The organism is Rhodococcus sp. NPDC060086 (assembly GCF_042730275.1).
Classification (GTDB): domain Bacteria; phylum Actinomycetota; class Actinomycetes; order Mycobacteriales; family Mycobacteriaceae; genus Rhodococcus.
The window spans coordinates 57672-156478 of the sequence record NZ_JBHWWZ010000007.1; the positions used below are offsets into that span (position 1 = coordinate 57672).

Sequence of the window (98807 nt, forward strand, 5' to 3'; positions counted from 1 at the left end):
GCCTGATCCCTGCTCTGCGCCGGGAAGGCGTCAACCTCACACCGCTGTGGGGGCTCGACGACCGGCTCCGCCAGTTCGGCGGCATGGCCGCCGCGATCATCATGTACGTGTTGATCAGCCAGGCCGGCATGGTCTTCGCGACCCGGGTGTCGTCGGGGGCCGACGAGGCCGGTCCGGCCATCTACAACAATGCGTGGCTGCTCCTGCAGCTGCCGTACGGCGTGCTCGGCGTCACCGTACTCACCGCGATCATGCCGCGCCTGAGCCGCAACGCCGCCGACGGCGACACGCCCGCCGTAGTCGACGACCTCTCCGTCGCGACCCGCCTGACGATGATCTCGCTGATTCCCATCGTCACCTTCCTCACGATCGCCGGTCCGCAGATCGGCGCCGCCCTGTACGGCTACGGAAACTTCGGCAGTGGCAACGCCGAACTGCTCGGCCGTGCGGTGAGCTGGTCCGCGTTCACCCTCATCCCGTATTCGCTCGTGTTGATCCACCTCCGCGTGTTCTACGCGCGAGAACAGGCGTGGACACCCACGTGGATCATTCTGGGCATCACCGCGGTCAAGATCGGATTGTCGGCGTTGGCGCCCGTCATCGCGAGCAACGGCGGTCAGGTCGTCGTCCTGCTCGGTGTCGCGACAGGTGTGGCGTTCACGGTGGGCGCGTTCATCGGCGGATTCCTGCTGCATCGCACGCTCGGCGACCTGCATATGGCGAATGTCGGACGGACGATCTGGCATGTGCTTTTCGCGTCTGCGGCCGGCGCCGCGGTGGTATTGCTCGCCGACAGATTGCTTCAACTCGACGCTTTGAGCGAGCGCTTCGGCGGTCTCGGCTCCTTCGTGCGGGTCGGTATCACCGGGGTGCTCATGATCCTGGTCGCCCTCATCGGAATGTGGTTGCTGAAGGTTCCCGAAATCCTCTCGATCGAGGCGATGATCAGGCGCAAGGTGGGTGCGCTGCGCGGCGGCGCACCGGACGACACATCGGGGGTTGCCGGCGTCGGCGCCGACCCGAGGACGCCACCGCCGACCGGACCGCTCCCCGCTCCGCGGCGCTACGACTACCCCGAAACCGACGTGGAACGCACCGTTGTGCTCCCGCGTATCGACTACGGGGAGTACGGAGTCGGACCGTACGACGCGATCACAGAGGTCATTCCCGCGATTCGGGACTTGCCCCGTCCCGTCGATGGACGGTCGCAACTCCCGTACTCTGGGCAAGAGATTCGACCCGGGCGGCGAGGACCGCGATACTTCGCGGCTCCCGGCGATCCCCGTCTCCGTACAGAAGGTGGACGAGTCGACAACGAAGGAGTGAGGGTGAGCGACGACCACGCTGCCGGCAAGTCCACGCTCGATTCAGCGAACCGTATTTCCGCGTCCGGGGCACGGAATCCCAGTGCCCGGAACCCGGACGCCGCACCGCCGCGCGATACCCACACCGACACGGGCGTCATCCCGATCGGTTCGCCGCAGTTGCCGCCCGTCCGCGTGTCGGGCAGCGCACCTCGGCGCGCTATGCGCGGACCCGACCTCATCGCGGGGGCGTCGGTGGCGGGAGGCCGCTACCGGCTGCTCGCGCCTCACGGCGGCGCGCGAGGGCTGCGATTCTGGCAGGCACTCGACGTCAAGCTCGATCGTGAGGTGGCTCTGACCTTCGTCGACGCCGACCAAAGCGCCGCCGATGCCACCGGACCCGACTCACCTCAGGCCGTGCTGTCGCGAACGCTGCGTCTCGGACGCATAAACTCACCGGGTCTCGCGCGTGTGCTCGACGTCGTGCGCGGCAGCTCGGGCGGCATCGTAGTCGCGGAGTGGACACCGGGCCGGTCGCTGAAAGAGATGTCGACCACCGATCCCTCTCCGATCGGCGCGGCCCGTGCCGTGCGGGCGCTCGCCTCGGCAGCCGAGGCCACGCACCGTGGTGGCAGCGCATTGTCGATCGACCACCCCGACCGGGTTCGCATCAGTGTCGCGGGCGACGCGGTGCTCGCATTCCCGGCCACGTTCTCGGACGCCGACGCGATCTCCGACGTCCACGGCCTGGGCGCAACCTTGTACGGGTTGATCACCGGGAGTTGGCCGCTCGACGAACCCGGTATCCCGGGTGCCGCCCGGATAGCTCCGGCGCGCAGTGGCGGCACGGTCGGTGGAATGCCGATAGCCCAGCGCAGTCACGACGGTGTTCCCGTGGAACCTCGCACCATCCGTCCGGACGTTCCGTTCGAGATCTCCGCGGTCGCGGTGCGTGCGTTGTCCACCGACGGTGGCATTCGAACGGCCGCCACGGTGCAGCACATCCTCGACCAGGCATCGGTGGTCGATCAGAAGACCGACATGATTCCCGCGCTGCGGCTCGGACAGCGACCGGCCGCAGTCGAGAACCACGCCCTCGCCGATCAGGAAGCACTCGCGGAAAAGAAGAAGCATTCCGAGCGGATGCTCATGGCGCTCGTCGGCCTCGGCGTCATCACCGTGATCATCCTCGCGTTGATCGGCTGGTGGATCACCAACCTGCTCGCAGGCGATACCGACAATGCGCCGTTGACCAGCCAGGAATTCGGTCTCACCCCGACGGCCGAGGCCCCCGCGACACCGGGCAACGGCGGCGGCGAGACCGCGCCCTCGGCGGCACCGGTGGCCGCCGGCCCCGTCGCCGCGACGTCGGTCGCCGTCTTCTCGCCGCAGGGCACCCCCGATTCTCCGGCGACCGCGTCGCAGGCCATCGACGGCGATCCGAGCACGAAGTGGAGCACCGACGCCTACTTCGACCCGTTCCCGTCGTTGAAGAACGGCGTGGGTCTGCTGATCTCGCTCGCCGACACGTCGACGTTGTCGTCGGTGACCGTCACGACAGACTCACCCGGCACCGTGCTCGAGGTGCGCAGCGCACCGTCGGCTCAGTCGTCTCTGGATCAGACCCAGGTAATCGGTTCGGCCACATTGGGTTCGGGAGAGACCGAGATTCCGGTCGAGGCCGACGGGGGCACATCGCATGTGCTGCTGTGGATCACGGATCTGAGCACGAGCGGTGGCAGCCACAAGAGTGCGATTTCCGAGGTCACGTTCACCGCTGTGAATTAGGATCCACGCGCACAACGCGGATTCATCCGGCAAATCGGATACCATCCGCGCGTGCGAATTTTCGGGGGGATCGAAAAAATCGCTGTACCCGACGTCGGAGAGATGTCGGATGCAGAATTGTTGTCAGCGCATGTCGCCGGGGACCGGTACGCGTTCGAGACGTTGGTGTCGCGGCACCGCGACCAGCTGTGGCACGTCGCCAAACGCACGAGTTATTCGCACGAGGACGCCGCCGACGCCCTGCAGGACGCGATGCTTTCGGCTCACCGGATGGCCGCCACGTATCGGGAAGATGCAGCAGTGCGCAGCTGGCTGCACTCCATCGTCGTCAACGCGTGCCTGGACCGCATCCGCCGCAACCGAGTACGTCCGATCGCTACCCGTTATCCGGATGACGTCGAACAGGTCCGCGACGAACACGATCGGATATCCGATCTCGAGATCACCCTCGACATCGAGACCGCGTTGTTCACGCTCCCTCCCGATCAACGCGCGGCCGTGGTGACTGTCGATGTCGAGGGTTATTCGGTGAAGGAAGCCGCTCGCAGACTCGGTGTTCCCGAGGGCACGATCAAGAGCCGATGCGCACGCGGGCGGAAGAAACTTGCCTCCGTTCTCGACGACCTTCGATTCAGAGGGAACCGATCGTGAACCGCGTACGTCCTACTCTGGTGAGGGCACCCGAGTCGCCGAGGAGAGCTGCGCATGAACGAGGACGAAATTCCACGTCCGCCGTACTCCGACGATCTACTCGCTGATCTCCACGCGGGAGTAGTGGACGACGAGCTCGCCGAGCGGCTGTGGCCGCTCGTGCGGCAGGACCGTGACGCGATGGCTGTGATCGACCGGCTCGACGCCGTACAGGCACGACTACGCACGTGGGGTGAGGTACCCGCAGCCGAGCCGATACCGCCCGATGTCGCCGCGCGTCTCGACTCGACACTGCGGGGTCTCGAACAGAGGGGAAAGCCACGCCGCGATCCTCGGATGCTCGCGGTGGCGGGTATCGGTGCCGCGGCAGCGCTCGCGGTCGTGTTCGCTCTCGTCTTCCGCGGAATCGGCGCCGCCGACGACACAACCGTGCCTCCACTCGCATCCGGTACCTCACCGTCGCAGGGCAATTCTCCTTCGGGCGAGAACGCACTCACCCCGGCGTCGCTGCGTGCCATCGTCGGCGACGTCGGTCTCGGACCGCTGGCCGAAGGCGAACGGCTTCGAGAATGCTTGTCCGCGAACGGATTTTCTCCGGTGAGCCCGATTCTCGGGTCGCGCGAGATCCGGGTCGGCGACTCCGATGCCGTCGCAATCCTGCTCGGAGGCCCGCAGACACCGCAGATCACGGCGCTGGTGGTGGGCACTCGGTGTGGGGCGGACGATCCGGCGACGATCCAGGTGAAGGTTCTGGGGTGACGATCATTCCTGGGCGACGGGAAGCAGCAACTCGAGGATCCGCGCTCGCAACTCCGGGGTGTCGTCCTCTGCCGCGATAAGACCCGCGAAGAGTGCCGATCCGGCAGCCATGACCAGGACTGCGCGTGCATCGATTTCGGAGTCGTGATCGGTCTCGCCGGCGAACAGGGCCGTGCTGGGACCACTGAACGTGCGCCACAGCGTGTTCCGGAGGTCCTCGTGGTCGCGCAACGCCGCGAGCAGGCCGGGCAGGGCAGCACGCACCTCAGGTCGTGCGAAGAGTTCGACGCTGCCGGTGACGACCCATTCGATCCAGCCGCGGCGGTCGATTCCGCTGTGCGGTTCGAGATCGGGTGCGGAGCCGAGTAATGCGTGGAGAACCAGGTGCGCTTTGGTGGGCCAACGTCGCGTCAAGGTCGCTCGGCCGACACCCGCGCGCGCGGCGAGCGCACGCATGCTCAAACCGTCCCATCCGACCTCGACGAGCATCTCACGGGCAACGTCGAGCACTTCGGCATCGATGCGGGGGTCGCGGGGACGCCCGGGAGCAACGTCTGACATACAGTCTGCATTTCTCTTGGGACGGATCATGGCGTCGGCGATGTCACGCGCGCTATAGTCGGATCATAATTACGGTACCACTGGCATCGAAAGTAGGGGCATGACTTCGCCGCGACCCACCGTCTTCGAGCCTGCCCGGCTCGGACCGCTCACCCTCCGCAACCGAATCATCAAGGCCGCCACGTTCGAAGGCGTCATGCCTCGCGGAGCGGTCAGCGATCAGCTCATCGAGTTCCACGCCGAGGTCGCGCGCGGCGGAACAGCGTTGACCACCGTCGCCTACTGTTCGGTCTCCGAGAGGGGTCGCGTCCACCGCGACACGCTCGTCCTCAACAGTGCTTCCGTCCCCGGCCTACGACGACTCACCGATGCCGTACACGCCGAGGGGGCGCTCGCATCCGCGCAGATCGGTCATGCCGGGCTCGTCGCCAACCAGATCTCGAACGGCATGAGCACCATCGCACCGTCCACACGCATCAGCGCACCGGCAATGGGTCTCGTCCGCGGCGCCTCCCTCGAGCAACTCGACGACATCGTCGACTCCTACGCGTCAGCAGCCCGTCATGCGGTCGATGCCGGGTTCGACGCTGTGGAGGTCCATCTCGGTCACAACTATCTCCTGAGCTCTTTCATGAGCCCGAACCTCAACAAGCGCAAGGACCACTACGGCGGCAGCATCGCCAACCGGACCGCATATCCCCGGCGGGTGCTCGAGGCGGTACGACGCGCGGTGGGGGACAAGATCGCCGTGATCGCGAAGTTCAACATGACCGACGGAGTACCCCAAGGACTGTGGCTCGACGAGTCGCTGCCGATGGCACAACTCATCGAGGCCGACGGCCACATCGACGCGATGCAACTCACGGGCGGCAGCTCCCTCCTGAACGGCATGTATTTCTTCCGCGGCGACGTCCCGATGAAAGAGTTCGTGGCATCGCAGGCCAAGGTCGTCGGGTGGGGGCTGAAGCTCTACGGGCCGAAGATCTTTCCGAAACTTCCGTTCGAGGAAGCGTTCTTCCTGCCGATGGCACGGCAATTCCGTTCGGAACTGTCTCTGCCCCTGATCCTGCTCGGCGGCATCAACCGGCTCGACACCATGGAAAACGCGCTCGACGAAGGGTTCGAGTTCGTCGCGATGGGGCGGGCACTACTGCGCGACCCGGATGTCGTCAACAAATTCCGTGATTCCACCGCCAGCGAGGGACTGTGCATCCACTGCAACAAGTGCATGCCGACCATCTACACCGGCACCCGCTGCGTCATCCGCGAAACACTGCGGGACATCCCGACAACCATCTGACGTCCATCGTCCGATCGAGCACTTCCGGAGTCTGTCCGGGGTCGTCCGCGCCGACTGTGGCGTGAGGCACGGCGAGCAGGGAACAACACCGTTTACCCTGGTGTTGATACTTTCAAGCTCGGCCGTGGCCTCACCTGCACGGACGACTGTGGCCGCGCACTGCGTCCCCACCCCCGCACTCGACCTCGGAAGGCTCGCATGACGACTTCGCCCACGATCCACGACCTCATCATCGTCGGCTCGGGACCGGCCGGATACACCGCGTCGATCTACGCGGCTCGAGCCGAACTCTCCCCGCTCGTGTTCGAAGGAACCCAGTTCGGTGGCGAACTCATGACCACCACCGACGTCGAGAACTTCCCCGGCTTCCGCGAAGGCATCATGGGCCCCGAACTGATGGACCAGATGCGTGAGCAGGCTCTGCGATTCGGTGCCGACATCCGCACCGAGGATGTCGAGGAAATGGACCTGACGGGTCCGGTCAAGACCGTGGTCGCGAACGGCGAGACCTACAGCGCACGCGCTGTCATCCTCGCGATGGGTGCCGAGCCGCGTTACCTCGGTGTGCCGGGGGAGGAGAAGCTCCTCGGCCGCGGTGTCTCGGCATGTGCAACGTGCGACGGCTTCTTCTTCCGCGATCAGGACATCGCTGTCGTCGGTGGCGGTGACTCCGCTATGGAAGAGGCCACCTTCCTCACCCGCTTCGCACGCAGCGTCACGCTCATCCACCGCCGCGAAGAGTTCCGCGCGTCCAAGATCATGCTCGAACGTGCACGCGCGAACGAGAAGATTCGCTTCCTCACCAATGCCGCGGTCGCCGAGGTCCAGGGTGAGAACAGCGTCACCAACCTCGTCATCGAGAACACCGTGACGGGCGAACGCAGCGATCTCCCGGTGACCGGTCTGTTCGTCGCCGTCGGCCACGATCCGCGGAGCTCACTCGTCGCCGGTCAGGTCGATCTCGACGACGAGGGCTACGTGCGGGTCTCCTCGCCGAGCACCGCTACGTCCGCGCCCGGCGTCTTCGCTGCCGGCGACCTCGTCGACCACACCTACCGTCAGGCGATCACCGCCGCGGGTACCGGCTGCTCCGCTTCCATCGACGCCGAACGCTGGCTCGTCGCCAATCGCGAGGCGTTCGAGCCGGTCGCTGCCCAAGCGTGATCGGCGCCGTCTGATCTTCGGCACCGTCTGATATTCGTCACCTGATCCATCACCACTCCACCAGCCACCAGGAGAACCAGAATGGCAAACACCGTCAACATCACCGACTCGTCGTTCGTCGAAGACGTACTGCAGGCCGACAAGCCCGTACTCGTCGATTTCTGGGCGACGTGGTGCGGTCCCTGCAAGATGGTTGCCCCGGTTCTCGAGGAGATCGCGGGCGAGCACGGCGAGAAGCTGACCATCGCCAAGCTCGATATCGACGCCAACCCGTCGTCGGCTCGCGACTACCAGGTGATGTCCATTCCCACCATGATCCTGTTCTCCGGTGGCAAGCCGGTGAAAACGATCGTCGGCGCGAAGGGTAAAGCGGCGTTGCTCCGGGAGCTCGACGAAGTCCTGTAGTAACGTCCCAGGATCGACCGTGCGCCCGTGAACATCGTCCTCGGGTGCATCTGAGACAATTCCGTTCGATGCTGCCCCGCGCGTGCTGGGCACTCCGGTCAGCACGGAAAGGCCCCCGACACATGCGCCCTCTTCGTCACGGCGACCACGGTCCTGCTGTCGCAGAGATCCGGAACACTCTGGCCGGATTAGGGTTTCTCCACGGAGGATCAGAGACCACCGACGAATGGGTCGGCTCCGATGTCGCCTTCGATCACGAGCTCGATGGCGCCGTGCGTGCCTTCCAGCAACAACGTGGTCTGCTCGTCGACGGCACAGTCGGCCCGGCGACGTACCGGTCGCTCAAGGAAGCGTCGTACCGCCTCGGCGCCCGCACCTTGATCTATCAGTTGTCCGCGCCCCTGTACGGCGACGATGTGGCGGCTCTCCAGACCCGTCTGCAGGATCTCGGGTTCTACGTGGATCGGGTCGACGGATACTTCGGCCCCCGAACCCACGCCGGGCTCAGCTCCTTCCAGAAGGAGATCGGTCTCGCACCCGACGGAATCTGCGGGCCCGAGACCCTGCGGGCACTCGAACTCCTCGGGACCCGGGTCTCCGGCGGGTCGCCGCACGCCATCAGTGAGGAAGAGATCGTCCGGCGGTCCGGTCCGCAGCTCAGCGGTAAGCGGATCGTGATCGATCCGGGCCTCGGTGGCAATCACCACGGCATCATCCTCCGCAGTCCGCACGGCACCATCTCCGAGGCCGACATCCTGTGGGATCTCGCCCGCCGGCTCGAAGGGCGCATGGCTGCCACCGGCATGGAAACCTTCCTGTCACGGCCGTACCACGCGAACCCCACCGACATCGAGCGCGCCGGTACCTCCAACGCGTTCGGCGCCGACCTGATGATCTCGCTGCGCTGTGATGCGAGTTCGAACCTCTCGGCAAGCGGTATCGCCAGCTTCCACTACGGCAATTCACACGGCTCCGAATCGATGATCGGACAGGTACTCACCGGGTACATCCAGCGCGAGATCGTCGCGCGCACACCTCTCCAGGACTGTCGCAGCCACGGACGGACCTGGGATCTACTGCGGATGACGAACATGCCGACGATCCAGATCGATCTCGGTTACCTCACCAACGCGCAGGACGCCATGGTGCTCGCCGACCCCCGTCACCGCGACACGATCGCCGAGGCTGTACTGATCGCCGTCAAGCGCCTGTACCTGCTCGGTCAGGACGACCAACCGACCGGCACGTACACCTTCGCCGAGCTGCTCGCCGAAGAGCTGTCGATCACCGAGACGCGCTGAATCACACCCCGTAGCCGAATCCACACTCCGACAAGAACGGGCCCCCTCACCGAGGGAGCCCGTTCTTTCGTCCTGGTGCGGGAGTCCGCTACTGCGCCCCCACCGTTGTCCGGCCGGCGAGATCCTCGACCGTGATCGACGCAGCCTCGATCAGGCGATCCAACGCAGCCTCGACCTCTTCTTTCCAGCCGTGGTCGCGGTCGAGCTCGAGCCGCAGTCGCGGGAACCGGTGGTGCGGCGCGACCACGTCGAACCCCATGTCCTCGAGGAAGTCAGCGGAGATCATGCACTCACGAGGGGAGCATGCGTTCGCTGCCGTCGCGCAGGGACCGTCACCGACCGCATCCAGCTCGGGATCCACTCGGATCCCGAACGCTTCGAGCGCACGCACGTTCCGGCGCACGAGATCGTCCACGACGGCACGAATGAGGTCGGCACCCGTATCGAACCCTTCGGCGTGCGTTTCGATCCGCATGGTCGTCAGGAGGATTGCGTCGGCACTGACCGGGGATGTGGGAAACAACTGCGCGCGAGGAACCATGTTGGGCGGGGCGTAGAACGCGCACGCGGCAACCTTCTCGTCGACGGTCGCGATCTGCGCACACGACCCCCACTGCAGCATCACCGTCGACAGCCACGCTTCCTTCTCGAATTCGGGGTCCGAGAATCCACGGGCATCATCGACAGTGCCGGGGTCCATCTCCCAGAACACACACCGCCGGGAGTGCCGCGGCAACTGATCGATACCACTCAACGAGAGCGGCGTGACTCGTGTCGACACGAGATTCCTTCGCCTCCACCTCTGGTCTAGACAGTCGTCCTGCTCCAGCAGGGGAGTCAAGAAGGGTTCTGCTGGGTGCCCAATTTCTGCGATTCCATCAGGGTCACGATGCGTTCGAGATCGTCGACCGACCCGAACTCGACCACGATCTTCCCCTTCCTCTTACCGAGGCTGACGGTGACGCGAGTGTCGAATGACGACGACAACCGTTCGGCGACGTCCTGCAGTCCCGGCATCTGGATCGGTTTCCGCCGCACAGGAGCCGCCACGTCCGGAGTGCCGGAACGATTCGCGAGGACCACAGCTTCCTCGGTGGCACGAACCGACATCCCTTCCGCCACGATCCGGGCGGCAAGCACCTCTTGGGTGTCCGCTCCGCCGTCGAGGGAGAGGAGCGCGCGAGCATGTCCGGCCGAGAGCACACCGGCCGCGACACGACGCTGGACGGCGATGGGGAGCTTGAGTAGCCGGATCATGTTCGTGACCACCGGACGAGAGCGGCCGATGCGTGCGGCGAGTTCCTCGTGGGTGACTTCGAACTCTTCGAGCAGCTGCTGATACGCGGCGGCCTCTTCGAGTGGATTGAGCTGCACGCGGTGAATGTTCTCGAGGAGCGCGTCGCGGAGGAGCGCGTGGTCCTCTGTGTCTCGGACGATCGCCGAGATGGTTTCGAGTTCTGCCTGCTGCGACGCGCGCAAACGCCGCTCGCCCATGATGAGCTGGAACCGGTCGCCCTCGATCCGGCGCACGACGATCGGCTGCATGAGTCCGAATTCGCGGATCGAGTGCACGAGCTCGCCAAGCGCTTCTTCGTCGAAGACCTGCCGCGGCTGCTTCGGATTCCGCTCGATGCGGTCGATCGGTATCTCGAGGTACACCGCCCCGGCGGGGGAGGGGAGGGGCTCGCCTCCCGTCTGCTTCTCCGACCCACTCCCGTCCGAGCCCGCGGGCGTCGAATCGAGGCCGTTCGACTCTGCGTCCGCAGCCGGCTTCCCGTCGCCGATGATGACGTCGGCGGCGGCTGTCCCGAGGCCTGCCGGGGAGCTCGCCAGGCCGGAGGTGCCGCCGGGACGCCGCGTGAGCGTCGATTTGGCGACTGGCGGCTTCTTCTCGGAGTCGGGTGTCACCGACCCTGCAGAATCCGCTTTCACTGCGACACCCGTCGTGCCTGCAGCGCCTGTCTCGGATGCAGGATCGTCGGGTATCTCGACGGGTGGGCCCGTCGGGATCAATGCCGCCAAACCGCGCCCGAGTCCACCCTTACGTGTCGCACTCATTGGTTCCCCTGTGTGTCCTGAAGCCCGCGTGCCGCCAATTCACGCCCTGCGTCGAGATAACTCATCGCACCGCGCGAACCTGGATCGTAATCGAGAACCGTCGTCCCGTATCCGGGAGCTTCGGAGACCTTCACGCTGCGAGGAATCACGGATCGGAGGACGGCGTTGCCGAAGTGCCGACGCACTTCGGCCGCAACCTGGTCCGCGAGTTTGGTCCGGCCGTCGTACATGGTCAGAAGGACGGTCGACACATGCAGGTCGGGATTGAGATGCGACTGCACGAGTTCGATGTTGCGGAGGAGCTGACCGACACCCTCGAGCGCGTAGTACTCACACTGGATGGGAATGAGAACTTCCTTCGCCGCAACGAGGGCGTTCACCGTGAGCAGTCCGAGCGACGGCGGGCAGTCGATGATGATGTAGTCGTAGTCGCGGTCGCCGAGGGCTTCCTTGGTGATCGCATTTCGCAGCCGGTTCTCGCGGGCCACCATCGAGACGAGTTCGATCTCGGCGCCTGCAAGATCGATCGTCGCCGGGATGCAGAAGAGTCGTTCACTGTGGGGGCTCTGCTGCACCGCCTCGGCAGCGGCCACCTCACCCAGAAGGATCTCGTAACTCGACGCGACGCCGGAGTGGTGCGGAACTCCCAATGCCGTACTGGCGTTCCCCTGAGGATCCAGGTCGATGACGAGGACGGTGAGTCCTTGGACCGCGAGCGCGGCAGCAAGGTTGACGGCGGATGTCGTCTTACCGACTCCACCCTTCTGATTCGCGATGGTGAAGACGCGACGTTCGCGCGGCTTGGGGAGGGCGTGAGCCTCACTGGGGTGCAGAACCTGACTGGCGCGATGGGCCGCGGCGCCGATCGGAGTGTCCATCGACGTGAAGCTGTCGATGGGGACCGGGAAGAAGTCGTCTTCGTGTGCGGCCTCGGTTTCACGTGAAACAGCGGATTCAGATCCACCCGACATAGAACGCTCCTTAAACGTAGATCCGCTCGGTTCGCACGCTACATCCTCCGCACGTCCGGCACGCGCTATGCGCGACGGTCGCGGACGAAGACGCGGACTCACGAAGGGGTGATGCTCGAGCTGGGATGCGTGAACGTGCATCCCCGGCACGTGTCGCGCATCCACTTCTTCACTCGGGCACAAGTATGTCAAAAGAATCCTCAGCGACGACGTCGACACCGCATTGGGTCATGTTTCACGTGAAACGCGGCCTGAATGTTTCACGTGAAACGACGTCGAGAGGTGCTTTGTTTCACGTGAAACATTGACCCCCGTAACCCGGGGGACCCGGAACCGGCCGGATGATCCGGGATTCTTCAAAGGAAACCTCGAAACCCACTCCAGCAAAACATGATTGAGGAGGAGATTCACCGAATATGCTGAATAGCAACAACTTCAGAGAAATGTGCAAAGTCGAGCAGTCCACAGCGAGATCAACCGTCACAGTGACGAAACTACCTCGGGTGTCCCATTGTCCTCTTGCAACGCACTTTCCTTCACAACCGGACTCGAGAAACACGTCGTTCGACATCTCCGATTCCTGCGGACTCGAGAACCGGAAATCCCCTCCGCTCCACGAGGAGGGGAGGGGATTCACTCCGACGTTTCACGTGAAACAGCTCATCGATTTTTCCGGCGCCGCTGAGGCCGAGCAATACGTTCGGCTTTCACCACGAGCGTGGGAACCTCGAGAAGGCCCGCACCGCACTCGAGTACCTCGATGTTGCCGGCGCCGAGCCTTGCGAGCTCGTCGCGGTCGCGCTCGATTTCTTCGGCCGCAGAACTCCCTTTGAGTGCAAGCATCCGGCCGCCCTCATGAATGAGCGGTAACGACCACTTGGCGAGTTTGGCGAGCGGAGCCACCGCCCGCGACGTCACCACGTCGGCGCCTCCCGCTTCCTTGATCACCCCCGGCTGCTCTGCGCGGCCGCGCACCACGAGCACGTTCTCGAGTCCGTGTGTCTCGACGAACTCCGCGAGATACACAGAACGCCGCAGCAACGGCTCGACAAGCGTCACCCGAAGATCGGGTCGGGCGATCGCAAGCGGAATGCCGGGAAGGCCGGCACCGCTACCGACATCCACCACCGTCTCGTCCTGCTCGATCAATTCACCGACCACTCCACAGTTGAGGATGTGCCGCTCCCACAACCGCGGGATCTCCCTCGGCCCGATGAGTCCGCGTTCGACGCCGTCCGTCGACAACGACTCGTAGTAGCGCTGCGCAAGGTCGAAGCGGTCGGTGAAGATGCGGTGAGCGATTGCGAGAAAATCGGACTCGTCGTGTTCCACGTGAAACATCCTCTCCCGTACACGGGTAGTGCAACAAACGGTTGGCCCAACTCGTGGTGCCTACCGATGAAAAAGAGGAGCCCGGGCCGGCCGGGCTCCTCTTCGAATCAACTGTTGATCAGTCGCGGATGATCACGACTCGCCGGTTCGGTTCGGCGCCTTCGCTCTCGCTGGACACTCCGTCGATCTGCGCAACAGCGTCGTGCACAATCTTGCGCTCGAACGGCGTCATGGGGGTGAGCTCCTCGCGCTCGCCCGACTCGAGGACCCGCTTCGCCGCCGACGCACCGAGAGCACTCAGTTCGGAACGCTTACCGGCGCGCCAACCGGCAACATCGAGCATCAACTTGCTGCGCTCGCCGGTGGCCTGCTGCACCGCCAGTCGCGTGAGTTCCTGGAGCGCGTCGAGAACCTCACCGCTCCGCCCCACGAGCTTGGACAGGTCTTTGCCGCCGTCGATGCTCACCACAGCACGGTCGCCCTCGACGTCCAGGTCGATGTCACCGTCGAAGTCGAGTACGTCGAGCAGCTGTTCGAGATAGTCGCCGGCGATCTCGCCCTCTTCGATCAGATCATCGTCGTCATCGGCGTCGAGGTCGGCATCCCGCGGCTCGGTGGCCACCTCGAGATCCTCTTGCGCCTTGTCCAGGTCACTGGCCATATTTCAGCTCTCTTCTACTTCGGTCAGCGCCGCTTGCGCTTGGAGTTCTTGGGACGGTTACCGGGCTTCGGTGTGCTCGCACCGGTACCCTTCCCGCCGCTCTGGGGATCGGTCTTCTTCAGCGACACTTCGCCGGCTTGCGCCGTGGTGTCGGACACCGCGTCGGAATCCTTGGCCTCGTCATCCGCGGAATCGTCGGATGTCGTTGCTGCACCTGCCGCTACTGCGGCTGCAGCGCCGCCCTTCTTCTTCTTGTTCGGGCGTGCACCCGGCTTGGGCGCGTTCTCGTTCCGACGAGCGAGCGCCGCCTGACGCTTCTCTTCTTCTTCACGGTCGATCCGGCGGAAGACGAGGTGCTGCTGGCCGTAGGTCCAGACGTTGTTGCTCACCCAGTAGAGAAGGATCGCGATGGGCAGGAACGGGCCACCGACCATCACACCGAGCGGGAACACATACAGGGCGAGCTTGTTCATGATCGCGGCCTGTGGTGCGGCCGCGGCCTGCGGGCTCTGACGGGCCACCGAGGCGCGCGAGTTGAAGTGCGTGGCAATACCCGCGATCACCATCAGCGGGACCGCAACAGCCCCGATCTCCCAGCGCGTCGGTAGAGAACCTCCATCGACGGTGAACGCCTGAAGCGATTCCATCGGCTGAGTGATCCACGACGAGATCGGCGCATTGAACAGACGAGCGCTGAGGAAGGATTGGACGTCGTCCGGGCTGAAGGCGTAGTTCCCGAGCTGCGCGTTCTCTTCCGGGGTCAGACCGAGCTGACCGAACCCGGTACCGGTGCGGTTGAACGAGCGAAGCACGTGGAACAGACCGATGAACACCGGAACCTGCAGCAACATCGGAAGACAACCCATCAGCGGGTTGAAACCGTGTTCCTTCTGCAGCTTCTGCATCTCGAGCGCTTGGCGCTGTCGGTCGTTCGAATACTTCTTCTGCAAGGCCTTGATCTGCGGCTGCAGTTCCTGCATCTGGCGTGTCGTGCGAACCTGCTTCACGAACGGCTTGTACAGGATGACGCGCAGTGTGAAGACGAGGAACACCACGGAGAGCGCCCATGTCAGCCCACTGTCGGGTGCCAACACGAACGAGAAGGCTTTGTGCCAGACCCACAGGATCCAAGACACGGGATAGTAGATGAAGTCGAGCACGGCTCTGGGTACTCCTCTGGTCGTCCATGATCGCCACGCAACGGCGTCGGTCTCAGGTCTTCAGGCGCTGCTCAGGTTCCCGCTGGGGATGGTCGGCGCCGGCGCTCCGGTACCGGATCCCATCCGCCAGAGTGCCAGGGCCCACACTTGAGCAGTCTCACAGCCGTCAGTACAGAACCGACGACGACACCCCGCATCCGAAGCGCGTCGACCGCGTATTCGCTGCAGGTGGGAAAGAATCGACAGGTCGGCATCCGAGTGGGCGACACATAGACGCGATAGAGCTCGATGCAGAAGATCAATGCCCGAGCAGGCGCAGTACGAACAGATCGCAGCGCAGTACTCCACCCGGGCGAATTCACAACCGCTCCTCGCTGTCGAGGACTCCGAGTCGCAGCAATCCCGAGCGGACCTGCCGCTCGAGATCCCGGGATTCAGCAGTGGCCGCTCCGGGCAGCGCACGCAACACCACATCGGTGCCTTCAGGAATCGACTCGACGAGCTCGACACAGATATGACGAAGCCGGCGTGCGACTCGATGTCGAATCACCGCCGGCCCGACAGCCTTACTCACGACGAGCCCGAAACGCGGACCGTCGACACCATTCACCACGAAATCCGGTTGTTCCCGCTGTAGAGCGTGGACAACCAGATCTCGGCGCCCTTGACGACGACCACGGCGCACAGCGTCGGAGAAATCCGAACGGCGCCGCAATCGATACGGCTCAGGTAACACCCCGAGCTCCCGGTAACGGGATCAGGCGGTGAGGGAAGCGCGGCCCTTTTGGCGACGCGCTGTCACGATTGCGCGGCCCGCACGGGTCCGCATCCGGAGACGGAAGCCGTGAACACGCGCGCGGCGTCGGTTGTTCGGCTGGAACGTCCGCTTGCCCTTGGCCACGGTCAACACTCCTCGATAATTGCGGCACCAGTGAGGCGCCATAGGTCCAACGTGTACGGAATTTCGCATAGCCCACGCGTTGTGACACAGCATGGACCAGCCACTGCAGTACGAGTGACTGTTCGAGGCTACTCGGGTCCGGGCGCGAAATCAAACCGCGGCGATGCTGATCGCACAACCCGACACGCCGACCCGAAATTCACAGACTCCTCCTCGAGACGCCACGTGGCCGAGGTCACCTGCGGTAGGCTGCCGACCATGACGTCGAGGGGGATCGGTGTCGCCCTTCCATCGTGTGCCACAGTATTCACGGCAGGCCGCTGCAGTTCCTCCAGCCACTACAGTTCCTCCAGCCACTGCACCCGGTGTTCGCGCCGACGGCTCACGCCGCCGCGTGCCCCCGCAAGTGAATGATTCGGTCGATTCATCCCCAGCCCGACCGGGCTGTTTTCCCTGGTTGTCCACACCTGTGGATAATCATGTGGAAATCCGGTCGACTCAGTGGGAGGAAGCTTCGTGAACGACGAGCCTAACGCGCTTGCCGATGTGTGGGCGGACGTCGTTTCCGAGCTCACCCTGGACAACGGCGAGTTGTCGAAGAGCCAGAAAGCATGGCTCAACCTCGTCAAACCCATCACCTTGGCCCAGGGCTTCGCCCTGCTCTCGGTGCCGTCCACGCTGGCACAGCAATCGATCGAGCGCGATCTGCGCGAACCCATCCTGCGCGTGCTGAACCGCAATCTCGGTCAGGGTGTCGAAGGACTCGGAGTCCGCGTCGAACCCCGCGAACGGGTCGACGACCCCGCCGAGGATCCCTACGCCGAACCCCGCGACACGTTGCCTCTCGAGGGTATCCCGAACGATCTCCCCTCACGTGAGGCCAGAATCCGGGAAACCGCACGTCGCGACACCGAACCTCGGGATCGACGGGCACCCCGCGATGCGATGTCCGCCGGCGACGGCAGAGCTCCCTACCATCGCCGTTTCGGACCGGGATACGACCACGAGCCGCTCGAATCCGATCACGGGGACGTCGACGAGGTCGACGACGATCACGAGGCTCTGACCGCGGTGCGTGAGTCCTGGCCGTCGTACTTCACACAGCCGCCGCCGCCCGAAACGCCGGCCATCGGCAGCAGCAGTCTGAACGCGAAGTACACGTTCGACACCTTCGTCATCGGTGCGTCGAACCGCTTCGCGCATGCCGCCGCCGTGGCGATCGCGGAAGCTCCGGCCCGCGCCTACAACCCCCTGTTCATCTGGGGGGCGTCCGGCCTCGGCAAGACGCATCTTCTGCACGCTGCGGGGCACTATGCACAGCGGCTCTTCCCCGGGCTGCGGGTGAAGTACGTCTCGACGGAAGAGTTCACGAACGACTTCATCAACAGCCTGCGCGACGACCGCAAGGTCGCGTTCAAGCGTCGTTACCGCGAGACGGACATCCTCCTCGTCGACGACATCCAGTTCATCGAAGGTAAGGAAGGCATCCAGGAGGAGTTCTTCCATACGTTCAACACTCTCCACAATGCGAACAAGCAGATCGTCGTCTCCTCGGACCGCCCGCCCAAGCAGCTGGCCACGCTCGAGGAACGGCTGCGGACCCGATTCGAGTGGGGCCTGATCACCGACGTCCAACCGCCCGAACTCGAGACGCGTATCGCCATCCTCAGCAAGAAGGCACGGATGGACGGGCTCGACGTGCCTCACGATGTGCTCGAGCTCATCGCCAGCCGGATCGAACGCAACATCCGCGAACTCGAGGGCGCGCTCATCCGGGTCACGGCGTTCGCCTCTCTCAACAGGCAGCCACTCGATCTGACCCTCGCCGAAGTGGTGCTACGGGATCTGATGCCCGATTCGTCGGCACTCGAGATCAACGCCGCGACGATCATGGCGGTGTGCGCCGAATACTTCGGTATCTCGATCGACGACCTGTGCGGACCGGGTAAGGCACGGCCGTTGGCCCAGTCCAGGCAGATCGCCATGTATCTGTGCCGTGAGCTGACCGATCTGTCGCTGCCGAAGATCGGCCAGACCTTCGGACGCGATCACACCACAGTGATGTACGCGGACAAGAAGATTCGCAAGGAAATGGCCGAGCGACGCAAGATCTACGATCAGGTGCAGGAACTCACGGCCCGCATCAAACAGCGCTCGAAGCGCTAGCGGAGACACATCGCAAGAGCACTCGGGAATCGGGAGCGTCGACACGACGCTCCCGATTTTTTCTGTCCACAGCCTGTGGGTAACCCACCGATTTCGTCCCGGATCTCGAGAAAGCAGACACACTCACACTTGTGGACAAGGGTGTGCAGAACGTGGGATCTTTGTGGACGAACGGTGGACAGAAGTAGAACAGTCTCGAGGCGTCCACATTCATCCTCGAGAATTCCTCGAGTTCATCCTCGAGTTGAACCCCCTCGAGAAGGTCGCCCCACCAGCGTAGACCGTCGTTCGTCCACAGATTCCACAGGACCTATTACTACTTCTGTGAGTTCTTCTCAGAAATACTCTTTCAAAACAGGTGTGTGGATTCCTCGAGTCCACAGGCCCTCGAGAGTCGCGCGCCCGCAACGGTCTCCGGCTTTCCAAGCGAAGCCTGAGCGCCTACCGTGGAGCCGCATCCCCGACGCCGAGAAGTGGAGTCGGGGCCGTGTGTCAGACTCGTAAGACTTGTCGATGACCACGATCGAGAGAGGATCCCCCGGGCGATGGAGCTTGGAAGCATGAAGTTTCGTGTTGCTCGCGAGGACTTCGCCGACTCTGTCGCATGGGTGGCACGAAGCCTCCCGTCGCGCCCACCGGTTCCGGTGCTCGGTGGAGTGCTCCTCGGTGCCGAGGAGCAAGGCCTGACCGTCTCGGGCTTCGACTACGAGGTCTCGGCGCAGGTGCACGTCCCCGCAGAGGTCATCACTCCGGGCAAGGTGCTCGTGTCGGGCAAGCTGCTCGCCGACATCACCCGGTCACTCCCGAACAAGCCCGTGGACGTGGTCCTCGACGGCACCCGTGTGCTCATCACCTGCGGTAGCGCGAAGTTCTCGCTGCCGACGATGCCCGTCGAGGACTACCCTCAGCTTCCCGAACTTCCGCAGCAGACCGGTGCGCTGGCCGGCGACCTCTTCGCCGAGGCTATCGGCCAGGTCGCGGTCGCTGCAGGCAAAGACGACACGCTTCCGATGCTCACCGGGATCCGCGTCGAGATCGAGGGCACCGACATGGTGCTTGCGGCCACCGACCGTTTCCGGCTCGCGGTGCGCAAGCTCGAGTGGATGCCCACCGGTGAGAGCATCAGCTCGGCTGTGCTGGTTCCTGCGAAAACCCTTTCCGAGGCTGCGAAAACTGTTGGTGGAGCGTCGAGTCCGGTGGTTCAGCTGGCTCTCGGCAGCGGCTCATCCGTCGGCGCCGACGGTCTGCTCGGCATAGTCGCGGACGGCCGACGCACCACCACACGTCTCCTCGATGCAGAATTCCCCAAGTTCCGTCAGCTGCTCCCCAACGAGCACACCGCGATGGCCACCGTCGAGATCGCACCTCTCGTCGAGGCGATCAAGCGTGTCGCTCTCGTGGCCGAGCGTGGAGCCCAGGTCCGACTCGAGTTCAGCGAGGGCAGTGTGCTGCTTTCGGCCGGCGGCGACGACGCGGGACGCGCCGAGGAATCACATCCGGCCGAGTTCCACGGCGAACCGATGGTCATCGCGTTCAACCCCGGATACCTGCTCGATGGTCTGACGTCGCTGCACACCGACAAGGTGTCCTTCGGGTTCACCACGTCGAGCCGTCCGGCCGTGCTGCGGCCTGCCACCGATGAGGAGCCGGTGCCCGACGAGTCGGGCACGTTCGCTGCCCCCGACAGCGACTACACCTATCTTTTGATGCCGGTTCGCCTGCCGGGCTGACCGGCGGGCAGAAAGTGGACGGTCCGTGTACGTTCGCACCTTCGCGCTGCGCGATTTCCGGTCATGGGAGACCGCGTCGGCCGATTTGACTCCGGGCCCAACGGTTTTCGTCGGGCCCAACGGACACGGCAAAACCAACATCATCGAAGCGCTCGGGTATCTGTCGGGCCTGTCGTCACATCGCGTGTCGTCCGATTCCCCGCTCCTGCGGGCCGGCGCCTCCCGCGCGTTCGTGGGCGCTGTGGTCGTCAACGACGGCCGCGAGTTGGGTATCGACATCGAGATCAACGAGGGCAAGGCCAATCGGGCACGGATCAACCAGTCGCCTGCCAGACGGCCGAGGGAGATCGTCGGGATCCTCCGCACGGTGTTGTTCGCACCCGAGGATCTGGCCCTGGTCCGCGGCGACCCGGGCGACCGTCGTCGGTTCCTCGACGAACTGCTCACCACCCGGTTTCCCCGTCTAGGCGGGGTGCGTGCGGACTACGACAAAGTCTTGCGTCAGCGTTCGGCGTTGCTCAAGACCGCCGGTGGTTCACTACGTAGAGGTACCCGCTCGAGTGATGGCGCGAGCGCGCTGGCGACGCTCGATGTGTGGGACGGACATCTCGCGGCGCACGGTTCGGAGTTGCTCGCCGCACGAATCGCGTTGCTGCACGATCTCGCGCCACATGTCGTCGAGTCCTACCGGTCCATCGCACCGGAATCACGTCCGGCGGTCCTGCGGTATCGAAGCAGCCTCGGCGATGTGCTGCCTGCGGAGTTCGCCGATCCTTCGAGGAAGCCCGAGCACGACGACCGCGAACTCATCGAGGCCGCGTTCCGCCGCAGGCTGTCGGAGATGCGTGCCAAGGAGATCGACCGGGGCGTGTGCCTGGTCGGTCCCCATCGCGACGACCTCGAGTTGATCCTCGGTGATCAGCCTGCGAAAGGGTATGCGAGCCACGGTGAATCCTGGTCGTTCGCTCTGTCGCTGCGCCTCGGCGCGTTCGCTCTGCTCCGGTCGGACGGTACGGATCCGGTGCTCATGCTCGACGACGTGTTCGCCGAGTTGGATCGTCGTCGCCGAGCCGCGCTCGTGTCGGTCGCGGCGACGGCGGAACAGGTCCTCATCACCGCGGCGGTACCGGAGGACGTGCCGTCCGAGCTGGCGGGTGCACGGTTCGTCGTGCATGCCGAGGAGACGGAACGTGGCCGAATCTCGGTGCTGAGCGCGGCGGCGCGAGGAGAATCGCTCGGGGAGGTATCCGATGACGGACGATGACGCACTCGGCTCGAAGGGCAACGAATCGGAACCCGAGCTCCGCGGAGTGGATCTGGCGCGGCGCGCGCTCGAGGAGGCTCGAGCTGCCGCGAAGGCCAGCGGTAAAGCGGTCGGCCAGGGGCGTGCCTCGAGCGGCCGGGTGCGGCCACGTCGCCGCAAGCGAGGGTGGTCGGGTCCCGGACCCGACGACCGTGACCCTCAGCGGCTGGGCGCGTTGACCGGCTCGATCGCGAAGCAGCGTGGCTGGTCCTCGCATGTGTCGGAAGGTACGGTGCTGGGCAGTTGGTCGCGGGTCGTGGGCGAGGACATCGCCGCGCACGCGCAACCCACCACTCTGCGCGACGGAATTCTGCACGTCTCGGCGGAGTCGACCGCGTGGGCGACGCAATTGCGGATGATCCAATCGCAGATCCTCGCGAAGATCGCGGCGTCCGTGGGACACGGTGTGGTCAAGGAACTGCGAATCACCGGCCCCACCGCGCCGAGTTGGCGCAAGGGCGAACGGCACGTCCGTGGTCGGGGCCCACGCGACACCTACGGCTAGACACATGCCCGCTCTCCGTGCGAGCGCCGAAAACCGGGCGATGTAGGAATTCACTTTCGCCGGTCCGCGCCGAGCCGACTGCGGGGACGTCAGCGGTGCGGCAAAGGCGCTCTGTGTCGCCGGGGGCATCTATGCTCCGGCCAAGTAGAATGGACAAGAATGCGCCGCGCGCATGTGTGCGAGGCCGAGGCGGAAAAGGAGAGCTACCCACCCGTGGCTGCCGAGAAGTCGAACAAGAACAAGAGTGACTACGGTGCGTCTTCCATCACCGTCCTCGAGGGTCTCGAGGCGGTTCGTAAGCGTCCCGGCATGTACATCGGCTCCACGGGAGAGCGTGGTCTTCACCACCTCATCTGGGAGGTCGTCGACAACTCGGTCGACGAGGCGATGGCGGGTCACGCCACGAAGGTGGAGGTGACCCTTCTCGAGAACGGTGGCGTCGAGGTCGTCGACGACGGCCGTGGCATCCCGGTGGGCATGCACTCTTCGGGCGTGCCCACGGTCGAGGTGGTGCTTACTCAGCTCCACGCAGGCGGCAAGTTCGATTCCGACGCGTACGCGGTGTCGGGCGGCCTGCACGGTGTCGGTATCTCCGTCGTCAATGCGTTGTCCACCACGCTCGAGGTGGAGATCGACAACGACGGTTACCACTGGGAACAGACTTACACGAACTCGAAGCCCGGTGAGCTGATCAGGGGAGAGGCGACCAAGCGCACCGGAACGACGGTGCGGTTCTTCGCCGACGACGAGATCTTCGAGTCCACGCAGTACAACTTCGAGACGGTTGCGCGGCGCCTGCAGGAGATGGCGTTCCTCAACAAGGGCCTGACGATCACGCTCACCGATGAGCGGGTGCTTCCCGAGGAGATCACCGACGAGATCGTCGCGGAGACCGCCGAAGCGCCGAAGACTGCCGAGGACGAGGCCGCAGAGGCCGCCGAGCCGCCTGCGCCCAAGACCAAGACTCGCGTCTACCACTACCCGGGCGGTCTCGAGGACTATGTCCGGCATCTCAATCGCACGAAGACGCCGATCCACAATTCTGTGGTGGGGTTCACTGCGAAGGGCACCGGCCACGAGCTCGAGCTGGCGATGCAGTGGAACTCGGGTTACTCCGAGTCCGTCCACACTTTCGCCAACACCATCAACACTCACGAGGGTGGCACGCACGAGGAAGGTTTCCGTGCGGCGCTCACGAGCGTGGTCAATCGGTACGCGAAGGAGAAGAAGCTCCTCAAGGACAAGGATCCCAACCTCACCGGTGACGACATCCGCGAGGGTCTGGCCGCGATCATCTCGGTGAAGGTCGCCGAGCCGCAGTTCGAGGGTCAGACGAAGACGAAGCTCGGCAATACCGAGGTCAAGTCGTTCGTGCAGAAGGCGTGCAACGAGCACATCTCGCACTGGCTCGAGGCCAACCCGGCCGACGCCAAGACCATCGTGACCAAGGCCGTGTCGTCGGCGCAGGCACGTGTCGCGGCGCGAAAGGCCCGGGAGTTGGTGCGTCGAAAGAGTGCCACCGACATCGGCGGCCTGCCCGGCAAGCTCGCGGACTGCCGCTCCAAGGACCCGAGCAAGTGCGAGATCTACATCGTGGAGGGCGACTCCGCAGGTGGTTCGGCGAAGTCCGGTCGCGACTCGATGTATCAGGCGATTCTCCCGCTGCGCGGAAAGATCATCAATGTCGAGAAGGCACGCATCGACCGGGTGCTGAAGAACACCGAGGTCCAGTCGATCATCACGGCGTTCGGTACGGGTATTCACGAAGAGTTCGATATCGCGAAGCTGCGGTACCACAAGATCGTGCTGATGGCCGACGCCGACGTCGACGGACAGCACATCGCGACGCTGCTGCTCACCTTGTTGTTCCGCTTCATGCGTCCGCTCGTCGAGCACGGCCACGTGTACCTGGCCCAGCCGCCGCTGTACAAGCTCAAGTGGCAGCGTTCGGATCCCGAGTTCGCGTACTCGGATCGGGAGCGCGACGGCTTTCTCGAGCGTGGACTCGCGGCAGGCAAGAAGATCAACAAGGACGACGGTATCCAGCGCTACAAGGGCCTCGGTGAGATGAACGCCAAGGAACTGTGGGAGACCACGATGGATCCGACCGTGCGCGTCCTGCGTCAGGTCACTCTCGACGACGCTGCGGCGGCCGACGAGTTGTTCAGCGTGCTCATGGGTGAGGATGTCGCGGCGCGGCGTAGCTTCATCACGCGCAATGCAAAGGATGTGCGCTTCCTCGACGTCTGACCCTGTCAGACGACGGAGCGGTGATCTGGCGCTGCAATCGGCGTGTCGAGTCAATAAGGCCTGCGATGTGTGGTACATCATGTCGCAGGCCTTACTGATACTCTCATTTCGGACTAATGCCGCTTACATTCCGCGGTTACTCATGAGTACACTCCAAACGGCCATCCGTATGCGTGGCCGCCGAACAGGGCCATGAAGGGAATCACCCGGCGTATGTGGAAACCCGTCTTCCATATCCCCTGTATGTCCCGATATGGTGCCCTCACCCAGAAACGTCTCGTTCGACTGCATTCCAGCGGAAATCAAGCTCACCGGTCGAGTGGATTGGTTGTGAATGCTCGTCGCCCGGCGCGAACGGGTTGGAAGGAGAGCTGTAATCCATGAGTGACGAGTCACCGCGCCGGCAGCGGTGGTGGAGCATCGAGGGGTGGGGTCTTCGCAGGAAGGTCACCGCCGTCCTCGCCGTTCCTGTAACAGTGGCGATGGTCCTCGGCGGACTCCGCGTCGAAGCGGAACTCAGCAACGCGGTCCATTTTTCGTCCGCCGCTGACCAAGTCGTGGTTGTGCCCGACATCGTCGACTTCTCGACTGCTTTCGCAACTTCCACCGCCACCAATGCATCCGGCACGGCCGGACCGGACGACCTCGAGGCACTCCGGGTTTCGTTCGAAAAGATCAGGCCGCTCGCAGAGAACCCCGAATTCGATCCTGCTGTCACCGCCGACCTCACTCAAACGGTCGCCGCCGCAGAAACGCTCTACGGGCAGATGCGGGCAGGTCCGGTTCCGGTTGCACAGATCGCCCGGGTCTACAACGAGGTCCGCGACAACCTCAACCGCATCGTGGAGGCGATTCTCGACCAGATCGACGACCCGGAGGTTCTGAATCACGGGACTCGCCTGATCAACGCGTGGTATTCGCAGCGTTACCTGTTCGGTCAGGTGCTCGGAATCATCGAGATCATCGAGAATCCGTCGACCTCCGGCACCGCGCTCGTGACCGCGTCCGGTGGCGAGCTCGCGATGCTCGATCTCCTTGCCCGTTCGTACCCACTTGCCGACTCGCAGATCGCCGAACTGCGCGGAGGCATCGACGAACGCACCGCGATGGTGGAGGCTGCGGGCCAGGGTCCGCTTCCCTTGATGGAACTGCGCGCCTCGATGCTCCGCAGTGTCGACGTCTACTCCAACATCATCAACGACGCCTCGCAGTCGATCACTTCCACTGTGATCGATCGTGCGTCGGACACTCGTTCGGCCGCACTCCGCGATACCGCGTTCGTTCTCGCCGCACTGCTCGTCGCTCTCGTCCTCGCGCTGCTCGTGTCGCGGTCGCTGGTCGGCCCGATCCGCCGACTGCGGTACGGAACGCTCAAGGTTGCGCGTCAGGAACTCCCCGAAGCCATCGACCGGATCAAGGTCGGCGACAGCATCGACGACATCGAATTCACTCGGGTGCCGGTGCACACGACCGAAGAGATCGGTCAGCTCGCCCGCGCCGTAGACGACATGCACGGACAGGCACTGCGCCTCGCCGGCGAGCAGGCTCACCTCCGCCTGCAGATCAGCGATATGTTCGAGACGCTTGCGCGTCGAAGCAAGTCGCTCGTCGAACAGCAGCTCGGGCTCATCGAGCAACTCGAGTTCGAGGAGAAGGACCCGTCCCGGCTGGAGAGCTTGTTCAAGCTCGATCACCTCGCGGCACGTATGCGCCGAAACGGCGACAACCTTCTGATTCTCTCCGGTACCCGGATGCGTCGTGGTCAGTCCGCCCCGGTGCAGCTCGGAGACATCCTGCGCGCAGCGATGTCCGAGGTCGAGGATTACCAGCGAGTCGAGATCGGTTCCACCCCGGACGGTGCACTCAGTGGTGCTGTGGCGACGGACATCGTCCACCTGCTCGCAGAGCTGGTGGACAACGCACTGCGTGCTTCCCCGCCGGACAGCACCGTCACATTCAGCTTCGCGCGTGCCGTCGACGGTGGTCTGCTCGTCGAGATCGCCGACCGTGGTATCGGTATCCCGGCCGATGAACTCGAGTTGATCAACGATCGCCTCCGTCAGGGCGGCGAGGTCGGTCCGGATACTGCTCGTCACATGGGTCTGTTCGTGACTTCGCGGCTTGCAGATCGCCACGGGCTCACCGTGCGCCTGCGGCCGACGTTCGACACCGCACGCAATCCCGGTATCACTGCGAGCGTCCACATTCCCGACGTTCTGCTCATGTCGCCGCTGGCACTGGCCCAGCCGGACCCCGTCGTCGTCGACGGTGAGTCCGAGGAGATCTCGGTCGAGCAGAAGCAGGAATTCGCTCTGCCCGCGCCTGCCGTCTCCACGACACCGGACCGCGAACATTCGGAACCGATTCCGAAGTACCTGCCGGTCCGCGCCGACTCGCGTCAGGAATCCCGCGTCGACGACCAGGTCACCGAGATCCGTCGCCCGGACACCGCTGCGGCGGGGTTCCAGCAGACACCTGCATACCGGGAACAGCGGCAGTCGGAACCTGTGTACCGCGAACAGCCGCAGCCGCAGCCACAGTTTCAGCCGCAGGCGTTCCACTCTGCACCGCCCGCTCCCTCTCGGCAGCAGCCGCGCGAGCAGGCGCCGACCGGTCTGCCGCAGCGCAGCCCCGGTTCGACACCCGGTCTGCCGCAGCGCAGCCCCGGTTCGACCTCGGGCCTGCCACAGCCGGATGGCAAGCAGACTCCGCGCCGCATCCAGCCGGACGCCGCGGCGGCACTCGCCTCGGCACTCCCGTCGCGCGCCAACCGCTCGCCCGCGGATCCGAATGCCGAGAACCGGCGTCGCGAGAACCTCGAGCGCGAGCAGCAGGAGCAGCGAGCACAGGCCGCGTCGGCGCAGTTCGGTGCACCGGATCAGGAGTCGTCGCGCCGTGAGGCACCGGCTCATGGCGCGCAGAACCCGGTCGAGCAGAATCGCGAATCCTCGAGCAACGCAGCCCACGCTCTGGTGACCCCACCGTCTCGTGAGTCGGGACTGCCTCAGCGTCGTCCGGCACCCGACCGGGCTCCGCAGGATCACCCGTCCGGTCAGGGCGAGCCCGGCTCTGCGAGTTCCGGCCTACCGCAGCGTCGCCCGGGTGCAACCCCCGGTGTTCCGGTGCGGGCTGTACGGCCGCCGCAGGATGCGCCCGAGTCGGGTTTGCCGCAGCGCAACCCGAGCTCCACTCCGGGTCTGCCGCAGCGTCAGCCAGGCTCGACGCCGGGTCTGCCGCCCCAGAACCAGGGCGGACACACCGATACGAATAGTGGTGTCGCACAGCCGGGTCGAAGCGATCAGGATGCGCGTCCGGCGCCGGTCACCCCGTCCGGCCTACCGCAGCGGCGTCCCGGTGAAGCACCGGGAGTGGCGCCTCTGCAGGCAGGTCCGCCGCCCAGCACCGAACGCCAGTCCGGTGAGAATCGTCGTGGCGGAGCCTTCGGCCTCCCGCGTCGGCAGCCCGGTTCTTCGCCGCGTATCCCGCAGTCGGGGGCCCGGCCGGCAAGCATCGCCGACGGTGGTTCGGTGTCGGAGCAGAGCGATGCGCAGAATGCCGCTCGGCATCGTTACCGCACGAATTCTGCGAAGACCGCGTCGTTCTTCCAGCCACGTCCCGATGCCGGTGCGCTGAAACCGCATTCCGCTGCAGGCAGTCCGATCTTCTCCGACATGATGTCGGACTGGCTCGTCGATCCGACGAACCTTCCCGACGATCGGCGAAAGCGTGAGTGGCATTCGGTTGCCGACTCCGGATGGCAGGCAGCGCAGCGTGCAGCGGATGTTCCGGTGGAGGAACACACCACCTCCGGTCTTCCCCGCCGCGCGCCGGGCGAACGCCTCGTGCCGGGTGCTGTGCGCGAACCTGCGACCGCAGAACAGCGCGCACTTCGACGTCGTGACCCGGAATCCATTCGGGCCAATCTCAGTCGCCACCAGCAGGGTGTCCGTAATGGGCGTTCCTCGGCGACGACAAGTAATCGCGAGAACAATGAACAGGGAGTTCGATGAACATTGATCATGGATCCGATGTAGCTCGTCCATTGGACTGGTTGGTTTCCAACTTTGCGCGCGAAGTCCCCGGTGTCTCGCATGCGGTCCTCGTGTCGGCCGACGGTCTCCTCATGGCTGCCAGCGCACATCTTCCGGTCGACCGCGCCGAGCAGCTCGCTGCGGTGACGTCCGGGCTCGCGAGCCTCTCCAACGGGGTTTCACAGTTGTTCGACGGCGGCGGAGTGCTGCAGTCCGTCGTCGAGATGCAGCACGGTTACCTGCTGCTGATGAGCGTCGGCGATGGTTCGCACCTCGCTGCGCTCACTGCTTCGGAATGTGATATCGGACAGGTCGGCTACGAGATGGCGCTCCTGGTCGACCGCGTGGGTGCGTCGGTCGAGGCGACGCCTCGGGTCGGCCTGGGGTCCTGACGTCGAGGTGGCCATGGAACCGCGCAATCCGGAGTCAGTGCCGGACCAGCCGAGTCTGGTCCGGCCATACTCGCTGACTTCGGGACGCACCAGTCCTGCGGTCGAACTGGCGTTGGAAGCTTTGATCCAAGCCATCCCGGGTACGGACAGTCGAGCCCGGGATCTCGACAACATCAACGCCACGATCTTGGAACTGTGCAAGGAGTCCCCGTCGGTCGCCGAGATCGCGGCGAGGGTGGGTGTGCCGCTCGGCGTTGCGCGCGTGCTCGTCGCCGACCTCGTCGAAGCCGGACATGTACAGATCCTGGCCACGCTGAAAGACGATTCGAGCGACGCGGAGCGTCGTGAGCTGATTGAAAGGGTCCTCAGTGGACTTCGCGAACTCTAACGCTACGAAGCGCGTGACCTCGACCAAGATCGTGATCGCCGGCGGATTCGGTGTCGGTAAGACCACGCTGGTGGGGGCTGTGTCGGAGATCGTTCCGCTCCGCACGGAAGCGCTCGTCACGAACGCCAGCGATGGCGTCGACAACCTTGCGGCAACGCCGCAGAAGTCGACCACGACCGTGGCCATGGACTTCGGTCGAATCAGTTTGGCCGAAGACCTCGTGCTGTACCTCTTCGGTACACCGGGGCAGCATCGGTTCTGGTTCATGTGGGACGACCTCATCCGAGGTGCCATCGGTGCCATCGTGTTGATCGATACTCGCCGATTGGACGAGAGCTTTGCCGCTGTCGATTTCTTCGAGGCGCGCAACCTCCCGTTCATCGTCGCGATCAACGAGTTCGACGATGCGCCGCGGTACCCGCTCGAGGACATCCGCCAGGCTATGGCCATTTCTCCGGAGGTGCCGATCGTGTCGATCGACGCTCGCTCGCGTGAATCGGCCAAGCAGGCACTCGTCACCGTCACCGAGTACGCACTTCGGAAATTGCATCAACCGGTGGCTCAGTAGCGGATTCGGGTCTGTAGCCGTCCGCTATGACGGCATGGATGACGGTGTAGGCCAACACCACCTCGGCGATCGGGGTGTTCGTCGGGGTGGCGGGTGCGCGCACAGGCGCGCACTACGTCAACCCGCGGAGCCGTCGTTTCCATGTCCGAGTACGGAGGTCCGAGTACAGAGGTCCGAGTCGGGCTTCGAAATAGTGCAGTGCGGATCACAACCTCTGTGGCAGAGCCTAATTGGCCCTCTCCAGAGGTTTTTGAGCATAGTTTTTTCGGTGTGCGTGACATAGGGTTACGACTGCGTCGGGGGCGCGCGGTCGAATGTCGACCCACGTCACGTCCACGAAGCGACGTGACGGCCTCCGAAGGAGCATCATGACGCACGAACTTCACCACTTCTCCATGGGAATGTGGGTCTTCTTCCTCGCGTGGTCGACCTCCATCTTGGGGTGTTACATCGGCCTGACCTGTGCTCGGCGGGCGAGGACGGCCATCTATCGCCGGGACAAGAGGCGTTGGACGGCATTGGCGAGTGTCGCGATCGGTGGGGTCGGCGTCTGGCTGATGCACTTCACCGGCATGCTCGGTTTCGAGGTGCCGGGAGCCATCGTCCGCTACAACCTCGGGCTGACACTGCTGTCCGTTGTGCTCGCGGTGGGCGCCACCTGGTTCGGACTCGCGGTCGTCGACGCCGACGAGCCGTGGATGCAGTGGCTTCCAGACGAGCTGCGGCTGCCCCTGGGCGGCCTGATCATGGGCCTCGCGGTGGGAGCGATGCACTACAGCGGAATGGCGGCGGTGCGTGTCGAGGGCGCGCTCGAACAGTCGCTGCCCTACGTCGTTGCATCGTTTGCTATCGGCATCGTTGCCTCCTTCACAGCCCTGTGGCTCAGTCTCAACGTCGATCGCCGTGCAGTACGCTTCCCGGCCGCTGCGTTGATGGGCTGCGCGGTCGTGGCGTTGCACTACACGGGTATGGCGGGCGTGTCCGTGGTCATGGATCCGGTGGCGACGATGCCCGAGGGAATGACCGCGCTGACGTTGCTGTTCCCGGGCTTCGTGGTCGGCATCATTGTTCTGGCAGCCACGGTAGTCCTGCTGATTGCGGCCCCCAGCGACGAGGATCTGGAGCGCGAGTACGCGATCGCGGACTGGATTGACGACGTCCGGTAGGGGCGCTGGTCGGGAGAAAGTGCCTGTCCTTGGCGGCGGTAGCTGACCTGCACCTATAGACTCGGGTGGTTGCGAGACGTTCGTCGGGCCAGAGCTCGGATCGGACGTTCGAGCCGAGTAGAAGAAGGAGCTCATGACCGACACCACGTTGCCGCCGGAGGGTCCGGGGCACGACCGCATCGAGCCCGTCGACATTCAGCAGGAAATGCAGAACAGCTACATCGATTACGCGATGAGCGTGATCGTGGGCCGTGCCCTGCCCGATGTGCGTGACGGTTTGAAGCCTGTGCACCGACGCGTGTTGTACGCGATGTTCGACAACGGCTTCCGCCCCGACCGCGGCTACGTGAAGTCTGCGCGTGCGGTCGCCGAGACGATGGGCAACTATCACCCGCACGGCGACTCCTCGATCTACGACACACTGGTGCGTCTCGCGCAGCCGTGGTCGATGCGATACCCGCTCGTGGACGGACAGGGCAACTTCGGTTCCCGAGGCAATGACGGTGCGGCCGCCATGCGGTACACCGAGTGTCGCCTGACCCCGCTCGCGATGGAGATGTTGCGGGAAATCGACCATGAGACGGTCGATTTCCAGCCGAACTACGACGGTCGTACCCAAGAACCGACGGTACTCCCCAGCCGTGTCCCCAACCTGTTGATCAACGGTTCGGGCGGTATCGCGGTCGGTATGGCGACCAACATCCCCCCGCACAACCTGCGTGAGGTCGCTGCCGCGATCTACTGGGCGCTCGAGAACTTCGAGGCCGATGAAGAGGCCACGCTCGCGGCCGTCATGGAACACATCAAGGGCCCCGACTTCCCGACGTCGGGCCTGATCACGGGCTCGCAGGGTATCCATGACGCGTACACCACCGGTCGTGGTTCGGTGAAGATGCGCGGCGTCGTGGAGATCGAAGAGGACTCCAAGGGCCGATCGTTCATCGTCATCACCGAGTTGCCGTACATGGTCAACCCGGACAACCTCATCACGTCGATCGCGGAGCAGGTGCGCGACGCGAAGATCGCGGGTATCTCCGATATCCACGACGAGTCCTCCGACCGCATCGGCATGCGCATCGTCGTCACGGTCCGCCGCGACGCCGTTGCCAAGGTTGTGCTGAACAACCTGTACAAGCACACGCAGCTGCAGACGAGCTTCGGCTGCAACATGCTCTCGATCGTCGACGGGGTGCCGCGCACATTGCGCCTCGACCAGATGATCCGGCTGTATGTGAACCACCAGGTCGAGGTCATCGTCCGCCGGACGCGCTACCTGCTGCGGAAGGCCGAGGAACGTGCACACATCCTGCGCGGCCTGGTCAAGGCGCTCGACGCCCTCGACGAGGTCATCACCCTGATCCGTGCGTCGCAGACGGTCGACATCGCGCGTGCCGGACTGATGAATCTCCTCGATGTCGACGAGATCCAGGCCGATGCCATCCTGGCGATGCAGCTGCGACGTCTCGCTGCGCTCGAACGTCAGAAGATCGTCGACGAGCTTTCCGAGATCGAACGCGAGATCGCGGACTACAAGGACATCCTCGCCAAGCCCGAGCGGCAGCGCGCGATCGTCCGCGAGGAACTCGAGGAGATCGTCGAGAAGTTCGGCGATGACCGTCGCACCCGCATCGTTCCTGCAGACGGCGACGTGGCCGACGAGGACCTGATCGCCCGCGAGGACGTGGTCGTCACGATCACCGAGACCGGCTACGCCAAGCGCACCCGCACCGACCTGTACCGGTCGCAGAAGCGCGGCGGCAAGGGCGTCAAGGGTGCAGACCTCAAGCAGGACGACATCGTCAAGCACTTCTTCGTGACGTCGACGCACGACTGGCTGCTGTTCTTCACGACGAAGGGCCGCGTCTACCGCGCGAAGGCGTACGAGCTTCCCGAAGCGAACCGCACGGCCCGTGGTCAGCACGTGGCGAACCTGCTGGCATTCCAGCCGGACGAGCGGATCCAGGGCGTCATCAGGCTCAAGACGTACGAGGACGCGCCGTACCTGGTGCTCGCAACCCGCAACGGGCTGGTGAAGAAGTCGCGTCTGTCGGACTTCGATTCCAACCGGTCGGGCGGCATCGTCGCGATCAACTTGCGCGACGAGGACGAGTTGGTCGGCGCCGTGTTGTGCTCGTCCGAGGACGACCTGCTGCTCGTGTCGGAGCTGGGCCAGTCCATCCGTTTCTCGGCCACCGACGAGGCATTGCGTCCGATGGGTCGCGCGACGTCCGGCGTCCAGGGCATGCGGTTCAACGGCGAAGACAAGCTGTTGTCGCTCAATGTCGTCAAGGAGGGCACATACCTCCTGGTCGCGACGTCGGGTGGTTACGCGAAGCGCACGTCGATGGAGGACTACCCGGTCCAGGGCCGTGGCGGTAAGGGCGTTCTGACGATCCAGTACGACAAGCGACGTGGCACCCTGGTCGGTGCAGTGATCGTCGAGGACGACGATGAGTTGTACGCGATCACGTCCGGTGGCGGGGTCATTCGTACTGCTGCCAAGCAGGTGCGCAAGGCAGGCCGACAGACCAAGGGTGTGCGTTTGATGAACCTGGGTGACGGCGACACGTTGCTTGCGATTGCACGCAATGCCGACGAGCCCGAGGAGATCGACGCATCCGAATCGAAGGAGTCGTAAGTGAGTGCTCCCAAGGGACCGAATGGATCCGACCAGGGACCATCCGCCCGGAAGCCCGAGAATCGGAACGGGCGGGAGGTGGAGACCGAATCGAGCGGTCAGGGCACTGAGAAGAAGGCGCCCCCGTCGTCGAACACTCAGGCGTCGAACACTCAGGCGTCGAATGCTCGGCCGACCGAGCAGGTAAAGCCTGCTGGGGACGCCGCGAAGCCGGATGCTCCGTCGGGGAAACCCGCGGAGAAGCCTGCCGCCGAGTCGAAGACCCCGGCCGCGCCGTCGGAGCCCGCCGCGAATCAGGGCAAGGGCGCGAATCAGGGTAAGAGCGAGTCGGCTCCCGCCGCGGACCAGACGATGCGGCCGGTGCAGCGTTCGAACCCGACGGCGCGTCCGTCGGGTCAGACTCCGCCGTGGCAGCGTGGACAGCAGCCGGCGACGAACAAGCAGGCGGCTGCGCCACAAGATCAGTCCCAGCAGAACACTCCGCAGACGAATCTCCCCGGGGTGGGCCCGGGCCTGGGGAAGACCGCGAAGCGCCCTTCAGGGGGCTCTCAGCGTCCCGCGACGGGGCCTCAGCCTGTCGTGGGTAAGCCCGCTGCTGCGACGAGTAGCTCTGCTCCGACGCGGCCCGTCGTCACCGGCACTGCCGCGGCGTCCATGACCGGAGGCGCGCAGGGGTCCGACCGTGCCGCGGCGAAGGCCAAGGCTGCGGTCATCGATGGCCCGACACGTCACATCGAGCGTAAGGATCTGGCGAAGGACCTGCCGGATCTGTCGAGCGTCAAGCACCCGACTCCCGCTGCTCAAGTGACGGTGGAAACTCCGCATGCGAGCCCGGTCGTCGTGGCGCCTGCTGCGGGCGACCCGCTCAGGGCGACCGTGCAGCTGCGACGCATCGACCCGTGGTCGATGCTCAAGGTGTCCGCGATCATCTCCCTGTCGCTGTTCTTCGTGTGGATGATCGCGGTGGGCCTGTTGTACGGCGTGCTCGCGGGTATGGGCGTCTGGGATCGGTTGAACAGCGCCTTCACCGACCTCGTGTCGGAGTCGGGTAGCGACGGGCTCATCACAGTCGGTCAGGTGTTCGGCTACGCGACGGTGATCGGTTTGGCCAACATGGTGTTGATGACCGCGCTCGCGACGCTCGGTGCGTTCATCTACAACCTGTGCAGTGACCTCGTCAGCGGTGTTCAGGTCACCTTGGCAGATCCGGATTGACCTGCAGGAACACTGCCCCATCGAGGTAATTTTGTTCTTCGAGTATCGGTGGGGTAGTGTTCCATCTCGGTTCGAGGGCCTATAGCTCAGGCGGTTAGAGCGCTTCGCTGATAACGAAGAGGTCGGAGGTTCAAGTCCTCCTAGGCCCACTCCCCGTGCCGAAAGGGCAGTCAGAATGAAGGTTCTCATCGTGGTGGGAACGGTCGTGCTGGCAGCCTTCGGAATCGCCCGGATGCTCCGGAGCGAGGATGAGTGGCACGCGGTACCCAGCCGGTAGTTCGGCATACGGGGCCTTAGCTCAGTTGGTAGAGCGCTGCCTTTGCAAGGCAGATGTCAGGAGTTCGAATCTCCTAGGCTCCACAGTTGAAGGGCGCTTCCGAGAAATCGGAAGCGCCCTTCACTCGTTTGTATCGAACCTTCCTCCGCTTCCCTGGGTTTCCGCAGGTTCAGAACCAACGGGAACCCAAGGGACGGGAGGAAAGTTTCCGATCAGGATCGCAGCAGCCGGGCGATGGCGTCGGTTGCTTCTTTGATCTTCGCGTCCGCTTCCGGACCACCGGCGACGGCGGCGTCGACGACGCAGTGACTGATGTGGTCTTCGAGCAGGCCCATCGCGACGGCCTGCAGGGCCTTGGTCATCGCCGAGACCTGCGTGAGGATGTCGATGCAGTACTTCTCTTCTTCGACCATCTTCTGAAGTCCGCGGGCCTGGCCCTCGATGCGCTTGAGTCGCTTGAGGTAGGCGTCCTTCTCGGTGATGTATCCGTGGCCTGCGTGCTCATGGCAGTCGGCCTCGGGGACCTCGGGTGGTGCGGCCGCGGGGGTGGGGGTGGCCATGGTGTCCTCCTGGCTGTCATGTGGCACTTCGTCGATTATGGCTCAGTGGAAACGTCGAAGTCGCAGGCTGTTGCTGACTACGAACACCGAGGAGAAGGCCATTGCGGCGCCCGCGATCATCGGGTTGAGCAGACCCATCGCCGCCAGCGGTAGTGCCGCGACGTTGTATGCGAAGGCCCAGAACAGGTTGCCCTTGATGGTGCCGAGGGTACGACGAGACAGACGGATCGCATCCGCTGCCGCCCGCAGATCACCGCGGACGAGAGTCAGATCGCCGGCCTCGATCGCGACGTCGGTGCCGGTGCCCATCGCGAGCCCGAGATCGGCCTGAGCGAGTGCTGCGGCGTCGTTGATCCCGTCGCCGACCATCGCGACGACCTTGCCCTGGTCCTGTAGGCGCTTGACGACCTCGACCTTCTCCGCAGGCAGAACTTCGGCGATCACCTCGTCGATTCCCACCTGCGCTGCGATGGCCGTCGCAGCAGCGGTGTTGTCGCCGGTGAGCATGATCGGTGTCAGGCCGAGTTCGCGCAGCTGGGCGATCGCCTCGGCTGAGGTGGGTTTGACGACGTCGGCGACCACCAGCACTGCCCGTGGAGCATCGTCCCAGCCGATCGCGACGGCGGTTCTGCCGTCGGCTTCAGCGGCTGCCATGGCGTCGTCGAGGTCGGTGGGCAGTGGCTGGGCGAAGTCGGCGAGCAGCCGCGTCCGTCCGACGAGTACCGCGTGGCCGTCCACAGTGCCCTGTACGCCGAGTCCGGTGATGTTGGTGAACTGTTCCACGCTCGGCAGGTTGCCCACCTTCTCGCGGGCGGCCCTGGCGATCGCCTGTGCGATGGGATGTTCGGAGGAGTCTTCCAGCGCTCCCGCCAGGCGCAGCACTTTGTCGGTGTCCTCGCCGTCGGCGACGATCACGTCGACCAGGGTCATCTTTCCGGCGGTGATGGTGCCCGTCTTGTCGAGGACGACGGTGTCGATGCGTCGGGTCGATTCGAGGACCTCGGGGCCCTTGATCAGGATGCCGAGCTGTGCACCGCGACCGGTGCCGACCATCAGGGCGGTCGGTGTCGCCAATCCGAGCGCACAGGGGCAGGCGATGATCAGCACGGCGACGGCTGCGGTGAATGCGGCGGAGACCGAACCGGTGGCGACGAGCCAGACCACGAGAGTAGCGATCGACAGGACGATCACGATCGGGACGAAGACACCGGAGATCCTGTCGGCCAGACGCTGGGCCTGGGCTTTACCTGTTTGAGCGTCCTCGACGAGCCGTGCCATCCGGGAGAGCTGCGTGTCGGATCCGACGCGGGTGGCGCGAACGACGATCCGTCCACCCACGTTGACGGTGGCGCCGACGACCTGGTCGTCCGGACCCACCTCGACCGGCACGGATTCGCCGGTGAGCATCGACGTATCCACGGCGGAGGAGCCATCGACGACGACGCCGTCGGTGGCGATCTTCTCGCCGGGCCGGACCACGAACTCGTCGCCGACGGCCAATTCCCCGATCGGGATCCGCTGTTCGACGCCGTCGCGGAGCGCCGAGACTTCCTTGGCGCCGACTTCGAGCAGTGCACGTAGCGCGGCTCCGGCGCGACGCTTGGAGCGTGCTTCGAAGTAGCGGCCGGCGAGGATGAAGGTGGTGACCCCGGCTGCCGCCTCGAGGTAGATGTTTCCTGCGCCGTCGGTGCGGGAGATGGTCAGTTCGAACGGATGTGTCATGCCGGTCATCCCGGCTGTGCCCCAGAACAAGGCGTAGACCGACCAGCCGAGCGCGGCGAGGGTGCCGACCGAGACGAGGGTGTCCATGGTGGCGGCGCCGTGTCGTGCGTTGGTGAAGGCGGCCTTGTGGAACGGCCAAGCGCCCCATACGACGACCGGAGCGGCGAGGGTGAGTGAGAGCCACTGCCAGTTCGGGAACTGCACTGCCGGGATCATGGCCATGGCGATCACCGGCACGCTCAGCACCAGTGAGATCAGCAGGCGCTGCCGCAGTGCCGCTGTCGGATCCGGTTCCGCGACGGGCTCGGAGTCGGTGGTAGCGGGCGGTGCGGGGAGAGACGCGGTGTAACCGGCCTGCTCGACGGTCGCGACGAGGTCGGTGGGTGATACCTCTCCGACGTAATCGACGCGCGCCTTCTCGGTGGCGTAGTTGACCGTGGCTGTGACTCCGTCGAGCTTGTTCAGTTTGCGCTCGATCCGATTGGCGCAGGACGCGCAGGTCATACCGCCGATCTCGAGTTCGATCCGGCCGGCGGCCTGGTCGATGCCGGTGTTCACCATGTCCTCCTCGCTGGTGGTCGCTGGCGCAGTCGGTCAGCCGGCGATCGTGTAGCCGGCTTCGTCGACTGCTGCTGCGATTGCTGAGGTGTCGATCACGGTGTTCGATTCGATGTCGACGCGTCCGCTTTCGAGGTCGACGTTCACTCCGGTGACGCCGGGGATCTCGCCGATTTCTTCACGGACAGAGGAAACGCAGTGTCCGCAGGTCATGCCGGTCACCGTGATGGTGGTGGTGCTCATGTGTTCCTCTTCTCGATCGGTGCAGGTAGACGTTCCATCGACCAATGTACCTATACCCCCCACGGGTATCAACTGTCGATGGGGTGGACCACTCGGTGGCCGCGTGGGATCTTGGGGACGAGAAACTTCGAAGAAATTCTGCCGACGATGTCGAGACCGGCCGAACAGCTCCGTCCCAGGTGTGGATGCGGCCATAGGGGTTGCGCAGAACCGAGGAGACCACGATGGCGAAGTACCTGTTGCTCAAGCATTACCGCGGCGCACCCGAATCCGTGAACAGCGTCCCCATGGATCAGTGGACCCCGCAAGAGGTGGACGACCACGTGAAGTACATGAACGATTTCGCGGCGAAACTCGAAAAGACCGGTGAATTCGTCGACGGCCAGGCCCTCGCACCCGAAGGCACGTTCGTCCGATACGACGGTGAGGGACGCCCGCCGGTCACCGACGGACCCTTCGCGGAGACGAAGGACCTCATCGCCGGATGGATGGTGATCGACGTCGACTCCTATGAGCGCGCCGTGACGCTTGCCGGTGAGTTGTCGGCAGCCCCGGGTGCCGGCGGCAAGCCGATCCACGAGTGGCTCGAACTGCGGCCGTTCCTCACCGCACCGCCGACGATCACCGAGTGACGTGGACGAACAGCTGCTCAGGGAGCTGACACCCGCAGCGATCGGCGTCCTCGTGCATCGCGGAGTCGACTTCGAGACCGCCGAGGATGCCGTGCAGGAAGCACTCATCGAGGCGGTCCGGGCATGGCCGGACCGCCCACCCGCGGACCCGAAGGGGTGGCTGGTCGCGGTGTCGTGGCGCAAGTTCGTCGACGTGTATCGCTCCGAGACGGCGCGTAGGGATCGCGAGCAGCGAGTCGTGATCGAGCCGCCACCCGGCCCGACCGAGACGGCCGACGACACGCTGCATCTGTTCCTGCTGTGCGCCCATCCGTCCCTGACCCCGACGTCGGCCGTGGCACTCATGCTGCGCGCCGTCGGGGGTCTGACGACCAGGCAGATCGCATCGGCCTACCTCGTGCCGGAGAAGACGATGGCACAGCGGATCAGCCGGGCGAAGAGAACCGTCGCTGGTGTGCGGTTCGAATCGACGGGCAATCTCGCAACGGTGCGACGTGTCCTCTACCTGGTGTTCAACGAGGGCTACACAGGCGAGGTCGACCTGGCTGCCGAAGCGATTCGGCTCACTCGGCAGCTGGCGGGCACGAACGTCGACGAGGAGACCGCCGGGCTGCTGGCGTTGATGCTGTTGCACCACGCTCGTCGATCCGCTCGTACGCGTGCGGACGGGAGCCTGGTCCCGCTGGCCGAGCAGGATCGCTCCCGCTGGGACATCTCGCTCATCACCGAGGGCGTCGAGATTCTGCAGGCCGCGTTGGCCCGAGACCGGCTCGGCGAGTTCCAGGCCCAGGCCGCCATCGCGGCCCTGCACGCCGACGCGCTGCGGGTCGACGAAACCGACTGGGTGCAGATCGTCGGTTGGTACGACGAGTTGCTTCGCCTCACCGGAAGCCCGGTCGTCGAACTCAACCGTGCCGTCGCGATCGGTGAGGCCGACGGTCCTGCGGCAGGGCTCGCGGCCTTGGCCGCAGTAGATCCCGATCTGCCGCGACACCGCGCAGCCTCGGCGTATCTCCACGAGAAGGCAGGTGATCTCGCGGATGCCGCGCGGATGTATGCCGAAGCGGCTCGGTCGGCTTCCAATCTGGCAGAACGTCACCATCTCATGAGGCAAGCGGCGAGAGTGAGTCGGCTGATACCCGGGCCGGGTGCATGTTTCACGTGAAACGACGGCCCTGTACGACGCTTCGTAGTACCAGACGTACCATTGGGTCATGTCCACCGAACGCACGCTCGTGGCGCATACGCGCGGGTGTTTCGTCGGGGGTACTTCCGGTGCAGTCAGTATCGCCGCTCATGCAGCGGGCGGGGGAGCAACGCCCGGTCAGGGTTCTGTTGCCCTTCTCCTCGCGGCGGCAGTTGCGGTCGGGGCGACGGCGGCGGGAACTCGCCTTTCCGCGATCGCAGTCCTCACGGTAGGCCAAATTCTCGGCCACATCGCACTCGTTCTCGAGTCCGGGCACATACACGTGCCGAGCCTCGCCATGGTCGCCGCGCACATTGCGGCAGTGGGCGTCGCGGCTGTGCTGATCATCGGCGCAGAGCGCGGCTGCAGCATCGCGCTGGCAGCACTGCATCGTCTCGTCCCACGCGGTTACACCGCGCCGCCCGTGCGTTCGCGCGTCACACCGTGGGTCGAGCACCGTCCGCGCACACGTCGTGTGCTTCTCCCCGCCGCCGGGCTCGGCACGCGAGGTCCACCGGCTCTCGCGGCCTGACCTCGACCTCGTTCACGAGCCCCTCCCGGGATCGCTGCTGTGCGGCGATCGGCGTGGCCGCATGCCCGGAAGACAGTATGGAGAAAAACCCGATGATCAAGACTTTCAGAACACCACTTCTACTCACCGCCGCCGTTCTCGTTGCGGGCTGCAGTACCGACAGCGACAACACGGTCACCGCAGACTCGCTCGTCGTCTCGTCCTCCTGGGCGAAGGCAGCCGACTCCGGCATGACCGCCGCGTTCGCGGAACTCGAGAACACCGGCGACGAAGACGTGCACATCGTGTCGGCAACGAGTCCCAGCGCGGGCAGCACCGAACTGCACGAGATGGTCGCGGTCGACGGCGGCGCCGTGATGATGCGGGAATCCGAATCCGGGTTCGTCGTCGAGGCCCGCAGTGTGCACAGCCTCGCACCCGGAGGCGACCACCTCATGCTCATGGATCTGACCGGACCGATCGTCCCCGGAGCCGACGTGAGCTTCACCCTCACCTTCGACGACGGTTCCACGAAGGACTTCACAGCCCAGGTGCGGGACTTCGCGGGTGCCCAGGAGGAATACGCGCCCGGGCACGGAGGTGGAGCCGGAGCCGATCACAGTGGCTGAGCTCAGTCGTCGTCGTCTGCTGGGTGGTGGCGCCGCGGTGCTGGGTGCGGTCGGTCTCGGTGCGGCGGGCGCGGGAGTCGCTGCTGCGACTCGGGAACCCGAGCGGATGGGAGCGAACACTGTCGACTGCCACGGTGTGCACCAGGCAGGGATCGATACCGCACCGCAGGCGTTTTCCTCGTTCGTCGCCCTCGACCTGAAACCGGATGTCGATCGTGTCGGGTTGATCGGGGTCATGAAGGTGTGGGCCGAGGACACACGTCGGCTCAGCCAGGGAATGCCGGCGCTGGGTGACACCGAACCCGAGCTGGCGGTGGATCCCGCGCGGCTCACCATCACCGTCGGCTACGGCAGCGCCGTGTTCGATACGGCAGATCTGGCCGCTGCACGACCGTCGTGGCTTCGGCCGCTACCGCTGTTCGACATCGACAGGCTCGAGGACCGTTGGTCGGGTGGCGACCTGTTGTTGCAGGTGTGTGGCGACGATCCGGTGACGGTGTCGCATGCGGTGCGCACGCTCACCAAGAGTGTGCGGTCGCGTGCGTCGGTGAGGTGGGTGCAACGAGGCTTCAGGCATGCCGTGGGCACCAGACCCGACGGGTTGACGATGCGCAACCTGATGGGCCAGGTCGACGGCACCGTCAATCCGCCACCGGCGACCCCGGACTTCGATCGTCAGGTATGGAATGTCGCTGAGCCGGCCTGGCTGACGGGTGGGACGTCACTCGTATTGCGTCGCATTCGCATGGAGCTCGACACGTGGGACGAGCTCGACCGTCCTGCCAAGGACCTCGTGATGGGTCGCAGGCAATCGGACGGTTCGCCTCTGACCGGCACCACCGAGCACGAGGATGCCGATTTCGAGGCGGTCGACGACCACGGGATCCCGGTGATTCCGCCGCAGTCGCACGTCGCTCGGGCTCGGCCGCGGAGCGCCGACGAACAGTTCCTCCGCCGCGCCTACAACTACGACGACGGCGACGGCTCAGGTCTGCTGTTCGCCGCGTATCAGGGTGACGTGGATCGGCAGTTCGTTCCCGTGCAGCAACGCCTTGCAGAGCACGACGCACTCAACATGTGGACCACCCCGGTCGGATCTGCCGTCTTCGTTATACCTCCTGGATATGGGTCCGATGGATATCCGGGGGATGTGCTCTTGGAGAACTGACCAAATGTGTGACGCCGGGCTCGGACGGGGTTAGCCTGATTGATGTGACCGGGGTAACACAGCAACGTCAGGGGTTTGCGTCGCTGAGGGAAGGTGGCCTCAACTGGGACGCCTTCCCTCTTCGGCTCTTCTCGAAGGGCAACGCCAAGTTCTGGGATCCTCACGACCTCGACTTCTCCCGCGACGCCGCGGATTGGGCAGACCTGAACTCCGAGCAACAGCGCAGCTCGACGTACCTCGTGGCGCAGTTCGTTGCCGGCGAGGAGGCGGTCACCCAGGACATCCAACCGTTCCTCCGGGCGATGGCGGCCGAAGGCAGGATCGGCGACGAGATGTATCTGACGCAGTTCTGCTTCGAGGAAGCCAAACACATGCAGGTGTTCCGGCTGTGGATGGACGAGGTGGGCCTCACGTCCGATCTGCATCCGTATGTGGCCGACAACCCCTACTACCGTCAGCTGTTCTACGAAGAACTACCGCACTGTCTGAAGGTGCTCGACTCCGATCCGTCACCCGCGAACCAGGTGCGGGCGAGCGTCACCTACAACCACGTGATCGAAGGAAGCCTCGCCCTCACCGGCTACTACGCCTGGCAGAAGGTGTGCACGACGCGGGGGATCCTGCCGGGCATGCAGGAACTGGTGCGGCGCATCGGCGACGACGAACGTCGTCACATGGCCTGGGGGACGTTCACGTGCCGGCGACACGTTGCGGCCGACGATTCGAACTGGAATGTCGTGCAGGAACGGATGAACGAGCTGCTTCCCATGGCACTGGGGATGATCGGGTGGGTCAACGACCAGTTCGACGAACAGCCCTACGGACTCGAGCCCGAGGAGTTCGTCGTCTATGCGGCCGATAGGGCGCAACGTCGCCTCGGGGCGATCGAATCCGCGCGTGGGCGGCCCGTTCAGGAGATCGACCTCGACTACACACCGGAGGTTCTCGAAGAGAAGTTCGGCGCCGAGGACGCGGCGGAACTCGCCTCGATCACCGGGACGGACACGGCCGAGTAGGCAGCGTCGAGTAATCAGCGTCGAATAGTCAGAGCATCAAGGCGAGCGCCAGAAGCACGAGGATCACTGCACCGATCCCGGCCAGCGCATACGTACGCGTCGACACCTTCGGATCGACGGGTGGCTCGGGGCCACTGGTGGTGCTCAGTGCTTTTTGATCCTCGCCCACCATTTCGGTTGCTGAGGAGCCTCCCGCCGACTCTCGGGCCGGAGGCGTGCCGGTGGTGGCAACAGCCACCGGTATGTCTGCCTCCGAGTCGGACTCGGCTTCGCGCATGCGCGCGAATCCTCCGGTGAGGACATCTGTCCGGTCGTACGACGGCGGCAGGCCGATGCGCGCCTTCTTTTCTCGTGCGGGTGTGAACCCGGTGGCAAGGATCGCGGCGCCGAGGGCAGCGGTCTGCTCGGGCCCCGGGCCGACGAGGCTCCGCACCATCAGTTTCGTCGAGAGGATGTTCGCGATCTCCTGAATGTGCGACCGATCGCGTGCGATGAGTCCGTCGCCCATGACTACGACGGCATCGAGGTTGTGGGGCATCCACCCGAACGCGCCGAGCGCTGTCGCGAGTTGCGCTGCCGGGGAGGGCGCGCCCTTGGCCGCGACACGGAAGGCCTTTCCCGCGGGAACACCGGAGCGAACCAGTGTGACCGTGGATCCGGCGTCGTCCACGTGATAGACGCCGATGAGAAGGCCCGGAGTTTCGGAGATTTCCGATGCGTACCACGTTGCGGCGCCCTGGGCATCGGAGACGAGGTCGACGTGTCTCAGTTCGGCGTAGTCGAGGGCGGCGCGTAGCACCGAGACTTTCGTCGGATCCCAATGCGACGGGTACGTGGCGGTGTAGCCGGGGTCGGTGTCCCTGTCCATGCCTCCGAAGGTCGGAAGCGGATGACATTCGTTGAGGAGGCAGTGAACCGCGGTCGCCATGGCATCCTCGGCGCGGTAGACACGGCCGTCGCTCGCAGCAATTCCTCCGGGGTCGCCGACGCGCGACAGGAAGCCGGAAAGAGTGCGTGCCTCGTCGATCGCTCGGGTCGAACCGCCGAGCTGGGAGTTGCCGTCGTGGTCGATGTGCAGGACGGTGTCGCGTGCGATGACAACGGGATCCGGGGTGCCGGGTTCGTTGGATGCCACCACAGCTGTGGAGACAATCCTGCCTATCCGAAGCCCTACCCCGATTGCCATTCGAACCCTCCCTGTAACGATTTGCTTACATCATGCCCCCTTGTACTTCCGGGAGGGCGTGGCACGCCGTATGGGCCACCGTAACCCGCGCATGCCCTGAATATCCGCTTTACACTCCAGCGATGACGCAGCAGGAGGGCGCATCGGAGCCCGGGTCGTTCAAGGAGATCGTCTATCGGCGCGCGGCCCATCCGGTCGGGCTCGCTGTCGCGCTGTTCTTCTTCGCCCAGTCGATGTCGCCGTCGCTGCTGCCGCGCGTGTGGTACCTGCAGGGCGTCGCGACCGGAATATCGATCGCTACCGGATACGGAATCGGATGCCTTGTCGCGTGGATTCTGCGCAGGTGCGGTGTGCGCCCACAGTGGACCGACGCGACTCGGCGTCGCGGGTGGTGGCTGCTGGCCGTCACCGCGCTGGTGGTGATCCCGACCTTCCTTGTCCTCGGGTCGTGGTGGCAGCAGGTCGTTCGGGAACTGGTCGGCCTCGAACGGCTCGAACGCCTTCTGTATCTGCCGGTTCTGCTCGTCTCACTGGTGGTGGCGCTCCTGCTGATCGCCGTGGCACGTCTCCTGAGGTTCGAGGTGGTGTGGCTGTCCGCGATCTCTGCACGATTCCTACCTGACAGTGTCGCGAAAGTTGCCGCGACCATCGTCGTCGCACTGGTGCTCGTGGTGGTGTTCGATCGCGGTGTGTATCGGGGAATCCTTTCGGTCGCGGAGACGTCTGCCGCCGCATCGGATCACGGGACGGCAGAAGGGGTGAGCCGGCCGACGGCACCCGAGCGGTCCGGCTCACCCGACTCGCTCGAAGCGTGGGACACGCTGGGACGTGAAGGCCGCACCTTCGTTTCCGGTGGTCCGACCACCGATGAGATCACCGCTGCCACCGGAGAATCCGCGTTGACGCCGATTCGTGCGTATGTGGGCAAGGAGTCGGTCGGCACCGTCGAGGAAGGCGCAGAGAAGGTGGTCGCGGAGCTGGACCGGACAGGGGCGTTCGATCGGGCGGTGCTGGCGGTGGTGACCACGACCGGACGCGGTTGGGTCAACGAGAATGTCGCAGGTGCATTGGAATTCGTGAGTGGTGGTGATTCCGCGATTGCGGCGATGCAGTATTCGTTCCTGCCGAGTCCATTGGCCTTCCTGGCCGATCGCGAAACCCCCCAGGATGCCGGGCGCGCGTTGTTCGACGCGGTGTACACGAGGTGGGAGGAACTTCCCGAGGACACACGACCGAAACTCGTGGTTTTCGGAGAGAGTCTCGGATCATACGGTGGTCAAGCGGCTTTCGCGTCCGGCGAAGCGCTCGTTGCCATGACCGACGGTGCATTGCTCGTGGGCACACCGAATTTCGCGGAGCCGTGGGGGAGGATCACCGAGGGTCGCGACGAGGGTTCCCTCGAGCGTCTGCCGATCGTCGACGGCGGGCGGAACATCCGGTTCGCGTCCGTACCGGAGGATGCCGATCTTCCGGGCGAGTGGGAGTTTCCACGTGTGGTGTTCTGGCAGCATGCGAGCGACCCGATCACGTGGTGGTCGTTCGATCTGATTCTGCACGAGCCCGATTGGTTGCGTGAGCCGCTCGGCCCCGACGTGGACCCGGGGATGCGCTGGATACCGTTCGTGACGTTCTGGCAGGTGACCTTGGACATGGTCTTTTCTGCGGACGTACCCGACGGGCACGGTCATTCGTACGGGGTGGACGCGGCCGATCTGTGGGCAGAAATTCTCGTTCCGCAGGGATGGGGCAGTGACGACACCATACGGGTGCAGAATGCGCTCTCCGGCAGGTCACAGAACTCGGAGCTTGAACCTACTGCCGAGTAGATACGTGTTACATTGCGTACTGCCGTGATGGGCGGCACACTTTTTTGACAAAACGGAGGAATCGATGGCGGGTCGTACTGTGCGATGGGGGGTGTCAGCGGGACTCGTTTCTGCGGCGATGTTGGCAGGTCTGCTGGTCGGCCCGGCGACTGCGAATGCAGAAGGAGACTTCTACCAGCCTCCGGAGGTACTGACCGGAGCACCGGGCGACCTCATTCGTACCGAGTCTTCCGATCTCGCGATCCGCGTGCCCACGCCCGACGGCGTATTCCCCGCTCAGGGAACACGGCTGCTCTACCGCAGTAACGACGCCAACGGCGACGCGAACGCAGTGAGCGGAACCTACCTCGAACCTTCCATGGCGTGGAACGGGCCGGGTGAGCGACCGCTGATCGCGCTGGCACCCGGAACACAGGGCCAGGGCGACCAGTGCGCACCGTCCAAGGCTCTCAACCACGTGGTGCAGTACACGCCGCCACTCGATCTCTTCACCGAATACGAACTGATCTCGATCAACGCGATGCTGCTGCAGGGCATCGCCGTGGTGATCACCGACTACGACGGTCTGGGCACACCCGGGCACCACACGTACGTCAACCGCGCGGCCGAAGCCCACGCGGTGCTCGATTCCGTCCGCGCCGCCCAGAATCTGCCCGAGGCCTCCATCTCGGAAGACGGCCCGGTGGGACTCTTCGGCTACTCGCAGGGTGGTGGCGCTGTATCGGCTGCGGCCGAGCTGGCACCCAGCTACGCCCCCGAACTCGATCTGAAGGGTGCATACGCTGGTGCTCCGCCGGCAGACCTGGTCGCGACGCTCGATCAGATCGACGGCACCGCCCTCACGGGCGCCATCGGTTACACCACCAACGGTCTGGTGGAGGCCTACCCGAAGCTGGCGGACGTCATCGACGCCGAGATCAACGATCGTGGTCGCGAGATGCTCGCGGCGGTAGCGAATCAGTGCTTGCCCGAGACCCTGTTCCGTTTCGGTTTCCAGCAAACCAGCGACTACACGCGCACGGGCGAACCGCTCGGCGTGGTGATCGGGCGGATCCCGGAGGTCCAGGAGGCCATCGCAGAACAGCGAATCGGCTTGCGGGCGCCCCAGATTCCGGTCCTGGTGCAGCACGGCACTCAGGACGACACCGTGCCGTACGGCCAGGGTCGGCAGATGGCGTTGGATTGGTGCGCCCAGGGCGCTACGGTGCAGTTCTCCCCGAACAACACTCCGCCGATCCTTCCCGGATTCATCGTCAACCATGCGCTGCCCATGCTCGGTGGAATGCCCGAGGCCGTGGCGTACATGAATGATCGCTTCGCAGACAATCCCGCACCGTCGAACTGCGGGGCATTCTGATCCACCGATGACGTGATGTGATGCGGCCCGCGCTCCTCGAGCGCGGGCCGTTTCGTCGCCGTTTCAGGTCGGATTCGGCGACACACTGTAGCGCCGCGCGAGGTTCTCGTACGCCGATGCTCCCGGAGCCCATTCGGAGATCCACGGACCGGTACCTTCACTTTGATCGAGCACCCCGTTCTCGAGCCACGTGTAGCGACCCTCGAGCACACCGTGGGTGAGCGCGACGTCGGCGTCGTCGGTGTTGGTCCACAACCCGTCGAAGAGTGCCTCGACACGAATGCGCGCCTGGTCGCAGAACGTATCGGCCAGCACGAAGGCATCGTCGGCGCCGGGATGCCCGTCGGCGCGTTGCCGCTCGGCACGGACGCAGCACGCCGCCATCGCGAACAGTTCGGCACCGATGTCGACTATGCGTCCCAAGAAGTTCTGTCGCTTCTCGAGCCCGGCCTGCCAGCGCGCCATCCCGTAGAACGTCGACCGTGCGAGCTTCCGAGAGGAGCGTTCCACGTACCTGAGATGGGCAGCCACAGCACCGAATTCGGCGTAGGACTTCGGGAGCTGCCCCTTGCCGGTCACCAGCTTGGGGAGCCATTTGGCGTAGAAACCACTCGCCTTCGCTGCGGCCCTCGCCTTCGCCTCGACGGAAGCCTTGGGATCGGCGAGATCGCCCGCGGCCTTCAAGTGTGCGTCGACCGCCTCTCGCGCGACGAGCAGCCGCATGATCTCGCTCGACCCTTCGAAGATCCTGTTGATACGCAGATCACGCACCAATTGCTCTGTCGGAACGGCACGTTCGCCGCGCGCCGCAAGCGACTGCGCGGTCTCGTATCCGCGACCACCGCGGATCTGTACGAGCTCGTCGGCGATGATGCACGCCATTTCGCTGGACCACAATTTCGCGAGCGCGGCCTCGATGCGGATGTCGTTGCGTTTCTCGTCGCACATCTGTCCGGAGAGCTCCACGACGGACTCGAGCGCGTAGGTCGTGGCGGCGATGAACGAGATCTTCGAGGCGACCGCAGCGTGTTCTCCGACGGGCCTGCCCCATTGGACTCGCGCCGCCGACCACTCCCGCGCGATCTTCAGCGACCATTTGCCCGCGCCGGAGCACATGGCGGGAATGGCGAGGCGCCCGGCGTTGAGGGTGGTCAGCGCGATCTTGAGGCCGTCGCCTTCGCGCCCGATGAGGTTTCGCGCGGGGACCCGCACCTTGTGCATGCGTGTGACGCCGTTCTCGATGCCTTTCAATCCCATGAACGTGTTGCGGTGCTCCACTGTGATGCCCGGAGAATCTGCTTCGACGACGAACGCCGAGATCCCGCCCCGATGTGCCTTGTCACTGTGGCCGTCGATGCGGGGAACGCGTGCCATCACGACGAGCAGTTCGGCGACGACCCCGTTGGTGGTCCACAGTTTGACCCCGTCGAGCTCGTACGCGTCGCCGTCGTCGATCGGGGTTGCCGTCGATGCGAGTCGTGCGGGGTCGGAGCCGACGTCGGGTTCGGTGAGCAGGAACGCCGAGATGGCGCCCTTTGCGCATCGGGGGAGGTACTCGCGCTTCTGTTCGTCGGTCCCTGCGAGCATGAGCGGTTCGGGTACACCGATCGACTGATGGGCCGACAGCAGGGCGCCGATGCTCGGGTGCACGCTCGCCACCAGTGTCAATGCGCGGTTGTATGCCACCTGGGAGAGCCCGAGTCCGCCGTATTCGGGCTTGATCTTCATGCCGAAGCACCCGAGGGCGGCGAGTCCGGCGACGTACTCGGAGGGGATCGCCGCGTCGCGTTCGATGACGCTGCCGTCCATGGTTCGGCACAGGTTCCGAAGCTTCGTCAAGAACTCTTCGGTGCGCGCGTCCTCATCGGGGGTGGGACGTGGGAACGGGTGGACGAGATCGAGGGTGAGCCGGCCGAGGAACAACTCTTTCGCGAACGAGGGTTTGTCCCAGTCGGCTTCGCGTGATTCTTCGGCGACTGCGCGTGCTTGTTCTTCGGTGACGTGTGCGGATCCGGTCATGATGCGCCTCCATCAGAGAGTGTCTACCCGCGAGTATCCGCTCTTCTGTGGTACTGGACACACCATTCGATGGATTCGATACCGACCGGTAACCCCGGCCGACCCGAACGCCGGGGGACAGCCGAGGTCCTCGCGATCGGCGACTCAGGCGCCTGCGGGCTCGTCGTCGCTGGGCACCGCCTGCACGCGGGGCGGCTCGGCTGCTACCGGTGGGAACGACGGGCGGCGGGTGCGGTAGAACACGACACCACCGAGGACGACGGCGCCGAGAACGCTGGTGATGATCAGAGCTTTCCGTCCGCCACGCGACTTCGGGACGCTCTTCTGCACAGCGGCCTTCTCGGCCCGAGCCTTCTCCGTGGCGGCCTTGATCAGCGGCGATACCTCTTCGCGCGCGCGCCGCGCGTGAGCGGCGAGTTCCTTGGATGCGTCGACACTCTTGCGAGCGACGACGAGGCCGGCTGCCGCAGAGCCCTGAGCCAGTGCCACAGCACCGTCACCCGCGACACGGAGCGCACCACCGAGGTTGGTGGTGTCGTCGATCGGACGTACGAGGTTGCGGACGGACTCAGGAAGGGCGCTTTTAGAAACGGACTCGCTCACACTCGTCATGGCTCCACATTGCCACACCGGCTCATCCTCCCGGGAGAAGCGCGGGACGCGCATCACAGTGGGAAGGAGTGCCGCGCCGAACAACACAAGGATGGCAACATGGGGGTGTGACTTCACCCAAGCAGACAGCAACCGCCACGCTCCACACCAACCGTGGAGACATCGTCATCTCCCTGTTCGGTAACCATGCGCCCAAGACGGTCGAGAACTTCGTCGGCCTCGCCGACGGCTCGAAGGAGTACAAGACCCAGAACGCGAAGGGCGAGGCCACCGGCCCGTTCTACGACGGCGCGATCTTCCACCGCATCATCGACGGCTTCATGATCCAGGGCGGCGACCCGACCGGAACCGGTCGCGGTGGCCCGGGCTACCAGTTCGGCGACGAGTTCCATCCGGAACTGCAGTTCGACGGTCCGTATCTCCTCGCGATGGCGAACGCAGGCCCGGGTACCAACGGCTCGCAGTTCTTCATCACGCTCGGCGCGACCCCGCACTTGAACCGTCGCCACACCATCTTCGGTGAGGTCGTCGATGCGGAGTCGAAGAAGGTGGTCGACGCTATCGGCGGCACCGCAACCGATCGCGGCGACCGCCCGACCGACGACATCGTGATCAACAGCATCACCATCGCCTGAGCCAGAAATACCGTCTGAACAGTCTGAGAGAAAACACATGACGAACCCCGGCTGGGGCGAGGCGGCCGAGGGGGGCGGCCCCGCGTCCCAGCCGCGGTGCGTCCGCCACCCCGACCGCCCCACACTGCTCGCGTGCACGCGGTGCGGTCGGCCTTTCTGCCCCGACTGCCTGCGTCCCGCATCGGTGGGGCATCAGTGCGTCGAGTGTGTCGCGACTGCGCAACGCTCCGCACCGCAGGCCCGTACTGTCGCCGGTGCGCCGGTGCGCCCCGACCGGTCGACTCCGCTGGTCACCTACATCCTCATCGCGCTCAACGTCGCGATCTTCGGGATCACTGCCGCGCAGTCCGGCAGCGTGATGAACAACGAGCAGTCGTCACGGCTGTTCCTCGACTGGGCGCTGTGGCCGCCCATGATCGCTGCCGACGGCGACTACATCCGTGTTCTCGGCAGCGGCTTCCTGCACTACGGCCTGATACACCTCGCGGTCAACATGTTCGCGCTGTGGATCATCGGCCGCGATACCGAGTTGGTGCTAGGCCGGGCCCGCTATCTCGCGGTGTATGCGGTGTCGATCGTCGGCGGTTCCGCCGCCGTGATGTTCCTGCAGCCCGATGCGGTCACCGTCGGGGCGTCGGGCGCCGTCTTCGGTCTGCTCGGCGCGCAGGCCGTCATCCTGCTGCGGTTGCGTCGTAGCCCCGCGCCCGTCCTCGCCGTGGTCGCGCTCAACGTCTTCATCAGCATCACGATCCCCGGCATCTCCCTGTGGGGGCACCTCGGCGGGCTGGTCGCGGGTGCCGCATCGACGGCCGCCCTGCTCTACGCGCCGCAGTATCTCGGCGCAGGCACCGACCGGAACAAGATCGTCCGCACGGGATGGATCGCGCTCGGCGCAACGGCGGTGGTGTGGCTCGTGCTGGTGGTGCTCGCCGTGCTACGCCTGCGCTCTCAGTTGGGTGTGTGATCGGGCGCCAGACCATGCACCGCAAGTGCGTCGTACACGTCGCGCGGATCGGTGCCGAGATCCCAGCGACCGAAGATCATCAGTCGTTCGTCGCCGGTATCCGGATCGATCGTGTCGATTTCGAGCATCGAGACCCGCCGCCCGAGGCGCGGGTATTGGACGATGCGCACCCGGTGCAACTGTGTGCGCGGGTATTCGCGGCGACCGGTGAGCCGGGTGGTCGCGATTCCGGATGCCGATCCGTCGGTGTCGCCGAGTACTGCGAGGCGAGGGCGTTGACGGGAAGCCGACAACGCCATCGAAAGAACGAGTAGCGCAGCGAATCCGATCAGGACCCGGCCCACCGCGTCGGGAACCGCGAACACCGCGGCCACCGCAAGGACGACTCCGCCGACCGCGAGAGCCGCGATCGCGGCGGGCGGCGTCGCCCATTCGAGTGAAGATCGCTCGGTCATGCCGCTACTTCCGCACAGTTGTGCACAGGTTTTTCCACAGGTGGGGATGAATCACACGTGTGTAATCCGCTGCGCAGGAGTCCGTCACCGCCACTTCATCGTCATGATCAGACCCGCAACCATGAAGCCGAATCCGATGAGGAAGTTGTACGCACCGAGGCTGTCCATGAAGGGAATCTGCTCTGCGGCGAGGTAGTACACGATCAGCCACAGCAAGCCGAAGATCATCAGACCGAGCATCACGGCGACGAAGATGCTGCCCGATGGCGCAGCCTTCACCTTCACCGGTGTTCGGCTGACCGACCTTTCGACCGCGTCGTCCTTCTTCTTCCTGACCTTCGACTTGGGCATGGTGTCCTCGCTGGTACGACTCCGCCTCCTGCAGGCCGGCAGAGTAGGTTGGGCATCTACCTGTGCTGTACACGCTAACGCAGTGGCCGAAATGGAGGTTCGACGTGTCGAACGGTCGGCTGCGCGCTCTGGTCTGGGGCTCTGCGACCCTCGTCGTGTGCTTGGTGGCGGGGCTGCTGCTCGGCACCACCCGCGGGGTCTCCGACGGCACCGAACTACGCGCGAGTGATTCACAGCGCCTGTCCGACCTCGTACGCGTGGCGCAGACCGAAGCCGACGACCTCGCCGCCACCCGCGACACGCTGGCCACGCAGGTCGCGCAGATTCAGAGTGGTGCCGCCACCGGCGACGACGAGGTCGCCGCCGTGCTCGAGCAGCTCGCTGCGCTCGAAGATCCGGCGGGCCTGACCGAACGACAGGGTGCAGGCGTCACCGTCACGTTGACCGATGCACCGCGCAACGCCGACGGCCGGTATCCGGCCGACGCCTCGCCCGACGACCTCGTTGTGCACCAGCAGGATGTACAGAGCGTGCTCAACGCGATGTGGGCGGGTGGCGCCGAAGCCATCTCGATGCAGGATCAGCGGATCGTCGCGACGTCGGCACCCCGCTGTATCGGCAACACCCTGCTACTGCACGGCCGCACCTATTCGCCGCCGTACGTCATCACGGCGCTGGGGGATCCAGCGAAGATCACGACGTCACTCGATGCCGAACCCGGAGTGCGTATCTACAAGCAGTACTCCACGCGCTACGGCCTGGGATTCACGCAGCGCGCCGGCTCCGAGCTCACCGTCCCCGCCTACACCGGCGGAGCCTCGTCGCGATAACTCGGTGAGTACTCTTCTCACCATGCGCATTCTCGTCGTCGACAACTACGACAGCTTCGTGTTCAACCTCGTGCAGTACCTCGGTCAGCTCGGGACCCGGGCAGAAGTGTGGCGCAACGACGACGAGAGGCTGACCGCGCCCGGCGCACTCGAAGCGGTGGTCGTCGAGTTCGACGGCATCCTGCTCAGCCCCGGCCCCGGCACCCCCGAACGCGCTGGTGTCAGCATCGATCTCGTCAAGGCCTGCGCCGCCGCACGCACACCGTTGCTCGGCGTGTGTCTCGGCCACCAGTCGATCGGTGTCGCCTTCGGTGGAACCGTCGATCGTGCACCGGAACTCCGGCACGGCAAGACCAGCCTTGTGCACCACGACGGCACCGGAGTCCTTGCCGGTCTGCCGGATCCGTTCACCGCGACCCGATACCACTCACTGACCGTGCTCCCTGAAACGATGCCCGACGAACTCGTCGCCACCGGACAGACGGACAGCGGTGTGATCATGGCGCTGCGACACACGGAACTGCCCATCCACGGTGTGCAGTTCCATCCCGAATCGGTACTCACCCAGGGCGGTCATCGCATGCTGGCGAACTGGCTCGCGGTGTGCGGCCGGGCGCCGGAGGAAGCGCTCGTCGCGCAGCTCGAGAGCGACATGGCCCGGGCGCTCGACGGCGGCGCCGCCTGACCTCGCCGCGACCAGGTCTCAGTCTCGACAAGACGAAGGAGCTCGGACCCGTCACGGGTCCGAGCTCCTTCGTGTAGCAGGATGCCTCTATCGGGTCCTCTACCGGATACCCAGCACCCCGACTCCGACGCTCACGGTGTCGGTCTTGGAGATCTCTGAACCGGGCGGCTGCTGCTGGGTGATGACCGTGCCCACGAGACCGGCATCGAGTGTGGCCTCACGAGTCTGCACGAGCTGAGCAGCCGAGCCTGTCCAGCCGGCCGCACGGAGCGCCGACAGGGCCTGCGACACCGAGCGGTTGGTCAATACGGGCATCTCGATCCGGTCGCCGTTGGAAACCTGGATCGTGACGGTGCCGCCCTGATCGGTCGTGGCGCCGCCGGCCGGGCTCGTGGACACCACGGTGCCTGCCGCCTCGCTCGACTCGACCTGCTCGACGACGACCTGGAATCCGGCGCCCTCGATGTTGCCGCGGGCAACTTCCTGTGCCTGGCCCACGACGTTCGGGACACGGACCTGTTCCGGCCCGGAGCCGAGCGTGATGATCACAGCGGAGGCACGATCGATGTTGGCGCCGGCCGACGGGTTCTGACCGACGACGGTGTCGATCTCGTCCTCGTCGGACGGTGCCCGCAGCACGTTCGGGTCGAGCAGCAGACCGACCGAGTCGAGTTGCTGGGCGGCTTTCTCCTGCGAGAGTCCGTCGAGCCGCGGGATCTGCACCTGCTCGGGCCCGCTCGACACCTCGAGGGTGACCGTCGAACCTTCGTCGGCCCGGCTACCGGGCACCGGTCGTGTGTTGACCACGTTGCCCTCGGCCACCACGGAGTCGGGTTTCTCCTGGAGAGACACCCGGAACCCACTGTCTTGGAGCTGACCTTCGGCTTCGCTCGCCGCGAGGTTACGGACGTCGGGAACGGCCACCTGCGCCGCGGTGGAACCCGGTCCCAACGACCACAGGAACACCCCGACGATGCCCACGACGATCACAGCCGCAAGCCCGAACAGAACCTTGCGCAGCACCGAGCCGCCGCCGCCTTCGTCGACGGCGCTGCCCGCACCGCCGGCTGCGGCAGCGGGCCGGTAGTGCCGGCCCGTGTTCTGATCGACCGAGTCGATCAGGGTGGTGCGGTCTTCGTCGGACATGACCATCGGTGCGCTGGGGCGCTGCCCGCTGAGGACCCGGATCAGGTCGCTGCGCATCTCCGCCGCGGACTGGTAACGGTTGGCGGGGTTCTTCGCCATTGCCTTCAGGATCACCGAATCCAGTTCGGCGGGAACCTGCTGATTCACCGACGACGGCAACGGCGGATCTTCGCGAACATGCTGGTAGGCAACCGCAACCGGTGAATCACCCTTGAACGGGGGCTCGCCGGTCATGATCTCGAACAGCACGCAGCCCACCGAGTACACATCGGAGCGCGCATCCACCTGCTCGCCCCGCGCTTGCTCGGGCGACAGGTACTGCGCGGTCCCGATCACAGCGGCGGTCTGGGTCATCGGGCTCGCCGCGTCGGCGATCGCGCGGGCGATGCCGAAGTCCATGACCTTGACCGCGCCGGCCTTGTTGATCATGATGTTGGCCGGTTTGACGTCGCGGTGCACGATGCCGTTGCGGTGACTGAAGTCGAGCGCCGCGCACACGTCGGCGATGACCTCCATCGCCCGCTTCGGCGGCATCGGTCCCTCGCCGCGCACGATGTCGCGTAGCGTGTCGCCCTCGACGCACTCCATGACGATGTACGGGATCGGGCCGGCTTCCGTTTCGGCTTCACCGGTGTCGTACACGGCGACGATCGCGGGGTGGTTCAGTGCCGCCGCGTTCTGGGCCTCGCGGCGGAACCGCAGGTAGAACGTAGGGTCGCGCGCGAGGTCGGCGCGCAGAACCTTGATCGCCACGTCACGGCCGAGCCTCAGATCCCGTGCCAAATGCACCTCGGACATGCCACCGAAGCCGAGAACCTCACCCAGCTCGTAGCGTGAGGAGAGCTTGCGCGGTGTGGTCATGACGTTCCTTGGTTGTTCGTCGGTGCGTTGTTCGTACCGTTGCTGGCTGAGGGGTCTTCGCCTCCCGTACCTCCGTCGCCGTTTTCGCCACCCGAAGCGCCATCCGGAGGCTCTTCTCCTTCGACAGGTTGTGTCGTGGTGGCGGTCGTGGTCGTGGGTGTCGCGGTGGTCGTGGTGGGGGCCTGCGTCGTGGTCGGCGTCGGAACTTCGACCGTGGTGGTCGGTTCGAACGTCGGAACCTCGACCGTTGTCGTCGGTTCGAACGTCGGCGGCTCAGTGGGGACCGGGAGCGGGGCTGTCCATTCCGACGTCGTCGTGGTCTGCGGTGGACGTGTCGTGGTGGTGGGCTGCTGCGTCGTCGTGGTGATCTGAGTGGTCGGCGACGGCCCGGTGTCGGGATCGTCCTGGTCATTGCCGGTCAAGACGATGAACAGGGTGACGACAGCAAGCAGGATCGCGACGCCCGCGGCCCAGGCGAGGGCTGTGGGGCTCGGCGTCCTCCGGTTGCCGTCGCCCCCACCCGTGGATGCAGCTGCGCCCGCAGCACCGTGCGGAGGCGGGCCGGACGTCGGTGGCTGAGACGGCCCGGTGTACGGGCCCTGCGTGTACGCGGTGGGCGCGTAGTGCTGCGTCTGTTGAGTCTGCGGCTTCCCCGACTGCATCGGCACCGTAGTGGTCGCTCCCGGTACACCTGGAGGCAACACCCGGGTCGCGCTCGTCACCGGCGGCACATTGCCCGGCGGCGGTGCGGGCCGGCCCGACCGCACGGCCGAGACGGCATCTGCGAACTCGCCGCCACTCGAGTACCGGTACTTCGGGTCCTTCGTCATCGCGATGTCGATGAGGTCGTGAACCTCGGGGGGGAGGTCGGCGGGCAGTGGTGCAGGAGTCTCCTGCACGTGCTTCATTGCGACCGTGACGACACTTTCCCCGAGGAAGGGGCGCCGACCCGACAGCACCTCGTAGCCGACGGCACCGAGCGAATACACGTCGCTCGCCGAAGTCGCCTCCTGGCCGAGAGCCTGCTCCGGCGCGATGTACTGCGCCGTGCCCATGACCATCCCGGTGCGCGTCACCGGGGATGCATCCACGGCCTTCGCGATACCGAAATCGGTGATCTTCACCTGACCGGTAGGAGTGATCATGATGTTGCCGGGCTTGACGTCGCGGTGAACGACACCCGCGTTGTGCGCGGCCTGCAATGCGCGGCCGGTCTGCTCGAGCATGTCGAGGGCCTGTGGCAACGACAACCGGCCCACACGGGAGAGAACCGCGTTGAGCGGTTCGCCGTGTACCAGCTCCATCACGAGGTAGGCGACGGACTGCCCTTCTTCATCGGTCGTCTCGCCGTAGTCGAAGACCCCGGCAATACCGGGGTTGTTGAGTTGCGCGGTGGTGCGTGCCTCGAACCGAAAACGGGTCAGAAAGTCCTGGTCATGGGACAGTTCTGCCTTGAGGACCTTCACTGCGACCCGACGGTCGAGCCGTGTATCGAGGCCTTCCCAGACCTGTCCCATTCCGCCGGTGGCAATGAGGCGCGTGAGGTGATAGCGGTCGGCGACCATGGCACCGCTGTACAAAGCCATGTCAGCCTCCCTGTATTCCGGCCGATATCACGGCCCGTCCGATAGGTGCGGCCACCGAGCCGCCGGTCGCGGCGAGGGAGCGGTCGCCGCCGTTCTCCACGATCACTGCCACCGCCACTGTGGGCTGTTGTGCGGGTGCGAACCCGATATACAGCGTGTGGGGCGGGGTGTTACGCGGGTCGCTGCCGTGCTCGGCGGTACCGGTCTTCGACGCGATCTGAACACCGGGAATCGCACCCTGTCCACCCGACCATTCTTCGGAGCCGATCATCAGATCGGTCAGTGTTGCCGCGACCGAGGGGTCGATGGCCTGCCCGAGGGATTCGGGCTTGGTTTCCTCCAGGAGCGCAAGATCGGGCCCCTCGAGACGTTCGACGAGATACGGCTTCATGCGCACACCGCCGTTGGCGACAGTTGCGGCGATGATCGCGTTCTCGAGTGGCGTCAACGCAACGTCGCGCTGACCGATGGTGGACTGTCCGAGCGCGGCGCCGTCCGGGATGGGTCCGACGGTGCTCTCCGCGACCGGGAGGGGGATATCCAAGGTCTCGCCGACGCCGAGGGCCTCGGCCTGATCGATGAGAGCCTCACGACCCGTATCGATGCCCATCTCGACGAACGCGGTGTTGCACGAGCGTGCAAATGCCTCGCGCAGAGTCACCGTGGGTGCGCCGCCGCACGCAGCGCCGCCGTAGTTCTCCAGCGTCGTCGTCGTGTCGGGAAGCGTGATGTTCGGGGCAGCGGTGAACTGGTCGTCGGGGGTGACGCCGGCGTCGAGCGCCGCGGCGGTCGTGACCACCTTGAACGTCGACCCCGGCGGGTAGGTCTGGGAGATCGCGCGGTTGAGCATCGGCTTGTCCGGGTCGGCGTTCAGCTCGTCCCATGCCGCCGACGTTGCCGCGCCGTCGTGGCCGGACAACCGGTTGGGGTCGTAGCTCGGCGTGCTCACCATCGTGAGGATCCGGCCCGTCGCCGGCTCGATGGCTACGACCGACCCGGTGTATCCCTTGGACGTCAGTTCGTCGTACGCAACCTGCTGCATGACCGGATCGATCGTCGAGACCACATTGCCGCCGCGCGGGTTGCGCCCCGACACCAGGTCGAACAAGCGGCGTCCGAAGAGCAGGTTGTCGGAGCCGTTGAGCAGTTCGTCCTCGCTGCGTTCGAGGCCGGTGCTGCCGTACTGCATCGAGTAGAAGCCGGTGACCGGCGCGTAGGCGAGCGGACTCATCGGCTGCGCGGGCGGCGCCGGGTACTGGCGCAGGTACTTGTAGCGGCTGTCGGTGGGAATCGACACGGCCAGTGCCTGCCCGGCCGCCGAGATCTGGCCGCGCTGACGCGAGTACTCGTCGATGAGCACGCGCGAGTTACGCGGGTCGGTGCGCAGGTTGTCTGCCTTGATGACCTGGACATATGTGGCGTTGGCCAGCAGCGCGACGACCATGAACATCACGGCCATCGCGACCTTGCGGAGCGGAGTGTTCATTCGCGCCCCATCATTTCCGTTTGCGCTTCCGCGATGGGAGTCACCGGTTTCTTCCGCGGCTGCGCGGGTTCGCGCGCGGCATGCGAGATTTTCATGAGCAGAGCGAGCAGTAGGTAGTTCGCGAGCAGTGACGACCCGCCGTACGAGACGAACGGTGTGGTCAGGCCCGTGAGAGGAATCAGTTTCGTGACACCACCGACGACGACGAACAACTGGACAGCGAGCGTGAACGACAGACCGGCTGCGAGCAGTTTGCCGAAGCTGTCGCGCACCGCGAGGGCGGTGCGTAATCCACGGATGACGAGGATCAGGAACAGCAGCAGGATCGCGGCGAGCCCGATCAGGCCCAGCTCCTCACCGATCGCGGCGATGATGAAGTCGGTCTTCGCGAACGGTACCTGGGCCGGTCGTCCGCTACCGAGGCCGGTGCCCGCGACACCACCGGTGGCCAGTCCGAACAGCGACTGCGAAATCTGATAGCCCGTGTTGCTGTAGTCGGCGAGCGGGTCGGCCCAGGTCAGGACGCGGACCCTGACGTGACCGAACATCTGGTAGGCGAACACGAAGCCGACGGCGAGCAGGGAGAACCCGATGATCAGCCAACCCACCCGTTCCGTCGCGATGTAGAGCATCACGAGGACGGTGGTGAACAGCAGCAGCGACGTTCCGAGGTCTTTCTCGAACACCATGACGCCGATGGAGATGACCCAGGCGGCGAGGATGGGACCGAGATCGCGTGCACGGGGGAAGTCCATGCCGAGGAAATGCTTGCCTGCCGTGGTGAACAGATCGCGTTTCGCCACGAGTACGGACGCGAAGAAGATGATGAGCAGGATCTTGGCGAACTCACCCGGCTGGATGCTGAATCCTGGGAGCTTGATCCAAATCTTGGCGCCGTTGACCTCGGAGAACTGCGACGGCAGCAACGCCGGGATGGCGAGGGCGATCAACCCGATGAGCCCGAGGGTGTAGCTGAAGCGGGCAAGCAGTCGGTAGTCGTGGAGGAAGACGAGGACAGCGATGAACAGTGCGATGCCGAACGCAGTCCACAGGATCTGCTGGTTGGCATCGGGTGACGGCGCCGCGAGACCCATATAGCGGGCGTTCTCCTGGTCGGCGAGGTCGAGCCGATGGATCAGCACGAGGCCGAGGCCGTTGAGCAACGCGACGATCGGCAGCAGCAGCGGGTCGGCGTACTTGGCGTACCTCCTCACCGCCAGGTGCGCGACGAGGAACAGCCCGGCGTACGCCAGTCCGTACTTCGCGAGGTCCATCGTGAGCGCCTGCTCGAGCGAAGCCTCGACGAGCATCATCGACACCATCGTGATGCCGATCGCGACGAGCAGCAGTCCGAGTTCGGTGTTGCGCTTCGTGGATTGAGCAGGGGCCGGAGCGAAACCACCGGGGGGACTCGGAAAAGCCCCCGCACCATGGGTCACCGACATCAGGCGCCCACCCTGCAGTTCTGGCCGGGGACCTGGGGTACGGGCGCCGGCTCCGGTGCCGCAATCGTTTCGGGTTCACCGTCTCCGGGCGTGGGCGCGCCCGGGGCAGGTTCACCGGGTGCGGGCGGCTCCGTGCCGGGTTCGGCGGGCGGAGCAGGCACCTCGCCGGGCACCGGTTCGCCGGGCGCAGGCGGTGGAGGCGCAGGTGTGGCAGGCGGTGCCGGTTCGGGCTCCTCGACCTTGCACACAGGAAGCAGATCTTGGACGGCGAGGCGTTCCATCTGAACGTTCGCCTCGTCGAGCGACCCGGACGGAAGCCCAGCACGAACCTGCTCGCGTGCGGCGGGCTGAAGATCGTCGACCATCATCACTCGGCACTGGGCATCGCCAGGAGCGACGAGGGTGAGTTCGCCGTCGTCGGCCACACATCCGATGCGTGCCGGTTCCTGCAGCGAATAGCCGAACACGTTGCCGGGGAGTCCGCGCAGAACCGTGACACGGGCGTCGTCGGCGCTGACGAAGTAGTTGTTCTGGATCATCTGCCTGCCGAAGAAGCCGCCGGTGGCGATCAGGCCGAGCACGACGACTGCGATCAGCGGCGCCCACCAGCGGCTACGACGCTTCTTCGGTTCTTCGGGAGCTTTGTTGATGACACGTTTGGGGGTTGCGCGGGGCGGCCGCATCGCGGCGGCGCGACCGGCAGCGGTGTTCGGTCGCGGCGCGTCGTCGTCATCCTCACCCGACGCTGCTCCGGCGACGATCGGGTTGCTCTGCCCGTAGTCGAGGTCGATGACATCGGCGACGACCACGGTGATGTTGTCGGGGCCGCCGCTGCGCAACGCAAGTTCGATGAGCCGGTCGGCGCACTCGTCGTGACCGCCCTCACCCAATGTGTTGGCGATCGTCTCGTCGCTCACCACATCGGACAGACCATCGGAACAGATCAGGTAGCGATCCCCGGCGCGCGCTTCACGCACCGTCAGCGTCGGCTCCACCTCGGCGCCGGTGAGCGCACGCATGATCAGCGAACGCTGCGGATGCGTGTGGGCCTGTTCCGCGGTGATGCGGCCCTCGTCGACGAGAGACTGCACGAACGTGTCGTCGCGAGTGATCTGGGTGAGCTGGTTGTCGCGCAGCAGATAGGCGCGGGAGTCGCCGATATGGGCCAGGCCCAGCTTGCTTCCGGCGAAGAGGATGGCTGTGAGGGTGGTGCCCATCCCGTCGAGTTCGGGTTCTTCCTCGACCTGATCGGCGATCGCGGCATTACCTTCACGCACCGCGTCGTCGAGTTTACCGAGGAGATCTCCACCCGGCTCGTCGTCGTCGAGATGCGCGAGCGCGGCGATCATCAGTTGCGAGGCGACCTCGCCGGCGGCGTGGCCACCCATTCCGTCGGCCAGAGCGAGCAATCGCGCACCGGCGTAGACGGAGTCTTCGTTGTTGGAGCGAACGAGGCCGCGGTCGCTGCGGGCGGCATAGCGCAGTACAAGTGTCACGGGCGGAGCTCGATCACAGTCTTACCCACGCGCACGGGAGTGCCCAGGGGTACGCGGACAGCAGTGGTGACTTTCGCTCGGTCCAAGTACGTTCCGTTCGTCGAGCCGAGGTCTTCGACATACCAGTCGGAGCCGCGCGGAGACAGTCGCGCGTGCCGAGTGGATGCGTAGTCATCGGTGAGTACGAGCGTCGAATCGTCGGCCCGACCGATCATCACCGGTTGCGTGCTGAGCGTGATCCGGGTGCCTGCGAGTGCGCCCTGGGTCACGACCAGATACTTGGCGGTCTTGTTGCGGCCGAGCGACGGTAATACCGACTGCTTGGGGGAGTAACGCGGTAGTGGTCGCGCTGAACCGGCGTAGATGTCGGAGCGCAATGCACGCAGCACTGCCCAGACGAACAGCCACAACAGCAGAAGGAAACCTGCCCGGCTCAGCTGCAGAATCAGCCCCTGCACGGCATGTCCTCCTTCGGCATGTGCGACCGGTTCGCGGTCGTCCGGTTCGGTGCGGTCACTCACAATACGGACATGGACCGACTCCATGCAGAATCAGATCCGCAGCTCGCGCGTCGGACGAGTTCTGCGGATCCGGGGAGCCGGTTTTCCCCCTGGTCAGAGGATGCGAACCAGGATTTCCGAGTGGCCTGCGCGGATCACATCACCGTCGGCGAGCTGCCAGTCCTGCACCGAAGCACTGTTCACCGTAGTGCCATTGGTGGAGCCGAGATCGGAGAGCATCGCGACCTGTCCGTCCCAGCGGATGTCGATGTGGCGGCGGGAGACACCCGTGTCGGGGAGACGGAACTGGGCGTCCTGTCCGCGACCGATGATGTTGCTGCCTTCGCGAAGCTGGTAGTAGCGTCCGCTGCCGTCTTCGAGCTGAAGCGTTGCCGTCAGAACACGTCCGGCTGCGGCCGGGGGCTGCTGGTAGCCGCCACCTGCGTATGCCTGCTGCTGTTGGTAGCCCGGGTCGGCCTGCTGGTAGCCGGGATCTGCATAGCCCTGATCTGCATAGCCCTGATCGGCGTAGCCCTGCTGGCCGTATGCCTGCTGCTGGTAGCCGGGATCTGCGTAACCCTGGTCGTAGCCGGCGCCTGCCGGGCCTGCCGCGCCCGCGGCGTAGCCCTGCTGGCCCTGCTGGCCCTGGTAGCCGGGGTCTGCATAGCCTTGGTCGGCGTAGCCCTGCTGGCCGTAGTCCTGGCTGTAGGCCTGCTGGCCGTAAGCCTGATCGCCCTGCTGGCCGTAGGCCTGATCAGGCTGCTGGCCGTAGGCCTGGTCTTGCTGGTAGCCGCCTTGGTCGGGCTGCTGGTAACCCTGGGCACCGCCGTAACCCTGCTGGTCGTAGCCCTGCGGCTGGTAACCCTGCTGGTCATAGCTCTGCTGGTCGTAGCCCTGGGCGCCGTAGGCCTGCTGGTCGTAGCCACCGCCCTGATCGTCGTACCCGCCGCCTTGGGGGGCGTAACCGCCGTTGTAGCCCTGTGCGTAGCGCTGATCCTGGCCGCCGTGCGCGTGACCGTTTCGTGCGTACTGTGCTTCCGCCTCGGCGGGGTCACGGCTTGGTTCGTAGCCGGGGTTCTGCGTCATGGAGCCAACTCCTGGTTCGGGGGTCACTGTTGGACGGTTCTGCGGGGTCCGCTGTGACGGGGCGTGCGTCGGTGGACGCCCTGCCTCGGGGTCGACCGAGCCGTGTGTGCGGAACTGCCCGGTGTGCAGTGCCGAGGACGACTCGAATACAACATGGATCTCACCGTATGTCTGCCATCCCTGTTCGCGAATGAAGTCCTCAAGGTGACGCGCGAACGCCTTCACAGTCAAGTCCCGATCCGCCGCCAAGGCCTCGTGATCGGAGTCGCTGATGGTGATGACGTACTTGTTCGGGGCCAACATATGGCCACGAGCAAGCTGCTGGACGCCGTCGGTTGCCTCCTGCTGGAGGGCAGCTTCGACTTCTTGGGGGACGACACCGCCACCGAAGACGCGGGCGAACGCGTCGCCGATTGCAGCCTGGAGCTTTCGCTCGAAGCGTTGGGCGATACCCATGACGACCCCCTTTCCGGTCACAGCGTGTCGTGGGTGCAGATCTCGCTACTGCATGGTATCCACTTTTGCTCGGATTCGACCGGGCGGATTACTCCGCGTGTTCAAGCTGACATGTTCTTTGCTGTGATCCGACACCGAAAACCGTCTTGACCTGGCGAATCGGTGTTTGAGTATGCCTTGTGTTACTGTTTCCTGCGTTGCTCGGGCGAGTGGCGGAATGGCAGACGCGCTGGCTTCAGGTGCCAGTGTCCTTCGGGACGTGGGGGTTCAAGTCCCCCTTCGCCCACAGTGAGCAGTTCCGCGAACTGCGCAGAACGAGGCCACGAACTCGAAAGAGTGCGTGGCCTCGCTTTATTTCTCGATCCGGATACACGCACGCGGTCCAGACAAATACAACAGGTCGTACCTGTTGTATTTGTCTGGAACTGCGGCAGTTGTGTCGATCATCCTGGGTCGGGCTTGCGCTGCGCCGGTGGGTAGCCGTCCGTTCGCGTCCACACTCCGACCATTTGGCCGCGTTTGTCCGTTCTCCACACCTGGGGATAAGTGTGTTGAGCGATGCATGCAACGGTGTCGCCCCGGCCTCAACAACCAAGAACTGTTCGTTCCGCCGTCCGATCACCTCCTGACCGGTCAGGACGGGACGCTGTAGAGGGTGGCGATCGCAGCGGCACGGTCGTGCAATGACGAGCGCAACCATTGCGGGGCCAGGACTTCCGAGTGCGAGGCAACTTGCCAGAGTGCCCATTCGGCGTGTCGTAAGTCCTGGAAGATCAGCTGCAGTCGCAGCCGACCGCCCGAATCGGTGTCCTCGGCGCAGATCTCGAGAGCAGCGCCCACCAGTTCTTCTCGATGTTTCCGGTCTAGCAGAACCTGAACGACGATCTGGTCGCCGCCGGTCCGAAACCGGGCGCTGCGTTCCTTCCAGGCCTCGTCGAGATCGACCCGATCCGGTCGTGTCGCGGGTTCGGAGAGCTCCTCGGCGGCGAGGACCCGGGACAGTCGGTAAGTGCGGTCCTCCCCGGATTTCGTGGCCAGCAGGTAGCCCTGATCGCGCACTGTGACGAGTCCGATCGGCTCTACCGTTCGCCACTTCGGGGTCTGTCCCAAGGCCACATATCGGATGCGGAGTCGGCGCCCGGCGAATACCGCGCGCCGGATCTCGGTCGCGACAGAGTCGGGTAGCTCGTCAGCGAGCGTTCGACGTGAGAGAAGGTCGGAGTCGGGATCGATGAGCACTCGCTCGACTCCTCTTGTCGCGATTGCCTGCTGACCCTCGGGTAGCGCGTCGATCACTTTGAGCATGGCCGACGCCAGCGCCGAACCGAGCCCGAATACTTGTGCACCGCGACGTGATGCCGAGACGAGTAGAGCAAGCGCCTCGTCGTTGTTGAGTCCGGTGAGTTCGGTTCGGAAACCGGGCAACAGCGCGAATCCGCCATTTCGGCCGCGTTCGGCGTAGATGGGGACGCCGGCGGTGGACAGCGCCTCGATATCGCGCAGCACCGTACGAGTGGATACTTCCAACTCACGCGCGAGCGTCGCACCACTGAGCCGACCGTGCCTGCGCAGCAGCAGGACCAGCGATACCAACCTGTCGGCGCGCATACGCGAAAGCTACAGGAATATACGACACAAGGTGTCGTAATTATTTGGGACGCTTAGGCGGTCGCAGTGGCTTCCACGCTGCTGGACGTACGCACGGTCGAATCGAATGGAGCTGAGATGGCAATGGAACGCAGTGCGATCAATCCGGTGAAGTGGTCGATGGAGATGGGATTCAACCAGGGCGAGATCGTCTCGGGACAGACCCGAACGCTGTACTGCTCAGGGCAGACTGCGACGAATGGCGACGGTGAACCCCAGCATGACGGCGACATGGCGGCACAGTTGACGCTGAGTCTCGACAACCTGGAGGCCGTGCTCGCCGAGGGTGGTATGTCCCTTGCGAACCTCGTCCGGCTCAACGTCTACACCACCGACATCGACCTGCTTTTCCCCCACTACGGCCTACTGACCTCGCGGCTGGACGCCTCCGGGGTGGCGCCGACCAGCACGTTGCTCGGAGTGACACGGCTGGCGATCCCCAGTTTGCTGGTCGAACTGGAGGGGACCGCGGTCGGGTAACCGGCGTGTAGAGGCAGGAGTCAGCGGGATGCTCGGAGCGAGGCGTCCAAGACGGTCATGAGTTGCGCAGCGCGGCTCTTGCCTGTCGGCGCGACGGGATACCGGCACAGGACGTCGATCAACACCGGAGTTGCTCGTACGCGCGCCCTTTCGATCATCTCGTCCCCGACGGCAGGGTCGTCGCCGGCTTCGATCTCGACGATACGAGCCACGTTGGCGGCAGCGCGGAGGATGTGCCCGACCTGGTGCGCCTTCGCGATGGGATGAAGGTATGCGGCGGAGGCAGCGTCCCCGGCGGCTTGCGCGGCCAGGCGGGTGATCTCGGTGGGAGCGTCGCCGGCCGCCCGGTGCGCGTCCATCGAGGTGACACGCTGGAGCTTGCTTCGGCGTGCACCGTCGATGAACTCCCAGGCAGCATCGAGTGCGGCACGAGGTCGGGGATCGTCCGGCAGCGTGTTCTCGAACCGGGGGAGTACCTCCTGTGCAGACTCGGCGACGTAGCGAGCCACTACGCGTAGTTCATCGTGCGTCAGTTCGAAGTCACCGGTCACGGACGCCATCGCCTGATCCTTTCATCGTCCGACTCGCCCGATCGGCACCGCGGCGCCGCGAACCGACCCACAATGGATGACAGCACGTCCGTCGCCGGCGAAGGGATGTCCAAGTGGATCGGTTCGAGCTTCCGCACACGCTGCGTAGATCGTCGAAGGAGGTGCAGGAGGTGTACGGCGCTGCCTACGAGGCAGCGGCCAAGCGGGTCGGCGAAGGCGAGGACGCCGAGCGCGCCGCCTACGGAGCAGTCAAGGAGAAGTACGACCTCGAGAACGACCATTGGGTGCCGAAACAGGATTGACCTTCCCGGAAGGGCTCGGCCGGCTGCCCTGAAATCGCGAAACGCGAACGACCTGTGTCGTCGTTGTAGGCCGCAGTGTTGTAGGCCGCAGTGTTGTAGGCCGCAGTGTTGTAGGCCGCAGTGTTGTAGGCCGCAGTGTTGTGGTCATCAGCGCGGATATCCACGGCGCACGGTGCGCGCGAGGATTCCGAGGGTCGATTTCAACGATCCCTCGGCGATGACCGGAAAGATCCCTGCCTCACGCCACTTCGGGTCGATATCGGACCAGTCGTAGTAGGACGTTACAAGCGAACCACCGTCCACCGGTTCGATTCGATACCCGTAGACGTGCCCGATCTGCGGACGAATGGCGCCCAGGATCGTCCAGGCGATTTCACGATCCGGAACAAATGTCTGGATCGTCACCGTCACGTCGTATTCGCCCATCGGAAAGTCGCCGAGGGCTTCACGGTCCATGTGTACGACGAAACTGTCACCGACCGAGTTCACGACGTCGCCGTCTGCATCCATCAGCATTCCCGATCCGTCGATGGCAACGTGGCCCTGGGGGTCGCAGAGCACCGAGAATATCGATGCGGGATCGGCTTTGATGGTGCGCTGCACTTCGATGCGCTCAGTAGACATTCGACGATGTTGTCAGATGATCGGCGTTTGTGCACCTATGGCATGTACGACCGATTCGGTGAGATGAGTCCTTGTAATCAAGCTGATTTCAACGGTCGTCGCTGTGGCGCACGCGTTCTACATTCGACGAACACATCACCCGGAGTTGAACTTCCGGGTCCGATTCACCGTCACGAGGGAGTTCGCATGCCGCCCAACATCTCGCGACGCCGGTTGTCCGGCACAGCGTTCGGGGAGGGCTGAGCGATGGCGACGATCCTCGACCGGACACGGAAGTCGGATGTAGGAGTGCCGACGACTGTTGACGCGGAGTCCACGCTCATCGATCCGACAGCGCTGAGCAGGAAGACCCAGAGCTCATCCCGCGTGCCGCGATCAGTGCAGCGCATGATCGGTCCTGTCCTGATCATCGTGGTCTGGCAGCTCGTGGTGAGCACCGGGTTGTTCAGCGAGAACACCCTCCCCAGGCCGTTGTCGGTGTTGTCGGCAGCGTGGCGTCTGATTGCGAACGGCGAACTGCAGGAGCATATGTCCATCAGTCTCCTGCGGGTGGGCTACGGCTTGCTGTTCGGCATCGTGCTCGGGCTGGTCCTCGCGTTGATCTCCGGATTGTCGCGCGTCGGTGAGAACTTCGTCGACGCCAACATGGAGGTGCTGAGGGCTGTCCCGAACTTCGCTCTCGTTCCCCTGCTCATCGTGTGGTTCGGCATCAGCGAGACTCCGAAAGTCCTGCTCATCACCCTCGCGGTTGCTGTCTCGATCTACATCAACACCTTCTCGGCCATCCGCAGCGTCGATGCCGGGCTGGTGGAGGCGGCGCGATCCTTCGGTGTGCAGCGCGCCGAACTGATCCGCCGGGTGATTCTGCCCGGCTGCCTCCCCGGATTTCTGATCGGGCTGCGGCTGGCGCTGACCGGCGCGTGGCTGTCGCTGATCTTCGCCGAAACGATCAACGCGAAACGCGGTCTCGGTCGCATGATGAGCGATGCCCGCGAGTACTTCCAGCTCGACGTGGTCTTCGTGCTCATCGCGGTCTATGCGATTCTCGGCCTGATCTCGATCTTCATCGTCCGGGCACTCGAAACGCGCCTGCTGACGTGGAGGAGGTCATTCGATGGGAACTGACCTGATCGAACCGACCAGGACGAATCCGGTGGTCGTCGCACGTGGGGTGCGACGTGTATTCGGCGAGCAGGTGGTGCTCGACGGTCTCGACGTCGACATCGCCCCCGGTGAATTCGTTGCGTTGCTCGGTCGGAGCGGATCCGGTAAGTCGACCTTCCTGCGGGCACTGGGTGCGCTGGACGCCGATGTGGAGGGGCACCTCCGTGTTCCGGCCCAGCAGGCGATCGTCTTTCAGGATCCGCGCCTGCTGCCGTGGCAGAAGGTGTTGACCAACGTCAATATCGGCCTCCCCGACAACGCGCAGACCCGCGCGGATGCCCTTGCCGCGCTCGACGAGGTTCAGCTCGCAAGCAAGGCCGAGGCCTGGCCCCGCACGCTTTCGGGAGGCGAGGCGCAGCGTGTGGCACTCGCGCGGGCCCTCGTCCGGGAACCCGAGCTGCTCCTGCTCGACGAGCCGTTCGGTGCTCTGGACGCGCTCACCCGCATCAGGATGCACGGGCTTCTCCAGCAGCTCGTGGCCAAATACCGCCCTGCCGTACTTCTCGTCACCCACGACGTCGACGAAGCAATTCTGTTGGCAGATCGCGTGATCGTACTGACCGATGGTGCGATTTCGCTGTCATCAACCGTCGAGATACCGAAGCCCCGTTCCCGCGATTCCCGGGAATTCAACGAGCTGCGGCGTCAGCTGCTCACCGAGCTCGGTGTGGGCGACGAACCGGACGCGCAATGATCCGTCGGCTCTTCGCTCTGGGTGCAGAACACAACCACCACCGTTCGACGACGAAAGAACAGGCTGTGCCGAATACAGAAGGATCACGGTGGCTTCTGCTGCCCGCATTGGCGATAGCGTTCGCGGTCTCCGGATGTGGGCTGTCCGGGGCCGACGGGCAGGAAGCGCTCGCCGAGGCGACCATCGCCCACCGCAGCGATGACATTCCCGAGGGCACCTCGCTCGTCGTCGCCGAGCAGAATGCGAGCCGTTCTCTGCCGCTGCAGCTTTCAGGTGCCACCGAGGAACTTCCGTACTCACTCGACTTTGCCGACTTCAGCGGCGGACCCGCGGTCATCGAAGCTCTCCGTTCCGGTGCTGCCGATATCGGAGCGGTCGGCGAGGCTCCCATTCCACTCGCAGTTGCCAGTGGCGTCACCGACATCGTCGCTATCGGCCTCGAAGCGAATCCGGGAAGCAGCGGCGGGTACTTCCTCGCCGCACAGCCCGGAAGTGGAATCGAGACCGTCGCTGACCTGAAGGACAAGAAGGTCGCGTATCCACCGGGCACCGGCCGGCACATGATCGTCGCCGGTCTCCTCGCTCAGGCCGGGCTCGATCCGAAGACGGACATCGAGGCCGTCGAGCTCGCCGGCGCGGAGGTCGCGCCGACGTTCGCGTCGGGTGCCGTCGATGCCGCCATCCTCACGGGGGTCCAGTACTACAAGGTGGGTGCGCCGCCGATCATCGGCGACGGAACCGGAATCAACACCGGCATCAACACGCTGATCGTCCGCAGGGAGACACTCGGGGATCCTGCGAAGGCCGCCGCCATCGGCGATTTCGTCGGACGGTCCGTCGCAGCGAACAACTGGATCACCGCTCATCCCGACGAATGGGTCGATGCGTACTACGTGGGAACCCAGGGGATGACGCCGGAGGACGGGAAGTCGTTGCACGACCACATCGGCAGCGGGAAGTACTACCCGATCGACGAGAAGTCGACTGCGCTGTTCCAGACGGTCGCCGACGGACAGCTCGAGACCGGAACCATGTCCACCGCGGTCGAAATCCGATCCTATGTCGATGGCCGCTACAACGACATCGTCGACGCACAGAACAACGCGGACGGATCCGAACCGCAACCGTTGCCTTGACGCTCTGTGACACCTGAAGTTTCTGAAGTTCCTACAGCTCAGATAATTCCGACGAAGGGAAGTTCACCATGACTCAGGCCGCCACCAGACTCGACGTCATTCCCCAGTCCGGATACGCCGGTGCAGAGATTCGGGGTATCGACCTGACGCGCGACCTCACCGACGACGAGATCACCTCCGTGCGTGACGCCTTGCTGAAATGGAAGGTGGTGTTCTTCCGCGAGCAGTTCCTCGACCACGACCAGCACCTGCAGTTCGCATCCTATTTCGGCAATCCGACTCCGGCTCACCCGTTGTTCGATTCGATCCCGGACGAGAACTACCCGACCATCTATCCGATTTTCCGAGATCGGTTCAAGGCTCGGGTTGCGAAGAGCAGTGGTTACGACAAGGTGCGCTGGCACGCGGATGTGACCGCCGCGGTCAATCCGCCGTTCGCATCGATTCTGCGTGCCGAGGAGCTTCCTCCCTACGGTGGCGACACGCAGTGGTCCAACGCCGTGGCGGCGTACAACGGTCTGTCGGCACCGGTACAGCGATTGGCCGACGAACTACGTGCGGTGCACCAGTTCACACCGGGTGCGGGGTCGAAGCCCACCGAGGACTACGTCCGCCGTGTCGAGCGTCGCCCGCTGGTGACCGAGCACCCGGTGGTGCGTGTGCATCCGGAGACGGGAGAGAAGGCCCTGTACGTCAATCCCGGCTTTACTCAATACATCACCGGTGTCTCCGCACATGAGAGCCGTCGTCTGCTCGGATTGTTCTACGAAGAACTGGGCCGCCCCGAGTACACCGTGCGGTTCAAGTGGGAGCCGGGTTCGATTGCGTTCTGGGACAACCGTTCCGCTGTGCATCTGGCACCGTCCGATCTCACGACCGAACACGACCGTCGGCTCTACCGCATCACCCTCGAGGGTGATGTTCCGGTCGGGCCCGATGGAGCCGAGTCCGTTGCACTCGAGGGCGATCCCTTCAACGCTGTCTGATCCCACACTAGGAGTTCGATGTTCGCCCGTATGCGGGAGACGGAACCCTCCGCGGGCCTACGTCCATTCTTCACTTCGCTGTTCGTACCGTCCGCGATCTTCGGTCTGGGTACCGGCGCGGGTGCTCCGATGATGGCCCTCCTCGCCCGAGATCTGGGCGCCTCGGTACCTGTCGCGGGCATGATCGTCGGGATGATCGCACTCGGTGCGGTCCTCGGCGATCTGCCGTCGGGATCCATCGTGGGACGATTCGGGGAACAGCGGGCGATCATCGGAGGCACCGTCCTCGGCGCGACGGGTGTGCTCGTCTCGCTGTTGGCCCCGAATCCGGCGATCCTGGCGGTCGGTGCCGTGCTCACCGGATTCGCGATGGCGGTGTGGGGCCTGGCCCGGCAGAGCTATCTCGCAGGTGCCCTTCCGATACACATGCGTGCCCGCGGTATCTCGGCAAACGCGGCTATGCACCGCGCAGGGTTTCTGGTCGGGCCGTTCGTCGGGGCCGTTGCCGTGCATCGATTCGGTATCCAAGGCGGATTGATGGTGGAGTTCGTGGCGATCATCGTCGCGGGCATCCTCATCACGAGGTCGACGGTTCCGGAGCCGCAACGGTCCGATAGGGGAGGAGTCGGAGTTCTCGGTGTCGCGCGATCCCACCACGTCGTGCTCCTGACGCTGGGCGCGGGATCGATGCTCGTCGGAGCGTCGCGTGCGTCGCGTGAAGCGGTGCTGCCGCTGTGGGCCGAGCACATCGGCGTTGCACCGGCCACGGTGGCGCTGGTGTTCGGGATCAGCGGTGCGGTGGACCTGCTGCTTGCCTACCCCGCGGGTGTTCTCATGGACAAATGTGGTCGCCTCGTGACCGCGATACCGGCATTGTTACTGTTCGGAACCGCTTTTCTGATCCTTCCGATGATTCACGAATTGTGGTGGCTCATCGTCGTCGCGGTGGTGCTCGGCGCCGGCAACGGCATGAGCAACGGTCTGGTGATGACCCTCGGCGCCGACGTCTCTCCGCCGGATCGTCGCGCCGAGTTCCTCGCCGCGTGGCGGCTGACCCACGACACCGGATCATTCACCGGCCCGCTGGTGGTCGGGGCCGTCGCGACGGTGTCGCTTGCTGCGGGCGCTATGACGATCGGTGCGCTCGGTGTGGTCGGCGCAGCCGTGATGTGGCGGTACATACCGCGATACGTGCCAAGTCCGAGAGCCCGGCTCAACCATCCGGATATGGTGAGGCCATGAGCTCCCTTCCCAGCCACTGGATTCCGCACCGTCGCGAGGATGGGGAGGTCATCGGTTGGATCGACATGGAATCTCGGGAACCGGACCTCATTCCCATCGACCGCCTGGGCCGGGCCCTCCCGTCGGTTCCCGATTGGAATGCAGCCGAGGAAGTTCTCGACGATGTGGGGCTGCGCTTCTTGATGAACCGATTCCACTACCGCGGGCACACGGTGCGGATCAGGCATCTCTACGAGGACAGGGTCATCGTCACCACCGCGGTGTCCGACGCGATCGGCGATGTCGGGCAGGAGTTTACGCTTCCCTTCCCCGCGGGCCCCGATCTCACCGAGGTCCGAACACGCTGACCGATCGGGCGAATCATCGGGTAGGCGGCAAGTCCAGTGCATCGGCGAGCAGCGGCCACGACTGGTAGAAGGCGTCCTGCCAGTATCCCCACGAATGGGTCCCTCTGGGCTGCAGGTCGAACGTCGCTGGGATATCGAGTTCGTTCAGGCGATTCTGCAGGTTCGTCGTGCACCAGTGCACCGCGGCCTCGATCACTCCGCCGACCACGACCTGGTTTGCCAGCGCCAGCGCTTGGTCCTCGAAGCTCGCATCCGGATCCACGACGGTGAACTCGTTGCCGAGGGTTTCGTGCGGGCCAGGGAGCCCGGTGGCGTCGGAGATGAACAGCTCGGTTCCGCGTAGACCCTCGGCGTTGACCACAGGATCGTTCTCCACCCATGCCGGATCGTCGTCCTCGCCGTACATGTTCCGGACATCACCGCCGCCCCAAGTTTCGACGACGAGCTTGACGAATTCCTTGCCGATCGGATCGGAAGTCTGTGCGCAGCCGCTGTAACCGGCTGCCGCGGAATAGAAACCCGGCTTGGCGATCGCATATTGGAGCACCGCGGTCGCCGTCATCGAATTCGCTGCAATAGCCTGGACACCGTTGGTGCCCAGTGCTGCGTCGACCAGAGGTGGAAGCTCCTCGAGGAAGAACGTCTGCCATTTGTTGAGGCCGAGATTCGGGTCTTCGCGTTTCCAGTCGGTGTAGTACGAGAACGCGCCGCCGATGGGCATCACTACGTTGATGTCTTGCGTCTTCAGGAAATCACCGACGTCGGTGTTGGCCCACCACGTTGCGGCGTCGGTTCCGCCTCCGGCACCGTTGACCAGGTACAACACAGGTCGAGGCGCAGACGCGTCGCGCGGCCGTTGGACTCGAACCGTGATGTCCTTGCGCATCGCGGCGGAGTGGACCTGCAGGGTCAGGAACTGCCCGTCGATCTCGCTCGAAACGATCCGGGAACCGTTCGGCGACACCGGGTCCGCAAGCAGGGATTGTGCTGTGACGATAGGGTCGCTCGGCGCTTGCTCCTGTCCGAATGCGATGCCGCTACCGGCAGTGGCCGCAAGCATCGTCGCGACTGCTCCTGCGACGACGGTGGTCCTGATTCGCCTTGTCGATATCGACCACATCTCGGTCCTTCCCCCCCCAATTGCTTCAGCCGGCGAGTCCGCCACCGACAAGAACGAGCGACGCGACGGACGATACCGTACGCAGAATATTGAATGTGTTCCAACGGGGATGGAACTCAGCGAATCCGATGCGTGTGGAATCGAGCGAATTGTTCAACGGAACGTTGACGATGACGGTAACGATCAGGGAGCCGGCGAAGCTGACCGCTGCCGCGGCGAAGAACCACAGCGCGGACGACCCCTCTGCGAAGAACCCGGATATGAGAGCCAGGATCGGAGCACCGAAGAAGGGTACGAACAGCCACGGGGTGAGGATCTTCCGATTCATGCTGCGCATAGCGAGATCGGCTGCGTCGGTGTCGATCGCTTTGAGCCCGGGGATCACCGACATCGAGAACGAGTAGTACATGCCGGCGAGAGCTCCGTGCAGGACGAGCGTGATGAGACCGAGTAGCGACATGTAGCCATGATGCTCCTGCGACTGCTGCTGCGGATCCGGTGTCGCCACTCCCGGTTATCGACAATTGGGGGTGCAATGCGGAACCGCTACGGTGCAATGTGCTGAACCCGCTTCTAGCGATTCTCATCGGAATCGCGACCGGGTCGAGCGACGGCGGCGGGCTCACCGGTTCTTAGCCGGCCTCTGGGCGCCTCGCTGACGCACGACCCTTACGTTTCCGCCGTCGCGGGAGTACGTTCGTTGTCGCGACGCGTGATGAATTTCGCTGACTCGAGCAGTCTCACTCTGTGCCATCAACGACGAATCGTGGAGAACCGAATGAGCCAACTGCTGAGAGTCCAGAATTTCACCGTGTCGAGCGACGGCATCGCTGCAGGTGAGAACCAAAGTTTCGAGAGTCCGTTCGGTCTCGACCACGGCGACCTGCTCGCGTGGGCCGGTGCCACCGCTAGCTGGCCCAATCGCACCGAGCCCGGTGGAAGTCGCGGCCTCGACGACTATTTCGCACGCGACTTCGCACACAACATCGGCGCCGAGATCATGGGGCGAAACAAGTTCGGTCCGCAACGTGGTCCCTGGACCGATCACGAATGGCTCGGCTGGTGGGGCGACGAACCGCCGTTCCACACGCCGGTGTTCGTGATGACCCACTACGAGCGTCCGTCGTTCACCCTGGGCGACACCACGTTCCACTTCATCGGCGGAGACCCCGCCACGGTCCTCGAGCAGGCGAAGAAAGCCGCGGACGGCAAGGATGTCCGGCTCGGCGGCGGGGTCACCACCGTCAAGGAGTTCCTCGACACGGACCTGGTCGACACCCTGCATGTGGTGGTGTCGCCCGTGACCTTCGGTAGTGGCCTTCGGCTGTGGGAGTCGCCCGACGAGTTACTCGACCGATTCCACCTCGACGTGGTGCCCAGCCCGAGCGGTGTCACCCACCATCTGTTCTGGAGGAAGTGACGGCGCGCCGCACCGTGAGACTGCCTACCGCGAGACTGCGCGGTCGGTGAGTCTCCTGCGGATCGCATAGCCGGCCACGAGCAAGGCGACGAGCCCCGGTCCGGTATGGACCGCGAAGACTCCGAGCAGACTCGGACCACCCCAGTCGTCGCGGTAGCTCGCCGGATCGTGGTAGTCGATGATGAAGAATTCGGCGACTCCACGGACGATCAGGTACAGGCCGACCATGCAGCCGATGCCGATGGCCAGCCTGGTGAATATCCGCTTCCGGTTCCGACCGAACGCAGCGATGATCAGCAGGACGACGAGCGCGACCAGTACAGCAGCCACGGAAATACCCACGAAGTGGGGCGGGTCCGAATCTGCGGCGGTCACGAATTCCATGATCGGATTGCATCATTGTCGGCGCCGCGATACATCAGGGAAGTCCCGGATCTCCTCGGCTGCGAGCTTCACTCGGCGCGCGGCCGCGGAAGGTACCTGTCGATGAACAGGCCCTCGGCCGACACACAGACCTGACCGTCGGCGGTGCTGATCTCTCCGGTCGTGTGGATCTTTCGTCCGTCGCACGACACCTGGCGGGCACTGACGATCAAGGGCTCGAACAGCGGTGCCACGCGGTGGTACCGAACCGTGAGTTCTTTGGTCATACCGCGCTGGCCCGCGAAATCGTTCGCGATTCCGAGTGCGTGATCGAGGAGCAGTGCGGACACGCCGCCGTGTACTTTCGCGGGCGGACCTTGATAGGGAAGGCCGAGAACGGTTTCGCCCCTGATCGATCCGTCGTCGTTCCCGCGAAATTCCAATGGCGGCGCGATCGGATTGTCGACGCCCGTCACCGGGCTGTGTCGGGTAGGGCCGTTCCCCTCCCACATTTCGACCAGCCGGGTGTCGAGGCCGGGGGAGTGCTCGTCGAGAGTGTCTGCGATCTCGCGCAACGTGTCGCGGATTCGCGCGAGATGCGGGTTGTCGCGCCCGGTGTGCAGCACCGACGCCATGATGCGTCGTGTTGCGTCGACGACTTCCTCGATCACATGACCGGTGGGTGGGGAAGAGATGACGACGTCTTCATTGTGGGACTCCACCGAAGCAGAAGAGGTCATGATCTCCCTTGTCGCCGCCCGACCGAACACCGTGCGAGGTCGACGATAGGTCGTGCACACGGTGGTTCTCGTCGCGTTTCCGCTGATCGGGACCCGTCGGTGTAGGCCGCCCATCGACCAGCGCTTTCCCGCGAATGGGACCGGACGCACAGCGAATCGCGCACCATTGTTCTGTGACCACACCCCACGAGGGCAGTCCCACCCGAGCACCGCTGGTCCTGGCGTCGCTGATCCTCGTCGCAGCGGTGGCGAATCTGAATCTCGCTGTCGCGAACGTCGCGCTGCCCGACATCGGGAAAGCGTTCGATGCGACCCAGACGAGCCTGAACCTCATCGCTGTCGGATATTCGCTCGGTCTTGCGGCGTCCGTGCTCTATCTCGGCGCCATCGGCGACCGCTACGGACGCAAATCCATGTTGATGCTCGGCATGGCGCTGTCGGTCCCCGCGTCGCTCGTCGCCGGGTTTGCACCGAACGAGGAGATCCTGTTCCTGGCGCGTGTGGTCGGGGGGATCTCTGCCGGCCTGGCTTACCCGACGACGTTGGCGCTGATCACCGCATTGTGGTCGGGTGCCGCGCGCACCCGTGCAATCGCATTGTGGTCGGCGATCGGCGGCGGGCTCACCGCTCTCGGGCCGCTGGTCGCGGGGTCGCTGCTGGAAGGATTCTTTTGGGGCTCGGTCTTCCTCGTGACGATTCCGCTGGCGCTTCTGGCGCTCGGGCTGACGGTGGCGTTCGTGCCGAGTCATGTCAACGAGTCCACCGATCCTGTCGATCATCTCGGTGGAATCGTGTCGGTGGTGCTGGTCGGCTCGCTCGTCGTCGGAATCAACTTCGCGCCGGTCGACGGAATGACGACGGTCGCGGTATCCGCGTTGGTGCTCGCCGCCGCGGCGTGTGTCCTGTTCGTGCTTCGGCAGCTACGGGCGCGGAACCCATTGTTCGACCTGCAGGTCGCTCGTCGCCGGATCTTCTGGGTCGCGGCGGTCGCGGGCATCATCGTGTTCGGCACGCTGATGGGGACGATGTACATCAGCCAGCAGTACCTGCAGAACGTGCTCGGCTACTCGACCCTGGCAGCAGGCTCGGCGGCGCTGCCTGCGGCATTCGTGATGGTGCTGGTGGCGCCGCAGTCGGCGAAACTCGTCGAGTCGCACGGAGCACGGTTCACATTGTTGTCGGGATACGTCGCGATCGTGTTGGGGTTGGTGGTGGCGTTGACGATGTGGGACGAGGGCGCCCACTACTGGGTGGTCGCGCTCGGCTTCATGTTCCTCGGCGCCGGCGTGGGTCTGGCGGGTACGCCGGCATCTCATTCGCTGACGGGTTCGGTTCCGGTGTCGCGGGCCGGGATGGCGTCGGGCACCGCGGATCTGCAACGCGACCTCGGCGGCGCGATTGTGCAGTCGATTCTCGGAGCGCTGCTCACGGCGGGGTACACGGCGTCGTTTGCGGCTACCATCGCCGCGAATCCGCAGTCGTCGTCCGTCGGCGAGCAGACGCAGGACGCGCTGGAGAAATCATTTGCGGGCGCAGCCAACATCGCGGAGCAGTATCCGCAGTACGCGCAGCAGATCATCGCGGCGGCACGTTCGGCATTCCTCGACGGTGACACGCGCGCGTATGCGGCAGCGATTGCGATTGTTCTGATCGGTGCGGCACTGGTGTTCTTCGTGTTCCCGAAGCGTGATGCGGAGCGCGAGTTGCTCGCCCGTTATGCCGCCGAGGACGCCCGGTGAATCGGGGATAGGGTCGCATCGTGGAATCCGACGTCGACGAGGTGTATCAGGCCGTGGTCGCGGTCGCGGACGAGTCGCTGGAGTGTCTGCGGGAGATCCTGTCGCAGATGAGCTTCCAGCAGGCGAACACCGCCCCTGCGTTACCCGGCGCGAACAGTCCGTATGCCATCGTCACCCACTGTGTCGGTATGGCCGACTATTGGGGCGGATCACTGATCGCCGGGCTACGCATTCCACGCGACCGAGACGCCGAGTTCGAGGCGCACGGTGACCCGCGAGACCTGTGTGATGAGGTCGAACGGCTGCGTCGACGATTCCCCGGCTGGGTGAGAATCGCGTTGACCGAAGGCATCCGCGATCGCACCGCCGTAGGCACTACGCGAAGCAACGCACAGACTGCCAGTCCGACGTGGGTTCTACTGCATATCGTGCGTGAACTGTCCCAGCACCTCGGGCAGCTCGAGATCACGCGCGATCTGCTGGCCACGAATGATCAATGACGACTTCTGGATCGGGTCGGTTCACTCGCCGCGGGCGTCGAACTGCTCCCGGTGAGCGTGTACTTCGTCCATGTGCGCTTGGGCCCACGCCTTGATTCCACGTATCACTTGGTGCAGCGACAGGCCGAGATCGGTCAGTTCATAGTGGACGGTGACCGGCACAGTGGGCGTCACTGTGCGGGTGACCAGGCCGTCGCGTTCGAGGGAGCGCAATGTTTGGGTGAGCATCTTCTGGCTGACGCCGGCCAGTCGACGCGACAACTCGGAGTAGCGCATCGCCCGCGGCTCACCGGCACATTCACCGTTCGGCTGGGGGCCGTCGCTGCCGAGGGCGGCCATGATCAGCGCAACCCATTTGTTGGAGATCCGGTCGAGCAGCTGGCGGCTGGGGCACTGTGCGAGGAATGCGTCGTACTCCTCGTGCGCCTGTGCTCGCTGTTGAGCCGCAGTCATCGTCGGCATCGCGGAATCCTTCCCGTCGAAGGGTAAGTTACGCACTTCGAAGTGCCTACTTCCCACTGGAGAGTTACACATCAATAGTGAAGTGGAATCGCATTCAGCGCAAGACTCGAGGAGTAAACGATGCACACCTCCACTTTTCGCACAGCCGTCGTTCGTATCCCGAACGGCCCTGACTCGATCGAGATCATCGGCGTTCCCGCCCTCGAACCAGGGCCCGGTGAGGTCCTGGTCCGGGTCGCAGCAGCGTCGGTCAACCCCGTCGATCTCGCTGTCGCGAGCGGCTTCTTCCACGCGGCAGGACTGATCAACCAACCCGAACACACCGGCCTGGGAATGGATTTCGCCGGAACGGTCCTCACTACCGGGCCGGGGGTGGACCTGACCGTCGGCGACCGTGTCGCAGGTGCGGTCGTGGGATTCGACCGCGACTTCGGCACCTATGCAGAGCAGCTCGTCGTGGCTGCCGCTGACGTCGCCGTCGTTCCTGACGACCTCGAACTGATCGACGCTGCGACGGTGCCGGTCAACGGACTTGCTGCAGCCCAGATCGTCGACCTTCTGGGTGACGCGCCCGCGGGCGCCGACCGGCTGCTCGTGACCGGAGCAGCAGGTGCGGTCGGGGGATACCTCCTGTCGCTCGCACGCGATCGCGGCTGGCGGGTGACCGGCCTGGCCAGAGCCGAGGACGAAGAATTCGTACGCAGCCTCGGCGCGGACTTCACCACGCACGCAGAGCCGCGTTGGGACGCCGTCGCCGACGCTGCAGCGTTACAAGAGCAGGCGATTCCCCTGGTCCGCGACGGTGGGGCGTTCGTCGGTGTCCGGCCGAACGGGGAACCTGCAACGGAGCGCGGCATCACTACGACTGCAGTGGACACGACGCCGGACGGACCCCGGCTCGCCGAACTGCTCGCCCGGACCGTCTCGGGCGAACTACCGGTTCGAGTCCACGCGGTGGTGCCGTTGGAGCAGGCAGCCGACGCACACCGCGCTGTCGCGAAGGGCGGAGTGCGCGGACGCTACGTCCTCGAGCCCTGAATGTGGACCTGGTGTCACATTTCCGTCGTGGCCGGTGTCTTCATGTCGAAGCCACTTCGATCGGAGGAATGATGACCACCAGGATTCCGCCCGCAGAGATGACCGGATTCTACGGCGAACTCGTCACCCGAGTGTCGCGCCGAATGGTCGGCAACGTGCCCGACGGTGTAGCCGTGTTGTGGCACAACAGGAAGGTACTGAACTTCAGCCTCGGTGTCGGCCGCAAGGTGAAGAAATGGGACCGATGTGACGAGATCCTGAAGTCGTTCGCCAACATCGCGGTGGCGGCGTTCGTCGGATGTGAATTCTGTCTGGACTACGGGTATTTCGAAGCACACCAGAAGGGTCTGGATGTGAAGAAGGCACGTGAGGTCCCGCGGTGGCGCGAGTCCGATGTGTTCGCACCGCTCGAACGCGATGTGATGGAATATGCCGAAGCGATGAGTTCTACTCCGCCGACCGTCACCGACGAGTTGTCGGCCCGGTTGCTCGATGCACTCGGCCCGGCTGCGCTGGTCGAGTTGACGGCACACGTCGCGTTTTCGAACTTCGCCACCCGATCCAACATCGCCCTCGGCGTGAGTTCTGAGGAATATGCGGCGAGCTGCGATCTTGCTCCGCTCGCCGTAGCGTCGAAGACATGATCGGTGATCCGTTCGTCACCCATCGCAGCCTGCTCTTCACGGTCGCATACGAGATGCTCGGCTCCGCCGCCGATGCCGAGGACGTCGTCCAGGAGACATGGCTGCGGTGGGACGCGGCGGACCATGACGAGGTGAACGACGCCCGCGCCTATCTGGTTCGGATCGTGACGCGGTTGGCGCTCAATCAGTTACGGGCGTCGGCGCGGCGACGCGAGGAGTACATCGGGGAGTGGTTGCCGGAGCCGCTGCTCACGAGTCCGGATGTCGCCGACGACGTCGAACTCGCCGAGAGCGTCTCGATCGCGATGTTGACCGTGCTCGAGACGCTTGCGCCGGCCGAACGCGCGGTGTTCGTGTTGCGGGAGGTGTTCGATACGCCGTACGCGGAGATCGCCGCGGCGGTGGACAAGACTCCGGAATCGGTGCGGCAGATCGCGCATCGTGCCCGTCGACATGTCGCCGCACGACGACCGCGGATGGAGGTCGATCCCCTTGAACAGTCGGTGGTGGTCGACAAGTTCTTGGCAGCGGTCACCACAGGTGACCTGCAGACTTTGATGGAGGTGCTTGCTCCCGATGTCGTGGTGATCGCCGATGGTGGAGGGCTGGCCCCGGCCTCGCGGAAGCCGATCACCGGGGCCGGACTACTCGCGCCGCTGCTGATTCGCTCCGCGAAGATCCGAGGGTTCGAGGCGACCACCACTCGGATCAACGGGACGGCAGGCGTGCGTCTCTCCGTGAACGGCCGGACTGTGGCGGTGAGCTTGGTGGTCGAAGACGGCAGGGTCACCCGCATCTACGGAATGGCCAACCCCCACAAGCTGGGAAGGATGGACAAGGCGGTCGAACTGCAGCGTTGAACACCGATGCTCGCGCATCCGAAAGTCTGTGAAGGCATGTGTAGTCCGCTTCGCAGCGGGGTATACAGCCAAAACGCTGTCGATGTCCGACACGGAGAGAAGCTCTGTGCTGGGCATCGCTCGCATTGATGCACGAGAAGGGACTTGTACACCATGCTCGGACTCGGAATTATCGGCTGGATCATCATCGGCGGTCTGGCCGGCTGGATCGGTAGCAAATTCATGGGAACCGACGCCCAACAAGGCATTCTCCTCAACATTGTCGTCGGAATCATCGGCGGACTGCTCGGCGGCTTCCTATTGAACCTCTTCGGAGTCGACGTCGAGGGCGGCGGGATGATCTTCAGCTTCCTCACCTGTCTGCTCGGTGCGGTGATTCTGCTGTTCCTGGTCAAGGCAGTCACCGGGCGTGGCGTCCGTCGTTGACGGCGACCGCTTCATGAACTTCGCCGTGGCCGGCTCGACGTCGGCCACGGCGATTTCTTGTTCAGATGCGCGCCCATAGACGAGCGTCCGAGTCCCAAACCGATGAGCTATGTGAAGTAGATCACCGAATGGGTCTGTGGGAGCAGGTGATTAGGCCACCCCGGTCTGGGTACGCAATGTGTGCAGATGGGAATCCTTCCAGATGCAGAAGAAGGAATTCGGACCGAGTCCGTGTCCACACGAGGAGGAAAAATGACCGAAATCCTGCAGGCAGTCATCGACAATCTCGACGCCATTCTCGAGACGCTCTCCACCGGTAGCGCACAGCTTCTCGGCACCGTGCGGTGATCGAGCTCCTCTAGAGGGAAGCGGAGGGTTTCCCTCTCGGAGACTGTGATCAGCAGAATCGTCGGCCACAGCGTGTGATTCGAACGCTGTGGCCGACGCATCTCTTCGTACCCGACGACGCGACCACGATGGTCGATACCCCGGCTGCCGAGGAGGCGGTCGATGTCCGGACCGTGCCGAGCACGTTGTTGTTCCACGTCGTGTCGGGTTTGTGTGTCGGCGTGAACCGGTTCGCACGCGTCGAAAGTCGTGGAGAGTGCAAGCTCGAGTTCGGTGGCCGGCCGGGTCAGTCCGAGCCACGGGCGTTGCGCCATGCCGCCCACACCTCGGGGCGGAGCCTGCCACGATCGGGCACGTCGAGGCCCGCTCCGCGGGCCCACGCGCGCACTTCGGCGGTGGACGGCTCCGTAGCGGCAGTGCCACTTTGCTGAGGAATGATGCGCTTGTGGGACGCGTCTTCGATGCCGGGCCAGTCATGCGCCGCGGCGAGATAGCGGTACGTCCACTCCTCGGCGAGTTGCCGGGTTTCACAGAACACGATCGGCACACTCGGGTAGCGCACCTGCAGTTCGGCGAGTCCGTCCGCGATCACCGCCGGGCGGACGCGTTCGAACTTGAACACGGCCGAGTAGCGGTCTTCGACCACCACGGCAGCACGCGGCAGCGCAGCGAGTTCGGCCATCGCGAAGCGGAGCTTGCCGCTGGTCAGGCTACCGACCAGATCGGGCAGCGACTTGCGTTCGACAGAAGCGACCAACCGGTCGTCGACGAAAAGGCCGTAGTCGCCGCACGGCAGCGCACGGCTGACGGTGTCAACCTGCTGGCCTGCGAACTTGTAGGCGTAGCGCTCGTGGGAATCGACAGTGATCGTCAAGTCGGAGATCCGGGCGGCCCGAGCGGTGGGGGTGCGAACGTTCGGACGTGCTTGCTTACGGGTGCGCGGTGATTGCCAGAACACCGCGTCGCGCCCGCGGGCTTTGGTGAACACGATCTGCGACCGGTTCTCCCGTCCCCGGTCCAGAACCACGTCGATCGCAGCACCGCGACGCACACAGGAACGCAGTCCCACCTGTTCGACGATCTCGGGATGTTCGGGCCATTCGTCGATCGGAACGGGATAGCAGAACAGGGCTTTGGTGCGCGGCCAGGTATCGGAGGTTCGGAACACCAGCCCGCCTGCCAGGGGGAGCCGCAGCAGGAACGGCAGCCGTGAGTCGGGGTCCGGGTTGCGGGCGATCACGATGTTCACGACGCTCGGCAGCCTTTCGCTCGGCGGTTCATACCGAGCAGTGTCCGATAGCGATTGCCTGCAGACAAGCATTTACCTCATCGCGGGGCGGATAGACTGCACAGCATGTTCTTCGGCACCCGCAACGGCGTAGAGGTCATCCTCTTCGTCTTGTCGTGGGCCGCTGCCGTATTCCTCACTATCGACTTCGCCACCGCCGGCAACACCTCGGCGCTGCTCGCGGGGCTTCTCGTGACCGTCGCGGCGGTCGCCGTGCTCGTCCTGGTGTGGCGCGCCGACGACCTGCTCTACGCGCTCGGTCGCACCACCCGCGGGCCGACGGAAGAAGAACATCGTCGACACGGTGAACTCCGTCGGCACTCTCATCCGAACACCGCCGGTCGTCCCCGGCCGCGCGCACCCGGTCCCCGTGCGGGGACCGTCGCGGCCGCCATTCTCTGACCGATCGGTTCCCGCTTCCTCGCGTTCATCGTCAGTAACGAGGAAGGCCCCTCCACATGTCGTCACACGACCCCGTCGTGTCCATACGCGACGCCGAACGTCACTACGGTGGCCTGTGCGTCTTCACCGATCTGAGCTTCGATGTCGCGGCCGGTGTGTGCTGCGCGATCGTCGGCGCCAACGGTGCCGGAAAGTCCACACTGCTGCGATGCGTGGTCGGTGCCGAGCGGCTCGACCACGGCAGCATCACCATCGAGAACAATCCGGTCGACGAGTCTGCGCCGGCATTCCGTGCCGCAGTGGCATCGGTCGTCGGTGATATTGCAGTGTTCGCGCACCTCACAGCGCATGAACACCTGCAGCTCGTGGCCACCGCCCACGGCCTACCCGACCCGTACGGGCAGGCCTCGCAGGTGCTGGACGACGTCGCACTCGTCGATGCGGCAGACCAGCTCCCGGTCACGATGTCGAGTGGTCAACGCCGCCGCCTTGCCCTGGCATCGGCATTCGTTCGTCCGCGCCGGCTCCTTGTGCTCGACGAGCCCGAACAGCACCTCGACGCGGACGGACGAGCCTGGCTGACCGATGCGATCCGCGCCGAGAAGCGCGCAGGCACCGCCGTGCTCCTGGTTTCCCACGATTCCTCCCTCGTCTCCGAGGTCGCGGACGACACGGTGGACGCAGATTCATGGCGCTGACCGATACCCCTGCATCCATCCCCACGGTACGAACCGTGTATTCGTTGCGACGCAGCTTCGAGCGCAGTCATATTCCGCGATCGCACCGCGAGGGCATGATCTTCGTGTCGGTCCTGGGCGCGTACGTCTGCGGTGGACTCGTGTGGTGGCTGGCGACGCGTCCGCCGACGGCGCTCACCGAATCGCTTCTGTTCGAAGTAGACCGAGAGCAGGGCCCGACGTGGGGCTGGGCGGTCTTCGCGATTCTTGCTGCGGTGGCGACAGCAGCGTCGCGATCGCTCGGCCCGGTCACCACCGGGGGCGACACGGCGTGGTGGGTCCTGTCCACACCGGTCGACCGTGGTGCAGTGCTCCGCCCGCGCATTCTCGCGGTGTTGTGCACCGGAGCGGTGGCCGGTGCAGTGGCGGGACGTCTCGCTGCGTTTGCCGCAGCACTGGGAAACTGGTTACCGCTCATGCTATTCGGGGCGAGTATCGGACTCGGCGTGGTCGCCGTAGCGGTACTCGTCCAATGCAGGGTGCTGCCGGCGTGGGCGCCCCATGTGCTCGCTGCGGTGTTCGCCGTGGCCGGTTCTGCGGCGGCGTTGTGTGCTGCTGTGGGCGTGGCGGTGCCGATGATCGCCACATGGGTGCCCGTCGTCCTTGCCTGGGGCGTGGTGTTGCCGGTCGGTATTGCCGCGGTGTCGGTCTGCAGCCGTATCGGCCTCGCCGAGCTCGCAGTGGGAGCCGACATGAACGTCGCCGCGAGCGTAGCGCTCACGAGTCTGGACCTCTCGGTGCTGACCGGAGTTGCTGAGCAGAGAGCGTGGCGGCGGGTGGCTCGCTGTCCGTCACGTGCATTGCCGATGGGTCGCGCTCGTGCGTTGATCTGGAGCGACGCGCTGCGTCATCGGCGGCGCCCGTCGTCGCTTCTGGTCGCTGCGGGCGCGGTGTTCGCGGGATGGGCTCTGGCTGCGATGCTGTCGCCCATTGCGTCCGCGTTGGCTCAACTCGTGTTGGTGTCCGGTGTGGCAATGATTTTCAGCGGTGGCCTACGGGACCTATCCGACAACAGCGAGTTACGCGTGATGCTCGGCGCCGGTGATCGTGCATTGCGGATACCTCTGATGGTTGTCCCGATCACTGCTGCCGCGACGACAGCGTTCCTCACGGCGTTCCTGGCGGCGATAAATCCCGTGGTGATGATGATCGTCCTGGTCGGAGGATGCGTGGCAGCCTACCGGGCAAGGACGCATCCCCACACGGATTACGACGGTCTGATTCTGGAAACGGCAGTGGGACAGATACCTGTCGATCTGATCCGGCAACGGATGCGAGGCCCGGACGTCCTCGCGGCCGCTGCACTACTTCTCGTACTCGTGAGCTGAGAAGGCCGCTCGCGCCGGGTGCGAGCGGCCTCGTCCCGGAGGACTACCAGTCGCGTTCGACGATATCGATGGTGCCCTGGCAGACGGCATTCTTGGTGTTGACGAACCACCATCCACCACCGGTCTGAACGGTGACGGTGAAGTCGACCGTTCCCGTCCCCGTGAAGGTCCGGTTGATCGGAATGCCAGGGTTCGGACTCCAGGAAGCCTGGTCGCTGACGCTGCGCCCGGACTCACCCGAGTTCCGATTGGTCCAGTCGACGAGTACCTGCGTCCCATACCAGTTGGGTCCGATGCTCGAGAGGATACCGCCCGTCGGGCGAGGTAGATCGTTGCCGCCGCTGAGCAGAAGTGACGGAACCAAGTCGTTGCCGCCCGGTGGAAGTGATTCGCCGGACCCTGCCCTGACGAACCACGTGAACGACGGTGACCACGGGAGCGGATTCGCGCTCGTGCACGTCATGTCCGTGGACGTCGGTGCAGCGCTCGCGACGCCGCCTCCACCGACCAACATTGCCGCACCCAATCCGGCTGCCGTGAGTGCGGAAGCACCCATACGACGCATGTTTCGCTTGCTCATGACCACTCCTCCGCTACTTCGATATTCATGTGACCTGCAGATAGAGATGCAATCGGTCTATCGGAGTCGGGCCGCGAACTGTCACAGAAGTGCGAACGAATGCGTATATGTCACAAACGAAGACGTTCCCGGACGTGCCGGTATCCTCCCGTCAACCGGGAAACGAGGCACTTCTAGAACAGGTTCTATGTAAGGATGGCGCGACGGGCATCCGAGACCCGCCGCACATCCGGCCTGGAAGGAGAGGCGCATGTCGAACATCGAGGACCGTCTCACTCGTCTCGAAGCGCTCGAGGAAATCAAGATGCTCAAGCATCGATACTTCCGGGCGTGCGACGCCAAGGATCCGGAAGCGATGCGGGCGTGCTTCGTCGCGAAGGGCGCCGATATCTATTACGGGCCTGCACTCGGAAGTTTCGACGACGCCGACGGACTCGTCGACATCTACTCCAGAATCGCCCTGCAGCGTGTCGACGACCGCTACATCATCCTCGACATGCACCACGGAATGCACCCGAGCATTTCGATCACCGGGCCGGATTCCGCGACAGGCGCGTGGACACTGCGGTTCCGGCAGGTGGATCTTCGTGCCCGTACCGAGCGGGTCACCGCGCTCGACTACGACGACGACTACGTCATCGAGAATGGCGAGTGGAAGATCTCCAGGTGCCACGTGAAGGTGTTGTGGTCGATCGAACGCACTCTGACCGACGATGTGAAAGTGGTTCAGTGACATGGCAGAACGCGACATGGCAGAACGGAAAGTGGCGCTCGTTACCGGAGCGAGCCGTAGCGTGGGTAAGGGCATTGCCTGCGCGCTCGGGTCCGACGGCTGGACTGTCTACGTCACGGCACGCGGACCGGTCGGAGAGGACGGTCCGCTCGACAAGGCCGCCGCGGCGATCACCGAACGCGGCGGCCATGGCATTGCCGTGCAGTGCGATCACCGTGACGACAAGCAGATCGCCGGGTTGTTCACACGCATCGCCGACGAGCAGAACGGCCGACTCGATCTACTGGTGAACAATGTGTGGGCAAGTCCCAAAGGGTTCGCCGGATTCACCGACCCGTTCTGGAAGCGTCCGGTCGATGATTGGGACAGTCTCATCGGCGTCGGTTTGCGGGCCCACTACGTCGCCTCGGTCGAGGCTGCCCAGCTCATGGTGCCGCAAGGCCACGGGATGATCGTCAACATCTCGTCGTTCGGCACGCGTGGATACCTGCACTCGGTGCTGTACGGCATGTCGAAAGCGGGCCTGGACAAGATGGCTGCCGACATGGCCGTCGACCTGCGCGGTACCGGCGTGACCGCACTGTCGCTGTGGCCGGGACTGGTGAAGAACGAGGCCATGCTGGCCCGCGGCCTCGACAATTTCCAAGGTTTTCCACTCGCGAATGCCGAGACACCCGAGTTCATCGGACGTGTAGTCGTCGCATTGGCCGGTGACCCGAATGTGCACGAACGCAGTGGTTCCACGCTCATCACCGCGGAGGCAGGAGCGGACTACGGAGTGGTGGATATTGAAGGAAATCAACCGGATTCGCACCGGGAACTGTTCGGCGGGGGTCCTGTCTTCGGAGGTTGACCGGCAATCAGGTGGTGCTCAGGTGACACGCGACCTGACCTCCACCGGACACCTCCGTGACGGCGGGACTCTGCTCGCGGCATATCGGCATCACCAGTGGGCAGCGGGTGTTGAACGCGCAGCCACCGGGCGGATCGGCCGGGTCGGGCAGTTCTCCACTGAGTCGGATACGTTCTCGACGGCGCTGACGCTCGGGGTCGGGAACTGGGACCGCAGACAGGAGCGCCTGCGTATAAGGATGTGCAGGTTCTGTGAACAGCCGCTCCGAAGGACCCCATTCCACGATCCGCCCGAGATACATCACCGCTGTGGTCTGAGCGATGTGGCGCACCACCGCGAGGTCGTGGGCGATGAACAGGTACGCGATGCCAAGTTCCGCCGACAGCCGCTCGAGAAGTGCGATCACCTGGTTCTGTGTGGACACGTCGAGCGCGCTGACGGCTTCATCCGCGATCACCAACTTGGGTTCCACGGCGATCGCCCGTGCGATCGCGATGCGCTGGCGCTGCCCGCCGGAGAACTCGTGGGGATAGCGTTCGGCGTGTGCGCGTTCGAGTCCTACCTGCTCGAGGAGGTCACCGACCTTGGAGCGACGTTCCGCCGCGTCGAGATCGGTGTGGACTTCGAGCGGTTCTGCAATCGCGTCACCGACAGTGCGTGAAGGGTCGAGCGACGAGTACGGATCCTGGAACACCATCTGCATGTTCCGCCGCGTGGCTCGGAGCTCTTGCTTGCTCAACCTGGTCACGTCGACGCCGTCGAGCAGGACTGATCCGGCGACAACATCGACCAGCCGAAGGATGGCGCGTGCGGTCGTGGACTTACCCGACCCCGACTCACCGACCAGGGCGAAGGTCTCACCGGAACGGAGGTCGAATGTGACGTCGTCTACGGCGCGGATGACCTGCTTCTTCGAGAACATGCCTCGCCGTATCGGAAACTCGACGCGCAGTCCGCGCACACTCAACAGTGTCGACGGGCTTTCGGTCTTCACGAGTTCAGTGGTCATCGGCATCCTTCCAGGATCAGTTCGGAGACCCGCGTGCAACGTGACATGTGACTGCCTGCCACGTCGACAAGGCTGGGCGGCGATGTGCACACGTCGGTGAAATGCTCACAGCGGGGGCCGAATCGGCAACCTTCGGGGGCCGCTCCCGGAGCCGGCGGGCTCCCCGGAATCGTGTGCAACTCGCTGCGCCCTTCGATAGTGGGAACAGAGCGGAGCAGTCCCTCGGTGTAAGGATGCCGAGGCGACGAGAACAGGTCGTCGGTGTGTGCTCTCTCGACCACCTGCCCTGAATACATCACCACCACTTCGGTGCACAGATCCGCGACGACCCCGAGGTCGTGGGTCACGAACAGCACTCCCATCCCGAACTGTGTCGCCATGTCGCGGATGAGGTCGAGAACCTGTGCCTGGATGGTGACATCGAGCGCAGTGGTCGGCTCATCGGCGATCAGCAGTGACGGCTCGCACGCCAGTGCCATCGCGATCATCACTCGCTGCCGCATACCGCCCGAGAACTCGTGCGGATACTGCCGGACGCGTTGTGTGGCGTTGGGGATTCCGACGAGATCGAGCACCTCGACTGCCCGCGCCAGTGCTGCTTTCCGATCGACCCGGCGGTGACGCCGCACCACTTCGGAGATCTGGTCACCGACGGTGAAGACGGGATTGAGGCTCGTCATCGGCTCCTGGAAGATCATCGCGATGTCGTTTCCACGGACATTCCCGAGTTCTCGGTCGTTCATTGCGAGAATGTCACGACCTTGGAACCTGATGCTCCCGGAGACGGTACGGGATTGCTTCCCGGGGAGCAGGCGCAGGATCGATGAGCATGTGACGGACTTGCCGGAACCGGATTCGCCGACCAGTCCGACCAATTCGCCGGATGCCACCTCGAGAGACACATCCTGCAATACAGGAGTCCAACCGGAGCTCCCGGAGAATTCCACACAGAGCCCGTCGATCGTCAGAAGAGGCTCGGTCATTGCTCACTCCGATTCTCACGGCCCACGGAATCGCGGATTCCGTCACCGAGTGTGTTGCATGCCAGAACCGCCGAGATGATGGCAACGGCGGGGATCACAACCGGCCACGCCGTGTAGTTCCACGCTTCGCGTCCTTCGGCCAGCATCCGCCCCCAGCTCGCCTCCGGCGGCTGAACTCCCAAACCCAAGAAGCTCAGCGACGATTCGGCGAGCATAGCGAATCCGCATGCGAGGCTGATCTGAACGATCAAGGGTGAGAGAGTGTGTGGCAGAACATGCTTACGGACGATCATCGATCCCGGCGTTCCGATGCTGCGCGATGCCTCGATGAATGTGTTTTCTCTGACGCTGATGACAGCTCCACGTACCACCCGGAAGAACCGCGGACCGAAGACGACGCCGATGGCGAGCATTGCGTTGGTGAGATCCGGCCCCATGACGCCGACGATGGCCATTGCCAACAGCAGGGGAGGGAAGCTGAGAAACGCATCGGCGATGCGCGAGATCACAGCATCCCACTTGCCTCCGAGGAAGCCGGCCACCAATGCGGGAATCACGCCGATGAGAAGGCCCACGCTCACGGAGATGAGGGCCGCGAACACAGCGACCCGCGCCCCGTACAGGAGGCGGGAGAGGGTGTCTCGACCTAGATTATCGGTGCCGAGCAGGTATCCGTCCGACAGCGGTGGCAGACGACGAGCGGACAGTTCCTGTACGAGTGGGTCGTGCGGGGCTATGAGCGGTGCAGCGATGCCGAGTACGGCAATCAGGATCAGGAACCCGGCCGAAGCGATCGCGGCCGGACGGGAGCGGAAGCGTCGGATGAACCGGCGACGTGGGGATTCGACGACAGCGCTCCCGTCGCTCGGAGGTTTGGTGTCGAGAGCGAGGTCGCTCATGCGGCGCTCCTGGTCTTCGGGTTGAGATAGCCGTACGAGATGTCGACGAGCAGACTCATCACCACCGTGGCGAACACGCCGAAGATCACCACACCCTGGATGGCAGGCAGGTCGCCGGACAGAACCGCCTGCACTGCGAAGTCTCCGAGTCCTTTGATCCCGAACACGGACTCGATGACGGCGGTACCGCCCAAGAGGAATGCGATCTGCATGCCGAGCACAGTTGCCGTGGGGATGAACGCATTCTTCAGAGCGTGCTTCCATAGGACACTTCGGCGGCTGAGCCCTTTCGCTGTGGCGGTTCGTACATAGTCCTGTTGCATAACTTCGATCATCGAACCGCGCAACTGGCGGGCGATCTCCGCGGCTGCGGCCAATCCCAGAGCGATCGCAGGCAACAGGAGGTGACTCAGCCACGGCCACAAGCCCTTTCCGAGCGGGGTGTAGCCCGTCGCAGGCAGTGCACGCAGAGTGAGTGAGAAGACGAGGACGAGAATCAGGCCGAGAACGAAGTTCGGTGTGGCGACACCGAGCGTCGCGCCCAGACCGGTGACCCGGTCCTGCCAGCTACCGGGTCGGCTTCCTCCGATGATGCCCGCAGGTATGCCGATCAGGAGGGCTACCACCACCGCGACCATCGCGAGGGAGAAGGTCACCGGAAGTCGATCGACGATCATATCCAGTACGGGTGCCTGATAGGTGAAACTCTTACCCAGATCGCCCTGTACCAGACCTACGAGGAAATCGAGGTACTGGACGATGACAGGCTGGTCCAGACCGAGCTCGACGCGCACAGCCTCGATCTGTTCGGGTGTCGCGGTTTCTCCTGCAATGCGGTGGGCGGCGTCGCCAGGCACCAGGAAGATGAGGCCGAAGGTAATGCCGGTGGCTATCAGCAGTAGCGGGATCACCGCCAGCAGTCGCTGCCCGATCAGTCGAAGCATTCTGAAGTTCCCTGTTCTCTCGAGACTCGGTAAGTTCGAAACCGGCTAGCTGCCGGCGACCCCGACTCCGCGCCATTCGTCGACCACCCGATTGGGTTCGTATCCGGTCACGCTGTCGGAGGTGATGGCTCCGAGTTCGGCGAACGCAACCGGAAGCATCGCGGCGTAATTCATCAGCGTGGCATTCACTTCCCCCAGCAGCTCCGCACGCTGGCCGGCGTCGGTCGCGCGGTTCGCGGCATCCATGGCTTCACGGAATCCCGGAATGTCGTCGTGTGACGGGTTCTGCGGCGAATCCTGGCCGTAGAACGACGTCAGTAGCAGCGACGGATCCGCTCGCCCGACCAGGGTTGTGAGGATGGCGTCGAGTTCACCGCTGTTGAATGCGGGGTTGAGGTCTGTGGGTGTCATCGATCGGATCTCCATGCCTATGCCCACTTTCGAGAGCTGCTCTTGCATGATCTGCGCGATCAGCTGGTTCTCGGGAAGATTGGAAACACCGGCAACAAAGGAGAACCCGTCGGGAAGCTCTGCAGTGTCGAGCAGTTGGGTGGCCTTGTCGGGGTCGAAACTGTACTGATCGGCCAGTGCATCGTTGTGTGCGAAGTACCCTGCCGGGAAATTCTGGTCGGCGACCGCCCCGTGCCCCTCGAGCGCGGTGTCGACGATGGACTCACGATCGACCGCGTGTGCGAGAGCCTGCCGTACCTCGAGTTTGCCGAACTCGCTGCGAGTCCGGTTCAGATTGAGCACGTAGTTGTTGAGGCTGGTCTGCACGTCGAACTGGAGCCCCTGCTGTTCTGCAGGCGCCAGGGAGAGTGGTGTGGCCATGGCGGCGTCGAGTTGATCGGAGGCGATCGCGTTCGATCGAGTTTGCGGATCGGTCATGACGACCCATTCGAACCGGGCCGAGCCGATGGATTCCGGATCCCAGTAGTCCGTTCGTGCAGCGAACTCGTATTGAGCACCGGGCTGGGACCGAGCCACGGTATAGCGCCCTGCGCCAGCGGGTTCGAGCACCAGCGCGGCATCCTTGTCGGGAGTCCCGAAGGCGTTGGGAGTAACCATCATTCCTGGAAGATCCGAGAGCGTGAGTACCAGCTGCGCACCCGGCCCGTTCAGATGCAGGACCACGGTATCCGTGCCCTGCTCCTGCACCGATTCGACTCCGTCGAGCATTGCGGCGGTGATCGAGTCGGGCTCGAGTGCCCGTCGGAGGTTGGCGGCTACGGCCGAGGCGTCGAGCACAGACCCGTCGGAGAATGTCACGCCTTGCCGGAGGTGGAGCGTGAGTCTGGATCCATCCTCGGAGAATTCCCACGATTCTGCGAGGCCGGGTACCGGGTTGGCGTCGAGATCACGGTGGATGAGGCGGTCGTAGACCAGATTCAACATCGTCGAGTCACTCGTGATGCGGGTCTTGTGCGGGTCGAAAGACGATGCGCCGTAGGTGGTTGCGTATCGGAACGTGGCATTCGGGTCGGGTTCCGCGGAATCTCCTGCTGACGCGGAAGTGCCGCATGCGGTGAGTGCGAGTGCTGCTGCAAGCACGACAACGGCACACTTGATCGAACTTCGTGACATGGGAGTCCTCGGTTTGTATCGGCAACCGCCTATCGGCGGCCAAAGACAGGGGATGCGTGTGTCAGGAGCCGGCGATTCCGACGCCCCGCCATTCGTCGACCAACAGGCTCGGTTCGTAGCCGATCACCTGATCGGTCATCGTCGATCCGAGTTCGAAGAAGACCAGCGGCACTGCAAGTACGTTCTCGCTCAACACCGTCGAGACCTCACCGAGCTTGTCGCCGCGTGCCTGCAGATCGCTTTCGCGATTGGCTGCGTCGAGGACGTCCTGGAATTCCGGGATAGTACTGCGGGAAGGATTCTGCGGGGAGTTCTCGCCGAAGAGTGAGGAGAACAGCAGGGCCGGGTCCGAACGTCCTGTGAAGGTGGTGACGATCGCGTCGGCGTCACCTCGGTTGAACGTCGGGGACGCATCCGATGGGGGCAGCGGGTTGAGTTGCATGTCGATACCGACCGCCGCGAGTTGCTGTTGCACGATCTGTGCGACCTGCAGGTTTTCGGGGAGATTGAGCAGGATCGCAGTGAAGGAGAAGCCGTTCGGCAATCCCGCTTCGGTCAGCAGCCTACGGGCCTCGTCGGGGTCGTACGGATACGCGTCCGCGAGCTCGGGCTCGTACGCGAAATAGTCCTTGGGGAAGTTCTGTGTCGCAGCCTCGGCATGCCCTTCCATCGCGGTGTCGGCGATGGCCTGTCGGTCGATGGCGTGTGCGATGGCCTGGCGTACTTCGAGTTTGCCGAATTCGCTGCGTGTGCGGTTGAAGTTGATCGCCATGTGGTCGAGTCGCAGGGCGGTGTCGACGCGAAGACCCTGCTGGGTAGCTGCATCGATGGTCAAGGGCGTAGTGATGGCGATGTCGACGTCGCCTGCATCGACCGCGCTCAAACGTGCTTGCGGGTCGGTCATGACCGTCCAGACGAGCGACTCTGCGGCAATTGCTTCCGGATCCCAGTAGCCGGGGCGGGCAACGAATTCGTACTCGGCACCGGGAAGCGAGTTGGCCAGTGTGAACCGTCCGGCTCCTGCCGGTGTGAGCGCGAGTTGCGCATCCTTCTCCGGTGTTCCGAACGCCGAAGGGTCGACGATCATCCCCGGGAGGTCGGAGAGCGCAAGTACCAATTGCGCTCCTGGGCCATCGAGTGTGAGTGACACAGTGCGGTCGTCGATCACATTCACCCCGGTGACGCCGGCAAGCATCGGAGCGGTCACGGAATCCGGTTCGAGCGCGCGCTGGAGATTGGCGGCGACTGCTGTTGCGTCGAGCGGGTTTCCGCTGGAGAACGTGACATCGCTACGAAGGTGGAAGGTCAAGGACTCATCGGCCAGCTCCCACGATTCGGCCAGGCCTGGAATCGGTTGCCCCTGGTTGTCCCGGTGCACGAGGCGGTCGTAGACCACATTGAGCATGGTCGCGTCGCTCGTGATCTTGGTCTTGTGCGGGTCGAACACGGAGACGCCGAAGACGGTCGCGTAGTGCAGCGGAATCGATGGATCGACCGTGCCTGAACTCTCGGGTGTCGCAGACCCACAGGCCGTGAGGAGCAGCGAAGAGGCGCTTAACGCGACAACCCACCTGCGGATGGACATTCTTGTTGACGTAGCCGACATTGCACTCCAGATCGAATAATTCACGCACACAGAAAAATTGGCACGTGAATGAACTCCCGCCCCATTTCGTTACCGGTGCGAACCTAAGCTGTGGTGATGTGGCACACATCGGAACTCCCGCTGAATGGGAGTCGTGGGAGTTTGGAACGGCGAATCGAGGGACTGGACGAAGATTCGAAAACTCTTGCGAATCGAAAGTTCGTTCGATAGAATTTCGTCATGGGTGGGGACCTCTGGAAACTCGACAACACACAACTCATGGCCGAGACGCTCGCCGTCTCCGCCGAAATCCATACCTGGCAGGTACACCGCGTCGACCTGATGATCGAAATGATCGAACGCGACACCGTCAAAGAACACGGCTACCGCAGCCCAGCCCACTGGCTCGCCGCCGCCACCCACCTCGAACTCGGTGAATGCCACCGCATCGAAACACTGGCGCGGCTACTGCGACTGGAACCGGAAGTACGCGAAGCGTATTCATCCGGTCTGTTGGATGCGGAGAAGGCGCGGCAGATCGCGTACTTCTGCCAGCACTATCCCCGCACCATGAACCCCTGCGACTTCGAGAAAGCCCGCGACATCCTGATCGAGCACGCCTCCGAGCGGGTCGCCACGAAAGCGACCGTCCGGGCCCTGATCCGCCGACTCGAACACCTCTACAACACCGGCGACGGACCACCACCGGGCGAAGACTCCTCACGCAACGAACTGTTCGTCTCCACCACCTGGCACGGCCGAGTCGTCATCAAAGGCGAGTTCGACGCCGTCACCGGTGCCCGCCTGCGGCATCTGCTCTCCCCGCTCGCCGCGCCGAGGCCTGAAGTCAACGGTGTCAAAGATGATCGGCCGGCGTCGAAACGCACCGCCGATGCGTTCGATCAACTCCTGCAGTTCGTCGAGGCCGCCGGCCTCGTCCCGGTCGAGGGCGGAGTGAAGCCCCACGTCACGGTCACCGCCTCCATCAAAGATCTGACGACGAACACTGCGGTGAAAGAACTGTTCACCCACAGTCCCGAGCACGGGTATGCGACCGAGCCCTGGGCGGGCCCGTTGTCGATCGATGCCGCCCGGATGCTCGCCTGCGATTGCCAGGTCACCCGGATCCTGCTCGACGAACACGGCGTACCGCTCGCACACGGGCGGACGCACCGGACTGCGACGACGGCGCAACGTCGAGCGCTGGCCGTCCGAGATGGCGGATGTGCCTTCCCCGGGTGTTCAACGCCCCCGGCCTGGGCAGATGCCCATCACCTGACCCATTGGGTGGACGGCGGTGATACCGACCTCGACAATTTGGTGTTGCTCTGCGGACACCATCACCGGTTGATGCACCACACCGAGTGGGAAGTGGAGATGACCGACGAGCGTCGGCCGCAGTTCATTCCGCCCTCGAGTGTGGATGTGTTCCGTAAGCCGATTCCGGGGAGCAGGCCGGATCTGGTCGCCTAGCTCCACAACGGAATACGAATACAGCAGACCGTCAACCAATGGTTGACGTCCATAATGCGTCAACCTATGGTTGACGTATGACTGAGCCTACGCGTAGCACCCATCCTGTTCGCCTCGACGACCTCATCGAAGCGATCAAGAAAGTCCACCCCGACGCCCTCGACCAACTCCAGGACGCCATGATCGCCGCCGACCACCTCGGCGACGTCGCCGACCACCTGATCGGCCACTTCGTCGACCAGGCCCGACGCTCCGGCGCATCGTGGTCGGAAATCGGCAAGAGCATGGGCGTGTCCAAACAAGCCGCTCAGAAAAAGTTTGTGGCCAAGGCCGACAACGATCTGGACCCGAACGACGGCTTCAGCCGCTTCAGGCCCCGCGCCAAGAACGTGGTGATGTCGTCGATGAACGAAGCGCGCGCCGCAGGCAACGCCGAAATCGCGCCCGAACACCTTGCGCTGGGCTTGCTGGCAGATCCTGCTGGCCTCGCTGCTCGCGCGATCGTCGCCCAGGACATCACGCTCGACGACCTGCGACGCACCCTCCTGGCAGCCCTGCCGGCGAAGGCGACCGGCGAACTTCCCGAGCTCATTCCGTATGACGCGCAGGCCAAGAAAGCCCTCGAACTGACCTTCCGCGAGGCATTGCGCCTCGGACACAACTACATCGGCACCGAGCACATCCTGCTCGCTCTCCTCGAACTGGAGAACGGTACGGGAGCGTTGTCGTCTGCGGGAGTGGACAAGTCGAAGGTCGAGGAGAACATCACCGAATCGCTTGCGGCGATCGTGGCTGCACAAACGGGCACCCAGTGCGACAAGGCCTGACGGGTGTTGCTCAGAAATTGCTAGGCGTCCTCCCCGACAGTGTGCGTGTGCCGGAACGTCCGGTGCACGCACACTGCGAGGAGATCTGCCATGCACGAACTTCATATCGACACCACCTCGGCCGAAGATGCGGAGGCCGGCGAGATGCTGCTTGCTCGGATCGTGGGGGGAGCGGCCCCAAGGAAGGAGCCGGTGCTCTGTTGCATGGAGATAGACGGTGTAATTTACTGCGAGATGCACTAGCTCTCCGCCCGAGGGTTCGCCGCCGCCACGGGATCCGGCCTGGACCGACGGCACCGCTTGCTCAGAAATTGCTCGGCCCAATCCATGACAGTTGTGCGTGCCCGGAACGTCCGGTGCACGCACACTGTGAGGAGACCGTCATGCGCAAGTTCGACATCGACACCATCTCGGCTGAAGGCACGGAGCTCGACGAATCACGACTTACTCAGATTCTGGGCGGTCAGGGGATCATCCGGGATGACAAGGGGCGGACCGGCTGCATTCCGGATCTGGGAGGCACCATCCGCGCGGATGATCCCCTGTTGGGCTGAGTCTGAAGGCTCGACACCTTGGCGCGGGACGCATAGTGCGTCC

95 protein-coding genes and 3 tRNA genes (1 of these 98 only partly in view) are annotated in these 98807 nt (G+C 64.5%); 57 read left to right on the plus strand and 41 right to left on the minus strand.

Features of this window, described 5'->3' with window-relative positions; genetic code table 11:
- The 3 genes in view from murJ to ACFWB0_RS06600 are tightly spaced (at most 54 nt apart) and all read left to right on the plus strand, a layout consistent with a single transcriptional unit that may run on beyond the window.
- Nucleotides 1-3092 carry the 3' portion of a murein biosynthesis integral membrane protein MurJ gene (murJ, locus tag ACFWB0_RS06590; RefSeq protein ID WP_378489639.1) on the plus strand. Its footprint begins 742 nt before the window's first position, so 3092 of the gene's 3834 nt are visible here — the last part of the coding sequence; the start codon falls outside the window, past its left edge; it ends in the stop codon at nucleotides 3090-3092.
- 51 nt (nucleotides 3093-3143) lie between these two features.
- A complete protein-coding gene (gene sigM, locus ACFWB0_RS06595; RefSeq protein ID WP_378489640.1) occupies nucleotides 3144-3743 on the plus strand; it encodes an RNA polymerase sigma factor SigM in 600 nt (199 codons plus the stop codon).
- Between the two features lie 54 nt (nucleotides 3744-3797).
- Entirely contained in the window at nucleotides 3798-4502 is a 705-nt protein-coding gene (locus ACFWB0_RS06600; protein WP_378489641.1) for a hypothetical protein, read from the plus strand.
- A gap of 3 nt (nucleotides 4503-4505) precedes the next feature.
- Here the strand turns inward: ACFWB0_RS06600 and ACFWB0_RS06605 are convergent, their stop codons facing one another.
- Nucleotides 4506-5063, minus strand: a complete 558-nt coding sequence (locus ACFWB0_RS06605) for a helix-turn-helix domain-containing protein (RefSeq protein WP_378489642.1) — start codon at nucleotides 5061-5063, stop codon at nucleotides 4506-4508.
- 100 nt (nucleotides 5064-5163) lie between these two features.
- Between ACFWB0_RS06605 and ACFWB0_RS06610 the strand changes: the two genes are divergently transcribed.
- The 4 genes from ACFWB0_RS06610 to ACFWB0_RS06625 all read left to right on the plus strand — a co-directional run bounded on the left by ACFWB0_RS06610 (nucleotide 5164) and on the right by ACFWB0_RS06625 (nucleotide 9233).
- On the plus strand, nucleotides 5164-6363 hold the full coding sequence (locus ACFWB0_RS06610; protein ID WP_378489643.1) for an NADH:flavin oxidoreductase: 1200 nt from the start codon (nucleotides 5164-5166) through the stop codon (nucleotides 6361-6363).
- A gap of 198 nt (nucleotides 6364-6561) precedes the next feature.
- Entirely contained in the window at nucleotides 6562-7527 is a 966-nt protein-coding gene (gene trxB / locus ACFWB0_RS06615) for a thioredoxin-disulfide reductase (RefSeq protein WP_378489644.1), read from the plus strand.
- 81 nt (nucleotides 7528-7608) lie between these two features.
- Nucleotides 7609-7932 (plus strand): thioredoxin, encoded by a 324-nt coding sequence (gene trxA, locus ACFWB0_RS06620; RefSeq protein WP_378489645.1) that lies wholly within the window; start codon nucleotides 7609-7611, stop codon nucleotides 7930-7932.
- 122 nt (nucleotides 7933-8054) lie between these two features.
- Complete coding sequence (locus ACFWB0_RS06625) at nucleotides 8055-9233, plus strand: N-acetylmuramoyl-L-alanine amidase (RefSeq protein WP_378489646.1); 1179 nt, start codon at nucleotides 8055-8057, stop codon at nucleotides 9231-9233.
- Nucleotides 9234-9321: 88 nt separating this feature from the next.
- Here ACFWB0_RS06625 and ACFWB0_RS06630 read toward each other — a convergent pair whose 3' ends face one another.
- From ACFWB0_RS06630 to rpmH, 9 genes are all read right to left on the minus strand, one after another.
- Nucleotides 9322-10014, minus strand: coding sequence for a GNAT family N-acetyltransferase (locus tag ACFWB0_RS06630; RefSeq protein WP_378489647.1), 693 nt, complete (start codon nucleotides 10012-10014; stop codon nucleotides 9322-9324).
- Between the two features lie 56 nt (nucleotides 10015-10070).
- The gene (locus tag ACFWB0_RS06635; RefSeq protein WP_378489648.1) at nucleotides 10071-11291 is read right to left on the minus strand and encodes a ParB/RepB/Spo0J family partition protein; all 1221 of its coding nucleotides are present in this window, start codon (nucleotides 11289-11291) and stop codon (nucleotides 10071-10073) included.
- Nucleotides 11288-12262, minus strand: a complete 975-nt coding sequence (locus tag ACFWB0_RS06640; protein ID WP_378489649.1) for a ParA family protein — start codon at nucleotides 12260-12262, stop codon at nucleotides 11288-11290. Before ACFWB0_RS06640 ends, ACFWB0_RS06635 begins: the two co-directional genes overlap by 4 nt.
- A gap of 660 nt (nucleotides 12263-12922) precedes the next feature.
- Entirely contained in the window at nucleotides 12923-13603 is a 681-nt protein-coding gene (rsmG, locus tag ACFWB0_RS06645) for a 16S rRNA (guanine(527)-N(7))-methyltransferase RsmG (protein ID WP_378489650.1), read from the minus strand.
- Between the two features lie 109 nt (nucleotides 13604-13712).
- Nucleotides 13713-14255, minus strand: a complete 543-nt coding sequence (locus ACFWB0_RS06650) for a protein jag (RefSeq protein WP_378489651.1) — start codon at nucleotides 14253-14255, stop codon at nucleotides 13713-13715.
- A 23-nt stretch (nucleotides 14256-14278) separates the two neighbouring features.
- Nucleotides 14279-15415 carry a membrane protein insertase YidC gene (gene yidC / locus ACFWB0_RS06655; protein ID WP_378489652.1) on the minus strand — a complete coding sequence of 379 codons (1137 nt, stop codon included), beginning with the start codon at nucleotides 15413-15415 and terminating at the stop codon, nucleotides 14279-14281.
- 71 nt (nucleotides 15416-15486) lie between these two features.
- A complete protein-coding gene (gene yidD, locus ACFWB0_RS06660; protein WP_378489653.1) occupies nucleotides 15487-15777 on the minus strand; it encodes a membrane protein insertion efficiency factor YidD in 291 nt (96 codons plus the stop codon).
- Nucleotides 15774-16151, minus strand: a complete 378-nt coding sequence (gene rnpA, locus ACFWB0_RS06665) for a ribonuclease P protein component (RefSeq protein WP_378489654.1) — start codon at nucleotides 16149-16151, stop codon at nucleotides 15774-15776. The genes yidD and rnpA overlap by 4 nt, the downstream gene beginning before the upstream one ends.
- A 21-nt stretch (nucleotides 16152-16172) precedes the next feature.
- A complete protein-coding gene (rpmH, locus tag ACFWB0_RS06670; protein WP_054809984.1) occupies nucleotides 16173-16316 on the minus strand; it encodes a 50S ribosomal protein L34 in 144 nt (47 codons plus the stop codon).
- Between the two features lie 516 nt (nucleotides 16317-16832).
- On the opposite strand from rpmH, the gene dnaA reads away from it, so the two are divergent.
- The 14 genes from dnaA (at nucleotide 16833) to ACFWB0_RS06740 (ending at nucleotide 35028) form a co-directional block, all read left to right on the plus strand.
- Nucleotides 16833-18482, plus strand: coding sequence for a chromosomal replication initiator protein DnaA (gene dnaA, locus ACFWB0_RS06675; protein ID WP_378489655.1), 1650 nt, complete (start codon nucleotides 16833-16835; stop codon nucleotides 18480-18482).
- 545 nt (nucleotides 18483-19027) lie between these two features.
- The gene (gene dnaN / locus ACFWB0_RS06680; protein WP_378489656.1) at nucleotides 19028-20212 is read left to right on the plus strand and encodes a DNA polymerase III subunit beta; all 1185 of its coding nucleotides are present in this window, start codon (nucleotides 19028-19030) and stop codon (nucleotides 20210-20212) included.
- Between the two features lie 25 nt (nucleotides 20213-20237).
- Nucleotides 20238-21476: a DNA replication/repair protein RecF gene (gene recF / locus ACFWB0_RS06685; RefSeq protein WP_378489657.1), complete on the plus strand. Its 1239-nt coding sequence runs from the start codon at nucleotides 20238-20240 to the stop codon at nucleotides 21474-21476.
- A complete protein-coding gene (locus ACFWB0_RS06690) occupies nucleotides 21463-22020 on the plus strand; it encodes a DUF721 family protein (RefSeq protein ID WP_378489658.1) in 558 nt (185 codons plus the stop codon). The genes recF and ACFWB0_RS06690 overlap by 14 nt, the downstream gene beginning before the upstream one ends.
- Before the next feature lie 213 nt (nucleotides 22021-22233).
- Nucleotides 22234-24270 carry a DNA topoisomerase (ATP-hydrolyzing) subunit B gene (gene gyrB, locus ACFWB0_RS06695; protein WP_378489726.1) on the plus strand — a complete coding sequence of 679 codons (2037 nt, stop codon included), beginning with the start codon at nucleotides 22234-22236 and terminating at the stop codon, nucleotides 24268-24270.
- 380 nt (nucleotides 24271-24650) lie between these two features.
- Nucleotides 24651-28280 carry an ATP-binding protein gene (locus ACFWB0_RS06700; protein ID WP_378489659.1) on the plus strand — a complete coding sequence of 1210 codons (3630 nt, stop codon included), beginning with the start codon at nucleotides 24651-24653 and terminating at the stop codon, nucleotides 28278-28280.
- Nucleotides 28277-28693 carry a roadblock/LC7 domain-containing protein gene (locus ACFWB0_RS06705; protein WP_054805599.1) on the plus strand — a complete coding sequence of 139 codons (417 nt, stop codon included), beginning with the start codon at nucleotides 28277-28279 and terminating at the stop codon, nucleotides 28691-28693. Before ACFWB0_RS06700 ends, ACFWB0_RS06705 begins: the two co-directional genes overlap by 4 nt.
- Nucleotides 28694-28706: 13 nt before the next feature.
- Nucleotides 28707-29081: a DUF742 domain-containing protein gene (locus ACFWB0_RS06710; protein WP_378489660.1), complete on the plus strand. Its 375-nt coding sequence runs from the start codon at nucleotides 28707-28709 to the stop codon at nucleotides 29079-29081.
- 13 nt (nucleotides 29082-29094) lie between these two features.
- Nucleotides 29095-29649 carry an ATP/GTP-binding protein gene (locus ACFWB0_RS06715; protein WP_054715879.1) on the plus strand — a complete coding sequence of 185 codons (555 nt, stop codon included), beginning with the start codon at nucleotides 29095-29097 and terminating at the stop codon, nucleotides 29647-29649.
- Between the two features lie 368 nt (nucleotides 29650-30017).
- A complete protein-coding gene (locus ACFWB0_RS06720; RefSeq protein WP_378489661.1) occupies nucleotides 30018-30815 on the plus strand; it encodes an MHYT domain-containing protein in 798 nt (265 codons plus the stop codon).
- A 133-nt stretch (nucleotides 30816-30948) separates the two neighbouring features.
- The gene (gene gyrA / locus ACFWB0_RS06725) at nucleotides 30949-33453 is read left to right on the plus strand and encodes a DNA gyrase subunit A (protein WP_378489662.1); all 2505 of its coding nucleotides are present in this window, start codon (nucleotides 30949-30951) and stop codon (nucleotides 33451-33453) included.
- The gene (locus tag ACFWB0_RS06730; RefSeq protein ID WP_378489663.1) at nucleotides 33454-34668 is read left to right on the plus strand and encodes a DUF3566 domain-containing protein; all 1215 of its coding nucleotides are present in this window, start codon (nucleotides 33454-33456) and stop codon (nucleotides 34666-34668) included. It begins immediately after the preceding gene.
- Nucleotides 34669-34743: 75 nt separating this feature from the next.
- A tRNA-Ile gene (locus ACFWB0_RS06735) sits at nucleotides 34744-34817 on the plus strand.
- Nucleotides 34818-34955: 138 nt separating this feature from the next.
- A tRNA-Ala gene (locus ACFWB0_RS06740) sits at nucleotides 34956-35028 on the plus strand.
- 129 nt (nucleotides 35029-35157) lie between these two features.
- Here the strand turns inward: ACFWB0_RS06740 and ACFWB0_RS06745 are convergent.
- The 3 genes from ACFWB0_RS06745 to ACFWB0_RS06755 are packed head-to-tail and all read right to left on the minus strand — an operon-like array spanning nucleotide 35158 to nucleotide 38028.
- Nucleotides 35158-35505, minus strand: a complete 348-nt coding sequence (locus ACFWB0_RS06745) for a metal-sensitive transcriptional regulator (protein ID WP_378489664.1) — start codon at nucleotides 35503-35505, stop codon at nucleotides 35158-35160.
- 42 nt (nucleotides 35506-35547) lie between these two features.
- Nucleotides 35548-37788: a heavy metal translocating P-type ATPase gene (locus tag ACFWB0_RS06750; protein WP_378489665.1), complete on the minus strand. Its 2241-nt coding sequence runs from the start codon at nucleotides 37786-37788 to the stop codon at nucleotides 35548-35550.
- 33 nt (nucleotides 37789-37821) lie between these two features.
- Nucleotides 37822-38028 carry a heavy-metal-associated domain-containing protein gene (locus tag ACFWB0_RS06755; RefSeq protein ID WP_378489666.1) on the minus strand — a complete coding sequence of 69 codons (207 nt, stop codon included), beginning with the start codon at nucleotides 38026-38028 and terminating at the stop codon, nucleotides 37822-37824.
- A gap of 224 nt (nucleotides 38029-38252) precedes the next feature.
- On the opposite strand from ACFWB0_RS06755, the gene ACFWB0_RS06760 reads away from it, so the two are divergent.
- The 6 genes from ACFWB0_RS06760 to ACFWB0_RS06785 all read left to right on the plus strand — a co-directional run bounded on the left by ACFWB0_RS06760 (nucleotide 38253) and on the right by ACFWB0_RS06785 (nucleotide 43170).
- The gene (locus tag ACFWB0_RS06760) at nucleotides 38253-38660 is read left to right on the plus strand and encodes a YciI family protein (protein WP_378489667.1); all 408 of its coding nucleotides are present in this window, start codon (nucleotides 38253-38255) and stop codon (nucleotides 38658-38660) included.
- 1 nt (nucleotide 38661) lies between these two features.
- Nucleotides 38662-39825 (plus strand): RNA polymerase sigma factor, encoded by a 1164-nt coding sequence (locus ACFWB0_RS06765; protein WP_378489668.1) that lies wholly within the window; start codon nucleotides 38662-38664, stop codon nucleotides 39823-39825.
- Between the two features lie 49 nt (nucleotides 39826-39874).
- Entirely contained in the window at nucleotides 39875-40378 is a 504-nt protein-coding gene (locus ACFWB0_RS06770; protein ID WP_378489669.1) for a hypothetical protein, read from the plus strand.
- Nucleotides 40379-40470: 92 nt separating this feature from the next.
- Nucleotides 40471-40986, plus strand: a complete 516-nt coding sequence (locus ACFWB0_RS06775) for a copper chaperone PCu(A)C (RefSeq protein ID WP_378489670.1) — start codon at nucleotides 40471-40473, stop codon at nucleotides 40984-40986.
- Entirely contained in the window at nucleotides 40979-42154 is a 1176-nt protein-coding gene (locus tag ACFWB0_RS06780) for a Dyp-type peroxidase (protein WP_378489671.1), read from the plus strand. The genes ACFWB0_RS06775 and ACFWB0_RS06780 overlap by 8 nt, the downstream gene beginning before the upstream one ends.
- Nucleotides 42155-42198: 44 nt before the next feature.
- Nucleotides 42199-43170: a R2-like ligand-binding oxidase gene (locus ACFWB0_RS06785; RefSeq protein ID WP_378489672.1), complete on the plus strand. Its 972-nt coding sequence runs from the start codon at nucleotides 42199-42201 to the stop codon at nucleotides 43168-43170.
- Between the two features lie 28 nt (nucleotides 43171-43198).
- Here the strand turns inward: ACFWB0_RS06785 and ACFWB0_RS06790 are convergent, their stop codons facing one another.
- The gene (locus tag ACFWB0_RS06790; RefSeq protein WP_378489673.1) at nucleotides 43199-44356 is read right to left on the minus strand and encodes a hypothetical protein; all 1158 of its coding nucleotides are present in this window, start codon (nucleotides 44354-44356) and stop codon (nucleotides 43199-43201) included.
- Between the two features lie 122 nt (nucleotides 44357-44478).
- Here ACFWB0_RS06790 and ACFWB0_RS06795 point away from each other — a divergent pair, with 122 nt between their 5' ends.
- Together ACFWB0_RS06795 and ACFWB0_RS06800 are read left to right on the plus strand one after the other, a co-directional pair.
- Nucleotides 44479-46182, plus strand: coding sequence for an alpha/beta hydrolase (locus ACFWB0_RS06795; RefSeq protein WP_378489674.1), 1704 nt, complete (start codon nucleotides 44479-44481; stop codon nucleotides 46180-46182).
- Nucleotides 46183-46246: 64 nt separating this feature from the next.
- Complete coding sequence (locus ACFWB0_RS06800) at nucleotides 46247-47539, plus strand: lipase family protein (protein WP_378489675.1); 1293 nt, start codon at nucleotides 46247-46249, stop codon at nucleotides 47537-47539.
- 63 nt (nucleotides 47540-47602) lie between these two features.
- On the opposite strand, the gene ACFWB0_RS06805 is transcribed toward ACFWB0_RS06800, so the two are convergent.
- Together ACFWB0_RS06805 and ACFWB0_RS06810 are read right to left on the minus strand one after the other, a co-directional pair.
- A complete protein-coding gene (locus tag ACFWB0_RS06805; RefSeq protein WP_378489676.1) occupies nucleotides 47603-49558 on the minus strand; it encodes an acyl-CoA dehydrogenase family protein in 1956 nt (651 codons plus the stop codon).
- Nucleotides 49559-49702: 144 nt separating this feature from the next.
- Nucleotides 49703-50170, minus strand: coding sequence for a hypothetical protein (locus tag ACFWB0_RS06810; protein WP_378489677.1), 468 nt, complete (start codon nucleotides 50168-50170; stop codon nucleotides 49703-49705).
- A gap of 107 nt (nucleotides 50171-50277) precedes the next feature.
- Between ACFWB0_RS06810 and ACFWB0_RS06815 the strand changes: the two genes are divergently transcribed.
- Together ACFWB0_RS06815 and ACFWB0_RS06820 are read left to right on the plus strand one after the other, a co-directional pair.
- Nucleotides 50278-50805, plus strand: coding sequence for a peptidylprolyl isomerase (locus tag ACFWB0_RS06815; RefSeq protein WP_378489678.1), 528 nt, complete (start codon nucleotides 50278-50280; stop codon nucleotides 50803-50805).
- A 37-nt stretch (nucleotides 50806-50842) separates the two neighbouring features.
- Entirely contained in the window at nucleotides 50843-51769 is a 927-nt protein-coding gene (locus ACFWB0_RS06820; protein WP_378489679.1) for a rhomboid family intramembrane serine protease, read from the plus strand.
- Here ACFWB0_RS06820 and ACFWB0_RS06825 read toward each other — a convergent pair.
- Together ACFWB0_RS06825 and crgA are read right to left on the minus strand one after the other, a co-directional pair.
- Entirely contained in the window at nucleotides 51754-52224 is a 471-nt protein-coding gene (locus tag ACFWB0_RS06825; RefSeq protein ID WP_378489680.1) for a PH domain-containing protein, read from the minus strand. The two genes, ACFWB0_RS06820 and ACFWB0_RS06825, sit on opposite strands and share 16 nt — an antisense overlap.
- Before the next feature lie 84 nt (nucleotides 52225-52308).
- Nucleotides 52309-52575 (minus strand): cell division protein CrgA, encoded by a 267-nt coding sequence (crgA, locus tag ACFWB0_RS06830; protein ID WP_378489681.1) that lies wholly within the window; start codon nucleotides 52573-52575, stop codon nucleotides 52309-52311.
- A gap of 104 nt (nucleotides 52576-52679) precedes the next feature.
- On the opposite strand from crgA, the gene ACFWB0_RS06835 reads away from it, so the two are divergent.
- Together ACFWB0_RS06835 and ACFWB0_RS06840 are read left to right on the plus strand one after the other, a co-directional pair.
- Nucleotides 52680-53405 carry a DUF881 domain-containing protein gene (locus ACFWB0_RS06835; RefSeq protein WP_378489682.1) on the plus strand — a complete coding sequence of 242 codons (726 nt, stop codon included), beginning with the start codon at nucleotides 52680-52682 and terminating at the stop codon, nucleotides 53403-53405.
- Nucleotides 53406-53427: 22 nt separating this feature from the next.
- Nucleotides 53428-54090 carry an aminodeoxychorismate/anthranilate synthase component II gene (locus ACFWB0_RS06840; protein ID WP_378489727.1) on the plus strand — a complete coding sequence of 221 codons (663 nt, stop codon included), beginning with the start codon at nucleotides 53428-53430 and terminating at the stop codon, nucleotides 54088-54090.
- Nucleotides 54091-54189: 99 nt separating this feature from the next.
- Here ACFWB0_RS06840 and pknB read toward each other — a convergent pair whose 3' ends face one another.
- From pknB to ACFWB0_RS06875, 7 genes are all read right to left on the minus strand, one after another.
- Complete coding sequence (pknB, locus tag ACFWB0_RS06845; RefSeq protein WP_378489683.1) at nucleotides 54190-56097, minus strand: Stk1 family PASTA domain-containing Ser/Thr kinase; 1908 nt, start codon at nucleotides 56095-56097, stop codon at nucleotides 54190-54192.
- Complete coding sequence (locus ACFWB0_RS06850) at nucleotides 56094-57683, minus strand: serine/threonine-protein kinase (RefSeq protein ID WP_378489684.1); 1590 nt, start codon at nucleotides 57681-57683, stop codon at nucleotides 56094-56096. Before ACFWB0_RS06850 ends, pknB begins: the two co-directional genes overlap by 4 nt.
- A 1-nt stretch (nucleotide 57684) precedes the next feature.
- The gene (locus ACFWB0_RS06855; RefSeq protein ID WP_378489685.1) at nucleotides 57685-59169 is read right to left on the minus strand and encodes a peptidoglycan D,D-transpeptidase FtsI family protein; all 1485 of its coding nucleotides are present in this window, start codon (nucleotides 59167-59169) and stop codon (nucleotides 57685-57687) included.
- Nucleotides 59166-60614, minus strand: coding sequence for an FtsW/RodA/SpoVE family cell cycle protein (locus ACFWB0_RS06860; RefSeq protein ID WP_378489686.1), 1449 nt, complete (start codon nucleotides 60612-60614; stop codon nucleotides 59166-59168). Before ACFWB0_RS06860 ends, ACFWB0_RS06855 begins: the two co-directional genes overlap by 4 nt.
- On the minus strand, nucleotides 60614-62110 hold the full coding sequence (locus tag ACFWB0_RS06865) for a PP2C family protein-serine/threonine phosphatase (protein WP_378489687.1): 1497 nt from the start codon (nucleotides 62108-62110) through the stop codon (nucleotides 60614-60616). The genes ACFWB0_RS06860 and ACFWB0_RS06865 overlap by 1 nt, the downstream gene beginning before the upstream one ends.
- Nucleotides 62107-62568 (minus strand): FHA domain-containing protein, encoded by a 462-nt coding sequence (locus ACFWB0_RS06870; protein WP_054713680.1) that lies wholly within the window; start codon nucleotides 62566-62568, stop codon nucleotides 62107-62109. The genes ACFWB0_RS06865 and ACFWB0_RS06870 overlap by 4 nt, the downstream gene beginning before the upstream one ends.
- A 156-nt stretch (nucleotides 62569-62724) precedes the next feature.
- Complete coding sequence (locus ACFWB0_RS06875) at nucleotides 62725-64152, minus strand: FhaA domain-containing protein (RefSeq protein ID WP_378489688.1); 1428 nt, start codon at nucleotides 64150-64152, stop codon at nucleotides 62725-62727.
- Nucleotides 64153-64355: 203 nt separating this feature from the next.
- Here ACFWB0_RS06875 and ACFWB0_RS06880 point away from each other — a divergent pair.
- Nucleotides 64356-64438 (plus strand) — tRNA-Leu (locus ACFWB0_RS06880).
- Between the two features lie 347 nt (nucleotides 64439-64785).
- Here ACFWB0_RS06880 and ACFWB0_RS06885 read toward each other — a convergent pair.
- A complete protein-coding gene (locus ACFWB0_RS06885; protein ID WP_378489689.1) occupies nucleotides 64786-65760 on the minus strand; it encodes a helix-turn-helix transcriptional regulator in 975 nt (324 codons plus the stop codon).
- 123 nt (nucleotides 65761-65883) lie between these two features.
- Between ACFWB0_RS06885 and ACFWB0_RS06890 the strand changes: the two genes are divergently transcribed.
- Nucleotides 65884-66279, plus strand: a complete 396-nt coding sequence (locus tag ACFWB0_RS06890) for a RidA family protein (protein WP_378489728.1) — start codon at nucleotides 65884-65886, stop codon at nucleotides 66277-66279.
- 20 nt (nucleotides 66280-66299) lie between these two features.
- On the opposite strand, the gene ACFWB0_RS06895 is transcribed toward ACFWB0_RS06890, so the two are convergent.
- Entirely contained in the window at nucleotides 66300-66839 is a 540-nt protein-coding gene (locus tag ACFWB0_RS06895; RefSeq protein WP_378489690.1) for a putative immunity protein, read from the minus strand.
- 104 nt (nucleotides 66840-66943) lie between these two features.
- Here ACFWB0_RS06895 and ACFWB0_RS06900 point away from each other — a divergent pair, with 104 nt between their 5' ends.
- The gene (locus ACFWB0_RS06900; protein ID WP_378489691.1) at nucleotides 66944-67132 is read left to right on the plus strand and encodes a ChaB family protein; all 189 of its coding nucleotides are present in this window, start codon (nucleotides 66944-66946) and stop codon (nucleotides 67130-67132) included.
- Nucleotides 67133-67279: 147 nt separating this feature from the next.
- Here the strand turns inward: ACFWB0_RS06900 and ACFWB0_RS06905 are convergent, their stop codons facing one another.
- Nucleotides 67280-67756, minus strand: coding sequence for a polyketide cyclase (locus ACFWB0_RS06905; protein ID WP_378489692.1), 477 nt, complete (start codon nucleotides 67754-67756; stop codon nucleotides 67280-67282).
- Between the two features lie 288 nt (nucleotides 67757-68044).
- Between ACFWB0_RS06905 and ACFWB0_RS06910 the strand changes: the two genes are divergently transcribed.
- From ACFWB0_RS06910 to ACFWB0_RS06935, 6 genes are all read left to right on the plus strand, one after another.
- Nucleotides 68045-68881, plus strand: coding sequence for an ABC transporter permease (locus tag ACFWB0_RS06910; RefSeq protein ID WP_378489693.1), 837 nt, complete (start codon nucleotides 68045-68047; stop codon nucleotides 68879-68881).
- Entirely contained in the window at nucleotides 68871-69614 is a 744-nt protein-coding gene (locus ACFWB0_RS06915; RefSeq protein ID WP_378489694.1) for an ABC transporter ATP-binding protein, read from the plus strand. The genes ACFWB0_RS06910 and ACFWB0_RS06915 overlap by 11 nt, the downstream gene beginning before the upstream one ends.
- 65 nt (nucleotides 69615-69679) lie before the next feature.
- Entirely contained in the window at nucleotides 69680-70750 is a 1071-nt protein-coding gene (locus ACFWB0_RS06920) for a PhnD/SsuA/transferrin family substrate-binding protein (RefSeq protein ID WP_378489695.1), read from the plus strand.
- A 68-nt stretch (nucleotides 70751-70818) separates the two neighbouring features.
- Nucleotides 70819-71736 carry a TauD/TfdA dioxygenase family protein gene (locus ACFWB0_RS06925; protein ID WP_378489696.1) on the plus strand — a complete coding sequence of 306 codons (918 nt, stop codon included), beginning with the start codon at nucleotides 70819-70821 and terminating at the stop codon, nucleotides 71734-71736.
- Between the two features lie 18 nt (nucleotides 71737-71754).
- On the plus strand, nucleotides 71755-72978 hold the full coding sequence (locus ACFWB0_RS06930; RefSeq protein WP_378489697.1) for an MFS transporter: 1224 nt from the start codon (nucleotides 71755-71757) through the stop codon (nucleotides 72976-72978).
- Nucleotides 72975-73325: a hypothetical protein gene (locus ACFWB0_RS06935; RefSeq protein WP_378489698.1), complete on the plus strand. Its 351-nt coding sequence runs from the start codon at nucleotides 72975-72977 to the stop codon at nucleotides 73323-73325. The genes ACFWB0_RS06930 and ACFWB0_RS06935 overlap by 4 nt, the downstream gene beginning before the upstream one ends.
- Nucleotides 73326-73338: 13 nt before the next feature.
- Here ACFWB0_RS06935 and ACFWB0_RS06940 read toward each other — a convergent pair whose 3' ends face one another.
- Together ACFWB0_RS06940 and ACFWB0_RS06945 are read right to left on the minus strand one after the other, a co-directional pair.
- Complete coding sequence (locus ACFWB0_RS06940) at nucleotides 73339-74385, minus strand: alpha/beta hydrolase (RefSeq protein ID WP_378489699.1); 1047 nt, start codon at nucleotides 74383-74385, stop codon at nucleotides 73339-73341.
- An 85-nt stretch (nucleotides 74386-74470) separates the two neighbouring features.
- Nucleotides 74471-74953, minus strand: a complete 483-nt coding sequence (locus ACFWB0_RS06945; RefSeq protein ID WP_378489700.1) for a DUF1772 domain-containing protein — start codon at nucleotides 74951-74953, stop codon at nucleotides 74471-74473.
- A gap of 270 nt (nucleotides 74954-75223) precedes the next feature.
- Here ACFWB0_RS06945 and ACFWB0_RS06950 point away from each other — a divergent pair, with 270 nt between their 5' ends.
- On the plus strand, nucleotides 75224-75865 hold the full coding sequence (locus ACFWB0_RS06950) for a dihydrofolate reductase family protein (RefSeq protein ID WP_378489701.1): 642 nt from the start codon (nucleotides 75224-75226) through the stop codon (nucleotides 75863-75865).
- Between the two features lie 24 nt (nucleotides 75866-75889).
- On the opposite strand, the gene ACFWB0_RS06955 is transcribed toward ACFWB0_RS06950, so the two are convergent.
- Nucleotides 75890-76249 (minus strand): hypothetical protein, encoded by a 360-nt coding sequence (locus tag ACFWB0_RS06955; protein ID WP_378489702.1) that lies wholly within the window; start codon nucleotides 76247-76249, stop codon nucleotides 75890-75892.
- Nucleotides 76250-76317: 68 nt separating this feature from the next.
- Nucleotides 76318-76968, minus strand: coding sequence for a PaaI family thioesterase (locus ACFWB0_RS06960; protein ID WP_378489703.1), 651 nt, complete (start codon nucleotides 76966-76968; stop codon nucleotides 76318-76320).
- Between the two features lie 134 nt (nucleotides 76969-77102).
- On the opposite strand from ACFWB0_RS06960, the gene ACFWB0_RS06965 reads away from it, so the two are divergent.
- A complete protein-coding gene (locus tag ACFWB0_RS06965) occupies nucleotides 77103-78707 on the plus strand; it encodes an MFS transporter (protein ID WP_378489704.1) in 1605 nt (534 codons plus the stop codon).
- Between the two features lie 20 nt (nucleotides 78708-78727).
- Nucleotides 78728-79207, plus strand: coding sequence for a DinB family protein (locus ACFWB0_RS06970; protein WP_378489705.1), 480 nt, complete (start codon nucleotides 78728-78730; stop codon nucleotides 79205-79207).
- Between the two features lie 21 nt (nucleotides 79208-79228).
- Here ACFWB0_RS06970 and ACFWB0_RS06975 read toward each other — a convergent pair whose 3' ends face one another.
- Complete coding sequence (locus tag ACFWB0_RS06975; RefSeq protein ID WP_378489706.1) at nucleotides 79229-79669, minus strand: winged helix-turn-helix transcriptional regulator; 441 nt, start codon at nucleotides 79667-79669, stop codon at nucleotides 79229-79231.
- A gap of 120 nt (nucleotides 79670-79789) precedes the next feature.
- On the opposite strand from ACFWB0_RS06975, the gene ACFWB0_RS06980 reads away from it, so the two are divergent.
- From ACFWB0_RS06980 to ACFWB0_RS06995, 4 genes are all read left to right on the plus strand, one after another.
- Nucleotides 79790-80707: an NADP-dependent oxidoreductase gene (locus tag ACFWB0_RS06980; protein WP_378489707.1), complete on the plus strand. Its 918-nt coding sequence runs from the start codon at nucleotides 79790-79792 to the stop codon at nucleotides 80705-80707.
- 71 nt (nucleotides 80708-80778) lie between these two features.
- The gene (locus ACFWB0_RS06985; protein ID WP_378489729.1) at nucleotides 80779-81351 is read left to right on the plus strand and encodes a carboxymuconolactone decarboxylase family protein; all 573 of its coding nucleotides are present in this window, start codon (nucleotides 80779-80781) and stop codon (nucleotides 81349-81351) included.
- Complete coding sequence (locus tag ACFWB0_RS06990) at nucleotides 81348-82211, plus strand: RNA polymerase sigma-70 factor (protein ID WP_378489708.1); 864 nt, start codon at nucleotides 81348-81350, stop codon at nucleotides 82209-82211. The genes ACFWB0_RS06985 and ACFWB0_RS06990 overlap by 4 nt, the downstream gene beginning before the upstream one ends.
- 153 nt (nucleotides 82212-82364) lie before the next feature.
- Complete coding sequence (locus tag ACFWB0_RS06995) at nucleotides 82365-82637, plus strand: GlsB/YeaQ/YmgE family stress response membrane protein (RefSeq protein WP_378489730.1); 273 nt, start codon at nucleotides 82365-82367, stop codon at nucleotides 82635-82637.
- Between the two features lie 634 nt (nucleotides 82638-83271).
- Here the strand turns inward: ACFWB0_RS06995 and ACFWB0_RS07000 are convergent.
- Nucleotides 83272-84234 carry an ERCC4 domain-containing protein gene (locus ACFWB0_RS07000; RefSeq protein WP_378489709.1) on the minus strand — a complete coding sequence of 321 codons (963 nt, stop codon included), beginning with the start codon at nucleotides 84232-84234 and terminating at the stop codon, nucleotides 83272-83274.
- 105 nt (nucleotides 84235-84339) lie between these two features.
- Here ACFWB0_RS07000 and ACFWB0_RS07005 point away from each other — a divergent pair, with 105 nt between their 5' ends.
- From ACFWB0_RS07005 to ACFWB0_RS07015, 3 genes are read left to right on the plus strand one after another with little or no spacing between them, the layout of a single operon-like run.
- The gene (locus ACFWB0_RS07005) at nucleotides 84340-84675 is read left to right on the plus strand and encodes a DUF6412 domain-containing protein (protein WP_378489710.1); all 336 of its coding nucleotides are present in this window, start codon (nucleotides 84340-84342) and stop codon (nucleotides 84673-84675) included.
- Nucleotides 84676-84731: 56 nt separating this feature from the next.
- On the plus strand, nucleotides 84732-85373 hold the full coding sequence (locus tag ACFWB0_RS07010; RefSeq protein WP_378489711.1) for an ATP-binding cassette domain-containing protein: 642 nt from the start codon (nucleotides 84732-84734) through the stop codon (nucleotides 85371-85373).
- Nucleotides 85364-86740 (plus strand): DUF6297 family protein, encoded by a 1377-nt coding sequence (locus ACFWB0_RS07015; RefSeq protein WP_378489712.1) that lies wholly within the window; start codon nucleotides 85364-85366, stop codon nucleotides 86738-86740. Before ACFWB0_RS07010 ends, ACFWB0_RS07015 begins: the two co-directional genes overlap by 10 nt.
- A 43-nt stretch (nucleotides 86741-86783) precedes the next feature.
- On the opposite strand, the gene ACFWB0_RS07020 is transcribed toward ACFWB0_RS07015, so the two are convergent.
- Nucleotides 86784-87320: a hypothetical protein gene (locus ACFWB0_RS07020; protein WP_378489713.1), complete on the minus strand. Its 537-nt coding sequence runs from the start codon at nucleotides 87318-87320 to the stop codon at nucleotides 86784-86786.
- A 250-nt stretch (nucleotides 87321-87570) separates the two neighbouring features.
- Here ACFWB0_RS07020 and ACFWB0_RS07025 point away from each other — a divergent pair, with 250 nt between their 5' ends.
- The gene (locus ACFWB0_RS07025; protein ID WP_378489714.1) at nucleotides 87571-88053 is read left to right on the plus strand and encodes a nuclear transport factor 2 family protein; all 483 of its coding nucleotides are present in this window, start codon (nucleotides 87571-87573) and stop codon (nucleotides 88051-88053) included.
- 16 nt (nucleotides 88054-88069) lie between these two features.
- Nucleotides 88070-88906: an SDR family NAD(P)-dependent oxidoreductase gene (locus ACFWB0_RS07030; protein WP_378489731.1), complete on the plus strand. Its 837-nt coding sequence runs from the start codon at nucleotides 88070-88072 to the stop codon at nucleotides 88904-88906.
- A gap of 7 nt (nucleotides 88907-88913) precedes the next feature.
- Here the strand turns inward: ACFWB0_RS07030 and ACFWB0_RS07035 are convergent, their stop codons facing one another.
- The 6 genes from ACFWB0_RS07035 to ACFWB0_RS07060 all read right to left on the minus strand — a co-directional run bounded on the left by ACFWB0_RS07035 (nucleotide 88914) and on the right by ACFWB0_RS07060 (nucleotide 95910).
- On the minus strand, nucleotides 88914-89915 hold the full coding sequence (locus ACFWB0_RS07035) for an ABC transporter ATP-binding protein (protein WP_378489715.1): 1002 nt from the start codon (nucleotides 89913-89915) through the stop codon (nucleotides 88914-88916).
- Complete coding sequence (locus tag ACFWB0_RS07040; protein ID WP_378489716.1) at nucleotides 89912-90898, minus strand: ABC transporter ATP-binding protein; 987 nt, start codon at nucleotides 90896-90898, stop codon at nucleotides 89912-89914. The genes ACFWB0_RS07035 and ACFWB0_RS07040 overlap by 4 nt, the downstream gene beginning before the upstream one ends.
- Nucleotides 90895-91797 (minus strand): ABC transporter permease, encoded by a 903-nt coding sequence (locus ACFWB0_RS07045; protein ID WP_378489717.1) that lies wholly within the window; start codon nucleotides 91795-91797, stop codon nucleotides 90895-90897. The genes ACFWB0_RS07040 and ACFWB0_RS07045 overlap by 4 nt, the downstream gene beginning before the upstream one ends.
- On the minus strand, nucleotides 91794-92741 hold the full coding sequence (locus ACFWB0_RS07050) for an ABC transporter permease (protein ID WP_378489718.1): 948 nt from the start codon (nucleotides 92739-92741) through the stop codon (nucleotides 91794-91796). The genes ACFWB0_RS07045 and ACFWB0_RS07050 overlap by 4 nt, the downstream gene beginning before the upstream one ends.
- 45 nt (nucleotides 92742-92786) lie before the next feature.
- Nucleotides 92787-94325: an ABC transporter substrate-binding protein gene (locus ACFWB0_RS07055; protein ID WP_378489719.1), complete on the minus strand. Its 1539-nt coding sequence runs from the start codon at nucleotides 94323-94325 to the stop codon at nucleotides 92787-92789.
- Between the two features lie 61 nt (nucleotides 94326-94386).
- Nucleotides 94387-95910 carry an ABC transporter substrate-binding protein gene (locus tag ACFWB0_RS07060; protein ID WP_378489720.1) on the minus strand — a complete coding sequence of 508 codons (1524 nt, stop codon included), beginning with the start codon at nucleotides 95908-95910 and terminating at the stop codon, nucleotides 94387-94389.
- 240 nt (nucleotides 95911-96150) lie between these two features.
- On the opposite strand from ACFWB0_RS07060, the gene ACFWB0_RS07065 reads away from it, so the two are divergent.
- The 3 genes from ACFWB0_RS07065 to ACFWB0_RS07075 all read left to right on the plus strand — a co-directional run bounded on the left by ACFWB0_RS07065 (nucleotide 96151) and on the right by ACFWB0_RS07075 (nucleotide 98764).
- Nucleotides 96151-97383 carry a DUF222 domain-containing protein gene (locus ACFWB0_RS07065; protein WP_378489721.1) on the plus strand — a complete coding sequence of 411 codons (1233 nt, stop codon included), beginning with the start codon at nucleotides 96151-96153 and terminating at the stop codon, nucleotides 97381-97383.
- Nucleotides 97384-97460: 77 nt separating this feature from the next.
- Complete coding sequence (locus ACFWB0_RS07070) at nucleotides 97461-98210, plus strand: Clp protease N-terminal domain-containing protein (RefSeq protein WP_378489722.1); 750 nt, start codon at nucleotides 97461-97463, stop codon at nucleotides 98208-98210.
- A gap of 383 nt (nucleotides 98211-98593) precedes the next feature.
- A complete protein-coding gene (locus tag ACFWB0_RS07075) occupies nucleotides 98594-98764 on the plus strand; it encodes a hypothetical protein (protein ID WP_378489723.1) in 171 nt (56 codons plus the stop codon).
- Nucleotides 98765-98807 lie beyond the last annotated feature (43 nt).

Bases quoted from the DNA above. Each gene is read 5' to 3' on its own strand.
- ACFWB0_RS06600 (WP_378489641.1), top strand. From the start codon at position 3,798: ATGAACGAGGACGAAATTCCACGTCCGCCGTACTCCGACGATCTACTC.
- ACFWB0_RS06605 (WP_378489642.1), bottom strand. From the start codon at position 5,063: ATGTCAGACGTTGCTCCCGGGCGTCCCCGCGACCCCCGCATCGATGCC.
- ACFWB0_RS06610 (WP_378489643.1), top strand. From the start codon at position 5,164: ATGACTTCGCCGCGACCCACCGTCTTCGAGCCTGCCCGGCTCGGACCG.
- trxB (WP_378489644.1), top strand. From the start codon at position 6,562: ATGACGACTTCGCCCACGATCCACGACCTCATCATCGTCGGCTCGGGA.
- trxA (WP_378489645.1), top strand. From the start codon at position 7,609: ATGGCAAACACCGTCAACATCACCGACTCGTCGTTCGTCGAAGACGTA.
- ACFWB0_RS06625 (WP_378489646.1), top strand. From the start codon at position 8,055: ATGCGCCCTCTTCGTCACGGCGACCACGGTCCTGCTGTCGCAGAGATC.
- ACFWB0_RS06635 (WP_378489648.1), bottom strand. From the start codon at position 11,291: ATGAGTGCGACACGTAAGGGTGGACTCGGGCGCGGTTTGGCGGCATTG.
- ACFWB0_RS06640 (WP_378489649.1), bottom strand. From the start codon at position 12,262: ATGTCGGGTGGATCTGAATCCGCTGTTTCACGTGAAACCGAGGCCGCA.
- rsmG (WP_378489650.1), bottom strand. From the start codon at position 13,603: ATGTTTCACGTGGAACACGACGAGTCCGATTTTCTCGCAATCGCTCAC.
- ACFWB0_RS06650 (WP_378489651.1), bottom strand. From the start codon at position 14,255: ATGGCCAGTGACCTGGACAAGGCGCAAGAGGATCTCGAGGTGGCCACC.
- dnaN (WP_378489656.1), top strand. From the start codon at position 19,028: ATGGAGCTTGGAAGCATGAAGTTTCGTGTTGCTCGCGAGGACTTCGCC.
- ACFWB0_RS06690 (WP_378489658.1), top strand. From the start codon at position 21,463: ATGACGGACGATGACGCACTCGGCTCGAAGGGCAACGAATCGGAACCC.
- ACFWB0_RS06700 (WP_378489659.1), top strand. From the start codon at position 24,651: ATGAGTGACGAGTCACCGCGCCGGCAGCGGTGGTGGAGCATCGAGGGG.
- ACFWB0_RS06705 (WP_054805599.1), top strand. From the start codon at position 28,277: ATGAACATTGATCATGGATCCGATGTAGCTCGTCCATTGGACTGGTTG.
- ACFWB0_RS06710 (WP_378489660.1), top strand. From the start codon at position 28,707: ATGGAACCGCGCAATCCGGAGTCAGTGCCGGACCAGCCGAGTCTGGTC.
- ACFWB0_RS06720 (WP_378489661.1), top strand. From the start codon at position 30,018: ATGACGCACGAACTTCACCACTTCTCCATGGGAATGTGGGTCTTCTTC.
- gyrA (WP_378489662.1), top strand. From the start codon at position 30,949: ATGACCGACACCACGTTGCCGCCGGAGGGTCCGGGGCACGACCGCATC.
- ACFWB0_RS06745 (WP_378489664.1), bottom strand. From the start codon at position 35,505: ATGGCCACCCCCACCCCCGCGGCCGCACCACCCGAGGTCCCCGAGGCC.
- ACFWB0_RS06750 (WP_378489665.1), bottom strand. From the start codon at position 37,788: ATGGTGAACACCGGCATCGACCAGGCCGCCGGCCGGATCGAACTCGAG.
- ACFWB0_RS06755 (WP_378489666.1), bottom strand. From the start codon at position 38,028: ATGAGCACCACCACCATCACGGTGACCGGCATGACCTGCGGACACTGC.
- ACFWB0_RS06760 (WP_378489667.1), top strand. From the start codon at position 38,253: ATGGCGAAGTACCTGTTGCTCAAGCATTACCGCGGCGCACCCGAATCC.
- ACFWB0_RS06770 (WP_378489669.1), top strand. From the start codon at position 39,875: ATGTCCACCGAACGCACGCTCGTGGCGCATACGCGCGGGTGTTTCGTC.
- ACFWB0_RS06775 (WP_378489670.1), top strand. From the start codon at position 40,471: ATGATCAAGACTTTCAGAACACCACTTCTACTCACCGCCGCCGTTCTC.
- ACFWB0_RS06790 (WP_378489673.1), bottom strand. From the start codon at position 44,356: ATGGCAATCGGGGTAGGGCTTCGGATAGGCAGGATTGTCTCCACAGCT.
- ACFWB0_RS06795 (WP_378489674.1), top strand. From the start codon at position 44,479: ATGACGCAGCAGGAGGGCGCATCGGAGCCCGGGTCGTTCAAGGAGATC.
- ACFWB0_RS06800 (WP_378489675.1), top strand. From the start codon at position 46,247: ATGGCGGGTCGTACTGTGCGATGGGGGGTGTCAGCGGGACTCGTTTCT.
- ACFWB0_RS06805 (WP_378489676.1), bottom strand. From the start codon at position 49,558: ATGACCGGATCCGCACACGTCACCGAAGAACAAGCACGCGCAGTCGCC.
- ACFWB0_RS06810 (WP_378489677.1), bottom strand. From the start codon at position 50,170: ATGACGAGTGTGAGCGAGTCCGTTTCTAAAAGCGCCCTTCCTGAGTCC.
- ACFWB0_RS06820 (WP_378489679.1), top strand. From the start codon at position 50,843: ATGACGAACCCCGGCTGGGGCGAGGCGGCCGAGGGGGGCGGCCCCGCG.
- ACFWB0_RS06825 (WP_378489680.1), bottom strand. From the start codon at position 52,224: ATGACCGAGCGATCTTCACTCGAATGGGCGACGCCGCCCGCCGCGATC.
- crgA (WP_378489681.1), bottom strand. From the start codon at position 52,575: ATGCCCAAGTCGAAGGTCAGGAAGAAGAAGGACGACGCGGTCGAAAGG.
- ACFWB0_RS06840 (WP_378489727.1), top strand. From the start codon at position 53,428: ATGCGCATTCTCGTCGTCGACAACTACGACAGCTTCGTGTTCAACCTC.
- pknB (WP_378489683.1), bottom strand. From the start codon at position 56,097: ATGACCACACCGCGCAAGCTCTCCTCACGCTACGAGCTGGGTGAGGTT.
- ACFWB0_RS06850 (WP_378489684.1), bottom strand. From the start codon at position 57,683: ATGGCTTTGTACAGCGGTGCCATGGTCGCCGACCGCTATCACCTCACG.
- ACFWB0_RS06855 (WP_378489685.1), bottom strand. From the start codon at position 59,169: ATGAACACTCCGCTCCGCAAGGTCGCGATGGCCGTGATGTTCATGGTC.
- ACFWB0_RS06860 (WP_378489686.1), bottom strand. From the start codon at position 60,614: ATGTCGGTGACCCATGGTGCGGGGGCTTTTCCGAGTCCCCCCGGTGGT.
- ACFWB0_RS06875 (WP_378489688.1), bottom strand. From the start codon at position 64,152: ATGGGTATCGCCCAACGCTTCGAGCGAAAGCTCCAGGCTGCAATCGGC.
- ACFWB0_RS06885 (WP_378489689.1), bottom strand. From the start codon at position 65,760: ATGCGCGCCGACAGGTTGGTATCGCTGGTCCTGCTGCTGCGCAGGCAC.
- ACFWB0_RS06890 (WP_378489728.1), top strand. From the start codon at position 65,884: ATGGAACGCAGTGCGATCAATCCGGTGAAGTGGTCGATGGAGATGGGA.
- ACFWB0_RS06895 (WP_378489690.1), bottom strand. From the start codon at position 66,839: ATGGCGTCCGTGACCGGTGACTTCGAACTGACGCACGATGAACTACGC.
- ACFWB0_RS06905 (WP_378489692.1), bottom strand. From the start codon at position 67,756: ATGTCTACTGAGCGCATCGAAGTGCAGCGCACCATCAAAGCCGATCCC.
- ACFWB0_RS06915 (WP_378489694.1), top strand. From the start codon at position 68,871: ATGGGAACTGACCTGATCGAACCGACCAGGACGAATCCGGTGGTCGTC.
- ACFWB0_RS06925 (WP_378489696.1), top strand. From the start codon at position 70,819: ATGACTCAGGCCGCCACCAGACTCGACGTCATTCCCCAGTCCGGATAC.
- ACFWB0_RS06930 (WP_378489697.1), top strand. From the start codon at position 71,755: ATGTTCGCCCGTATGCGGGAGACGGAACCCTCCGCGGGCCTACGTCCA.
- ACFWB0_RS06935 (WP_378489698.1), top strand. From the start codon at position 72,975: ATGAGCTCCCTTCCCAGCCACTGGATTCCGCACCGTCGCGAGGATGGG.
- ACFWB0_RS06940 (WP_378489699.1), bottom strand. From the start codon at position 74,385: ATGCTTGCGGCCACTGCCGGTAGCGGCATCGCATTCGGACAGGAGCAA.
- ACFWB0_RS06950 (WP_378489701.1), top strand. From the start codon at position 75,224: ATGAGCCAACTGCTGAGAGTCCAGAATTTCACCGTGTCGAGCGACGGC.
- ACFWB0_RS06955 (WP_378489702.1), bottom strand. From the start codon at position 76,249: ATGGAATTCGTGACCGCCGCAGATTCGGACCCGCCCCACTTCGTGGGT.
- ACFWB0_RS06960 (WP_378489703.1), bottom strand. From the start codon at position 76,968: ATGACCTCTTCTGCTTCGGTGGAGTCCCACAATGAAGACGTCGTCATC.
- ACFWB0_RS06965 (WP_378489704.1), top strand. From the start codon at position 77,103: ATGGGACCGGACGCACAGCGAATCGCGCACCATTGTTCTGTGACCACA.
- ACFWB0_RS06975 (WP_378489706.1), bottom strand. From the start codon at position 79,669: ATGCCGACGATGACTGCGGCTCAACAGCGAGCACAGGCGCACGAGGAG.
- ACFWB0_RS06980 (WP_378489707.1), top strand. From the start codon at position 79,790: ATGCACACCTCCACTTTTCGCACAGCCGTCGTTCGTATCCCGAACGGC.
- ACFWB0_RS06985 (WP_378489729.1), top strand. From the start codon at position 80,779: ATGACCACCAGGATTCCGCCCGCAGAGATGACCGGATTCTACGGCGAA.
- ACFWB0_RS06990 (WP_378489708.1), top strand. From the start codon at position 81,348: ATGATCGGTGATCCGTTCGTCACCCATCGCAGCCTGCTCTTCACGGTC.
- ACFWB0_RS06995 (WP_378489730.1), top strand. From the start codon at position 82,365: ATGCTCGGACTCGGAATTATCGGCTGGATCATCATCGGCGGTCTGGCC.
- ACFWB0_RS07005 (WP_378489710.1), top strand. From the start codon at position 84,340: ATGTTCTTCGGCACCCGCAACGGCGTAGAGGTCATCCTCTTCGTCTTG.
- ACFWB0_RS07010 (WP_378489711.1), top strand. From the start codon at position 84,732: ATGTCGTCACACGACCCCGTCGTGTCCATACGCGACGCCGAACGTCAC.
- ACFWB0_RS07015 (WP_378489712.1), top strand. From the start codon at position 85,364: ATGGCGCTGACCGATACCCCTGCATCCATCCCCACGGTACGAACCGTG.
- ACFWB0_RS07020 (WP_378489713.1), bottom strand. From the start codon at position 87,320: ATGAGCAAGCGAAACATGCGTCGTATGGGTGCTTCCGCACTCACGGCA.
- ACFWB0_RS07025 (WP_378489714.1), top strand. From the start codon at position 87,571: ATGTCGAACATCGAGGACCGTCTCACTCGTCTCGAAGCGCTCGAGGAA.
- ACFWB0_RS07030 (WP_378489731.1), top strand. From the start codon at position 88,070: ATGGCAGAACGGAAAGTGGCGCTCGTTACCGGAGCGAGCCGTAGCGTG.
- ACFWB0_RS07035 (WP_378489715.1), bottom strand. From the start codon at position 89,915: ATGACCACTGAACTCGTGAAGACCGAAAGCCCGTCGACACTGTTGAGT.
- ACFWB0_RS07040 (WP_378489716.1), bottom strand. From the start codon at position 90,898: ATGACCGAGCCTCTTCTGACGATCGACGGGCTCTGTGTGGAATTCTCC.
- ACFWB0_RS07045 (WP_378489717.1), bottom strand. From the start codon at position 91,797: ATGAGCGACCTCGCTCTCGACACCAAACCTCCGAGCGACGGGAGCGCT.
- ACFWB0_RS07050 (WP_378489718.1), bottom strand. From the start codon at position 92,741: ATGCTTCGACTGATCGGGCAGCGACTGCTGGCGGTGATCCCGCTACTG.
- ACFWB0_RS07055 (WP_378489719.1), bottom strand. From the start codon at position 94,325: ATGTCACGAAGTTCGATCAAGTGTGCCGTTGTCGTGCTTGCAGCAGCA.
- ACFWB0_RS07060 (WP_378489720.1), bottom strand. From the start codon at position 95,910: ATGTCCATCCGCAGGTGGGTTGTCGCGTTAAGCGCCTCTTCGCTGCTC.
- ACFWB0_RS07065 (WP_378489721.1), top strand. From the start codon at position 96,151: ATGGGTGGGGACCTCTGGAAACTCGACAACACACAACTCATGGCCGAG.
- ACFWB0_RS07070 (WP_378489722.1), top strand. From the start codon at position 97,461: ATGACTGAGCCTACGCGTAGCACCCATCCTGTTCGCCTCGACGACCTC.
- ACFWB0_RS07075 (WP_378489723.1), top strand. From the start codon at position 98,594: ATGCGCAAGTTCGACATCGACACCATCTCGGCTGAAGGCACGGAGCTC.